The 111,369-nt window shown below is 66.7% G+C and carries 114 protein-coding genes, 4 tRNA genes and 2 pseudogenes (1 of these 120 only partly in view); 39 read left to right on the plus strand and 81 right to left on the minus strand.

Annotated elements, in window-relative coordinates:
* Position 1 precedes the first annotated feature (1 nt).
* Positions 2–78, minus strand: a tRNA-Asp gene (locus tag B9Y97_RS00005).
* A 386-nt stretch (positions 79–464) separates the two neighbouring features.
* Between B9Y97_RS00005 and B9Y97_RS00010 the strand changes: the two genes are divergently transcribed.
* Positions 465–1,238 carry a polysaccharide deacetylase family protein gene (locus tag B9Y97_RS00010; protein WP_254900812.1) on the plus strand — a complete coding sequence of 258 codons (774 nt, stop codon included), beginning with the start codon at positions 465–467 and terminating at the stop codon, positions 1,236–1,238.
* 54 nt (positions 1,239–1,292) lie between these two features.
* Here the strand turns inward: B9Y97_RS00010 and hemN are convergent, their stop codons facing one another.
* From hemN to B9Y97_RS00050, 8 genes are all read right to left on the minus strand, one after another.
* Positions 1,293–2,648 (minus strand): oxygen-independent coproporphyrinogen III oxidase, encoded by a 1,356-nt coding sequence (gene hemN, locus B9Y97_RS00015; protein WP_085524842.1) that lies wholly within the window; start codon positions 2,646–2,648, stop codon positions 1,293–1,295.
* A gap of 155 nt (positions 2,649–2,803) precedes the next feature.
* Positions 2,804–3,997 carry an NnrS family protein gene (locus tag B9Y97_RS00020; RefSeq protein WP_085524843.1) on the minus strand — a complete coding sequence of 398 codons (1,194 nt, stop codon included), beginning with the start codon at positions 3,995–3,997 and terminating at the stop codon, positions 2,804–2,806.
* A gap of 129 nt (positions 3,998–4,126) precedes the next feature.
* Positions 4,127–4,369, minus strand: a complete 243-nt coding sequence (locus B9Y97_RS00025) for an NnrT protein (protein ID WP_085524844.1) — start codon at positions 4,367–4,369, stop codon at positions 4,127–4,129.
* Entirely contained in the window at positions 4,366–4,542 is a 177-nt protein-coding gene (locus B9Y97_RS00030; protein WP_085524845.1) for a protein NnrT, read from the minus strand. Before B9Y97_RS00030 ends, B9Y97_RS00025 begins: the two co-directional genes overlap by 4 nt.
* Before the next feature lies 1 nt (position 4,543).
* Positions 4,544–6,427, minus strand: coding sequence for a nitric oxide reductase activation protein NorD (locus B9Y97_RS00035; protein ID WP_085524846.1), 1,884 nt, complete (start codon positions 6,425–6,427; stop codon positions 4,544–4,546).
* A gap of 5 nt (positions 6,428–6,432) precedes the next feature.
* Positions 6,433–7,227, minus strand: a complete 795-nt coding sequence (locus B9Y97_RS00040) for a CbbQ/NirQ/NorQ/GpvN family protein (RefSeq protein WP_085524847.1) — start codon at positions 7,225–7,227, stop codon at positions 6,433–6,435.
* A gap of 3 nt (positions 7,228–7,230) precedes the next feature.
* A complete protein-coding gene (locus B9Y97_RS00045; protein ID WP_085524848.1) occupies positions 7,231–8,580 on the minus strand; it encodes a cbb3-type cytochrome c oxidase subunit I in 1,350 nt (449 codons plus the stop codon).
* Positions 8,581–8,592: 12 nt separating this feature from the next.
* Entirely contained in the window at positions 8,593–9,045 is a 453-nt protein-coding gene (locus tag B9Y97_RS00050; RefSeq protein WP_085524849.1) for a c-type cytochrome, read from the minus strand.
* 120 nt (positions 9,046–9,165) lie between these two features.
* Here B9Y97_RS00050 and B9Y97_RS00055 point away from each other — a divergent pair, with 120 nt between their 5' ends.
* Positions 9,166–9,378: a DUF1858 domain-containing protein gene (locus B9Y97_RS00055; protein ID WP_085524850.1), complete on the plus strand. Its 213-nt coding sequence runs from the start codon at positions 9,166–9,168 to the stop codon at positions 9,376–9,378.
* Between the two features lie 6 nt (positions 9,379–9,384).
* On the opposite strand, the gene B9Y97_RS00060 is transcribed toward B9Y97_RS00055, so the two are convergent.
* Positions 9,385–10,101, minus strand: coding sequence for a Crp/Fnr family transcriptional regulator (locus B9Y97_RS00060; RefSeq protein ID WP_139828169.1), 717 nt, complete (start codon positions 10,099–10,101; stop codon positions 9,385–9,387).
* A 156-nt stretch (positions 10,102–10,257) separates the two neighbouring features.
* Here B9Y97_RS00060 and B9Y97_RS00065 point away from each other — a divergent pair, with 156 nt between their 5' ends.
* The 3 genes from B9Y97_RS00065 to B9Y97_RS00075 all read left to right on the plus strand — a co-directional run bounded on the left by B9Y97_RS00065 (position 10,258) and on the right by B9Y97_RS00075 (position 12,742).
* Positions 10,258–10,689: a pseudoazurin gene (locus B9Y97_RS00065; protein ID WP_085524851.1), complete on the plus strand. Its 432-nt coding sequence runs from the start codon at positions 10,258–10,260 to the stop codon at positions 10,687–10,689.
* 58 nt (positions 10,690–10,747) lie between these two features.
* Positions 10,748–11,965 (plus strand): copper-containing nitrite reductase, encoded by a 1,218-nt coding sequence (gene nirK, locus B9Y97_RS00070; protein WP_085528012.1) that lies wholly within the window; start codon positions 10,748–10,750, stop codon positions 11,963–11,965.
* A 96-nt stretch (positions 11,966–12,061) separates the two neighbouring features.
* Positions 12,062–12,742, plus strand: a complete 681-nt coding sequence (locus B9Y97_RS00075) for a formylglycine-generating enzyme family protein (protein ID WP_254900813.1) — start codon at positions 12,062–12,064, stop codon at positions 12,740–12,742.
* A 333-nt stretch (positions 12,743–13,075) separates the two neighbouring features.
* Here the strand turns inward: B9Y97_RS00075 and B9Y97_RS00080 are convergent, their stop codons facing one another.
* The gene (locus tag B9Y97_RS00080) at positions 13,076–13,447 is read right to left on the minus strand and encodes a hypothetical protein (RefSeq protein ID WP_085524853.1); all 372 of its coding nucleotides are present in this window, start codon (positions 13,445–13,447) and stop codon (positions 13,076–13,078) included.
* 219 nt (positions 13,448–13,666) lie between these two features.
* Positions 13,667–15,331 carry a thiamine pyrophosphate-binding protein gene (locus tag B9Y97_RS00085; RefSeq protein WP_085524854.1) on the minus strand — a complete coding sequence of 555 codons (1,665 nt, stop codon included), beginning with the start codon at positions 15,329–15,331 and terminating at the stop codon, positions 13,667–13,669.
* 275 nt (positions 15,332–15,606) lie between these two features.
* Between B9Y97_RS00085 and B9Y97_RS00090 the strand changes: the two genes are divergently transcribed.
* Genes B9Y97_RS00090 through B9Y97_RS00105 form a run of 4 tightly spaced genes read left to right on the plus strand, consistent with a single transcriptional unit; the run spans position 15,607 to position 20,395 of the window.
* Entirely contained in the window at positions 15,607–16,917 is a 1,311-nt protein-coding gene (locus B9Y97_RS00090; protein ID WP_085524855.1) for an alpha-hydroxy acid oxidase, read from the plus strand.
* Positions 16,901–18,274 (plus strand): MmgE/PrpD family protein, encoded by a 1,374-nt coding sequence (locus tag B9Y97_RS00095; RefSeq protein ID WP_085524856.1) that lies wholly within the window; start codon positions 16,901–16,903, stop codon positions 18,272–18,274. Before B9Y97_RS00090 ends, B9Y97_RS00095 begins: the two co-directional genes overlap by 17 nt.
* A gap of 1 nt (position 18,275) precedes the next feature.
* Positions 18,276–19,082, plus strand: a complete 807-nt coding sequence (locus B9Y97_RS17845) for an NAD(P)-dependent oxidoreductase (protein ID WP_176224247.1) — start codon at positions 18,276–18,278, stop codon at positions 19,080–19,082.
* Positions 19,079–20,395, plus strand: a complete 1,317-nt coding sequence (locus B9Y97_RS00105) for an amidase (protein ID WP_085524857.1) — start codon at positions 19,079–19,081, stop codon at positions 20,393–20,395. Before B9Y97_RS17845 ends, B9Y97_RS00105 begins: the two co-directional genes overlap by 4 nt.
* A gap of 22 nt (positions 20,396–20,417) precedes the next feature.
* Here the strand turns inward: B9Y97_RS00105 and B9Y97_RS00110 are convergent, their stop codons facing one another.
* From B9Y97_RS00110 to B9Y97_RS00190, 17 genes are all read right to left on the minus strand, one after another.
* Entirely contained in the window at positions 20,418–21,251 is an 834-nt protein-coding gene (locus B9Y97_RS00110) for a creatininase family protein (protein ID WP_085524858.1), read from the minus strand.
* The gene (locus B9Y97_RS00115; RefSeq protein WP_085524859.1) at positions 21,251–22,156 is read right to left on the minus strand and encodes an SDR family NAD(P)-dependent oxidoreductase; all 906 of its coding nucleotides are present in this window, start codon (positions 22,154–22,156) and stop codon (positions 21,251–21,253) included. The genes B9Y97_RS00110 and B9Y97_RS00115 overlap by 1 nt, the downstream gene beginning before the upstream one ends.
* Positions 22,157–22,168: 12 nt before the next feature.
* A complete protein-coding gene (locus B9Y97_RS00120) occupies positions 22,169–23,317 on the minus strand; it encodes an acetyl-CoA acetyltransferase (protein ID WP_085524860.1) in 1,149 nt (382 codons plus the stop codon).
* Entirely contained in the window at positions 23,314–23,682 is a 369-nt protein-coding gene (locus B9Y97_RS00125) for a Zn-ribbon domain-containing OB-fold protein (RefSeq protein ID WP_085528013.1), read from the minus strand. The genes B9Y97_RS00120 and B9Y97_RS00125 overlap by 4 nt, the downstream gene beginning before the upstream one ends.
* A 14-nt stretch (positions 23,683–23,696) precedes the next feature.
* Entirely contained in the window at positions 23,697–25,100 is a 1,404-nt protein-coding gene (locus B9Y97_RS00130) for an MmgE/PrpD family protein (RefSeq protein ID WP_085524861.1), read from the minus strand.
* Positions 25,097–27,187, minus strand: coding sequence for an acetate--CoA ligase family protein (locus B9Y97_RS00135; RefSeq protein WP_176224248.1), 2,091 nt, complete (start codon positions 27,185–27,187; stop codon positions 25,097–25,099). Before B9Y97_RS00135 ends, B9Y97_RS00130 begins: the two co-directional genes overlap by 4 nt.
* Positions 27,188–27,269: 82 nt before the next feature.
* On the minus strand, positions 27,270–28,070 hold the full coding sequence (locus tag B9Y97_RS00140; protein WP_176224249.1) for an enoyl-CoA hydratase/isomerase family protein: 801 nt from the start codon (positions 28,068–28,070) through the stop codon (positions 27,270–27,272).
* Complete coding sequence (locus tag B9Y97_RS00145) at positions 28,070–29,260, minus strand: acyl-CoA dehydrogenase family protein (RefSeq protein ID WP_085524864.1); 1,191 nt, start codon at positions 29,258–29,260, stop codon at positions 28,070–28,072. The genes B9Y97_RS00140 and B9Y97_RS00145 overlap by 1 nt, the downstream gene beginning before the upstream one ends.
* Before the next feature lie 41 nt (positions 29,261–29,301).
* Positions 29,302–30,411 (minus strand): C45 family autoproteolytic acyltransferase/hydolase, encoded by a 1,110-nt coding sequence (locus B9Y97_RS00150; RefSeq protein ID WP_176224250.1) that lies wholly within the window; start codon positions 30,409–30,411, stop codon positions 29,302–29,304.
* A gap of 17 nt (positions 30,412–30,428) precedes the next feature.
* On the minus strand, positions 30,429–31,340 hold the full coding sequence (locus tag B9Y97_RS00155) for an ABC transporter permease (protein ID WP_085524866.1): 912 nt from the start codon (positions 31,338–31,340) through the stop codon (positions 30,429–30,431).
* Positions 31,337–32,371 carry an ABC transporter permease gene (locus tag B9Y97_RS00160; protein ID WP_085524867.1) on the minus strand — a complete coding sequence of 345 codons (1,035 nt, stop codon included), beginning with the start codon at positions 32,369–32,371 and terminating at the stop codon, positions 31,337–31,339. The genes B9Y97_RS00155 and B9Y97_RS00160 overlap by 4 nt, the downstream gene beginning before the upstream one ends.
* A gap of 129 nt (positions 32,372–32,500) precedes the next feature.
* Positions 32,501–33,346 carry an ATP-binding cassette domain-containing protein gene (locus tag B9Y97_RS00165; protein WP_176224251.1) on the minus strand — a complete coding sequence of 282 codons (846 nt, stop codon included), beginning with the start codon at positions 33,344–33,346 and terminating at the stop codon, positions 32,501–32,503.
* Positions 33,347–33,474: 128 nt separating this feature from the next.
* Positions 33,475–35,016: an ABC transporter substrate-binding protein gene (locus B9Y97_RS00170; RefSeq protein ID WP_176224252.1), complete on the minus strand. Its 1,542-nt coding sequence runs from the start codon at positions 35,014–35,016 to the stop codon at positions 33,475–33,477.
* A gap of 53 nt (positions 35,017–35,069) precedes the next feature.
* Positions 35,070–36,104 (minus strand): ABC transporter ATP-binding protein, encoded by a 1,035-nt coding sequence (locus B9Y97_RS00175; protein ID WP_085524870.1) that lies wholly within the window; start codon positions 36,102–36,104, stop codon positions 35,070–35,072.
* 135 nt (positions 36,105–36,239) lie between these two features.
* Positions 36,240–37,112, minus strand: coding sequence for a MaoC/PaaZ C-terminal domain-containing protein (locus tag B9Y97_RS00180; protein ID WP_139828174.1), 873 nt, complete (start codon positions 37,110–37,112; stop codon positions 36,240–36,242).
* Positions 37,113–37,129: 17 nt separating this feature from the next.
* On the minus strand, positions 37,130–37,900 hold the full coding sequence (locus tag B9Y97_RS00185) for an SDR family NAD(P)-dependent oxidoreductase (RefSeq protein WP_085524871.1): 771 nt from the start codon (positions 37,898–37,900) through the stop codon (positions 37,130–37,132).
* Between the two features lie 33 nt (positions 37,901–37,933).
* Complete coding sequence (locus B9Y97_RS00190; protein ID WP_085528015.1) at positions 37,934–39,406, minus strand: aldehyde dehydrogenase; 1,473 nt, start codon at positions 39,404–39,406, stop codon at positions 37,934–37,936.
* Positions 39,407–39,649: 243 nt separating this feature from the next.
* Here B9Y97_RS00190 and B9Y97_RS00195 point away from each other — a divergent pair, with 243 nt between their 5' ends.
* Complete coding sequence (locus tag B9Y97_RS00195) at positions 39,650–40,474, plus strand: IclR family transcriptional regulator (protein ID WP_217809426.1); 825 nt, start codon at positions 39,650–39,652, stop codon at positions 40,472–40,474.
* Between the two features lie 18 nt (positions 40,475–40,492).
* Here the strand turns inward: B9Y97_RS00195 and B9Y97_RS00200 are convergent, their stop codons facing one another.
* Positions 40,493–41,743, minus strand: coding sequence for an MFS transporter (locus B9Y97_RS00200; protein WP_176224253.1), 1,251 nt, complete (start codon positions 41,741–41,743; stop codon positions 40,493–40,495).
* 249 nt (positions 41,744–41,992) lie between these two features.
* Between B9Y97_RS00200 and B9Y97_RS00205 the strand changes: the two genes are divergently transcribed.
* The 4 genes from B9Y97_RS00205 (at position 41,993) to B9Y97_RS00220 (ending at position 45,733) form a co-directional block, all read left to right on the plus strand.
* Positions 41,993–42,691: a GntR family transcriptional regulator gene (locus tag B9Y97_RS00205; protein WP_085528016.1), complete on the plus strand. Its 699-nt coding sequence runs from the start codon at positions 41,993–41,995 to the stop codon at positions 42,689–42,691.
* Positions 42,684–44,054, plus strand: coding sequence for an FAD-dependent tricarballylate dehydrogenase TcuA (gene tcuA, locus B9Y97_RS00210; RefSeq protein ID WP_085524874.1), 1,371 nt, complete (start codon positions 42,684–42,686; stop codon positions 44,052–44,054). Before B9Y97_RS00205 ends, tcuA begins: the two co-directional genes overlap by 8 nt.
* Entirely contained in the window at positions 44,044–45,120 is a 1,077-nt protein-coding gene (gene tcuB / locus B9Y97_RS00215; RefSeq protein WP_085524875.1) for a tricarballylate utilization 4Fe-4S protein TcuB, read from the plus strand. Before tcuA ends, tcuB begins: the two co-directional genes overlap by 11 nt.
* Positions 45,121–45,433: 313 nt before the next feature.
* Positions 45,434–45,733: a hypothetical protein gene (locus tag B9Y97_RS00220; protein ID WP_085524876.1), complete on the plus strand. Its 300-nt coding sequence runs from the start codon at positions 45,434–45,436 to the stop codon at positions 45,731–45,733.
* Positions 45,734–45,784: 51 nt separating this feature from the next.
* Here B9Y97_RS00220 and B9Y97_RS00225 read toward each other — a convergent pair whose 3' ends face one another.
* The 3 genes from B9Y97_RS00225 to B9Y97_RS18045 all read right to left on the minus strand — a co-directional run bounded on the left by B9Y97_RS00225 (position 45,785) and on the right by B9Y97_RS18045 (position 46,930).
* Entirely contained in the window at positions 45,785–46,072 is a 288-nt protein-coding gene (locus tag B9Y97_RS00225) for a hypothetical protein (RefSeq protein WP_085524877.1), read from the minus strand.
* Positions 46,069–46,566, minus strand: a complete 498-nt coding sequence (locus tag B9Y97_RS00230) for a DUF21 domain-containing protein (protein WP_085524878.1) — start codon at positions 46,564–46,566, stop codon at positions 46,069–46,071. Before B9Y97_RS00230 ends, B9Y97_RS00225 begins: the two co-directional genes overlap by 4 nt.
* Before the next feature lie 61 nt (positions 46,567–46,627).
* A complete protein-coding gene (locus B9Y97_RS18045) occupies positions 46,628–46,930 on the minus strand; it encodes a hypothetical protein (protein ID WP_176224254.1) in 303 nt (100 codons plus the stop codon).
* On the opposite strand from B9Y97_RS18045, the pseudogene B9Y97_RS18265 reads away from it, so the two are divergent.
* A pseudogene (locus B9Y97_RS18265) lies at positions 46,851–47,057 on the plus strand (IS21 family transposase); the annotation flags it as partial. The gene B9Y97_RS18045 and the pseudogene B9Y97_RS18265 sit on opposite strands and share 80 nt — an antisense overlap.
* Positions 46,957–48,006, plus strand: coding sequence for a site-specific integrase (locus tag B9Y97_RS00240; RefSeq protein ID WP_254900814.1), 1,050 nt, complete (start codon positions 46,957–46,959; stop codon positions 48,004–48,006). The pseudogene B9Y97_RS18265 and the gene B9Y97_RS00240, both read left to right, overlap by 101 nt.
* A gap of 74 nt (positions 48,007–48,080) precedes the next feature.
* Here B9Y97_RS00240 and B9Y97_RS00245 read toward each other — a convergent pair.
* The 9 genes and pseudogenes from B9Y97_RS00245 to B9Y97_RS00275 form a co-directional block, all read right to left on the minus strand.
* Positions 48,081–48,156, minus strand: a tRNA-Val gene (locus B9Y97_RS00245).
* A gap of 34 nt (positions 48,157–48,190) precedes the next feature.
* Positions 48,191–48,334: a hypothetical protein gene (locus tag B9Y97_RS18050; RefSeq protein WP_176224255.1), complete on the minus strand. Its 144-nt coding sequence runs from the start codon at positions 48,332–48,334 to the stop codon at positions 48,191–48,193.
* On the minus strand, positions 48,331–48,579 hold the full coding sequence (locus tag B9Y97_RS18270; protein WP_254900957.1) for a histidine phosphatase family protein: 249 nt from the start codon (positions 48,577–48,579) through the stop codon (positions 48,331–48,333). The genes B9Y97_RS18050 and B9Y97_RS18270 overlap by 4 nt, the downstream gene beginning before the upstream one ends.
* Before the next feature lie 116 nt (positions 48,580–48,695).
* A pseudogene (locus B9Y97_RS18275) lies at positions 48,696–48,785 on the minus strand (phosphoglycerate mutase family protein); the annotation flags it as partial.
* Between the two features lie 45 nt (positions 48,786–48,830).
* Positions 48,831–48,905: transfer RNA gene (locus B9Y97_RS00255), tRNA-Val, on the minus strand.
* Positions 48,906–48,925: 20 nt separating this feature from the next.
* The gene (locus tag B9Y97_RS18235; RefSeq protein ID WP_085524880.1) at positions 48,926–49,387 is read right to left on the minus strand and encodes an HU family DNA-binding protein; all 462 of its coding nucleotides are present in this window, start codon (positions 49,385–49,387) and stop codon (positions 48,926–48,928) included.
* Between the two features lie 168 nt (positions 49,388–49,555).
* On the minus strand, positions 49,556–51,961 hold the full coding sequence (lon, locus tag B9Y97_RS00265) for an endopeptidase La (protein WP_085524881.1): 2,406 nt from the start codon (positions 51,959–51,961) through the stop codon (positions 49,556–49,558).
* 245 nt (positions 51,962–52,206) lie between these two features.
* Complete coding sequence (gene tgt / locus B9Y97_RS00270; protein ID WP_085524882.1) at positions 52,207–53,337, minus strand: tRNA guanosine(34) transglycosylase Tgt; 1,131 nt, start codon at positions 53,335–53,337, stop codon at positions 52,207–52,209.
* Positions 53,338–53,398: 61 nt separating this feature from the next.
* Positions 53,399–54,517, minus strand: coding sequence for a hypothetical protein (locus B9Y97_RS00275; RefSeq protein WP_085524883.1), 1,119 nt, complete (start codon positions 54,515–54,517; stop codon positions 53,399–53,401).
* Between the two features lie 164 nt (positions 54,518–54,681).
* Here B9Y97_RS00275 and rimK point away from each other — a divergent pair, with 164 nt between their 5' ends.
* On the plus strand, positions 54,682–56,094 hold the full coding sequence (rimK, locus tag B9Y97_RS00280) for a 30S ribosomal protein S6--L-glutamate ligase (protein WP_085524884.1): 1,413 nt from the start codon (positions 54,682–54,684) through the stop codon (positions 56,092–56,094).
* 12 nt (positions 56,095–56,106) lie between these two features.
* Here rimK and B9Y97_RS00285 read toward each other — a convergent pair whose 3' ends face one another.
* Genes B9Y97_RS00285 through phhA form a run of 3 tightly spaced genes read right to left on the minus strand, consistent with a single transcriptional unit; the run spans position 56,107 to position 58,284 of the window.
* Entirely contained in the window at positions 56,107–57,186 is a 1,080-nt protein-coding gene (locus B9Y97_RS00285) for a hypothetical protein (protein ID WP_139828177.1), read from the minus strand.
* Positions 57,183–57,476, minus strand: a complete 294-nt coding sequence (locus B9Y97_RS00290) for a 4a-hydroxytetrahydrobiopterin dehydratase (protein WP_085524886.1) — start codon at positions 57,474–57,476, stop codon at positions 57,183–57,185. Before B9Y97_RS00290 ends, B9Y97_RS00285 begins: the two co-directional genes overlap by 4 nt.
* 13 nt (positions 57,477–57,489) lie before the next feature.
* Positions 57,490–58,284 (minus strand): phenylalanine 4-monooxygenase, encoded by a 795-nt coding sequence (gene phhA, locus B9Y97_RS00295; RefSeq protein WP_085524887.1) that lies wholly within the window; start codon positions 58,282–58,284, stop codon positions 57,490–57,492.
* Positions 58,285–58,413: 129 nt separating this feature from the next.
* Between phhA and B9Y97_RS00300 the strand changes: the two genes are divergently transcribed.
* The 5 genes from B9Y97_RS00300 (at position 58,414) to tpiA (ending at position 61,116) form a co-directional block, all read left to right on the plus strand.
* Positions 58,414–58,878, plus strand: coding sequence for an Lrp/AsnC family transcriptional regulator (locus tag B9Y97_RS00300; protein WP_085524888.1), 465 nt, complete (start codon positions 58,414–58,416; stop codon positions 58,876–58,878).
* A gap of 64 nt (positions 58,879–58,942) precedes the next feature.
* Entirely contained in the window at positions 58,943–59,305 is a 363-nt protein-coding gene (locus B9Y97_RS00305; RefSeq protein WP_085524889.1) for an SUF system Fe-S cluster assembly protein, read from the plus strand.
* A gap of 2 nt (positions 59,306–59,307) precedes the next feature.
* Positions 59,308–59,874, plus strand: coding sequence for a sugar O-acetyltransferase (locus tag B9Y97_RS00310; protein WP_254900815.1), 567 nt, complete (start codon positions 59,308–59,310; stop codon positions 59,872–59,874).
* 36 nt (positions 59,875–59,910) lie between these two features.
* On the plus strand, positions 59,911–60,276 hold the full coding sequence (locus tag B9Y97_RS00315; RefSeq protein WP_085524890.1) for a HesB/IscA family protein: 366 nt from the start codon (positions 59,911–59,913) through the stop codon (positions 60,274–60,276).
* Between the two features lie 87 nt (positions 60,277–60,363).
* Positions 60,364–61,116, plus strand: a complete 753-nt coding sequence (gene tpiA, locus B9Y97_RS00320) for a triose-phosphate isomerase (RefSeq protein ID WP_085524891.1) — start codon at positions 60,364–60,366, stop codon at positions 61,114–61,116.
* Positions 61,117–61,262: 146 nt separating this feature from the next.
* Here tpiA and B9Y97_RS00325 read toward each other — a convergent pair whose 3' ends face one another.
* Positions 61,263–61,682, minus strand: coding sequence for an OsmC family peroxiredoxin (locus B9Y97_RS00325; protein ID WP_085528018.1), 420 nt, complete (start codon positions 61,680–61,682; stop codon positions 61,263–61,265).
* Between the two features lie 218 nt (positions 61,683–61,900).
* Here B9Y97_RS00325 and B9Y97_RS00330 point away from each other — a divergent pair, with 218 nt between their 5' ends.
* The 3 genes from B9Y97_RS00330 to B9Y97_RS00340 all read left to right on the plus strand — a co-directional run bounded on the left by B9Y97_RS00330 (position 61,901) and on the right by B9Y97_RS00340 (position 65,112).
* Positions 61,901–62,746, plus strand: a complete 846-nt coding sequence (locus tag B9Y97_RS00330; RefSeq protein ID WP_085524892.1) for a TPM domain-containing protein — start codon at positions 61,901–61,903, stop codon at positions 62,744–62,746.
* Between the two features lie 92 nt (positions 62,747–62,838).
* On the plus strand, positions 62,839–63,483 hold the full coding sequence (locus B9Y97_RS00335) for a PAQR family membrane homeostasis protein TrhA (protein WP_085524893.1): 645 nt from the start codon (positions 62,839–62,841) through the stop codon (positions 63,481–63,483).
* Between the two features lie 168 nt (positions 63,484–63,651).
* A complete protein-coding gene (locus B9Y97_RS00340; protein ID WP_085524894.1) occupies positions 63,652–65,112 on the plus strand; it encodes a DEAD/DEAH box helicase in 1,461 nt (486 codons plus the stop codon).
* A gap of 101 nt (positions 65,113–65,213) precedes the next feature.
* Here the strand turns inward: B9Y97_RS00340 and B9Y97_RS00345 are convergent, their stop codons facing one another.
* A complete protein-coding gene (locus tag B9Y97_RS00345; protein WP_085524895.1) occupies positions 65,214–65,624 on the minus strand; it encodes a SufE family protein in 411 nt (136 codons plus the stop codon).
* Positions 65,625–65,753: 129 nt separating this feature from the next.
* Between B9Y97_RS00345 and B9Y97_RS00350 the strand changes: the two genes are divergently transcribed.
* Entirely contained in the window at positions 65,754–66,236 is a 483-nt protein-coding gene (locus B9Y97_RS00350; RefSeq protein WP_085524896.1) for a hypothetical protein, read from the plus strand.
* 19 nt (positions 66,237–66,255) lie between these two features.
* Here the strand turns inward: B9Y97_RS00350 and rnd are convergent, their stop codons facing one another.
* From rnd to purM, 3 genes are all read right to left on the minus strand, one after another.
* A complete protein-coding gene (gene rnd / locus B9Y97_RS00355; RefSeq protein WP_085524897.1) occupies positions 66,256–67,416 on the minus strand; it encodes a ribonuclease D in 1,161 nt (386 codons plus the stop codon).
* A 94-nt stretch (positions 67,417–67,510) separates the two neighbouring features.
* Entirely contained in the window at positions 67,511–68,104 is a 594-nt protein-coding gene (purN, locus tag B9Y97_RS00360; protein ID WP_085524898.1) for a phosphoribosylglycinamide formyltransferase, read from the minus strand.
* Positions 68,101–69,150: a phosphoribosylformylglycinamidine cyclo-ligase gene (gene purM, locus B9Y97_RS00365; protein WP_085524899.1), complete on the minus strand. Its 1,050-nt coding sequence runs from the start codon at positions 69,148–69,150 to the stop codon at positions 68,101–68,103. The genes purN and purM overlap by 4 nt, the downstream gene beginning before the upstream one ends.
* 101 nt (positions 69,151–69,251) lie before the next feature.
* Here purM and B9Y97_RS00370 point away from each other — a divergent pair.
* Positions 69,252–69,328: transfer RNA gene (locus B9Y97_RS00370), tRNA-Ile, on the plus strand.
* Positions 69,329–69,516: 188 nt separating this feature from the next.
* On the opposite strand, the gene B9Y97_RS00375 is transcribed toward B9Y97_RS00370, so the two are convergent.
* The 25 genes from B9Y97_RS00375 to B9Y97_RS00495 form a co-directional block, all read right to left on the minus strand.
* Positions 69,517–72,027, minus strand: a complete 2,511-nt coding sequence (locus B9Y97_RS00375) for a cation:proton antiporter (protein WP_085524900.1) — start codon at positions 72,025–72,027, stop codon at positions 69,517–69,519.
* A gap of 547 nt (positions 72,028–72,574) precedes the next feature.
* The gene (locus B9Y97_RS00380) at positions 72,575–74,239 is read right to left on the minus strand and encodes a ribonuclease J (RefSeq protein WP_085524901.1); all 1,665 of its coding nucleotides are present in this window, start codon (positions 74,237–74,239) and stop codon (positions 72,575–72,577) included.
* A complete protein-coding gene (locus tag B9Y97_RS00385; RefSeq protein ID WP_085524902.1) occupies positions 74,236–75,015 on the minus strand; it encodes a type III pantothenate kinase in 780 nt (259 codons plus the stop codon). Before B9Y97_RS00385 ends, B9Y97_RS00380 begins: the two co-directional genes overlap by 4 nt.
* A 10-nt stretch (positions 75,016–75,025) precedes the next feature.
* Complete coding sequence (locus tag B9Y97_RS00390; protein ID WP_085524903.1) at positions 75,026–75,769, minus strand: biotin--[acetyl-CoA-carboxylase] ligase; 744 nt, start codon at positions 75,767–75,769, stop codon at positions 75,026–75,028.
* Between the two features lie 63 nt (positions 75,770–75,832).
* Positions 75,833–77,272, minus strand: coding sequence for an NADH-quinone oxidoreductase subunit NuoN (nuoN, locus tag B9Y97_RS00395; RefSeq protein WP_085524904.1), 1,440 nt, complete (start codon positions 77,270–77,272; stop codon positions 75,833–75,835).
* Positions 77,273–77,282: 10 nt separating this feature from the next.
* Positions 77,283–78,821, minus strand: a complete 1,539-nt coding sequence (locus tag B9Y97_RS00400) for an NADH-quinone oxidoreductase subunit M (protein ID WP_085524905.1) — start codon at positions 78,819–78,821, stop codon at positions 77,283–77,285.
* Positions 78,821–80,893 (minus strand): NADH-quinone oxidoreductase subunit L, encoded by a 2,073-nt coding sequence (gene nuoL, locus B9Y97_RS00405; RefSeq protein ID WP_085524906.1) that lies wholly within the window; start codon positions 80,891–80,893, stop codon positions 78,821–78,823. Before nuoL ends, B9Y97_RS00400 begins: the two co-directional genes overlap by 1 nt.
* Before the next feature lie 5 nt (positions 80,894–80,898).
* Positions 80,899–81,204, minus strand: coding sequence for an NADH-quinone oxidoreductase subunit NuoK (gene nuoK, locus B9Y97_RS00410; RefSeq protein WP_085524907.1), 306 nt, complete (start codon positions 81,202–81,204; stop codon positions 80,899–80,901).
* Between the two features lie 70 nt (positions 81,205–81,274).
* Entirely contained in the window at positions 81,275–81,880 is a 606-nt protein-coding gene (locus tag B9Y97_RS00415; RefSeq protein ID WP_085524908.1) for an NADH-quinone oxidoreductase subunit J, read from the minus strand.
* Positions 81,877–82,287: a carboxymuconolactone decarboxylase family protein gene (locus B9Y97_RS00420; protein WP_085528019.1), complete on the minus strand. Its 411-nt coding sequence runs from the start codon at positions 82,285–82,287 to the stop codon at positions 81,877–81,879. The genes B9Y97_RS00415 and B9Y97_RS00420 overlap by 4 nt, the downstream gene beginning before the upstream one ends.
* A gap of 15 nt (positions 82,288–82,302) precedes the next feature.
* On the minus strand, positions 82,303–82,794 hold the full coding sequence (gene nuoI / locus B9Y97_RS00425) for an NADH-quinone oxidoreductase subunit NuoI (protein WP_085524909.1): 492 nt from the start codon (positions 82,792–82,794) through the stop codon (positions 82,303–82,305).
* Positions 82,795–82,798: 4 nt separating this feature from the next.
* The gene (nuoH, locus tag B9Y97_RS00430) at positions 82,799–83,836 is read right to left on the minus strand and encodes an NADH-quinone oxidoreductase subunit NuoH (RefSeq protein ID WP_085524910.1); all 1,038 of its coding nucleotides are present in this window, start codon (positions 83,834–83,836) and stop codon (positions 82,799–82,801) included.
* 11 nt (positions 83,837–83,847) lie between these two features.
* Complete coding sequence (locus tag B9Y97_RS00435) at positions 83,848–84,264, minus strand: hypothetical protein (protein ID WP_139828178.1); 417 nt, start codon at positions 84,262–84,264, stop codon at positions 83,848–83,850.
* Positions 84,261–86,282 (minus strand): NADH-quinone oxidoreductase subunit NuoG, encoded by a 2,022-nt coding sequence (gene nuoG / locus B9Y97_RS00440; protein WP_085524911.1) that lies wholly within the window; start codon positions 86,280–86,282, stop codon positions 84,261–84,263. Before nuoG ends, B9Y97_RS00435 begins: the two co-directional genes overlap by 4 nt.
* 3 nt (positions 86,283–86,285) lie before the next feature.
* Positions 86,286–87,575, minus strand: coding sequence for an NADH-quinone oxidoreductase subunit NuoF (nuoF, locus tag B9Y97_RS00445; RefSeq protein WP_085524912.1), 1,290 nt, complete (start codon positions 87,573–87,575; stop codon positions 86,286–86,288).
* Between the two features lie 6 nt (positions 87,576–87,581).
* Positions 87,582–87,809: a DUF5337 domain-containing protein gene (locus tag B9Y97_RS00450; protein ID WP_085524913.1), complete on the minus strand. Its 228-nt coding sequence runs from the start codon at positions 87,807–87,809 to the stop codon at positions 87,582–87,584.
* Between the two features lie 18 nt (positions 87,810–87,827).
* A complete protein-coding gene (locus tag B9Y97_RS00455) occupies positions 87,828–88,604 on the minus strand; it encodes an endonuclease (RefSeq protein ID WP_139828179.1) in 777 nt (258 codons plus the stop codon).
* A gap of 103 nt (positions 88,605–88,707) precedes the next feature.
* Complete coding sequence (gene nuoE, locus B9Y97_RS00460; protein WP_085524915.1) at positions 88,708–89,835, minus strand: NADH-quinone oxidoreductase subunit NuoE; 1,128 nt, start codon at positions 89,833–89,835, stop codon at positions 88,708–88,710.
* Positions 89,835–91,058: an NADH-quinone oxidoreductase subunit D gene (locus tag B9Y97_RS00465; RefSeq protein WP_085524916.1), complete on the minus strand. Its 1,224-nt coding sequence runs from the start codon at positions 91,056–91,058 to the stop codon at positions 89,835–89,837. Before B9Y97_RS00465 ends, nuoE begins: the two co-directional genes overlap by 1 nt.
* Entirely contained in the window at positions 91,055–91,663 is a 609-nt protein-coding gene (locus B9Y97_RS00470) for an NADH-quinone oxidoreductase subunit C (protein ID WP_085524917.1), read from the minus strand. Before B9Y97_RS00470 ends, B9Y97_RS00465 begins: the two co-directional genes overlap by 4 nt.
* A 4-nt stretch (positions 91,664–91,667) precedes the next feature.
* The gene (locus tag B9Y97_RS00475; protein WP_176224258.1) at positions 91,668–92,201 is read right to left on the minus strand and encodes a NuoB/complex I 20 kDa subunit family protein; all 534 of its coding nucleotides are present in this window, start codon (positions 92,199–92,201) and stop codon (positions 91,668–91,670) included.
* Positions 92,192–92,557 carry an NADH-quinone oxidoreductase subunit A gene (locus B9Y97_RS00480; RefSeq protein ID WP_085524918.1) on the minus strand — a complete coding sequence of 122 codons (366 nt, stop codon included), beginning with the start codon at positions 92,555–92,557 and terminating at the stop codon, positions 92,192–92,194. Before B9Y97_RS00480 ends, B9Y97_RS00475 begins: the two co-directional genes overlap by 10 nt.
* A 256-nt stretch (positions 92,558–92,813) precedes the next feature.
* Positions 92,814–93,185, minus strand: coding sequence for a hypothetical protein (locus B9Y97_RS00485; protein ID WP_085524919.1), 372 nt, complete (start codon positions 93,183–93,185; stop codon positions 92,814–92,816).
* Positions 93,186–93,301: 116 nt separating this feature from the next.
* On the minus strand, positions 93,302–93,814 hold the full coding sequence (locus B9Y97_RS00490) for an O-acetyl-ADP-ribose deacetylase (RefSeq protein WP_085524920.1): 513 nt from the start codon (positions 93,812–93,814) through the stop codon (positions 93,302–93,304).
* On the minus strand, positions 93,811–94,227 hold the full coding sequence (locus B9Y97_RS00495) for a thermonuclease family protein (RefSeq protein ID WP_176224259.1): 417 nt from the start codon (positions 94,225–94,227) through the stop codon (positions 93,811–93,813). The genes B9Y97_RS00490 and B9Y97_RS00495 overlap by 4 nt, the downstream gene beginning before the upstream one ends.
* 233 nt (positions 94,228–94,460) lie before the next feature.
* On the opposite strand from B9Y97_RS00495, the gene pyrC reads away from it, so the two are divergent.
* The 4 genes from pyrC (at position 94,461) to B9Y97_RS00515 (ending at position 98,349) form a co-directional block, all read left to right on the plus strand.
* Positions 94,461–95,501: a dihydroorotase gene (pyrC, locus tag B9Y97_RS00500; RefSeq protein ID WP_085524922.1), complete on the plus strand. Its 1,041-nt coding sequence runs from the start codon at positions 94,461–94,463 to the stop codon at positions 95,499–95,501.
* Between the two features lie 71 nt (positions 95,502–95,572).
* On the plus strand, positions 95,573–96,253 hold the full coding sequence (locus B9Y97_RS00505; RefSeq protein WP_085524923.1) for an orotate phosphoribosyltransferase: 681 nt from the start codon (positions 95,573–95,575) through the stop codon (positions 96,251–96,253).
* A 173-nt stretch (positions 96,254–96,426) separates the two neighbouring features.
* Positions 96,427–97,917, plus strand: a complete 1,491-nt coding sequence (locus tag B9Y97_RS00510) for a replicative DNA helicase (RefSeq protein ID WP_085524924.1) — start codon at positions 96,427–96,429, stop codon at positions 97,915–97,917.
* Positions 97,918–97,920: 3 nt separating this feature from the next.
* Positions 97,921–98,349, plus strand: coding sequence for a nuclear transport factor 2 family protein (locus B9Y97_RS00515; RefSeq protein WP_085524925.1), 429 nt, complete (start codon positions 97,921–97,923; stop codon positions 98,347–98,349).
* Positions 98,350–98,371: 22 nt separating this feature from the next.
* Here the strand turns inward: B9Y97_RS00515 and pssA are convergent, their stop codons facing one another.
* Positions 98,372–99,115 (minus strand): CDP-diacylglycerol--serine O-phosphatidyltransferase, encoded by a 744-nt coding sequence (gene pssA / locus B9Y97_RS00520; protein WP_085524926.1) that lies wholly within the window; start codon positions 99,113–99,115, stop codon positions 98,372–98,374.
* Positions 99,116–99,125: 10 nt separating this feature from the next.
* Positions 99,126–99,812, minus strand: a complete 687-nt coding sequence (locus tag B9Y97_RS00525; RefSeq protein WP_085524927.1) for a phosphatidylserine decarboxylase — start codon at positions 99,810–99,812, stop codon at positions 99,126–99,128.
* A gap of 121 nt (positions 99,813–99,933) precedes the next feature.
* Here B9Y97_RS00525 and B9Y97_RS00530 point away from each other — a divergent pair, with 121 nt between their 5' ends.
* A complete protein-coding gene (locus B9Y97_RS00530) occupies positions 99,934–100,506 on the plus strand; it encodes an NYN domain-containing protein (RefSeq protein ID WP_085524928.1) in 573 nt (190 codons plus the stop codon).
* 54 nt (positions 100,507–100,560) lie between these two features.
* Here the strand turns inward: B9Y97_RS00530 and B9Y97_RS00535 are convergent, their stop codons facing one another.
* Both B9Y97_RS00535 and B9Y97_RS00540 read right to left on the minus strand, forming a co-directional pair.
* Positions 100,561–101,145, minus strand: coding sequence for a biotin transporter BioY (locus tag B9Y97_RS00535; RefSeq protein ID WP_085524929.1), 585 nt, complete (start codon positions 101,143–101,145; stop codon positions 100,561–100,563).
* A 174-nt stretch (positions 101,146–101,319) separates the two neighbouring features.
* Positions 101,320–101,733: a DUF6314 family protein gene (locus tag B9Y97_RS00540; protein WP_085528022.1), complete on the minus strand. Its 414-nt coding sequence runs from the start codon at positions 101,731–101,733 to the stop codon at positions 101,320–101,322.
* Between the two features lie 76 nt (positions 101,734–101,809).
* Between B9Y97_RS00540 and purB the strand changes: the two genes are divergently transcribed.
* The 5 genes from purB to B9Y97_RS00560 all read left to right on the plus strand — a co-directional run bounded on the left by purB (position 101,810) and on the right by B9Y97_RS00560 (position 106,070).
* Positions 101,810–103,117, plus strand: coding sequence for an adenylosuccinate lyase (purB, locus tag B9Y97_RS00545; RefSeq protein WP_085528023.1), 1,308 nt, complete (start codon positions 101,810–101,812; stop codon positions 103,115–103,117).
* Positions 103,118–103,186: 69 nt separating this feature from the next.
* A complete protein-coding gene (locus tag B9Y97_RS17850) occupies positions 103,187–103,345 on the plus strand; it encodes a chitin-binding domain-containing protein (protein ID WP_139828180.1) in 159 nt (52 codons plus the stop codon).
* 170 nt (positions 103,346–103,515) lie between these two features.
* Positions 103,516–104,559, plus strand: coding sequence for a flagellar motor switch protein FliG (locus B9Y97_RS00550; RefSeq protein ID WP_254900959.1), 1,044 nt, complete (start codon positions 103,516–103,518; stop codon positions 104,557–104,559).
* Between the two features lie 151 nt (positions 104,560–104,710).
* A complete protein-coding gene (locus tag B9Y97_RS00555) occupies positions 104,711–105,079 on the plus strand; it encodes a hypothetical protein (protein WP_085524931.1) in 369 nt (122 codons plus the stop codon).
* A gap of 97 nt (positions 105,080–105,176) precedes the next feature.
* Positions 105,177–106,070 carry a DMT family transporter gene (locus B9Y97_RS00560; RefSeq protein ID WP_085524932.1) on the plus strand — a complete coding sequence of 298 codons (894 nt, stop codon included), beginning with the start codon at positions 105,177–105,179 and terminating at the stop codon, positions 106,068–106,070.
* On the opposite strand, the gene B9Y97_RS00565 is transcribed toward B9Y97_RS00560, so the two are convergent.
* Entirely contained in the window at positions 106,057–106,767 is a 711-nt protein-coding gene (locus B9Y97_RS00565; RefSeq protein WP_085528024.1) for a DUF1223 domain-containing protein, read from the minus strand. The two genes, B9Y97_RS00560 and B9Y97_RS00565, sit on opposite strands and share 14 nt — an antisense overlap.
* Before the next feature lie 212 nt (positions 106,768–106,979).
* Here B9Y97_RS00565 and acnA point away from each other — a divergent pair, with 212 nt between their 5' ends.
* A complete protein-coding gene (gene acnA, locus B9Y97_RS00570) occupies positions 106,980–109,730 on the plus strand; it encodes an aconitate hydratase AcnA (protein WP_085524933.1) in 2,751 nt (916 codons plus the stop codon).
* A gap of 87 nt (positions 109,731–109,817) precedes the next feature.
* Positions 109,818–110,465 carry a YdeI/OmpD-associated family protein gene (locus B9Y97_RS00575; protein WP_254900816.1) on the plus strand — a complete coding sequence of 216 codons (648 nt, stop codon included), beginning with the start codon at positions 109,818–109,820 and terminating at the stop codon, positions 110,463–110,465.
* A 3-nt stretch (positions 110,466–110,468) separates the two neighbouring features.
* On the opposite strand, the gene B9Y97_RS00580 is transcribed toward B9Y97_RS00575, so the two are convergent.
* Positions 110,469–111,369 carry the 3' portion of a DUF3179 domain-containing protein gene (locus B9Y97_RS00580; RefSeq protein WP_085528026.1) on the minus strand. It continues 59 nt past the right edge of the window, so the window shows 901 of its 960 coding nt (coding positions 60–960); its start codon lies beyond the right edge, outside the window; the stop codon is at positions 110,469–110,471.

A 111,369-nucleotide genomic window follows, 5' to 3' on the forward strand; every position in this document is an offset into this window, starting at 1 on the left:
GTGGCGCGGTTGACGGGACTCGAACCCGCGACCCCCGGCGTGACAGGCCGGTACTCTAACCAACTGAGCTACAACCGCCCGCTGCCGATCCCCGTGCGGGGCGTCGTGAGGCCGGGTTCTAGAAGCGCGCGGGGGGGGCGTCAAGCTGTTCCGCGCAAGACTTTCGCGTTTTTTCGCCGGCGCGCGCGGATGACGGCAACGCAGGGGTGAGTCGGCCGCTGCGCAGGGCCCGCCGGGAGATGCGGACCGGGGGGCGCTTTCATCTCCGTCGGCCTGGTTGGGTAATCACAAGGCGCTTCACCTTTTGCAACTTCACGCGCCCGCCCCGCGCATCGGATTGTGCGAAACCGGCAACAGCTTGCAGGCCCGCGTCGCCCCGGCCCCGCAAGGCCTTGCCGCCGCATCGGGCGAGTGAAATCAACGCCTTCAGCATTGATTGGTTCGCCAAGGCCTGGGGGGCAAGGGTGATTACGAGACGAAACCTGATCCTTGGATCGGGGGCCGCGATCGCGGGCGGGGCTTGGCTGGCACCGGGAACGGCGCTGGCCGCTTCGAGCACGATCGCGCTGCCCGACGATCTGGATATTGAGCGCCTGATCACCGTCACCGGTGCATCGACGCAGGCCAGGACGGTGGCGATGACCTTCGACGATGGCCCGCACCCGGCCTACACCCCGGCGCTGCTCGACATCCTCAAGGCCCGGCGGATCCGCGCCAGCTTCTACGTGATCGGGCGCAACGTCGCGCGCTACCCCGATATCGTGAAACGGATGGTCGACGAGGGCCACGAGATCGGCAACCATTCCTGGCAGCACCCGTTGCTGTCGCAACTGGGCAAGGCCGCGGTGCTGCGCGAGCTCGACCGCACCTCCGAGGCGGTGTTTCGCGCGGTGCAGCGGATGCCGGTGACGATGCGCCCGCCCTACGGGGCGCTCACGAAAGACCAGCGCGCGATGATCCACAAGGAACGCGAGATGCCGACGATCCTGTGGTCGGTCGACCCGGAAGACTGGCGTCGCCCGGGTTCGAGCGTGGTGGCCGACCGCATCGTCGGCGGCGCGCGCCCCGGCGCAATCATCCTCAGCCACGACATCCACAAGCCCACGGTGCAGGCCATGCCCGCCGCCCTCGACGGGCTGATCGAGCGCGGCTACCGCTTTGCCACCGTCTCGATGATCCTCGGCCAGCGCGACTGGTCGAAGCTGCGCTGGCGGCTGCCGAAGGTGGCGAAAAGCTGAAGCGCCGGTGATGGCGGCTGATCGCCCCCCCCCGGCATCCTCGGCGACCCTTGATCAGGATGCCTGGCTGTAGCGGGCGCCGTTGGAAAGATAGGCATCATAGGCACTGGCGATGATCCGGGTCAGAGGTTTTCCGCCAGGTTCGATCGACAGCGATCCTTCGTCCATGACCACGTCATCGGCGTATCGTGCGGCCACCATCGCGTGGATCGGGTCGAGCTGCGATGCCGCCGGTCCGAAATCGCGCTCGAGCGCCGCGCGGTCGATCCGGAAATCGCACATCAGCATTTCGATCGCCCGGCCGCGCAACCGGTCATCCTCGGTCAGGACGTGCCCCTTGGTCCCCGCGAGGTTGCCAGCGGCAACCCGCTGCGCATAGGCCGCCGTCGCCGGCGCGTTCTGAACGTAGCCGTCGGGCAGCCGCGAGATCGACGAGGCCCCGAGACCGATCAAGGTTGCGCAGTCGTCTGCGGTGTAGCCCTGGAAATTGCGCCTCAGCCTGCCGTCACGCTGTGCGCGGGCCAAGCCGTCCTCCGCCGTGGCGAAATGGTCGATGCCGATCGGGGTCATCCCGGCCGCTTCGAAACGCGCACCGGCAAGCCGGGCCAGCGCGTGGCGCGCGTGATCGCCGGGCAAGGCCGCTTCGTCGATCATCTTCTGCCGTTTCGACATCCATGGCACATGCGCATAGCCAAACAACGCCACCCGATCCGGGTTGAGGGTCAGCACCTTGGCCACCGTGTCGGCCTGGCGGGCCTGGCTCTGGTGCGGCAGACCGTAAACCAGGTCGGTGTTGAGCGAGGTGACCCCGGCGGCGCGCAGATCGTCGACACAGCCACGCGTGACATCGAAGGGTTGCGCGCGCCCGATCGCCGTCTGCACGATCGGGTCGAAATCCTGAATGCCGATCGAGGCACGGGTCATGCCCTGTTCGGCGAGGGCGGCGATCTTGTCGCGATCCACCATGGTCGGGTCGATCTCGACCGAGAATTCGCAGTCGTCGGTGGGCGGAAACACCCGCTTGATGGCCTCCGCGAGGCGGTGGATCATCCGGGGCGGCAGGATTGTCGGCGTGCCGCCGCCCCAATGCAGACGCCCCATGCGCAGACCTGCGGGAAGCGTGTCCCGGACGAGAGCAAGTTCCGCTTCGAGAGACTCGAGATAGCTTTCGACCGGGCTCAGCGTCTTGGTGCCCTGGGTCCGGCAGGCGCAGAACCAGCAAAGCCGTTCGCAAAAGGGAATGTGGATATAGACCGAAACCGGCTGCGCCGGGTCCAGACCGGACAGGGCGGCGTGCTGGAAGGCGGCGCCGGTCTCGGTGGAGAACACCGGCGCGGTTGGATACGAGGTGTAGCGGGGCACCCGGGCGTCAAAGAGGCCGAGGGATTCGAGGCGTTCGATCTGTTTCATGCCGCCATCATGTGCCCGAGGGGCCCGGCGGAAGTTGCGCCGCAACAAACTCTTGCGCGTTTTCGTGATACCGCGGCGCGGGGGGCGGTGGCGGTTGGCGACCGAACCATTGCAGTCACCCGATCCCAAGGCCTCCCGGCAGATCCGGTTGCAGATCACGGGGTCTTCCCGGGTCTGGGCCGCAGCAGCATGGGGCCATAGATCAAGGCAAAGCCTGCGAACGCGGCGAGCCACAACAGACCCGACAGGTAGCTCAGGTCCGGGTTCACCGACGTGAAGAAACGGGCGGCCACCGATCCGAAGAGGCAAAGATAGATCGCCAGCGTCGCCCGTCCCGCGACCAGCACGCGCCCGGTATGTCCAAGCGTCGCCCGGGTCATGACCGCCAGCGTCATCGCGCCGATCGTTCCCGACATCCACAGATGCTGCGCGCCTGCGGTGACGAGATTGCCAAGCAATTGGTCGAGCCCGAGCGCGAAGGCACCCATGGGAATGAAGCCGTAGGAAACATGCAGCACCCAGACCAGCGGTTCGCCACGCGTGTGATGCCCCTGCCACCGGGCCAGGCGGAGCAGGTGCAGGGCGCCGAGCACGATCAGGGCCATCGCGGTGATCTGCGCAAACGGCCAGACCACCCACAGCAAAAGACCGGGAAGGCTCAGCACCAGCACCAGCCTGTCAAGGCGCTGCATCGGCGGTGCCGGGCGCGCTTGCCGGTTTTCGCGCGCCAGCCAGTTGCGGGTGAAGGATGGAATGATACGGCCCCCGATCACCGCGATCATCATGATCGCCGTTGCGACGCCCAATCGCAGGCCGATGCCCTGTGCGGCAAAGCCGCCATTCAGTGCCTCAAGGTGGAACAGGGCATTTGCGGCCGAAAAGACCGCGAGCAGCGCCAGCACGGTCAGGTTGTGCCAGTTCTTCCCGGCGATGATCTCGCGCAGGATCACCGCAGCCAGCGTCAAGGGGAATGCGAGATCAACGAGTGGCGCGACCGCGAGCGGAAGACCGGCCGAAACCATCACCGCGATGCGACCGGCAACCCAGAGGCCAAACAGCGCGGCCAGCCGCCAGCCGACCATGGGCAGCCGTCCGGTCCAGTTCGGCACCGCCGTCAGCACGAAGCCCGCGAGAACCGCACCGAGATAGCCGAACAGGAATTCATGCGCGTGCCATGACACGGCATCAAACCGCGTCGGCAGTTCGATGGTCCCCGCCAACGCCGCCAGCCACAGGAGCATCGCCACGAATACCCAGACCGGCCCGAACAGAAAGAACGGGCGAAACCCGAAGCTGAACAGCGCCGGCCCCTGCCAGGCGCGCATTTGCTCTGCCGATGTTCGTGCCATCCCGGGCCTCCATGCCCCTGGTGCCGCGTCCCGGAGCTTGTTCCGTCATCGGAACCGCTTCGCCGCACCCGTTTGCCGCGATGTTGGACATGCAGCCTCAGCTCTCGCGCCGCGTCGTGCGCGCTGGTGTCATTCGGGCGCGGGCTTTGCGTCCGCCACGTCCATCAGGTGGCGGATGTGGCGGGCAAAATACCACGTCGCGGGTGCGCCGATGACACAGCCGATCCCGATCGACCAGGCCGTTGACGCGACGGGCCCGCCGACCCAACTGAAGATCAGCGAGGCGAAGAACACGTTGACCGCCGCCGCCCCTGCCCCGAACGGGTAAAGCGCGAAGGCGATCCGTGTCGTGGACCACCCTTGCCCGGTCATCTGCGGACCACCAGCCGGTGAACCAGCACAAGCGCCGCGATCAGCGCGACGCTGCTCAGGGCGAACCAGATTTCCGCGGTGGCCGATTGGGCCTGCGGAATCGGTCGGTCAAAGCTCTTGGCCAGCGCGGGCGATGCCAGCATCATCGCCATGAGCGGGGTGAGAATACGCATGTCAGGTCTCCTGTGTCAGGGTGCGGTAGATATCGGGCAGCGATTTGGTCAGCCGCTCCGGGTGGGGCAGCAGGGTAAAGCCGCCACGGCCGAAGATGCGGGCGAACCAGTCCTGCCCGTCCTCGTCGATGATGATGCCATGCAGGCTCTGGCCGGCGTTGCGGGCTTCGCGGACGGCCTTGTGGCTGTCTTCGATACCGTGCTGGCCCTCGTAATGGTCAAGATCATTGGGCTTGCCGTCGGTCAGGACGATCAGCAGTTTTAGGGCGCTGGGGGCTTCGGCCAGTTGCGCGCTGACATGGCGGATGGCGGCCCCCAACCGGGTGTAGTGCCCCGGTTTCAGCGCACCGATGTTGGCGGTGATATCGGCCGACATCGGGTCCTTGAAATCCTTGCAGCGGGTCAGGAACACCCGATCGCGGCGCAGCGATGAAAACCCCCAGATCGCAAGCCGATCCCCGGCGGCGTCGATCCCACCGGCGAGGGCGGCCATCGCCTCGCGGGCGACCTCGATCACCGAGGTGTCGCCGATGCTGGCTTCGGTCGAGCGCGAGGTGTCGATCAGGAAGGCCACCGACAGATCCCGCTCGGTTTGCCGCGCCGATTGCCAGATCCGGTCGGAGCCGCGCCCGGTCGCCATCAGATCGGCCCGCGCGGTGAGCAGGGCATCGAGATCAAGCTCGGTGCCATCAACCTGGCGCGGTTGCAGGATGCGGCGCGGGCGCAGCGCCTCGAACTGGCGGCGCACTTCGCGCATCCGCCGTTGGTTCGGCACGAACGGCGGGCCTTCGGGTCTGGCCGGTGTGTCCAGCACCCGGCAATGGCCCTCCATGTAGCTGCGCGAGCGGTGATTCCATTCGGGGTATATGTGCTCCCCGGCCAAGGCCTCGTGATCGGCGTCGGCGGGCGACAGGTCGAGATGCAGGCGCAGGCGCGTGGCTGCCTTGCGGTCCTGCTTCGACAGGGTGATTTCGTCCTGATCGTCGGCCGCCTTCTGGGCGTTCTCTTCGTCGTCATCATCGACGCTGCGGTTGATGTTCATCGACTCGACCCAGGACAGGATCGACTCGAACCGGTGAATGATGAAGCTGTCCTTGCGGTTGTGCTGGTCCTGATCCTTGCGCTTGCCGAGCTTGCGGGTGGTGTGCGCCGCGTTGGGCGGCGGGGCTGCGGGATCGGCCTGTTCGTCGCCGGCGGCCTTGCCCGAGGACGGCAGGGCGAAGCGCAACCAGATCGGCACGGGGGCAAACGGCATGTGGGCCTTGCTGCCCGGATCGGCGGTCAGCACGGGGCAAGCGCCACCAAGCTGGTCGCGGATGGCGTTCTCGAAGATCGCCTCCTGGCGTGGCCGGACGAGGTCGAGCCGCGCGTCGAGGCAGAGTTGCGCCATCGCGCCATAGGAGGCGCGCAAGCCCGGACAGGCGGCGTAGACCGCATCGGACGCCGCGACATTGGCCCGGATCTGGGCGCAGTCCTGCAAGGGGCCGTCGCCCTCCAGAGCGTCAAGATCGGGCGCGCTCCGGGCGGCCATGGCGGTCAGCCAGAAATAGGCCGCCCGGTTCAGGGCCGGGTCGGGAAAGGCCGCGAGAAACGGCGGCAGGGTGAGGCGTTCGCCGTCGAATCCCGCAACCCATTCGCGGTCGCGCTCCGCTCCCAGCTTGCGCCGCAGCGGGCGGCGGTGGCGCGCCAGGGTCGGCGCGGCCTCGGCCAGTTCGACACCCGCCGCGCCCCCCAGCGCGCGGAACAGCACCGCGAGGCTGGGTCGCACCGAGGCAAGGGCGACCGCTGCCTCGGGATAGGAAATCTCCGCCCCGATCCGGCTGGCCATGTCGTGCCAGATGTTTCCGACCGTTTCTTCTGGGTCCATCAGGTCGAGGAGGTGCATGGCCGCTACCCGTAGATCGTCGCGACCAGGTCGCGCAGGGCCCGCTGAACGTCCGGTTCGTCGCTCAACGGCTCGATGATGGCGGCTTCAAGCGCCTGCTCGATCGCCATGGACCCGGCGATCAGCGTGGCCGCGTAGGTCAGAAGCCGGGTCGACACGCCCTCTTCGAGGTCCATCCCCGAAAGGTTCCGGATCGACTGCGCCAACCGCACCAGCGGTGCCACCCGCGCCGGCTCCAGCCGGCTTTCCCGGGCCACGACGGCAATTTCGGTCTCGGCATCGGGAAAGTCGAACGAGATCGACAGGAACCGCTGCCGGGTCGAGGGCTTCAGCCGTTTCAGCACGTTCTGGTAGCCGGGGTTGTAGCTCGCCACCAACATGAACTCGCGCGGCGCGACAAGTTCTTCGCCAGTGCGGTCGATCATCAGCGTCCGGCGGGTGTCGGTCAGCGGGTGCAGCACGACAGTGACGTCCTTGCGCGCCTCGACCACCTCGTCGAGATAGCAAATGCCGCCTTCCCGCACCGCGCGGGTGAGCGGGCCGTCAACCCAGACGGTCTCGCCCCCCTTGAGCAGGTAGCGCCCGATCAGGTCGGCCGCCGACAGGTCGTCGTGACAGGCCACGGTGTAGATCGGCTTGCCCAGGCGCGCCGCCATGTGTTCGACGAAGCGGGTCTTGCCGCAGCCGGTCGGCCCCTTCAAAAGAAGGGGCAAACCATTTTTGTAGGCCGTCTCGAACAGCTCGCATTCGCGGCCGGTGGGGTGATAGAACGGCAGGGTTGGCGAGGCTTGCATGTTCATCGCCTATTCTCCCGCAACGCGGTTGGCGGCACCGGGGGCAATCACCTCGGATTTCCGCACGACCAGGATGGAATAGATGAACAGGATCGCCCCGATCACCACGGCCAGTCCGGCCCCCCAGCGCATCAGGTAGAAGATCGACAGGCTGTCCTGCACCTCCATGTAGTAGTCACCGATGACGCGCTGCATATGGGTCTGGATGGTGCCCGCGAAGGTCAGCACGAAGGTCATGAAGGCCATGCCGCCGGTCATCAGCCAGAACGAGGCCATGTTGAGCACCTGGTTGTAGGGCGCGCGTTCGCGCAGCATCGGCATCGCGTAAGTGAAGACCGCGAGGTTCAGGGCCACGTAGGCACCGTAGAAGGCAAGGTGGCCGTGCGCGGCGGTGATCTGCGTGCCGTGGCTGTAGAAGTTCACCCCGTGCAGCGTGTGCAGGAAGCCCCAGACGCCGGCGCCGAAGAAGGCGACGGTGCTGGCCCCCAGCGACCACAACAGGGCCGCCTTGTTGGGGTGGTTCTTGCGCCCCTTCCAGACCATGACGAAGGCAAACGACATCATCAGGAAGAACGGGATCACCTCGAAGGTCGAGAAGATCGAGCCGACCCACTGCCAGTACCCCGGCAGACCGATCCAGTAAAAATGGTGCCCGGTGCCAAGGATGCCGGAGAACAGCGCGGTGGCAACGATGACGTAGAGCCACTTTTCCACCACTTCGCGGTCAACGCCGGTCAGCTTGAGCAGCAGGAAGGCGAGGATCGACGCCATCACCAGTTCCCAGGTCGCCTCGACCCAGAGGTGCACGACGAACCACCAATACATCTTGTCGAGGCTCAGGTTGTCGGGGTTGATGAAGGCAAAGACCCAGAGCAGCGACAGGAGCCACATCCCCATGAGGAGGACGTTGGCGATTGCCGTCTTCTTGCCGGAAAGAACGGTCATCGAGATGTTGAGCAGGAATATGAGCGCGGCCACGAGGATGCCGAACTTGACCCAGAGCGGCTGTTCAAGGAATTCGCGCCCGCCGTGGATGCCGACAAGGTAGGAACCAACGGCCCCGAGCGCGCCGACGACGAGGATGATCAACTGCGCATAGGCCAGTTTGGGCGACCATATCTCGCGTTCGGACTCCTCCGGGATGAGAAAGTAGGCCGCTCCGAAGAAGCCCAGCAGAAGCCAGACGATCAGCGCATTGGTATGGATCATGCGGATCACGCTGAAGGGCACGATCTCGGCCAGGAAATTCGGCGAGACGTAGACCCAGCCTGCCAGCAACCCGCCCAGCACCTGAACGGCGAACAATGCGAGCGCGGCGAGGAAGTACCAGTACGCCACTTTCTGAGATTGGTATTTCATATCTTAATCTCCTTAACCGGCGTCATTGGGCGGCCAGCCCTGCGTGTCTGTCTGATCTGCCCAGCGCAGGAATTCCGCGAGACCGCGAATGTCTTCGTCGCTGAGATTGAAATTCGGCATCTGGCGACGGCCTTCAACGCCACTGGGTTGGCTTTCCATCCAGCCCTTGAGAACTTCGAACGCATCCTCCGGGCTGTCTTGCACACCCCAGCGGGTCATCACGTTGCCAACCTCGGGGGCGAAATACGCGCCCTCGCCATGCAGGCTGTGACAGTTGATGCAGGAGTTCTCCTCCCACACATGCTTGCCGTGAACGACCTCTTCGCTCAGCGGCATGCCCGCTGTCGAGACGGTCACCACGTATCGGTGGGAATGGACGGTCATCGCCACGAAGATCACGACAAAGAAGATCGAGCCTCCGTAGAAGATGTTGCGCGCCCGCGATTTGGTTAAGATTTCAGCCATTCTGCGGCCTCCTGAAGTTCGGGATGGCCCTGTCTAGGCAGGCTGGTGCTGGCGAAGTTTGCGCCAGCGCAATGTTTGGTGCGATTGAAGCTCTAGGATGGTCCGGGAAAGGAGCCTGTCATGCGCGCCCCCCGACTGGACGATCCGGACCTGCCGCTGGCGGACCTGATGACCCACTGGCCCGGAACGATCCCGGTCTTTGTTCGGCACAAGATGCTTTGCGTCGGGTGCCTGGTCAGCCCGTTTCACACGGTTTCGGACGCCTGTGCCGAGTACCGACTGGATGAAGAGTTGTTTCTCGCAGAGTTGCGCATCGCCGCCGACGCGCCGTAGCCCGGCTCAGCCCTGGCCGAGAACCACCAGCGCGTGCGGGTCACACACGGTGATGCGCTTGCGCTTGCTGAGCACCAGCCCGCGCTTTTCCCATCCACTCAACAGGCGGCTCACGGTGTGCAGCGTGGTTGCCGTCAGTTCCGACAGGTCGTGGCGGGTGATCGGAAAGTCGATCTCGATCCCGCCCTCGACCTTGCGTCCGGTCTGGTTGATCAGGCGCAGGAGCGCGTTGGCAACGCGCTGCTCCACCTGCTGGGTGGCCAGTTCCACGATGCGCGTGTTCATCTCGCCAACCCGGTGGCCGACGGTCTTGTAGGTTTCGGTGGCAAACCCGTCATACTCGGCGACGAAGGTATCCCAGAGCCGCGTTGGCCAGCTCAGAACGATGGATTCCGTCGCCGTCATCGCCGTGGCCGGATAGGTGTCGCGCCCGATCGCGCGCGCGATGCCGAGAAGTTGGCCTGCCGGAATATGCAGCGCCGTCACCTGCTCGCCGGTGGCGGTGATCCGGACCACCCGGACATAGCCATCGAGCAGCATGTAGAAGCGATCGGCGGGATGACCCTCCCTGAAAACCGCGACCCCGGCCTCGTAGCGCCGCGAGGTTGCCTGATCCAGAATCGTCCGGATCTGCCGTTTCTCAAGGCGCGAGAACGGCGGCAGGTGCGTCAGCAGGCTTTCATCAAGCCGCGGCAGGGTCTTGCGGGTCGGATGGTCATTCATGGCATGTCTCTTGCCACAATTCGGTTGCCAAGACCACGGCCAGATCACCCCGCGGCGCAGATGCAATCGTGCAGAAGTTTGCTCCAGAGCAACATCCGGTGCCGCGCAATGACTAGTTTTCAGGTCAGGCAATCAAGCGATCTGAAAGGACAAGACATGATCCGCACATTGGCAACCGGTTTCGCACTCGCCGCCCTGATCGGCACATCCGCTTTTGCGGAAACCTTCGAAGTGCAGATGTTGAACAAGGGATCGGACGGCGAACGCATGGTGTTCGAGCCGGCCTTCGTTCAGGCCGCGCCCGGCGACACGATCCGGTTCGTGGCCTCCGACAAGAGCCACAACGCCGAGATCAACGCGGGCATGCTGCCCGAGGGTGCCGAGGAGTTTGCCGGCAAGGTCAACGAAGAATTCGAAGTTACGCTGGATGTCGAAGGCCTCTACGGCGTGATCTGCAAACCGCACTACGCCATGGGCATGGTGATGACCATCGCCGTCGGCGACACCGACGTGCCCGCCGATTTCTTCGCAGGCCGCGTGCCGCCGAAGGCCAAGGCACGTTTCGAAGCCCAGCTTGGCAATCTCTGATCCTTTTCCGGCGGCAGGCGCGATGCCTGCCACCACATTCAACCCCATGGAGGGAAACATGACCAGGTCCAACAACCCCGGACTCGTCAGCACCAGTCGTCGCAACGTTCTTTGGGGCTCGGTTCTTGCCGGTGCCGCCGCGATGACGGGGGCCGGCTCAATGGCCGCGGTGCGCGCGCCGAAACTGGGCGCCATCAACACGAGCTCGGCAAAGTTGTACAAGGCCGCGGCAGAGAAAGCCGCCGCAACCACCGCCAAACCGGCGAACCTGTCCGGCTACACCCGTGTAAAACAGGAAATGGTCGCCCCGCCCTTCGCGCCGGTGCACGAACAGGTGGCAACCGGTGGCCCCAAGATCGTCGAGGTCACCCTGGAAACCACCGAGCGTTTGATGGTGGTCGACGAAGACACCGGCGCGTCGATCTGGGCGTTGACCTTCAACGGCTCGGTCCCCGGCCCGCTGATCATCTGCCACGAGGGCGACATGGTCGAACTGACCCTGCGCAACCCGGCCGACAGCATGATGGAGCACAACATCGACTTTCACGCCGCGACCGGGGCCCTGGGCGGCGGTGGCCTGACCCATGTCTACCCCGGCGAGGAAGCGGTGCTGCGCTGGAAGGCGACCAAGCCCGGCTGCTTCACCTATCACTGCGCCCCCGGCGGCGCGATGATCCCCTACCACGTCACCCACGGCATGAACGGCGCGGTGATGGTGCTGCCGCGTGACGGGCTCAAAGACAAGGACGGCAACCCGCTTCGCTACGACAGCATCGCCTATATCGGCGAGCAGGACTACTACCTGCCGAAAGACGAGAACGGCGACCACAGACATTACGAAGCCGCAGGCGATGATTACGCCGACAGTCTCGAAGCGATGCGGACGCTGACCCCGACGCATTCCGTCTTCAACGGCGCGGTGGGTGCCCTGACCGGAGAAAGCGCGCTGCGCTCAAAGGTCGGTGAGACCGTCCTGATGGTCCACAACCAGGCCAACCGGGATTCGCGCCCGCACCTGATCGGCGGCCATGGCGACTATGTCTGGGAAGCCTCCTTCACTGAAGCCCCGATGCAGGGCATGGAAACCTGGTTCGTGCGCGGTGGCAGCGCCGTGGCGGCTATGTACACCTTCGAACAGCCGGGTGTGTATGCCTACGTCAACCACAACCTCATCGAAGGTGTGATGCTGGGCGCGACCGCGCACTTCGTCGTCGAAGGTGAGTGGGACAACGAGCTGATGGAGCAGATCGTAGCACCTCGCTCCTTCGCGACCTGAGACCGTCCAGCACCCTGAAAGGACCAACCGATGACTGCCGCCGACAAACCTGCACCGCGTTTCAAAACGTCCCTGCGTCTGGTGCTTCCGGGTCTGTTGGCGGTCGTCGTCCTCTGGGGCGCGCTCGCGCAGCGCCCCCCGGACCCCGCCTTCAAGCCGGTGATGGCAGATCGCCCGGTGGTGCTGCCGGACGGCAGGTCGCTGCATGTTCAACGCCACGAGGTGACCATCGCGGAATGGAACACCTGCCACGCGCAGAAGGCCTGCACACTGGAATTGCGCGCCCGCGCCGATCAGGACCCCGCCACCACCCCGGCAACCGGCCTCAGCTATGTCGACGTGCAGGAATACATCGGCTGGATCAATGCCACGACCGGGCATGACTTCCGGCTGCCCACGGCGGATGAATGGGACCTGATGGCGGCCCCGGTGCTCCCCGACGCGCCCGATCCGCTGTTCTCCGACCCCTCGCTCTCCTGGGCCTCGGCCTACCTGACCGATGGCGTGGCCCCCCGCGCACTCAAACCCCAGGGCAGTTTCTCGACCTCACCCGAGGGCATCGCCGATCTCGACGGCAGCGTCTGGGAATGGACGCAAGATTGCTACGCCGGGGCTTCCGAAGGCATCGACCCGGCGCGCTGCCCGGCGTTTTTCGTGGGCGGGGAACACCTTGCCGCGGTGCCCTTCCTGGTCCGCGACCCGGCCCGTGGCGGTTGCGCCGTCGGCACGCCGCCCGCGCATCTGGGCATGCGACTGGTGACGGACGACGCGTTCTGACCAGCGCAAGCACCAGAAAGAAGTCCCTGAAATCCTAAGACTTTTGAGAACCGGGACGGCGTCTCAGGTTCAACGAACCAAGGAATGCGTCGCATCCCTTCGATACGAGAAGAACGACACGGGCAAACAGGGGGTGACGTGGTGGGTGATGAGGGACTCGAACCCCCGACATCTTCGGTGTAAACATCTCACCCCCGGCGCAAGCTGTTGTTTTCCTGCGCAGGGAGCGCTTTATTTTGGGGGTCCGAGGGGTGTCTTCGCAACCTGGTCAGGTTCACGCAGGTTCAATGAACCCGGGAACGCTTCGGTATTCGACCGGTCGGCGCCGTCCTTCTATCGCTTGATCGCGCGAACGACTCCGATCGCCGCCGCGCCGCCGAAAAAGAACGTCACGATAGTGATCTGCGTGACCATGAGGCTTTGGCAGAGCGAATCGGTGGCCCCCAGCCAGAGCAGCTTGTCCCAGACCAGCAGCTTGGCGGTGTAGACGATGAACGGCGCGGCCCATGCGGCTTGCACAATGGCGGTCAGCTTGCCGCCCAGGGCGCGCATGGCCTGCCGCTCCTCGATGCGGGCAATGTCCACCTCCGCCGCGATGCGCTCCTGTTCGGTCGTCGCGTCATTGCGCTGCTTGCGATGAACCTCCCGATCACCCTCCAGCCAGCCGTCGATGATCCCGGTGAAATTCAGCTTCGGCCGCTTCACTGGGGCCGTCCGCCGATTCCCGGACGGTGAAAATCCTCCCACCCTCCCTGCCACCAGAAAGGGTAAAGGTGGGCGACTTCTACGCCGCCCGTAGCAGGCTCATCCCACCGCTAACGTGGCCGACTTTTGCACCGCCGTTCCTACTCGTGAGATCACCCCCGGCACCTCCGCCTTAGGCGGACCAAGATCCCCCGACCCCGATGGCGCTTTTTCCGGGCGTTACTTGCGAAGCCCGATGTTCATCGCCATGCGCGGCGAAATCACCTGGTCGGAGACCTGGATATCCAGCAGCATCGACCCCTCGCCGCGGCGGAACTCCTCGATCAAGCCCGGCAGTGCCTCGAGCCTGTCGACGACGGCGCCGCGAATGCCGAAACCCTCGGCCATCCGGGCCAGGTCGTTGCGTCCATAGACCCCGCCCTTGTCGCTCAACCCGTCGGCGCGCAGCTTGTGGATCTCGGCACCATAGGCGCCGTCGTTCAGCACGCAGATCAGGATCTTCCAGCCCTGCAACCGAATGGTCTCCAGTTCCTGGATATGGACCATCAGCCCGCCGTCGCCTTCCAGCAGCACGGTCGGACGGTTGGGGCGGGCGGCGGCCATGCCGGCGGCATAGCCGAGACCGTTGCCGATCGCCCCGAACTCGCGGATCGTCAGGAAGGTGCCGGCCGGACGGTCGAGCATATGCGCCGAGAAAAACGACGAATGCCCCGAGGAATTGACGCAGCCCCAGTCCTTGGGGAGCGCCGCGTCGAGCGCACCGATCACCGCGCGCGGGTCGAGCGTGCCCTGCTCCACCGGGTATTCGAACGAGTCGATCGGTTCAGACCGCAGCCGGCGGGCATAATCCTCGGCCCCCCAGTCGGGCCAGTCGGGTGCGGGGCTTTCGGCCTCGATGGCGTCGGCGAGGGCCGACACGCCGAGTGCCGCATCCGCGGCAAGAAACAGCGCCGCCGTGGCCCGGCCGCGGGCGAGGCCAGTGGGGTGTTCGTCGATCTGCAACACTTTCTCCGGCGGGAACACCCGCCCGTGATCGCTGGTATAGCCGCGCAACGACGCGCCCACGGCGATGATCAGATCGGCGTTCTTCAGCGCGTCGCCGGTGGCCGGATGGCCGAAGCTGCCGGCCGAGCCGATGTCGCGCTTGTGGCCCGCGAACAGCCCGCGCATCGGCAGGGTCGTGGCGAGCGCCCCGTTCACCCGCTCTGCCAGCCGGATGCAGGCGTCCCGCGCGTCGGGGCCGCGGGCGCCGCGCCCGGCGATCACCACCACCCGGCGGGCGGCCCGCAGCCGGTCCACCGCCCGCGCGAGGTAATCCGGGTGCGGCCAACGCGGCCCGGCATCGGGCAGGAACGCGGTCGAGGGGGTGTATTCGCCCGGTGTCTCGACCTTTTCCTTCTGCAGGTCGAACGGCACGCCGAGCACCACCGGTTCGTTGCGGCTGCGAGCATGGTGAAACGCCTCGAGCACGCAGGCGTGCAGGCGGGCGGTGCTGTGGACCGGGATATAGCGCGCGCCCGTCGCCGTCACGATCGGGCCAAGGTCGATCGACTGGTTGTACCAGCCGCCGTGCAGCGGGCTTTCACCGGCAAAGATCACCAGCGGAATGCGGGCCTGCACCGCCGTCGCCAGCGCGGTCGAAATCTGGGTGACGCCGGGTCCGCAGGTGACCGAGGCCACCCCGACCGTGTCGGCCACCCGCGCATAGGCCGAGGCCATCGCGACCGCCGCATGTTCATGGCGCACATTGATCGTGCGGGTCCCCGGTGCCTCGGTATAGGCGGCTTCCCAATACATGTTGCCGTCGCCGGTGAGCGCGAAGACATCGGTGACTCCTTCCTTCACGAAAGCGTCGGCCAGAATCCGGTAGCATGGCGTGCCCATCAAGTCCCCCAAGGTTAACCCAATATATGGAAGCTTTCCCACAGGTGGCCCCGGTTCAAGCCTTGAAACCCTCTAGCATGTGAAAAAATCCTTGACAAGACGGCGTGGTCACGGGTTCTCATCGGGTAGGAGATGGCATTCCGGCAGGCTCGGCTTCCACCAGTTGGAAACCACCCGTGCCGGAGGAGGAAAGACCTGCGCATGCGCTCAATCCTGTCACCGCGGGACGTGCCGCCCCGCCGCGAGTCCTGCGGCAGTTCCGGGCGGGCCGGAACATGAATTCGGGCGCACAACCGGCACCGCCGCAGGCATCAACGGGGTCCACCGCGGCCGGCGACGGTGACGGCCGGATCGGTCGGCGTTCGGTCGCGGCGATCCCGCGACACTTCCGCCACCTGCTTGCACTGGACGATTTCGAACGCGCCGCCCGCCGCCGCCTGCCGCGCCCGCTGTTCGGCTATGTCAGCGGCGGGGTGGAAGAAGAGCGGTCGATGCGCACCGCCGCCACGGCCTATGACGATCATGTCTTTCTGCCGCGCTATTTCGCCGGTGTCGCGGGCGTCAGCACCGCAACCTCGCTGCTGGGCGAGGAATGGGACGCCCCCTTCGGCATCGCCCCGATGGGGCTTTGCGCGCTCATGGGTTATCGCGGCGATCTGGCGCTCGCTAGCGCGGCGCGGGACGCGCGCATTCCGATGATCGTCTCGGGGTCGTCGCTGATCCCGCTCGAGGAGATCATGGCGGAGAACCCCCGCGCCTGGTTTCAGGCCTATATCCCAACCGGCGCCGACAGGCTGCGGGCCCTGCTCGACCGCGCGCGCGCGGCCGGTGTGGAAACGCTCGTCGTCACCGTCGATTCCCCTGTCGGGTCGAACCGCGAGAACAACATGCGCTCCGGCTTTTCGTCACCCCTGCGCCCGTCCCTGCGGCTCGCCTGGGACGGGGCAGTGCGCCCGCGCTGGCTGTTCGGCACCTTCCTGCGCACGCTCTGGCGCCACGGCATTCCGCATTTCGAGAACCTCTATGCCGAACGCGGCATTCCGATCATCTCGCGCAGCGTGCAAAGGGAGTTCGGGGGCCGTGCCCATTTCGCCTGGGAACATTTCTCCGAGATCCGCCGTCTCTGGCCGGGTCGACTGGTGGTCAAGGGCATTCTCCACCCGAACGATGCCCGCCGCGCCGTGGCCAGTGGGGCCGATGCGCTGGTGATCTCGAACCACGGCGGACGGCAGCTCGATGGCACTGTCGCACCGCTGCACGTCTTGCCGCATATCCGCGCGGCCCTGCCCGACGTGCCCTTGATCCTCGACAGCGGTATCCGCCGCGGCACCCAGGTGGTCAAGGCGCTGGCGCTCGGCGCGGATTTCGTGCTGCTGGGGCGGCCATTCAACTACGCCGCCACGCTCGGACAGGCGCCCTGCGTGTCCTATGCGATCTCGATCCTGCGGGGCGAAGTCGCGCGGACCCTCGCCCAGATCGGGCTGCGCCGCACCGACGAGCTTTCGCCCGACAACCTGGTGCCGCGCGGCCCGATCGCGCCCGGCACATTCGCCGAACCGGAGGCCCCCGATGCCCAGTGTGAGTGAACGCCTTGCCGCCGAGGTCGTCGCGATCGCGGCCGATGGCGGCCCCGGCGACAACGCCGATCGCGCCTTTTCGCGGACCTGCCTCGATTTCGTCACCTGCGCGTTGATCGGCGCCCGTCTGCCGGTGACCAAAGCCACCTACCGCGCCTTCGCCGCCACCGATCCGGGCCGGCATTCCACGCTGATCGGCAGCGGATTGCGGATGTCGCCGGCGGCGGCGGCCTTCGTCAACGCCACCGCCGCGCACGGGCTCGATTTCGATGATGGCCACACCCAGGCCGGCGGCCATCCCGGCGCCTCGGTCTTTCCCGCAACCTTCGCCATGGCCGAGCACTTGGGATCGTCTCCGGCCGAGGTGATCCGCGCCGTCGTCGCGGGCTACCAGGTCATGGTGCGGGTTGCGCGGATGATGCATCCGCATTCGGCTCGGACGGGTTGGCACAACACCGCCGTGGCCGGCACCTTCGGCGCCACCGCAGCCGTGGCGGTGCTGCACAGGATGAAGGCCGACCAGATCGCCCATGCCTTCGGCCTCGCCGGAAGCTTCGCCGGCGGGATCCTGGAATTTCTCGCGGAAGGCCCCGACAGCAAACGCATCCACCCCGGCATGGCCGCCCGCGACGGCATCGCCTGCGCGGCCCTCGCCGCGCAGGGCCTGACCGGGCCGCGCGAGGTTTTCGAGGGGCGGCATGGCGTATTCAACGCCTTCATCGCCGGCGCGGGCGACCCCGGCGCGCTCGATACCCCCGGCATCGCCATCGAAACCGCCTATTTCAAGCTGTACCCCTGTTGCCGCCACTACCATGCCGCGATCGACGGGCTTCTCGACCTGAGAGCGCAGATCCGCGACCCGATGCGCGATGTGGCGGAGGTGCGTCTCGGCCTCTACGGCGTCGCGGTGCGCGGCCACGATCACAAGCAGGCGGCGACGATGCTGTCGGCCCAGATGAGTGCCCCGATCGCGGCGGGCCTCGCGCTTGTCGACGGGGGCGTCACGGTGCCGGGTTTCGCGCCCGAAACCCTTGAGCGACCGGAGCTGACAGCGATGATCAACCGGGTCGAGACCGCCGTGGATGCAACCTGCGAGGAGGAGTATCCCGGCTGCCGTTCGGCTCATGTCGAAATCGCGCTCACGGACGGGCGCCGCCTCGAAACCCGGATCCGCGATCCCCGGGGCGAAGGCGCGAACCCTCTGGCCGACGAGGATCTCGACATCAAGTTCCGTGCCAATTGCACGCCGCTTCTCGGTGCCGCCCGCGCCGAAGCCGCGCGCGGGCTGATCTGGAACTTCCGGCAAACCCCCGATGCCCTCGGGTCGCTGCTCGGCCTGCTTGCGCCCCAATCTGACGGAGAATGACATGCCCCCCAGCATTGCGATCATCGGTTATGGCGAGGTTGGCCAGATCTGGGCCGAAGCCCTGCGCGCCGGTGGTGCGCCCGTCGCCACCTACGATATCCTGTTCGGCCAGCCCGTCGCCGCGGCGCGGGTGGCACGGGCCGGCGACCTCGGCGTGCGGATCGCGGCCAATGCCGCCGACGCGGCCGACGGCGCGCAGATCGTAATCTCGGCGGTCACCGCCGACCAGGCCCGCGCGGTTGCGGAGGAGGCCGCAGGCTACCTGCGGCCCGGCCAGACATTTTTCTGCATCAACTCCGCCGCCCCTGAAACCAAGATCGCCGCGGCCGCGGCCATCACCCCAAGTGGCGCGCATTTCGTCGAAGGCGCCGTGATGGCCACGGTGCCGGGGCCCGGTCTCGGGGTGCCGATCCTCGGCGGCGGGGTACATGCGCCGGACCTGGCAGCAAAGCTCAACCCGCTCGGCATGAACATCACCCCGGTGGCCGGCGGCACCGGCCGCGCCTCGGCGATGAAGCTGTGCCGCAGCATTGTCATCAAGGGACTCGAGGCGATCATGATCCAGTCGCGCGAAAGCGCCCGCCACTGGGATGTCGAGGCCGAGGTCTTTGCAAGCCTCGCGCGCAGCTATCCCGGCATGGACTGGCCCGAACTGGCCGAAAAGATGCACGGCCGCGTGGTGCTCCACGGCCGCCGCCGCAGCGCTGAAATGCGCGAGGCCGCGGCGATGACCGACGCCATCGGGCTCGGCGACAGCCTCTGCCGGGGCATTGCGGATGTGCAGGCCGCCTTTGCCGGGAAGAAATGAGACCCGCCGCCGCCTTCCCGCCGGCGGCGACGTCGGCCGCCCTGCGCAGCGGTGCCCTGCCCCTTGCCAACCATGTCGACGCGATCCTTGAACGGGTCGACCGCGCCGAGCCGGAGTTGCAGGCGCTGTTGTCCGAACCCGGACGCGCCGCGCGGCTGCACCGCGCGGCCAAGGAACTTGCCGAGACCTGGCCCGACCCAACCGGGCGCCCGCCGCTCTTCGGCCTGGCCGTCGCGGTCAAGGACAATATCCGGGTCGACGGTCTGCCGACCCGCGCCGGGTCGCGCCTGCCGCCCGAGACCTTCGCCGGCCCCGAGGCGACGGTGATCACCCGCCTGCGGGCGCAAGGCGCGTTGATCCTCGGCAAGGCGGTGACCACCGAGTTCACGCTGGGCCAGCCCGGCCCGACCCGCAACCCGCGCGACACCGCCCATACCCCCGGCGGGTCGAGCAGCGGTTCGGCAGCGGCGGTTGCGGCGGACTATTGCCCGATCGCGCTCGGAACCCAGACCGGCGGCTCGGTGATCCGCCCGGCGGCCTATTGCGGCATTGTCGGGTTCAAACCCGGTTTCGGCCGCATCGCCGTGGCGGGGATCGTGCCCTATGCCCCGTCGCTGGATCACGTCGGGATCTTCACCGCCGACGTCGCTGCCGCCGACGCCGTCGCCGCATGGCTTTGCGATGGCTGGGACGCGCTCCGGGTACAGGCGGCCCAGCGCCGCTTGCCGGTGCTCGGCATTACCAGCGGTGCGCTCATGGATCCGGTCGAACCGGCAGCGCGGCAGGCGTTCGAGGCGGTGCTCGCCCGGCTGGGCGCGCGCGGCTACGCCCTGCGCGAGGTCGACCTGCCGGCCGGTCTCGACACCTTGCGCGCCGAACGGCGCGATCTGGCGCTCGGCGAACTGGCACAGGTCCACGGCGACTGGTTTGCCCGCCACGAGGCCCTCTATTCCGACTACACTGCCATACGCATCCAAATGGGGCAGGACATCCCGCCTCGGCGGGTCGCGCAGCTGCGTGCCGGTCTGCCGGAACGGCGGCGCATCGCCGACGCCGATCTTGCCCGCGCCGGGGTCGATCTGCTGCTCTCGCCGGCTGCTCCGGGACCGGCGCCGGCGGGGATCGCATCGACCGGCAGTTCGATCATGAACCAGCCATTCACCTACACCGGCCAGCCCACCCTCAGCCTGCCCTGCGGCTGCCTTCCTGGCGGCCACCTACCGCTTGGCCTGCAGATCGTGGCGCCGAGGGGCGGCGACGAGGCGCTGCTTGGCTGGGCCGCGGATATCGAAACGGCGCTGGCCGCTGCCTGACCGTCATCGCCCGCGGGCCGCGTCACCCGCGTGCGGGCATCCCGCCGACCGCCAGATCGGCCGCCGCGAATTCGGCAAAGAAGTCTGCCAGCCGTTCGGCATAGAGGTCCAGCAACCGGGTGCCGGTCTCCAGCGTGGCCGCGGCCGGATCGCCGCTGTAGCCGACATCGCCGGCGCCATAGATCGACGGCCACCACGCCCCTGCCGCCACGATCGGATTGGCCTCGCCGCGCGCGGCGACCTGCGCCCCGCGAAACCGCGGGGCAAGGCCCGCCGCCCGCGCAGCAATCCGCGCCTGCGCCTCCGGCGCGCTCAACGCCAGCATCAGCGCGGTCTCGACCTCGCCGGCATGGGTGACGCCGCGTGCGTCGCCCTGCAACAGCGCCATCGCCTCCTTCATCGCCGGGGCGAAGTAATCCACCACTCCCACGGCGCGGCCGCAGGTGACGAATTCCGCGGCGATCGCCATCAGCGGGCCGCGGTTGCCGCCATGCCCGTTCACCAGCAATTGCCGCGCGAACCCCGCCCGCGCGATGCTGCCGGTCAGATCGTCGAGCAGCGCCCGCAAGGTTCCAAGCTGCAAGGTCAGCGTTCCCGGCCAGGCCCCGTGATGCGGTGAAAACGCCACGGGCACCGCCGGGGCCACCAGCACCGGGCAGCGCGACAGCCTCGCCGCCCGCACCGCGACCTCGGAGGCCGTTCTGGTATCGGTCCCGGTGGGCAGGTGGCCGGCATGCTGCTCGGTCGCGCCGACCGGGATCACCACCAGAGCGCCGACCTCCGCCGCGGCCGCGATCTCGTCCCGGGTCAACTCGGCCCACAGGGGCGACGGCAACGCGCCCGCGGCCTCCGCCATCACACCGGATCCCAGGGAAAGACGTGTTCGTTGCGCTCGAGCGGGTAGAAACTCGGCCGCAACGCCGGGATCGCATGGTCGGCCACGCTTTGCGGGGTCCAGCCACCGTCGCGGTGAATGCCGCGCATCGGGCGCGACTGGCTCATCAGGAATATCTCGTTCATCCGGGTGGCGAAGATCTGGCCGCTCACCCCTTCGGCCGCGGGGCTGGCCAGGTAGACCACCAGCGGCGCGTTCTTGTCGGGTGTCACCTGCTTGCGCTGCTCGATCCGGGCGCGATTTTCCGGCGTGTCCGGGATCGAGCTTGTCATCCGCGTCCAGGCCGATGGCGCAACGCAATTGGACCGAACCCCGAAACGCTCGGCATCGATGGCGATGGATTTCGACAGCGCCGCCAGCCCCGCCTTCGAGGCCGCATAGGCAGATTGCCCGAAATTCCCCGCCAGGCCGGAATTCGAGATGATGTGCACGAACGCCCCGGCGCCCTGTTCGCGCATCTGCGGAATCACCGCGCGGCTGACATAGAAAGCGCCGTTGAGGTTGACCTGGATCACCGCGTTCCAGTCTTCGGGTGTGAGCCGGTGGAAGATCGTGTCGCGCAGGATGGCCGCGTTGTTCACCACCGCGTCGATCCGGCCGAACGCCTCCATCGCGGCGCCGGCAAGGCCCTGCGCTCCGTCCCATTCGGCCACGCTGTCGCGGTTGGCGATGGCCACGCCCCCCGCCGCCCCGATCTCGGCCACCACCGTATCGGCGGGGTTCTCCGCCTCGGCATCGCCGCCAAGACCCACGCCGATGTCGTTCACCACGACCCGCGCGCCTTCGCCCGCCGCGGCCAGCGCGATCGCCCTGCCGATCCCGCGCCCCGCCCCGGTAACGATCACCACCTTGCCTTCCAGCAGCATCCCGACCTCCTCCTAAAGCGTGTCTTCCGTTCCGAAAATCACCGTGCACTGGCTCGACATCACGCCGCCGTTGCCATGCGCCAGCGCCAGCCCCGCACCCGGCACCTGGCGCGCGCCGCAGCCGCCCTGCAATTGCCGCACCGCCTCGATCATCCCGAGGATGCCCCACATGCCGGGGTGGCAATAGGAAAGCCCGCCGCCATTGGTGTTGACCGCAAGCCGCCCGCCGGGGGCCAGCGCACCGCCCGAAACGAAATGCCCGCCCTCGCCCTTGGGGCAATAGCCAAGATCCTCCAGAAACAGGATCGGCGTGATCGTGAACGCATCGTAAAGGATCGTCACATCCATCTCGTCGGGCCCGGTGCCCGCCATGGCGAAGGCGGCGGCGCCCGAGTGCACGGCCGCCGTCGTCGTCAGGTCCTCCATGCAGGAAATCGACTGGTGCGCGAGCGCAGTGCCATGGCCCAGAACAAAGACCGGCGTGACGCCCAGATCGCGCGCCCGGTCGGACCGAACGAGAACCATCGCGCCGCCGCCATCGGTCACAAGGCAGCAATCGCGCACCGTCAGCGGCGTGCTGATCATCCGCGCCGACAGCACCTCGTCGATGCCGAGGGGTTCTTTCTCCCAGGCCACCGGGTTGAGCAGCGCCCATTTCCGCGCCGCCACCGCGACTTCCGCCAGTTGCGCGCGGGTCGTGCCGTATTCGTGCATGTGCCGTGCCGCCGCCAGCGCATAGGCCGAGGTCGGCAGGATCGGGCGATACGGCGTCTCCCACGGGTTGACTTCGCGCGGGGCCGCCGCCGCGCGGCTGACGGAGCGCTGGGTGCTGCCATAGGCGATCACCGCGACGTCGCACAGGCCGGCATCCAGCGCCGCATGGGCATGGGCAAGATGCGCCTGAAACGAGGAACCGCCGATATTGGTGCCGTCGAAGTAGCGCGGCTTCAGGCCGAGGTATTCGGCGAGGGCCAGAGGCGCCATCCGCAGTTGCGACGTGGTGGCGAAAAGGCCGTCCACATCCTCCAGCCGCAAGCCGCAGGCGGCCAGCGCCCGGCTCACCGCCTGCGCCATGAGATCGGCCGGGGAGGTGTGATCCGGCACCCGGCCGAGGTCTGATTCCGCCACGCCCACCACGGCGACACTGCCGCGCGCGCTCATGCCTCCCCCTCCGCCAGCGTGAAGATCGGGAGCGGCGGGCCGTCCGGATCGAGCGCCCGGAAGCCCACCCGGACCCGGGTGCCGATCGCAACGGTTGCGGGGTCGTCGGCATCGACACGGGCCATCATGCGAAACCCCTCGTCGAGATCGACCAGCGCCAGCGCGAAAACCGGCTCGCCGCGCGGATGCACCAGCGTCACCGAATGCACCGCGCCCAGACCGTCGGACCGTGCCCATTCGAGCGGCTCGGACACCCCGGCCGGGGCCACCAGCCGGGGCGGAAACACCGCCTCGCCGTTGGCCCCACGCTGAAACGCCAGTTCGCCGCGCGCGGCGGCGTCCAGGAATCGCGCCCGTGGCGACATGGTTTCGCCCCCGTTCATGCCGGCACCAGCAGCGCCCGCAGCGCCGGCAGGTCGCCGCACGGACCAGCGGCCCAGAGGGCGGCCAGCGCCGATTCGGCCCGCGCCGCGCCCAGCACCGGCCCGGCATTGGCGAGGAACTTGCCCGACAGGTCGTCGTCCGACATCGGGTTGTCGCCCTCGCCGCGCGGATCAAGCACCCGGCGCGTCAGCCTTCGCCCGTCGTTGAGAACCAGCGTCACCACACCGCTACGACGGCCCGGATAGGCGCTTTCGCATTCGGGATCGACGAAAACCCGCGTTGCCGCTAGCAGCCGCTGCGGCTCGGGTGCGGCGAAGGCGGCCGGGTCGAGTTCGGCTACCCCGATCTGCCCGTGGATAAGGGCCGCCGCCATCGCGCAGGGTGCGCTCATCTGCACTTCGAGCAGGTTGCTTGCGCTGACATGATCATGGCCGCGCGCGCCAACCTCGTAGAGCCCGACGTCAACCCCGACGACATCGCCCGACGACAGCGCATGGTCGCGCCGGAGCTCCAGCACCGCATCGATCGCGGCGTGGTAATGGCGGCAACAGGGATAGGGCTTGAAATAGGCGCTGGTGATCGGGTGCCATTGCCCGAGCCGGTCGGTGATCTGCGTCGGATCGGCCCGGCCCTCGACCGTGGCGTGAAACAGCCCGTGCCTGCCCTCGAGGCATTCCACCGCGCCGGTGATACCTTCGGCGGCCAGCCCGGCACAGACGATGCCGTCGCGCGCGGCCTTGCCGGGGTGCAGGCGTTTCACCTCGGCCCCGTCGTGAAGGTACTGGCGCAACCCGCCGGCGAAACTCGCGGCCAGTCCAAGCGCATGGCGGGTCGTCCGCGCGTCGAGCCCGCGCATCCGTGACGCCACCGCCGCCGCGCCGAACACCCCGGCCACCGGCGTGTTGTGCCAGCCAAGGCCGGCCGAGGCGGGATGGATCGCCGACGCCACCCGCAAGGTCACGTCATAGCCGGCCACGACCGCCGCGATGAACCGGCTCATGTCGGCCTTCCCGGCTTCGGCCGCCGCGAAGGCCGCCGACAGCACCACCCCGCCGGGATGAACCGAGCCGCGGGTCTGCCCGTCGTCGAAATCGAGCGCATGGGCCGCCGCGCCGTTCACGAACGCCGCCTCGGACTCCGACATCCCGGTGCGCGATCCGATCGGTGTGGCCACCGGCCGGGCACCTTGGGCCTCGGCCCAGCGTGTCAAGGCCCGGGTCACCGGCATCCCGGTCCCGGCGAGCGCGCAGGCAAGATAATCGACGAGCACGCGGCGGAAAGCCTGCACCACCTCGGGCGGCAGATCGCTGGTTCGCAGCCCCGCGACATGGTTTGCGAGGAGCCCCGACAGGCTGTCGCCCGCGACGGAGTTCAGGTTCGCTTCGCCAGCCATGCTCATGGCCTGTCCTCCCCCGCCATCACCACGAGCGCGTCGAGCGCGACCACCCCGGCGCCCTCTTCGCACACCAGGAGCGGATTGATCTCGGCCTCGGCCAGCCCCGGCACCGCGAGGCCCAGTCGGGAGAACCGCACGACCGCCTCGGCCAGCGCCTCGAGATCCCCGCGCGGCAGGTTGCGATAGCCGTCGAGCGCGCGCAGGTCGGGCAGGTCCGCGATCATCCCGCGCGCGGTCGCGCTGTCGACCGGGGCCACGCGCACCGAGATCTGCGGGCGCAGCTCGGCCATGGTCCCGCCCATGCCGAGCACCACCACCGGCCCGGCCTCGGCATCGTGGCGCCATCCCAGGATCACCTCGGCAAGGCCACGCATCATCGGCTGAACCAGCACTCCGTCGAGCCGTGCGCCCGGTGCCGCGTCGGCGGCCCGGGACAGGAGGCGGCCGGCGACTTCCTCAAGCTCGGCCGGTGCGACGTTGAGCGCGACAAGCCCGGCGTCGGTCTTGTGCAGGATATCGGGCGACAGCACCTTCACCGCCAGCGGCCCGCTCAGCGAAGGTGCCGCCTGCCCCGGCCGGAAAACCTCCGCCTCGGGCCCCGGCACGCCGATCGCCGCAAAAAGGCCGGCCGCGGCGCGTTCATCCCAGACCGCGGTGCGGGACGCGAAGGCCCTGGCTGCCGCCAGATCCGCCTCCGGCACCGCGGGGGTCGGCTCGGGTGCCCGCCAGCGCAGGTAGGCATGCACCGCGTCGGCGCAGCTTTCGGGCGTGCGAAACCCGGCGATCCCGGCCTCGTGCAGCATTCCGAGGCATTCGTCGGCCTGCGGCGCGAGGAACACCGCCAGCGGCTTGGCACCCAGTGTCGCGCCCGTCACCCGTTCGCAGATCATCGCCGGTTTCGATCGCGCCGACGAGCCCATCACCGAGATCACCGCATCGCAATGATCGCTGGCCATCAGCTCGGTCAGGATCCGCGCGTAGCGCCCGCCCTCGCCGGTGCCCATCGGCAGGTCGATCAGCGGGTTGTCGGAGATCTCGATCCCGGCCGCGGCAAGCTTTGCCCGCAGCGCCTCGGGTGGTTCCGGCACGGTGTCGCCCATCGTGCCGAGGCGGTCGGCGATCATCGCCGCCGCGCCGCCCGTCGCCGTCAGCATCGCGACGCCGCGCCCTTGGGGCGGGGCATGCCCCTCGACAAGACGCGGCAGTTCGACGAGCCCTTCCATGGTTTCGACCCGCAGGATGCCGTGGGCGCGGAAGAACGCCTGCGCGACTTCGTCGGCGCCGACCATCGCGCCGGTGTGTGACGCCGCCATCCGCCGCCCGAGCGCCGACCGTCCGAGCTTATAGGCGATCACCGGCTTGCCCGCCGCGAAGGCCCGCCGCGCCGCCGCGGCCAGCGCCGGCCCGTCGCGGATGGTTTCCAGAAACAGCAAGATTACCTTGGTCTCGTCATCCTCCGCGAGGATCGAGACGATATCGCCCACCGACAGATCGGCCTCGTTGCCGATCGACACCATCTTGGCGAAGCCGATCCCGCGCGCCGCCGCCCGGGTCAACAAGCTGCCCAGCATGCTGCCGCTTTGCGAAACAACCGACACCGGGCCCGCCACGAGGCGTTCTTTGAGCAGGGCGGCGTTGGTGGTCAGCGGCAAGGCGCCATGCACGTTCACCAGCCCGATGCAATTGGGCCCGAGCAGCCGCACCCCGCCGGCGCGCGCCTTCTCGACAATCCGGGCCTGAAGCGCCGCGCCCTCGGGACCGGTCTCGGCAAAGCCGGCCGTGAAGATCGTGGCAACCGGCACCTTCCGGCGCACGCATTGCTCGATCACCGCTTCGACGGCGCCGGCCGGCACCATCACGAAGGCATGGTCGATGTCGCCGGGTACGTCGTCCAGCGTCGGATAGGCGGGCTGGCCCATCACCTCGCTGCGCGACGGGTTGATCGGCAGCACCTGCCCCCGGAACCCGGCCTCGGCCAGATAGCGCTGCGGGCGCGCGTTGTTCTTGGCCGGATCGGCCGACGCCCCAATCAATGCCACGCTGCGCGGGCGAAAGATGCAATCGCCCAGATTGCGGGTTCCTGTCGTCATCTGCGTCATCGTTCCTGTCGTCATCCTGCCTGCCCGTCCCGTTGCTGGCCCCGGCGCTCTTCCACGGTCGCCGGGCCGCCTGTCATTCCCCCGTGAACAGCGGTTTGCGCTTTTCGCGGAAGGCCATTACGCCTTCGCGATGGTCGTTCGAGGCCCGGGCCACATCCGCCGCGTAGCTTTCGATCTCGAGGACCGTTTCGAGCGACGGGGCGCAGGTTGCCGCGAACATCTTTTTCGCAAGCCCGAGCACGAAGGTCGGCGCGGCGGCCAGTTCAGCGGCGAGCGCGCGCGCCTCGTCCATCAGTTGCGCTTCCGGCAGCACCCGGTTGATGACGCCCCAGTCCAGCGCCTCCTGCGCGCCCAGTCGGCGGCCTGTCATCACAAGGTCTTTCGCCCGTGCGACCCCGAGGCGCTGCCCCATGAAGAAGACGGAGCCGCCATCGGGCACCAGCCCGACATTGGTGAACGCCTGCTGGAAATAGGCATTCTCGGCGGCCAGGATCAGATCGCTCGCCATCGCCAGCGAGAAACCGATCCCCGCCGCGGGGCCGTGGACGGCCGCCACCACCGGCTTCTCGATGCGATAGATCGCCTGCACCGTGGCGTGCCGACGCTGCAGCCGCGCCCGCGCCGCCGGCCCGGTGGTCTTCAGCATCGCCCCGATGTCCGAGCCCGAACAGAAGCCGCGCCCGGCACCGCACAGGATCACCGCGCGCACCGCGGGGTCTTCATGCAACTGCTGGAACACCTCGGTCAGGGCCCGATAGGTCGCCTCGTCCAGCGCGTTGAGCTTCTCGGGCCGGTTCAGCCGCACCTCGGCAACCCCCGGCGACGGCGAGTCGAGCAGAAGGCCCGCCTTTTCGATAACCGTATCCTGTCCCATCATGCGCCTCCGGTTGCAGGGGATTTGGCCCCGCCGGTTTCCTGCGGGCGCGGCGGGCGCTGGCTGAAGCGGCGATCGAACACCATTTCACCCAATCGGTTCTTCAACATCTCGATCGACCCGCCCGCGATCATCCAGCCACGCGACCGGCGGAAGCAGTACTCGACAAGCGTCTCGTGCGAATATCCCATGCCGCCCATGACCTGCACCGCCTCGTTCGCGCAATCGAACCCCACCCGGTTGCACATCAGCTTGGCCACCGAGGTATCCTCGGGCGAGGGCAGGCCACGGTCGGCCTTGCTGGCGGCGCGATACAGAAGCAGCTGTGCCGCCTCGAGCGCGACGATCATTTCGGCGAATTTCCATTGCAGCCCCTGGAATTCGCACAACGGCCGGCCGAACTGAACCCGGTCGAGCGCATATTGCCGGGCCGCGTTGAAACAATAGCGCCCGTAGGCGAGCGACCGCGCCGCATTGCCGACACGTTCGGCGTTGAAGCCCGAGATCTGTTTCTTGAACCCGCCGGCGGGCAAGAGCACGTCCTCGGGCGGGACGAAGACATCGTCGAAGAACATCGGCGCCCAGGCCGCGCCCGACATGAACTTCGAGGTCTTGCCGAAGCTGAATCCAGGCGTATCGCGGCGCAGCATCACCGACCCGATCCCGCCGACACCGGGGCCGAAACGGACGTAGACAAGGTAGATATCGGCGAAGGGGTTCGGAAACACTTTCGAGCCGTTGATGCGAAAGCCGTTGCCATCGGGCGTGGCCGTCGTTTTCAGATCGGTGGTGGCGCTGCCGGCGTCGGGCTCTGTCATACCGACGGCGATCACCTCGCGGCCCTCGAGGATCGGCTTGAGAAACCGCTCCTTCTGGTCTGGCGTGGCATATTGGGCCAGCGTGCGGATCGCCCCGAAATTCCCTTCCTGGATGATATCGGCGCTGCGCGGGCAGACGGCGGCGATCTGTTCGATCGCCAGCACCGCATCCATCAACGTGCCGCCCTGCCCGCCGTCGGCCTCGGGAATGGTGATGCCCAGTAATCCGTTGTCATAGAACAACTTCTTGAGTTCCTTGGGGAACTCCTCCTTGTGGGCACGTTCCAGCGCGCCGTCCTTCAGGTGCCGCAACGCGAAGTTGCGCACCATATCGGAAAAGATGCGTTGTTCGTCTGTCAGTTCGAAATCCATGTCGGGTCCATCTGTTCGGTTGGGGCGCAGGCAGGCCGCGCTCAGGTGAAGGCGTATTCGGTATAGGTGCCCACGCAGGCGGGCCCCGGGGCGGTGCACATCCGCCGTGCCGTCAGGTCGATCACCGACGACACCAGCGTGTAGCCATTGCTTTCGGCGGCCGGGTCCGGGTGACGGCAGACCGAAACCGGGAAACCGTGATGATCGGCCAGCGCGGCGCGCACGTCGGCGATGGTGATCGCACCGCGCCGCGCCGACAGCGCATCGCGCAGCCGGCAATCCCGAAACAGCGTGTCCGGGTGGCTGGCGCGGCCGCGATCCTCAAGGGTGGCGCAGGCATCGGCGTTCAGGAAATGGTTGGAGTGAACCACGATCCCGTCCCGAGGATGCACCAGGAAGGTCTCGCCGGGCACCGCCTCGACATCGACCGCGCCCTGGCCGTCGGCGGCGATGATGTGGTTGCCGGAATGGGACCGCGGCGTATCGCGCAGGGCCTGCACGGCCGCATCGAAGGTGGTGCAGCGCAGCGCCCGGCGGCGCGCGATGTGCGAGGTGGTTGCCCGGTCGGCAGGTTTCTCGCGGTTCGTGCGCAGCGCATTGCCGACCACGCCCACGCCCGCATCGTTCATCCCGTGGCGGAACAATATCCCGGCCTCGGTGATGAACAGCAGCGCCGGTTCACCCGGGATATGCTGTTCGATCACCACCGTGTTGGCCTGACAATCGCCGTGCTGGTCCCAGTTCTGCGCCATCAGGGTGTGGCCGTCGGCGGTGGCTTCGCCCAGCATGGCGGCGGTGGTGCATTCGTGATCCTCGTCGGTCCCTTCCTCGACCATACGGGTCAGTCCGGTGCGGATGTTGATCAGGTAGATCTCCTCGGCCGGCACCTCGGCACCTTCGGCGATGCCGTCCATCTCGGCAACCAGTGCCGGGTCGAGGCTGCGCAGGTAGTCGATGTTGCGCCCGGCAAAGGCAAGCGCCTTGTCCCAGGGCAGCCCGATGGCATCGAACTTGCGCCGGTAGACACCGACGCTCGCGAGCACCCGGTCGCCGAAAGCCCGGCCATGCGCGCGCCCGACATCCGCGGGGGCACCTTCAGTGCGAAGGAACGGAAAGGCGGCCGGGGGGATGACGTCATGGACAGCGTTCATGCTCTCGATCCTCATGGTCAGACGTTGGGCTCGGCCGCGGCGTCGCGGGCCGCGCGGGCCTCTCCCGCAGCCTGGTTTCGCGCCGCCCGGAACGGCGAGCGCGGGTCATAGATGTCGCGGATCCAGTCGCCGATCAGGTTCGACGACATCACGACAAGGAAGATCGCCACGCCGGGAAAGGCCGCCAGCCACCACGAGGTGGCGACATAGTTCCGCCCCGATGACAGCATGCCGCCCCAGGTCGCGGTTTCGGCCCCCATCCCGAGACCGAGGAACGACAGCGACGCCAGCGCGAGGATGTTGTAGCCAAGGTCGATGGCGGAGAGCACGAGGATCGTCGGCATGATGTTCGGCAACAGGTGCTTGAACATGATGCCGAAGGGCGACACGCCCAGCGCGCGCGCCGACAGCGTGTATTCGCGTTCGCGCAATTGCAGCACCTCTCCGCGCACCGGCCGGGCGAAGCCGGGCCAGCTGCTCAGCACCAGCGCAAGCACGATCTTGTCCGGCCCCTGCCCCAGCACCGCCACCAGTGCGATCGCCAGCACCAGGAACGGAAACGCCAGCCAGATATCGACGATCCGCATGATGATCGTGTCGAGCCAGCCGCCGAAATAGGCCGAAACCAGCCCGATCGCGACCCCGACCATCGCCGTCAGGACCATCACGATCACCCCGATGCTGAGCGAGATGCGGGCGCCATAGATCATGCGCGACAACACGTCCCGGCCGAGTTGATCGGTCCCCAGCAGGTATCCCTCGGTGCCCGGCGGACGCAGCCGCAACATCAGCGACTGGGCATTGGGCGGGTGTGGCGAAATCAGCGGTGCCAGGATCGCCACCAGGGCGAAGCCGACCATCACCGCGATCGCCAGCGCCACGATCGGGTTGGGCAGTTGGCGCCCCCTCAAATCCAGCAAACCTTTCATGCCCCGCTCCCCGTGCCACCAGACAATTTCACCCGCGGGTCGAGCATTCCGTGCAGGATGTCGGCCAACAGGTTCGCGGCGATCACCATTGCCGTCAGCAGCACCACGACGCCCTGAACCACCGGGAAATCACGCGCGTTGATCCCCTGGATGAGCAGGAAACCCATGCCCGGATAGGCGAACACCGTCTCGATCACGATCGTGCCGCTCAGGAGCGCCCCGATCCGCAGCCCGATGATGACGGCGGTCGTGGGCAAGGCGTTGTGCAGCATGTGGCGCACCACCGTCGGCTCGGAAATGCCGCGGGCGCGCAAGGCGTCGATGAAATCCTGATGCTTGACCTCCAGCAGGCTCGAGCGCAGCACCCGCACGAACTGGCCCGAAATCCCGGTGCCGAGGGTGATCGCCGGCAGGACCATGTGCCGCAGCACCGACCAGGCCGCCTCCCAGTTGCCGGTCAGCACCGCGTCGGTGATCGGGGCTCCGGTGATCCTGTCGATTCTCAGATGGGCATCCATCACGCCGCTGACCGGGAAGATCGGCGCCCAGACGGCGAAGAACATGATCAGCATGATGCCCTGCCAGAAACTTGGAAGCGACACCCCGATCAGCGCGAAGGCGGTTCCGCCACGATCCCAGATCGTGTTCTGTTTCAGCGCCGAGAGGATCGCGATCGGGACCGAGATCGCCAGCGCGATAAGCAGCGCGAAAACCGACAGCTCGATCGTCAGCGGCAGCGCGCGGCCGACCATTTCGATCACCGGTTCGCCGCCGCGCACGAAGGAGGTGCCGAACTCGCCACGCGAAATCTCGCCAAGGAACTTGGCGTACTGGACGTAGAGCGGCTGATCGAGGCCAAGCTGCTCTTCGTACAGCCGGCGCGACTCGCCGAGGTCCATGTCGTCGCCTTCACCGAAGATCAGCCCGACAGGGTCGCCCGGCATCACCCGCAGCACGAAGAAGATGATCACGGTGACGCCAAACAGCACGATCAGGGTCTGACCGAAGCGGTGCAGGACAAAGTTTATCACGGAGCAGTGCCTTTCGTTTCTATCTCGGCCGCATCGACAGGCAGCCCGGCGTCTCGTCTGAAGGGGTGGGTCAGGTTCCGGCCATCACCCTGTGCGGGGTCATCGCCGGATCCATGCGCATTCTTCGTTTCATGCTGTCATGGCCTTTCGCCGATGCGGGTCGGGCACCGGGTGGGCCTCGACCAGCGATCGGGTATAGGGGTCTTTCGGGTTTTCGTGGATGTCTCTGGGCAACCCGGCCTCGACGATCCGCCCGAGCCGCATCACCGCGACATGCGAACAGAACCGTTCGACGACGGCCAGATCATGCGCGATCAACAGATAAGTCAGGCCGAAGGCGGCCTGTAGTTCCTGCAGCAGCACCAGGATCTGCGCCTGGACGCTCACATCGAGGGCCGAGACCGGCTCGTCGAGAACCAGGACACTCGGCTCCACCGCCAAAGCCCGGGCGATCGCGATCCTTTGCCGTTGGCCGCCGGAGAATTCGTGCGGAAAACGATCGAGGCTGTCGACATCCAGCCCGCAGCGCCCGGCCAGCGCGACAACCCGGTTGCGTATTTCCGATCTCGGGCACAGCCGGTGCACGAGAACCCCCTCACCGATCAGGTCGCCCACCTTCCAGCGCGGGTTGAGCGAGGATGTCGGATCCTGAAACACGATCTGCACCAGCCGTGCAAACCGTTTGCCCGCCGCGCCACCGGTCACGATATCCTGTCCGTCGATCAGGATTTCGCCGCTGTCGGGACGGATCAACCGGGTGATCATCCGGGCCACGGTGGACTTGCCCGACCCGGATTCTCCCACCAACCCCATGGTGCTGCCCGGCTCGATCCTGAACGTCACGTCATCCACCGCCTTGACCAGCGCCGCGCGGGTGAAGGTTTCCGACCCCACCCGGAAGCTCTTGCAGAGATTGCGTACCTCCAGCAGGGCGCCGGCGCGCTCTCGGCCGGCGTATGGCTGTGCCGCGATCATGCCCCGGCACCCCGCAGGTGCCGGCGCGAAGGTGCCAGGCTCATGGATTTCACGCCCTTGTGCGTCACGTCGCGCTCCTTGTGTTCTGCACCACCGCGCCGCCCCCGGCGGCGCGGTGGCAGGTTTGCTCAGTTTTCGACCGACACCTTGTACAGGTCGAAATACTGACCCGCCGAAGACCCGGTGAAACCTTCCACATGCGGCTGCATCGCCCAGACGTCGGCCGGGCTGAACAGCGGCACCCACGGCATGTGCACCTCGGTCAGGTCGCGGATGACATCTTCGAGCAGCGCAGCACTTTCCGCCTCGTCGGTAGTCTGCATCGCGTTCAGCACCTTGGCGTCGAGGTCGGGATCGCAGAAGCCGGTGCGGATCCTGTCGTTCTCGAGCCGCGAGCATTCGAAGTGGTTGTTGTAATAGGCCCCGGTGAACTGGCCGGAACCATATCCGCCGCCCGCGAACAACAGGTCGAAATCGCCGGCCTCGTTGGTGGCGTTGAAGGTGGCGCGATCGACGACCGTGGCGGTGACCGACATGCCGTATGTGCGCAACTGCTCGGCCACCACTTCCGCGGCAAGCTCCCACTCCGGCTCGACCAGCATCTCGATCGGCTCGGTGATCTGCGACAACACCGGGCGGGCGACGTCCGGGTCATACGAGAATGGCTTGTAGCCGTCGATATGGCCCGCCTGCCCGCTGCCGGCGACCTGCCAGTTGGCCACGCCAAGCCCGTCATAGATGTATTCGACGATGGCATCGCGATCGATGGCGTGGTTCATGGCGCGCCGGACCTCGGGATCGTGGAAGGGCGAGCCTTCGCGCACGTTCATCATCAACATGCGCATGTAGGTGCCCGGAACGACCTCGAGCTTGATGTCGCCGCCACGCAGCTGGTCGACGAAATCGGGCGTGACCGGGTGGATCATGTCGACCGATCCGGCCAGCAGTTCGGCCACCCGGGTGGATTCCTCGGGGATGCTGCGCCAGACGATCCGCTCGACCTTGGGCGTGCCCTGCCAGTAATCCTCGAACGCTTCCATCACCACACGCTGGTCCGGAACCCATTCGACGAACTTGAACGGACCCACGCCGATCGGCGGATGGGTGCGCGCTTCGTCCATGGACAGGTCCTCATAGGTGGCCTTGTGAAGGATTTCCTGCCCGGTGAAATGCATCCCCACCACGGCCGTCGACGGCGGGCCGAAGGGCACCTTCGTCGTCCAGCGCAGCGTGTAGCGGTCGACCACTTCGACGTTCTCGACATTGGCCATGTTGCCCATGCGTGCCCGCGGCGATTCCGTCGCCGGATCCCAGAGCCGCTGGAACGTGAAGGCCACGTCATCGGCGGTCAGCTCGTCGCCGTTGTGAAACAGAACGCCCTCGTGGATCTTCACCTCATAGGTGGTGTCATCCAGCTGGGTCACCGATTCCGCCAGCAGCGGCACGGGTTGCAGCCCCGGCGGCTCCTGGTAGAACAGCTTGTCACGCATCGCATGCGAGATGATCTGCGTGTACCTCTGGCGGTGCATCTGCGGGTCCATTGTGCCCGGATCCCATGCCCAGCCGATGGTCAGCGTGCCCGAGGGCTCGGCATTGGCCGATCCCGCCAGCAGCGACATCGCCGCGGCAGCCCCGACAAGGCCTGCTTGTACGGTTGCAATGGTTTTCATTATCGTTCCTCCCTTAGGTTCGTTGTGAACCACCCTCGGCCCCGCATCACGGCTCAAGCCGTGTCCTCCAGCGGGTGCAGACAGCGGTAGGTGGTGCCGCCCTCTTTGAACGGCGCCGGAACGCCCGCGCGGCAGTCGTCGGCAACGCGGGCGCATCGGTCGGCAAACGGGCAGGCGCGCAAGTCCCCGAACACCTGGATCGCCGATCCGGGGATCGGCTCGAACACGCCCTGATCTCCCAGGCGCGGCATCGAATTGAGGAGCGCGCCGCTGTAGGGATGGCGGGGGTTGTCGAACAGCGAAAAGACATCGGCCTCCTCCGCGACGATCCCGCCATAGAGCACCGCGACCCGGTCGGAGGTCTGCGCGACCACGCCCAGATCATGGGTAATCAGGATCACCCCGGCGCCGCGCGCCGCGCAGACCCCCAGCAACAGGTCGAGAACCTTTCGCTGGACTGTCACGTCGAGGGCCGATGTCACCTCGTCGGCGATGATCAGTTCGGGGTTCGCGATCAGCGCCGCGGCGATCACCGCGCGCTGGCGCATCCCGCCCGACAATTGGTGCGGATAGGCCTTCAGGGTGCGCACGGGATCGTTGATCTTCAGTTCCGCCAGCAGGTCGGCGGCCCTCTCCAGCCCGTCGCGCCTGCTCACATGGCCGTGCACGTTCAGCACCTCGACCAGTTGCGCGCCGATGGTCCGCACAGGGTCGAGCGCGGTCAGCGCATCCTGGAAGACATATCCGATCTGCGCGCCCCGGGCCTGGCGCAGCCGCGCCTTGGACGCGCCCACCAGTTCCTCGCCCTTGTAGCGCACGCTGCCCGCGATCTTCGCGGTGGGCGGCAACAGCCCGATGATGGCACGCGCCGTCGCCGACTTGCCGGCACCGGACTCGCCCACCACGCCGAAGACTTCGCCCTTGGCCACCGAAAAACTGACCGAGGACACCGCTGTGACCGCACCGAAACGCACCGACAGGTCGCTTACCTCGATCAGCGGCGCGCCGGCATGCTGCGGGGTCAGGCCGGGACGTTGCGTCTCGGTCCCGGCAGGATCCGAGCGCTGGGTGCCGTCAAGCGCAAGCATGGCGTTCCCTTGCAATGACAAAGTTCCATTTATTGCAATTCAATTTCCTGGCTCCCCCACCATTCGGGCTTTTTATGGCCCCAAAATCGCAAATTTCCCGAGTCCGTCCCATTGGTGCGCATTCATCCCCTCGTGTCAATCCATAATATGGAAGTTTGCTTCCCCGTGCGAAACCACTTCCCGCCCGGACGCGTTCCGCGCGCAGAAAAGCGCCGCGCCGTCGTCGTGCCAGATCCCCAGCGTCAAGGCCTCGCCGGGAAAGACCGGCGCGCTCAGCCGCGCGCGCAATCCCGAAAGGCCCGGCCGGCCGGCGATCCGCGATCTGCGGTCGAGCGCATGCCCGACCATGCCCAGCGTCGAGAGCCCGTGCAGGATCGGTCTGTCGAACCCGGCCCGGCGGGCCACCGCGGGATCGGCATGCAGGGGATTCATGTCGCCCGACAACCGGTAGATCAGGGCCTGTTGTGGCGCGGTCTGCAAGGTGATCTCGGCATCCGGTGCACGGTCCGGCGCCGCCCAGCCGGGGCGGTCGGGCGCGGGGTCGTGGCGGCCATCCACCGCGAACCCCCCGTCGCCTCGGCAGAACGCGACCTGTTCGTATTCGGCCAGCAGCTCGCCGGTGCCGGTTGCGCGGATCTCGCGCAGCAGGGTCACCAGCGCCCCGCGCCCTGCCCCCTTGTCGGTGACGCGCAGCACCCGGTGGCGCCCTTCGACCTGCGCTTCGGGCGGCAGCGGCGCATGAAGCCTCAGGGCGCTTTCGCCCACCACCACGCGGGAATAGTCGATGCCCGTCGCCGGATCGGCGAGCCAGGCCGCCGGGCGCGCCAGCGTCATCGGCATCGTGCAGACAACATCGGGCGGATCGTCGGCCACAAAGCGCAGCGCATCGGGATCGAGCGGATCAGCACCGAGGTTGAGCCCGAGCGCGTAGAGGCGGCAATCGCGCGCGTCGTAGCGCTGCCGCACCGGGGCGAAGCGCCAAGCCTTGAGGGTGTCATAGTCGATCATCGCTCCTCCGCGCCCCCTCAGCGGAACCCGCCTCCGCCGCTGACATAGACCGTATCCGCGGTCATGAACTCGCAAGCGTCCGAACACAGGAACACGACGAGCTCGGCAATCTCGTCCGCCGTCGCCATCCGCTTCATCGGAATCCCCGCGAGGATCCGGGCCTGCATCTCCTCCGAGGTGCCCGATGCCTGCAGGAACGGCGTCTCGACGCTCGCCGGCGAGACCGACAGCGCGCGGATGCCGCGATCCGCGAACTCCCGCGCGACGCCAAGGGTCATTGTCACCACGGCGCCTTTGGCCGCCGCGTAATGCACCGACCCGCCGGGCCCGCCGCGCTTGTGCGCCATGCTGCCCATGTTCACGATCACGCCGCCGCCGTGTTCGAGCATGTGCGGCAGCACTTCCTGCATGCCCCAGAAGGTGCCCTTGACGTTCAGGTCGAAACTGCGCTCGAACAGCTCGTCGTCGATCTCCAGAAAGGTGCAGCGCCGCAGCGCCGATCCGGCCGAATTGAACAGCGCGTGGATCCGTCCGAACCGCGCCACCGCCCCCTCGATCAGCCCCCTGACCTCGGACCGGCGGGTCACGTCGGTCTTGATGAAATGCGCGGCACTACCTTCGGCTTCGACCAGACGGCAGGTTTCCTCGCCTGCCGCCGCGTCGATATCTCCGACAACGACCTGCGCGCCCTCGCGCGCGAAGATCACAGCGGCGGCACGACCGATACCGCTGCCGGCGCCGGTGATGACGATCGTCTTGCCTTTGAAGTAGTCGGGGGTTCTTGCCATGGGTCGGGCCTCGTCTTCAGGGTTTTCTTGGGGTCAATCGGCGAAGGGGTCGCGCACGGCGCGGGCATAGTCGATCAGCACGTTCTTGGTTTGCAGGTATTGTTCCAGCGCCTCGATCCCGCGTTCACGGCCGAACCCTGAATCGCGGTAGCCGCCGAAAGGCGCCATAGCCTGCGCCATGCGATAGGTATTGACCCAGACGGTGCCGGCATGGATCGCGTCGATCATCCGCAGGGCGCGTGGCAGGTTCTCGGTCCAGACCCCGGACGCCAGACCATAGCGGGTGTCGTTCGCGATCGCGACGGCCTCCTCCTCGGTATCGAAGGGAATGACCGAAAGAACCGGGCCGAAGATTTCCTCGCGGGCAAGCTCCATATCGTTGCGGACATCAGCGAAGACCGTCGGTTCGATGAAGAAACCGCGCCCCAGCCCGTCGCCCGTGGCCGCCTTGCCGCCGGTTACCAGCCGGGCACCGGCCGACACCCCGGCCTCGATGCTGGCGATGATCCGTTCGAATTGCGGCGCGTTCGCCGCGGTGCCCATCTGGGTGCGCTTGTCGAGCGGGTCGCCCAGACGGATCCGCCGGGCCCGTTCGGCGAGCCGGGCAACGACCTCGTCATGGACGTCGCGCTGCACCAGAAGCCGCGACCCGGCGATGCAGGTCTGCCCGGTCGCCGAGAAGATGCCCACCAGCGCCCCCGGCACCGCCCGGTCCAGATCGGCATCGTCGAAAATGATGTTGGGCGACTTGCCGCCAAGCTCCAGCGTGACCGGCACGAGGCGCGCGCCGGCGTCCGCGGCGATCTGCGCGCCGACGCCGGGGCTGCCGGTGAAGCTCACCCTGTCGACCCGGCCCGAGCGCAGCAAAGCCTGCCCGACCCGGTAATCGCCCGTCACCACGTTGAAAACCCCCGGCGGGAAACCCGCCTCGCGCAGGAAGCCCGCGAATTCCAGCGTCGTGGCCGAGGCATGTTCGGACGGTTTGACCACCACGCAATTGCCGGCCGCCAGCGCCGGGGCCAGCTTGTTGGACAGCAGGCCCATCGGCGAGTTCCACGCCGTGATCAGCACGCAGACCCCCATCGGTTCACGCCGGGTGAAATCGAAGGCCTCACGGCTGTCGATCGGGATCGTCGCACCCTGGATCTTGTCGGCCAGCCCGGCGAAGTAGCGATAGGCCCGCGCCGCGCTGCGCATCTGACCGGAGGTTTCCCGGATCGCCTTGCCGTTGTCGGTGGTTTCCATGATGGCCATGCGATCGGCATTGGCCTCCATGATCTCGGCCAGCCGCAGCATCAGCTTGCAGCGTTCATATCCGGTGGTCTGCCGCCAGCCGCCTTCATAGGCCGCCCGGGCGGCGGCGATGGCATCGGCGACCTGCGCATCGCTGGCCTGCGGGATGCGCGCCCAGGTTTCCTGAGTATAGGGATTGACGGCGGGGAAGTCCTCCTGCCCCGGCGCCCGCACCCTTTCGTTGTTGATGAACAGATCAAAGCGCTCGGTCATGGTGCCCCCTTCGCCATACCCGCCACCCGGTTCCGCGGCGGCGGCGGGCGGCATTTGCCTGAAAAAATCCCGTTGATAGGTAGAAATCGGAAAGCATCTCGTTGATTGACCCGATCCTGACCCATATATTGGAAGGTAAGTTGTGCGTAAACTACCCGATGCCGCCGCAAGCGGCAAGAGAAATTCAATAATTAGGTGAGAAGTACCATAATGGCGCAGTCGGTGGAAAGTAATACCCATAATATGGAAGAAAATAATGGCGCGCCGCGGACGGGCTGGGAGCGCTACGTCGCCGATGCCGCGCCGCAGGGCGCGCTTGGCACCGTGCGCATCGCCGCGCTTCTGCGGATCGTCGCCGCGCATAACGCCGCCGGCATGAAGCTGAACGAGATCGCGCGCCTCGCGGGGCTCGAGCAATCCACGGCCCACCGCATCGTCACCGCGCTTCACAGCGTCGGATTCCTGGCCCGCGAAGAGAATGGCCGCCGCTATCATCTCGGGCCGCTGCTGTTCGAGTTGTTCACCACCGCCTTTCCGCATTTCAACCCGGTCGAGATCTGCGAACCGGCGATGACGGCGCTGGCCAGCCGCATGGGCGACACCGTTTATCTCAGTGTGCGCAACGGGCTCGACAGCCTCTGCGTCGCCCGGCGCGAGGGCAGCTTTCCGATCCGCACCTGCACCGTCGAGGTCGGCCAGCGCCGACCGCTCGGCGTCGGCGCAGGCAGCCTCGCCATTCTCTCGGCCCTGCCGGACACCGAGGCACGACTGATCATCGAACAATGCGCGCCGCGCTATCCGGATTTCGGCATGACCGCGCAGAACGTCATCGACGGAATCGCGCGAATGCGGGAAAACGGGCATATCTATCAGGAAGCCGTCACCTCGTCCGACGTCATGGCGGTATCGCTGCCGATCACCGGGCGCACCGGCCATCCCTATGGCGCCCTCAGCATCACCGCCACCGCAAGCCGCATGACCCCGGAACACGCCCGCGAAACCATTGACGCGATGCACAAGGAAATCGCGGCGATTCAGGATCGGATCAGCGATCTCGGGTATGTCTGAACAGGCGCCGGGCGTATCCTAGAGCGGCCCGGCCTGACGCAGAACCGCAGGCCGCATCGCGGCGAAGGCAAGCATGAAGATCAGAACCGCTGCCGTCACCGACAGCGGCAGGCCAAAGACATCCACCGCACCGCCGATGAACAACGCGCCGATCGCCGGGCTCGACCGCGCGATCAGCCCGTGCACGCTCAGGGCCCGGCCACGCATCTCGTCGGGGGTGCGCAATTGCACGAAGGTCTGGGTCAGGATCATTCCGCGGGCCATGAACAACCCGACCGCAAAAATGAAGGCCACCGCGGCCCAGGGCGCAACGACCCATCCGAACCCCAGCCCCGCCAACGCCGCGACCGCCCATGCGCCTGTCGCCCCACGCATCATCGCCCCGTCGGAGCGGCCCCGCCCCAACGTCAACCCCGCGAGCACCGCGCCGGCCGCCATGCTCGATGTCAGAAGCGCCAGCCCGGTCACGGTATCGGCAAAACTGCGGGCGGCGAAGGCGGGGAGCAGTTCCGACATCGACCGCACGAGCACACCGCCCAGAAGGTTGGTTGCCAGCACCAGGCGCAGAGCCCGTTCGGACAGCAGAAACCGGAACCCGTCCGCGATCTGGGCCAGAACCCCGCCCGGAAGCGGGCGGTGCTCCCGCGGCAGAAGCGTGATCCAGCCCATGACCAGAACGTAGACCACGGTCACGACGGCATTGCCGAAGAACACCCAGGCGACGTCGAGATGAACGATCATCGTCGCCGCCACCGCCGGCCCGACCAGCCGGGCCAGGTTCGACTTGATCGAGTTGATGGCCACCGCCGGCCCGACGTCGGCGCGCGGCACCAGTTCCTGCACCAGCGCCAGCCGCGCCGGCTGGGCCAGCGACGTGACAATGCCGCTCAACCCGATCAGCCCGATCAGAAGGCCTAGCCCGATCATCTCCTGCCAGATCAGGACCGCAAGCACCGCCGACAGGATCGCCGTCGCCGTCTGGAACACGCGGTTGACCGTCAGCCGGGGCCAGCGGTCGGCCAGAACCCCGGCGAAAGGGCCGATCACCACCACCGGCGCCAGATCGGCCATCGCCAGCACGCCCAGCCAGAAGCCCGATTCCGTCCATTCCCAGACCAGCCAGCCGGCGGCGATCCGCTGGCCCCACGACCCTGTCAACGACAGGAAATTCGCCGCCGAGTAGCGCGCGAAGGAGCCGCGGGTCAGAAGCCGGATGGTCGGATGATCGCGCCAACGGTCTCCGCTGTTGCCCGCATCGGTCTCAGACATGCGCGCACCCCGGCCGCAAAACGGCGTTTTGGCCTTGGCGGGGCAACACGGCGAACAATGGGACCACCCTCCTCGGGCACATGGTATTTCCTCCGGCATCCGGCGTGGCGCCTGCCGCTGCGCCCGACCATCGCAGCGGAAAGCTGTCTTGACGTATCGTGAATACGATTGTATCCGAATGGATGCAATGTCAAGCCACCTGCCAGGAACGACCCGCCAGAAGCCACGAGGATTGAGCACCCGCACCCGATGACCCAAGAGCCCGAAGACCAAGGCAACCAGTCGCATTGGCAAAGCGCCTATGAGCGGCTGATCGACGAGATCCGGCTCGGCAACTTCCTGCCGGGCGCGCGCCTTCGCGAAACCGACCTCGCCGCGCGGCTGGGCATTTCACGCACCCCCGTGCGCGAGGCCATCCGCAGGCTGGAAGCCGACGGCCTTGTCGAACACCAGCCGCGCCAGGGTGCCACCCTGCGCCGGCTCGGCCACGCGGAGGTGACCGAGTTGTACGAGATGCGGGTCGTTCTCGAATCCACCGCCGCCCGCCTGGCGGCGCGTGCCGCGTCGGATCTGGAACTCGCCGAGCTTGACGAGATCAACGACGAGATGACCGCCGCAACCGATCCGGTGCTGATCGCCCGGGCGAACCGGCAGTTTCACGCGACTCTTCTGAATGCCGCGAAGAACCGGTTCCTGCGGCGGGCCATGACCGGGTTGCGGCGCACCGCGCTGGTGCTCGGACGCTCGACGCTGCTCGATCCCGACCGGATCGCCGCCGCGGCGGCAGAACACGCGACCCTGCTCGCGGCGCTGCACCGGCGCGACGAACCGGCCGCCGAAGCCGCCATGCGCGCGCATATCGAGGCCGCCCACCGCAGCCGGTTGCGCCAGTTGCGCGAAACCGGGCTGACGGATGATGTCGAGGGCTGGGGCATCGAGAATGACTGACTACGATGTTGTCATCGCCGGCGGCGGCAATGCCGCGCTGTGCGCCGCGATCGAGGCCGCCGAACTCGGTGCCCGGGTGATCATCCTCGAAGCCGCGCCAAAACACATGCGCGGCGGCAATTCGCGCCACACCCGCAATTTCCGCTGCATGCATTCGGGGCCGTTGTCTGTGCTGTCCGACAGCTACGACGAGGACGAGTATTTCGACGACCTGCTGCTCGTGACCGGCGGCGCGACCGACCCGGAGCTGGCGCGGCTTGCCATCCGCGAAAGCGAAGCCTGCCTGCCCTGGATGGAAAGCCAGGGCGTGATCTTTCAGCCTTCGCTGTCCGGCACGCTGTCGCTGGGCCGCACCAACGCGTTCTTCCTCGGCGGCGGCAAGGCGCTGGTCAACGCCTATTACGCCCGGGCCGAGGATCTGGGCGTCGCGATCCGCTACGACACCCCTGTCACCCACGTGCACATCGAGGATGGCCGCTTTCGCTGGCTCGAACTGGCCGACGGCAGCCGCGTCACGGGCCGCGCCGCGGTGCTGGCCTCGGGCGGCTTTCAGGCCGATCTCGACTGGCTGACCCGCGCCTGGGGGCCCGCGGCTGCGAATTTCCTGATCCGCGGCACGCCCTACAACCGCGGCGTGGTGCTGCGCGACATGCTCGACCAGGGCGCGCGATCGGTCGGCGACCCGACCCAGTGCCATTGCGTCGCGATCGACGGGCGCGCGCCGAAATTCGATGGCGGCATCGTCACCCGGCTCGACTGCGTGCCCTATGCGCTGGTGGTCAACCGAGACGGCGAGCGGTTCTACGACGAGGGCGAGGACGTCTGGCCCAAACGCTATGCGATCTGGGGGCGGCTGGTGGCCGCCCAGCCCGACCAGGTCGCCTATGCGGTGATCGATTCCAAGGCGCGCGGGCTGTTCATGCCGACGGTGTTTCCCCCGGTCGAGGCCGACACGCTCGAAGGTCTGGCACAGGCCATGGGCCTGCCGGGCGACGCGCTGAGCCGGACGGTCGACCGCTACAACGCCGCCTGCGGCACCGGCACGTTCCGGCCGGGCGAGCTTGACGGGCTCGCAACCAGCGGGCTGGAGCCGCCGAAGACCAACTGGGCCCGCCCGCTCGATACCCCGCCCTATTTCGGCTATGTCCTGCGCCCCGGCGTGACCTTCACCTATCTCGGCCTCAAGGTCTCGCAGAGCGCGCGGGTCGAAGGCAGCGCGGGCGCGCTGGAGAATGTCTGGGCCGCTGGCGAGATCATGGCCGGTTCGATCCTTGGCCAGGGCTATCTCGCCGGGTTCGGCATGACCATCGGCACCGTTTTCGGCCGCATCGCGGGCAAGGAGGCCGCGGCCCATGCCCTATGACACCAAACCCGTCCCGCCGCCTGACCTGCATCGCGAAGCCGCGCGCCAGCTTCAGATCTGCAACGCCTGCCGCTATTGCGAAGGCTATTGCGATGTCTTTCCCGAATTGTTCGCCCTGCCCGAGGTCGGCAGCGGCGACGCCGTCCGGCTCGCCAATATCTGCCACAATTGTCGCGGCTGCCACTACGCCTGCCAATACGCGCCGCCGCATGAATTCGCTTTGAACTTGCCCGGCGTGCTGGCCGATCTGCGGCAGGACAGTTGGGAACGCCACGCCCGCCCGGCAGCCCTGGCCCGCGTTTTCCACCGGAACGGACTCGCGGTGGCGGCCGCCCTTGTCGCCGGCTTTGCCGCGCTGATCGGCGCGCTGACCGCGCTTCGTCCCGAATCCGGCACCGGCTTCTATGCCTGGCTGTCGCACGGCGCGATGGTCGCGATCTTCCTGCCCGCCTTCCTGGCGCCGCTGGCGGTTCTGGCGCTGGGCCTGCGCGACTTCTGGCGCGAGATCGGTGGCGGCCGCCCGACACTGGCGGACTGGCGGCGGATGCTGGCCTCGGTTGCCAGTTTGAGCAACCTGTCCGGCGGCGCCGGGCAGGGCTGCAATTTCGAACGCGAAGAGCGCTATTCCCAGGCCCGCCGCCATGCCCACCAAGCCACCCTCTGGGGCTTCGTGATGTGTTTCGGCGCGACATCGGCGGGAACGCTGATGCATTACGGCTTCGGGCTCGAAGCCCCCTACGGCCTGCTCAGTCCGCCGAAACTTTTGGGCGTGCCGGGGGGGATCCTGCTCTGCCTCGGCACCGCCGCGCTGGCATGGCTGCGCCTGCAGGCCGAGCGGCAACTCGGCGCGCGCGGCGTCTGGGGCGGCGAGATGGCTTTCGTGCTCTTGCTGTTTCTGGTCTCGGCCTCAGGGCTGGCGCTCTACGCAGCGAGCGGAACAGGCGCGGTTCCCGCGCTTCTGGCGCTTCACTTGGGCGCGGTGCTGACCTTCTTCCTGCTCACGCCCTACACGAAGATGGTGCACGGCTTCTATCGCATGGCCGCGCTGCTCGCCCGGCGCGTCTAGGCGGGGGCCGGTCTGGGCCGACCCCGACGCGGTCCCCCTCAATACTGTCTTGGATCGTGATCAGGTCATTCCCGTCGCAAACCGGGGTTCCCCGGCCGATGTTCTGCTTGAACGCGATCCTCGAAGGGATCGTGCGCGTCGCACAAAGGTCTCTCGTTCTGGAGCGTGTTGATCCCCGAAAGCCTGACCCCTTCGCCTTCGGACTTCTTCGTACATCGTGGCGCTTGCACCGCTCCGGCTGCCGTTCGTCCTTCTGCAGCGTGACGCCGAAGGGAGATTGCGCCGTCATGGCCGTTGTTGCAGGCTCCGAAACATGAAAAAAATTATTGCCCTCTGGTCCGGCGACCTTGCCCTCGATGAAGCCTTCTGGACATGGACGATCACGGTGGGTTTGCTGGTCAACATCGTCACCACCCTCCTGTTCCTGATGCTGATCATCCAGGACCAGCCGCTGGTCGCGGTGCTGATCGGCTACGGTCTCTCGGTGCCCTACAACATCCTCGCAACCGTCGGGGTCTGGCGTTCGGCCGATCGCTACGACGGGCCGCCGCGCCATGCGGATCTGGCACGTATCGTGACCGTGATCCTGATGGCGGGCCTGACGCTTCTTTGAGACCTGCGCCGTATCGCAGCCCGAAGGTCGTCCCAGGGTGGCGTCGGGTACTCAGGGACCTGGCGCATCGGCAGTCGCCACCTCCTCCTGCGCGCCCATCCCGCGCAACAGGCTTCGCAGGGCATCCGACCCGGCAATCATCCGCTTCATCCCAGGCGACCCGAGCAGCATGACGGTTTCGTCATGGCCGGGATCCTTGCGCAGCGTGGCAAGGATGACAGGCACCTCGTCGAGCGTTTCCGTAGGTTTGGCGACCACCGCCGGGCGATGACGATAGTCGATCGGCGCGACATCGGTCCCGAGAACCACGAAATCCCGCAGGAAGGCGCTCACGTTCACCAACAGACGCGGCTCGCCTTGCTCATCCTGCCAAACGATCCACTTGTTCCGCGGCGCGGCCAGTTTGTGGATAAGGGATCGTCCTGCCCGCGGTCGAGTGCGGGAAAAACCGGGCGATCCCCATCGAAGGGCAGTTGCACGACGCTGCCCGGGTCGAGAGGTTTGCCCTGATCCTGCACCACGAGGTCGTCGAGCGCGAGGAAATTGATCGCCCCGATCGCTTCCACGCGCCCCACCTCGCTGTCGTCTTGCACGGCGTGGCGGCGCAGGATGTTGCGCAACTCGCGTTCACGGAACCGGGGCACGCTTTCGGTGCCGACCCATGTGTCAAGCAGCAGGGCCGTGGGCATTGTGATAGGCCAGAGCAAGATGCGGTAGATCCACGGGACCGGCGCGAAGATCGCGACCGCCCGCATGGCATTACGCAAAAAACAGGCCTGCGGACCGATCTCGCCCAGCGCGGTGATGACGACTGTGGAAAAGAAGAAGGCCAGCGCGCCGCCATCGCCGAAACCGCCAGCATGGTCAGAGGCACGTTGATGGTGACATTACCTGTCATGATCTCACGAGCAGGAACGGCGGTGCAAAAGTCGGCCACGTTAGCGGCGGGATGAGCCTGCTGCGGGCGGCATAGAAGTCGTCCACCTTTACCCATTCCGGTGGCAAGGAGGGTGGGAGGATTTTCACCGTGGACTTTTTCCGTAAAGTGCGACTGGCCTGTGCCGAGGGGATGAGCCAGCGCGAGGCGGCGCGGCATTTCAACATCTCGCGCGACAGCGTGGCCAGGATGATGGCGTTCCCGGTTCCGCCCGGATATCGGCCGGCGGCCCCAGTGAAGCGGCCGAAGCTGAATTTCACCGGGAAAATTGACGGCTGGCTGGAAGGTGATCGGGAGGTTCATCGCAAGCAGCGCCACAGGGCGAAGCGGGGGGTCGCGCGGCTGCGCGACGAGCACGGGTTCACCGGCGGCTACACGATCGCGAGGATACCAGCGCGACCGGGAAGACGGCTATCGGCTGGGCGGGATGGACGTTCAGACCGCGATGCTGCGCCAGGTCCGAGATGCGATAGACAGCATCGAGGCCGGCCTGATCCAGCCCACCGCCAAGCCGGAAACTCGCAAGCCGCTGCCCGCCGCTGCGCCGCCCGAGACGCGCAAGGAACCCGCCAAGGGCGTGCCGAGCGCCGCCCGGCGCATGATCGAGGTGCTCGATACCGACCCGCCGATCAGGATGTCGTGGCCGGTGCTGTGCGGCTATCTCGGGATCAAGGCGCGCGGCGGGAATTCCAACGCCGCTCGAAAGTGGCCCAGGAACCACGGCAAGGTGATCGAGTCCAACAATCTGGTGCAGATCGCGGCCCCATCATCGCAGGCGCCGACGCCGCGCGAGCGATACCTGACCGTGGACGAGATCCACCGCCTGCTCGGGGCCGCCAGCGCGCCGCACTTCAAGTTGGCGCTCCAGCTACTTCTTGGCACTGCGGGCCGCGTTGGTGCCGTGCTCGAGCTCACGTGGGACCGGATCGACTTCGAGCGCGGTGTGATCAACCTGCGCAAGCCGAGCGCGGCGACCCGCAAGGGCCGGTCGATCGTGCCGATGAACGGCGGATTGAGGGCGTCCCTCGCCACGGCCAAGGAGGCAGTGCTGAGCGACTACGTTGTGGGGTATTCGGGGAAGAAGGTCGGTTCGACCCGCAAGGGCTTCGACAACGCGGTTCAGCGCGCCGGCCTGTCGGATGTCACCATTCACACGCTGCGCCATAGGGCAGCGGTGCATCTGGACTCGAACAGTGTTCCGATCGAGAAGGTTGCCCAATATCTCGGGCATTCGAATGCCGCGATCACCTATCAGACCCACGCGCCCTATGCGCCCGAACACCTGACGGAGGCCGCGGATATCCTTGATTTTTTGAGGATCAGCGGAGTCTCGTAGGTTCAACGAACCGGGGACCACTTCGCAAACTGGCGGTCCTGAAAGAATAGGTCAACGTGAAACAAGGGGTGACGTGGTGGGTGATGAGGGACTCGAACCCCCGACATCTTCGGTGTAAACGAAGCGCTCTACCAACTGAGCTAATCACCCGTGGACGCGGTGTTACCCCCGGCCCCGCACGAGATCAAGCCTCCAGCCGGGTCATCACCCCGTCGCGGATGTGCCAGACGATGCCCTGCCCGCCCGGCAGGCGCGAAACCCCCGCGATATCGAGGCCGAGCACCTGCCCGCGCAGCACCGCCGACACCATGCCATGCGCGACGATCACCGTCGGGCGCGCTGGTCGGCAAGCCAGCCGGCAATGCGCGCGTTGAAGGCCTCCCAGGTCTCTCCGCCGGGGGCATGAAAGTGCCAGGGCAGCGGCCCTTTGCGCGCCATGACGTGCGGCCAACCGGCCCACAGCTCGGCGTCGGTCCTGCCTTCGAAATCGCCAAGCCCGATCTCGCGCAGCCGGTCGTCCACCACCGGCGTGCGGTCGTCCACCACCGGCGTGGCGATGCCGTCGAGCGCGATCGCGGCGGTGGTGCGGGCCCGGCCTTGCGGGGAAACCTGGAAGCTGGTCCCCGGCGCAAGGCACCGGCCCGCAGGATCGTGTTCTGGTCGGCGGCCTGCCGGCGACCACGCGCGGTCAGCGGGCTGTCGCGCCCGCCCTGCTTGCGGCCTTCGGCGTTCCACACGGTCTCACCGTGGCGCAGGATCCAGAGTTCGGGGTAAGGCATCGGCCGAAAATGAAAACGCGCCGGACAGGACCAGCGCGGTTAAAATGGTGGGTGATGAGGGATTTGAACCCCCGACATCTTCGATGTGAACGAAGCGCTCTACCACTGAGCTAATCACCCGACGCCCGGGGCTTTTAGCCCTACTCCGCTGCCTCTGCAAGAGGGTCTTTGCCGGTGGGCGCGGGCTTTTTGCGGCGCAGTTTGCAGACCACCAGATCGCCGTCGGGAAGGGTTTTCCGGCGTTGCACCTTGAGCGTGCCGAAGGGCTGGATCTTGACGCCCTCGCCTTGGGTGATCGCCGCGCCGAGTTCTTCCAGCACCGCGTCCATGACAATCCGCGCATCGCTGCCCTTGACCCCGGCAGCGCGTTTCCTGACCCGTTCGAACAGCGCCTTCTTGGTCATCAGCGAAAGCGCCACGGGGGCCGCGTCACGCTCTGGCGCGCCGATTGGCGCGGTGTCGGCAACAGCTTTCGGCGCAGCCACCGGCGCGGATGCGCCCGGCGTCGCCGTGGCTGGCTTTTTCGCGGTGGTTGTCTTTTTCGCTGTCGCCGTGGTGGCGCGGACGGAAGCTCTGGCAGCCGTCGGCTTCTTTGTTGTCATGATACCGCCTCAATGCACTTTGTTTGTGGAAATGTTTCTCCAACGGCGACAGTAGCCGAAAAAGTGCAATGAATCCAGCCCTGCAACCGAGGTGCGGCATCGTTGCAAAAAAGCAGGCGCGCCCTCGCGGGGGCGCGCCTTGTTGGTGCCGGCAAGGCCGGTTTCGCGTCAGTGCGCGACCTGCCCCGGCTTTTCGCTCTCGCCCTTGAGCGCCGCCGCGGCGGCCTCTTCGGCGGCCTCGTCCCACTCCACCGGCTCGGGGGTTCGCACCAGGGCGCGGGCCAGCACGTCGCGCACATGCGCGACCGGGATGATCTCGAGCCCCTGCTTGACGTTGTCGGGGATCTCGGCGAGATCCTTTTCGTTTTCCGCCGGGATCAGCACCGTCTTGATCCCGCCGCGCAGCGCCGCAAGCAGCTTCTCCTTGAGCCCCCCGATCGGCAGGACGTGACCGCGCAGGGTCACTTCGCCGGTCATTGCGATATCCTTGCGCACCGGGATCTGCGTCAGCACCGAGACGATGGAGGTGACCATGGCGACACCGGCACTCGGCCCGTCCTTGGGCGTGGCGCCCTCGGGCACGTGAACGTGGATATCCCATTTCTCGAACTTCGGCGGCTTCACCCCGATCGCGGGCGCAATCGAGCGCACGAAGGAACTGGCGGCGTCGATGCTTTCCTTCATCACGTCGCCGAGCTTGCCGGTGGTCTTCATCCGGCCCTTGCCCGGCAGGCGCAGCGCCTCGATCGACAGCAGATCGCCGCCGACGCTGGTCCAGGCCAGCCCGGTGACAACGCCGATCTGGTCTTCCTGCTCGGCCAGCCCGTAGCGGAACTTGCGCACCCCGAGGAAGTCTTCGAGGTTGTCGGGCGTGACCTCGACCGATTTCACATCGCCGCGCACGATCAGCGTCACCGCCTTGCGGGCGCATTTGGCGATATCGCGCTCGAGGTTCCGCACCCCGGCTTCGCGGGTGTAGTAGCGGATGATGTCGGTGAGGGCTGCGTCGGTCATGACGAACTCGCCCTTCCTGAGCCCGTGGTTCCTGATCTGCTTGTCGATCAGGTGCTGGCGGGCAATCTCGCGCTTCTCGTCCTCGGTGTAGCCCGCGAGCGGGATGATCTCCATCCGGTCAAGCAACGGCGACGGCATGTTGTAGCTGTTGGCCGTGGTCAGGAACATCACGTTCGAGAGGTCATATTCGACCTCGAGGTAATGATCGACGAAGGTGCCGTTTTGTTCGGGATCGAGCACCTCGAGCATCGCGCTGGCCGGATCGCCCCGGAAATCATGCCCCATCTTGTCGATTTCATCGAGCAATATCAGCGGGTTGGTGGTTTTCGCCTTCTTCAGCGCCTGGATGATCTTGCCCGGCATCGAGCCGATGTAGGTGCGCCGGTGGCCGCGGATCTCGGACTCGTCACGCACCCCGCCAAGCGAGATCCGGATGAACTCGCGCCCGGTCGCCCGCGCGACCGACTTGCCCAGCGAGGTCTTGCCCACGCCGGGCGGGCCGACGAGGCAGAGGATCGGGCCTTTCAGCTTGCGCGACCGCTGCTGCACCGCGAGGTATTCGACGATCCGCTCCTTGACCTTCTCAAGCCCGTAGTGGTCGGCGTCGAGCACCTTTTCGGCGTTGCCGAGGTTCTTCTTCACGCGCGATTTGACGCCCCACGGAATGCTCAGCATCCAGTCGAGATAATTGCGCACCACGGTGGCCTCGGCGCTCATCGGGCTCATGTTCTTGAGCTTCTTGATCTCGCCATCGGCCTTGTCGCGCGCCTCCTTCGAGAGCTTGGTCTTGGCGATGCGCTCTTCCAGCTCGGCAACTTCGTTCTGGCCCTCGCCATCCTCGCCAAGCTCGCGCTGGATCGCCTTCATCTGTTCGTTGAGATAATATTCGCGCTGGGTCCGCTCCATCTGGCTCTTGACCCGCGTCTTGATCTTCTTCTCGACCTGCAGAACGCTCATTTCGCCCTGCATCAAGCCATAGATCTTTTCCAGCCGCTGATCGAGCGCGAGCATTTCCAGAAGCTCCTGCTTCTGCGCCACCTCGACACCGAGATGACCGGCCACCAGATCGGCCAGCTTGGCGGGCTCGACGGTTTCCGAAACCGCGGCAAGTGCCTCCTCGGGGATGTTCTTCTTGACCTTGGCATAGCGGTCGAACTCTTCATGCACCGACCGCGTCAGTGCCTCGACCGTCGCCTCGTCACCGGTGGTTTCCTCCAGCCGCTCGGCCTCGGCCTCGAAGAATGCCTCGTTCTCGATATACCGGGTGATCTTCACCCGCGCCTGGCCCTCGACCAGCACCTTCACCGTGCCATCTGGCAGCTTGAGCAACTGCAGCACGTTGGCCAGCACGCCGACGCGGTAGATCGCATCGGTGCCCGGCTCGTCGAGCGAGGGATCGATCTGGCTGGCGAGAAGGATCTGCCGGTCTTCGCCCATCACCGCTTCAAGCGCCTTCACGCTCTTTTCGCGGCCAACGAAGAGCGGCACGATCATGTGCGGAAACACCACGATATCGCGCAGCGGCAGGACCGGGTGGGATTGGTTGAGTTGCTCGGTCATTTTTTTTCCTTGTGTTCGGCAGACGAACCCGCCCCGCGTATCGGCAACGAGGCCCGCCTCCTGTTCGCTGGCTGATAAGGTGGGGCGTAGCCCCGCCGGTTTCAACCGCGCCGGTGGTTTGTTCCATACTGCCCGCCCGCGCGCGCCCCGGCAAGGGCGCCGGCAGGCGAAACCGCTTCGAATTGGAGATGGTCACAGGGGGACATGGGCACGGGATTTCAGGATCCCCCGGCAAGCGGCACCGATCACAACCGCTCGATATCCCCCTCGGCGCGCAGGGCGTGAAATTCGGCCTCGAAGGTGGCGAATTCCCCTGCCGCGATCGCCGCGCGCATGCCTGCCATCAGGTCTTGGTAATACTGCAGGTTGTGCCAGGTCAGCAGCATCGAGGATATGATCTCGCCCGACCGAAAGACGTGATGCAGGTAGGCGCGGCTGTAGCTGCGGCACGCCGGGCAGGCGCATTCCTCGTCGAGCGGGCGCGGATCGTCGGCGTGGCGCGCGTTCTTGATCGCCACCGGCCCGCGCCGGGTCCAGGCCTGGCCGGTGCGCCCCGATCTCGTGGGCAGCACGCAGTCCATCATGTCGACCCCGCGCTTCACCGCACCGACGATATCGTCGGGCTTGCCCACGCCCATCAGGTAGCGCGGGCGATCCTCGGGCAGCATGTCGGGCGCAACGTCGAGCACGCCGAACATGGCCTCCTGCCCCTCGCCCACCGCCAGCCCGCCGATGGCGTAGCCGTCAAAGCCGATTTCCTTCAGTTTCTCGGCGCTTTCGGCGCGAAGTTCAGGCGTTACACCACCTTGCTGAATGCCGAACAGCGCGTGCCCCGGCCGGTCGCCGAAGGCCGCCTTCGAGCGTTCCGCCCAGCGCATCGAAAGCCGCATCGAGCGGGCCACCACCGCCTCGTCGGCCGGCAGCGCGGGGCATTCGTCGAAACACATCACGATGTCGGAGCCGAGCAACTTCTGGATCTCCATCGACCGTTCCGGCGTGAGACTGTGGCGGCTGCCGTCGACATGGCTTCGGAAGGTCACCCCCTCCTCGGTCAGCTTGCGCAACTCGGCAAGGCTCATCACCTGGAAGCCGCCCGAGTCGGTCAGGATCGGACCCGACCAGTTCATGAACCGGTGCAAGCCGCCGAGCCGGTCGATCCGCTCCGCGCCGGGGCGCAGCATCAAATGGTAAGTGTTGCCGAGCAGGATGTCGGCCCCCGTGGCCGCAACGCTCTCGGGCATCATCGCCTTCACCGTGGCCGCCGTGCCCACCGGCATGAAGGCAGGCGTGCGAATCTGCCCGCGCGGGGTCGAAATCACCCCGGTCCGGGCCTTGCCGTCGGTTGCGTGAAGGGCAAAGGAAAAACGGTCGGGCATGATAGTCCTCATCTGACCCGCCGGTATTGGCGCATGTTCGCCGACACCTCAAGGGGCGGCGTCATTCGCGCGCCAACACCAGGGCTTGCACGCCGTCCGGATCGGCGATCCAGCGCACCGGGTAGCGCGCGGCGAGCGCCTCACCCGCGGTCCAGGCCCGCGCGACCGGGGGATCGCTTCGCGCAAGAACCCGAGCAAACCGCCAGTCATCCAGGGCCGCCACGCCCTGGCGCGCCGCCACCAGCGCCGCGATCACCAGTTCGCCGTCTTCCACCCGCACCCGGTCCACTTCCGGGCCCGCGTCCCAGGGCTTGAACAACAGCTCGTCGAGCGTCACCGGACGCCCGCAGCAGCCCGCGGGCGGGCGATAATGAACGACCGTGGGCAACTCAGCCCCGCCCCGTCCGAGCATCGGCGCGTGGAGCGGCACCTCGCGGCGGATATGCGGCGAAACCTCGCCCATCGCCCCCGCCGCGTTGGCAAGGTAGAAACCGAAGCTGATGCAGCCGCCACCCTCGAACCGCCCCGGGTCCAGCATCAGGCCGAATTTTTCGACCGGCGCATCTGGATGGGTGAGAAAGCCGGTGAGGGCCCGCCGAAGCCCCGCGCAGCCATCCCGGCTCACCTCGACCGCGGTGACGATCCCGCGGCCGGCCTCGAGTGCCTCAAGGTTGGCGATCCGGTGTTCCCCCTCCGGGTAGAGCTTGCCATCGGTATAGGTCGACAGCGCGGCGACGAAGCCCCAGCCTTCGCGCAGGAGCCGGAACGCCTCCGGCCCGTTCGCGCCGCTCATCGAGGTCATCCCCCGGTGGCGCCCGCATTGCCAGCCGACGATGGTATGGCCGATCTTGGTGTCCATGCCCGGGCTCAACGCCGCCTTGAGGAAGGATCTGCGCGCCGCCTCCGGGTCGGAAAGATCCAGCGGGTAGCGGGTCGGAAGAAACGCCATGATCACGAAGTCGCGGTCGCGGGGCAGCCCGAGCCTGTCGAGGTAACGCGGCCACTGCGCCGCTTCATAGGGGGCAAGAACATCTTGCCGGTCGGGATCGGCAAGGGGCGCGTCGGCGTATCGGTCATAGAGCGCGCAGCCCCCCAACAGCGCCGTCACGAGCACCAGCAGCCTCAGCCCCTTGCGCCAGCCGACACCCGAAGGTTTCACACGACCGCTCTGCGCTCCCATGGTCCCCTGATCCCGATTTCCTGCCGCAATCGTCGCCAATTCCCCCGCCGCACACAAGGAAACTCGACATGCGCGCGCAATATTTCCGCTGGATTGTGGCAGGGCCATCGTGCGACCCACGGGACTGTCGGCGCACGATTCGATCCGCCCGGAAAGGAAGGGCCATGAGCCACCGCGATTTCGAGAAGACAACCACCCCGCGGCTGCAATTCGGCTGGGAGGAATGGCTTGCCCTGCCCGAGCTTGGCGTGCCAGCGATCTGTGCCAAGGTCGATACCGGGGCGAAAACCTCCGCACTGCACGCCTTCGACATCGAAACCTTCGGGCCCGCCGCGCGGCCCAAGGTGCGCTTTACCGTCCACCCGATCCCGGGCCGCGAGGATCTGGTGATCCCCTGCTCGGCCGCGATCATCGACCGCCGCGAAATCACCTCGTCGAACGGCGAGAGCGAAAGCCGCTACGTGATCGAGACCATGCTGGAGGTCGCCGGGCACCGCTGGCCGATCGAGATCACGCTGACCAACCGGGCGCAGATGTCGAGCCGGATGCTGCTCGGGCGGCAGGCCCTGCTCGACCATATCACCATCGTCGCCACCGACCGCTTCCTGCAACCGCAACTGAGCTACGATGTCTACCACAGCGCCAAGATGCGCGAGGCCCAACCCGCCCGGGCGCTGCGCGTGGCGGTGCTTTCGCGCGAAGACAATTATTCCACCCGCCGGCTCGTCGAGGAAGGCGAGGCGCGCGGCCATACCGTCGAGGTGATCGACACCGCCCGTTGCTACATGGCGATCAACGCGCTGGCGCCGGAAGTGCACTACGACGGCAAGCGCCTGCCACGCTATGACGCGGTGATCCCGCGCATCGGCGCTTCGATCACGCCCTATGGCACCGCGGTGGTGCGACAGTTCGAAACCATCGGCACCTATTGCGTGAACGGCTCCTCGGGCATCACCGCCAGCCGCGACAAGCTCTATGCCCACCAGCTCATGGCCAAGGCCCGTATCGGCATGCCCCACACCGCCTTCGCCGCCTCGCCAAAGGACACCGGCAACCTGATCGGCCTCGTCGGCACCGCGCCGCTGATCGTGAAACTGCTGGAGAGCACGCAAGGCAAGGGCGTTGTGCTGGCCGAAACCAAGAAGGCCGCCGAGAGCGTGATCTCGGCCTTCCGGGGCCTCAAGGCGAACTTCCTGGTTCAGGATTTCGTGAAGGAGGCCGCCGGCGAGGATATCCGCTGCCTGGTGATCGGCAACAAGGTGGCGGCGGCGATGAAACGCTCGGGGGCGGAAGGCGAGTTCCGGTCCAACCTGCACCAGGGCGGCACCGCCAAGACGGTGCGGATTACCAAGGAAGAGCGCGAGGCCGCGTTGAAGGCGGCACGCGCCTTCGGGCTCAACCTCGCCGGGGTGGACCTGCTGCGCGCAGAGGACGGGCCGAAGGTGCTGGAAGTCAATTCCTCGCCCGGTCTCGAAGGCATCGAGACCACCTCGGGCAAGAACCTCGTCGCCCGGATCTACGACGAGATCGAACACAAGGTGCGCCCGACCCCGGTGCGCAAGCGCAAGCCGCGCTGACCGCGGGCAGGTTCAGCCCCGTTCCAGCACCAGCGCCGCGGTGCCGCCCGGATCGGCGATGCGCCGCACCGGGTAGGCGCTGGCCCAGCCAAGCCCATATTCTGCCGCGGGGCCAATCACCGGATCGTCGCGCGACATCATGCGGCGGAAACGCCAGTCGTTCCCGGCGGCCACGCCCACCCGCGCCCATGTCATCGCCGCGAGAATCGCCTCGCCGTCGGGCACCGTGACCACGTCGAGCACCGGGCCTTCGTCCCAGCGCGACGCGAGCAGACGGAGCACGCCCAGCCGGGCCGGCGAATGGCCCGGCGCGCGGTAGGCCTGCACCCCGTTCGGCACCGGATCGCGCGCTCCCAGTTGCACCGCCCGCAGCGGCTTGTCGCGCAAGGCCAGCCCCGGCAGGCGCGGCAGCATCCCGCCCGCCGCCGCCACGTCGAGGCCGAAGGACAAACAGCCGCCACCGTCGAAATCGTCAGGCGCACGCAACAGCGAGTAGTTGCGCTGCGGCTGCGCCGGGTGGCTGGCAAAACCGGCAACCCGCGCCTGCGCGGCGCGGCAGTCGCGCGGGCTCACCTCCGCCGCCAGCACCGTGCCGCGCCCGGCATCGAAGGCCCGAAGCTGCTGCGGCGGGTTGGCATCGAGGGCGACAAGTTCGCCGTCTTCGAAGGTGGAGAACACCGGCGTCAGGCCCCAGCCGTCCAGCAGCATCCGTTGCCCCTGTCGCTCCTGTTCCCCGGTCATCGACACCAGCCCGCGCACCCCGTCGCATTGCCAGCCCACCATCAGATGACCGATGGTGGTGCCCGCCTCCATCGCGCCGAGTTGGTCGAGCATGGTGCGCAGAAGCGAGAACCGGGCGCGCTCGGGCGTGCTGATGTCGATCCGGTTGGCCGGCGGCAGGTAGGCGAGCACGAGGTAATCGCGCCCCCGTTCCAGCGCGAGGCGGTCGAGAAAGGCGGGCCAGTCGCCCTCGAAGGGGGCGAGCGCACCGGAACTGGACACCACCGGCAGCACCGGGTCGCGCGCCGCGGGGCGGGCACATCCGGCGAGGAGAACGACGATGCAAATAAGCAGCGCCGCCCGCACCCTCACGCGCCGGCCACCATCGCGTCGAGCTTGGCGGCGCAGTCGAAATCCGCCGCGCTGAGCCCGCCGACGTCATGGGTGGTGAAGGTCACCTCGCAATAGCCCCAGCCGAAGGCGATATCGGGATGATGGCCCTCGCGGTCGCCGAGAAAGGCCGCGGCATTGGCCAGCATCACGGCCTTCTGGAACCCCTTGAAGGCGAAGCGGCGGGTGAGTTTGTCGCCCTCCAGCCGCCAGTCTTCGTGCAAGGTGCCGAGCCGCGTCGTCGCCTCGCCCTCGTCGATTTTTTCGGCCATGTCGGTCTCCCTGTCAGGACGCCGCACGCGCCTCCGGGTAGAGCGGCGCGAACAATCCCAGCGATTGCGCCTTGCGCACATCGGCGAGAAGATCGCGCCCGGCTGCGGCGAACAGCGTGTCGATATCGTCCAGAACGTAGTAGAGCGGCTGGTGGATGTCGATCCGGTACGGCGTGCGCAGGATGTCGATCACGTCGAATTCACGACGCTTTGGCTCATCCGACAGGCTCCACGGCAACTCCGTCGGGCTCGACGCCAGCCCCGAGCCGAGCGCCTTCAGCGCGCCCGCCTCGCGGGTCAGGCCGAACTCGATGGTGAACCAGTAGAGCCGGATCAGCCAGGCGTAGTCCCCCGGGCCCGCACGCAGCCCCGCCTGCCCGATCGCTTCGGTGAAGGCGGCGAATCGCGGGTCGGTGAGCAGCGGCGTATGGCCGAAGATCTCGTGGAAGATGTCGGGCTCCCGGATGTAGTCGAAATCCTCGCGCGAGCGGATAAAGGAGGCGGCCGGGAAGGCCCGGTCGGCCAGGAGCGAGAAGAACCGCCCGAACGGGATCAGCGCCGGCACCGGCTCCACCCGCCAGCCGGTGCGCGCCCGCAGAACCGCCGAGACCTCGCCGGCCTGCGGCACCCGGTCGCGCGGCAGGTCGAGCCGGGCCAGCCCGTCGAGATAGGGCCGGGCCATGTGTTGCGCCACGTTCGGGGCCTGCTGCGCATAGAGATCGCGCCAGACCGCGTTTTCCGCCTCGGTGTAATGAATATGCCCCGTGGAATCGGGGTGTTTGGCCTCGTAGGCACTGGACTTGGCCATGATGTCCTCCCTGTTCGCATGGTCTGTCGGCAGGATATCGCGGATGCGGGGGCAAATGTTTTCCAGCGTGGAGATTTCTGGGCTAGATTGTGAATGAATATTTCGGATCTATGACCTGATCGGCAAAATATGACCCCGCTCGACGAAACCGACAAACGCCTCCTCGCGATCCTGCAGGCCGAGGGCCGGCTGCCGATCCAGGAGTTGGCGGCCCGCGCCGGGCTGTCCACCTCGCCCTGCTGGCGGCGGGTGCGCAAGCTGGAGGAAAGCGGCGTGATCCGCGGCTATGCGGCGCTGGTCGACGCCCGCGCGCTCGGGCTGCTCACCCGCGCCTACGTGCATGTGTCGCTCGTCGATCACAGCGAGGAGACGATCCGCCGCTTCGATGCCTTCGTGGCGCAGGAGCCGCAGATCGTGGACTGCGCCAGCGTCACCGGGGCCGACGATTACCTGCTCAAGGTCGTCGCTCGCGATCCCGAGGCGCTGGAGCATTTCCTGATGCACCGCATCCTGCGCCTCGGCATCGTGCGCGCCTCGACCACCCATTTCGTGCTCGGCCAGAAGAAGGAAACCACGGCCCTGCCGCTCGATTGAATGGAGACTGGACCTCGCGCGTCACAAATCCTATATGTTCTGTCAGGTATAAGGGAAACGCGCGATGAACAGCGAAACACCGCAGATGGAGGGCGCGCCCCTCATCAAGCCCTCGACAACCGACCACCCGCTCTACGAAGCGGTCGTCGAGGCTTGCCGCTCGGTTTATGACCCGGAGATTCCGGTCAACATCTACGATCTCGGGCTGGTCTACACGATCGATATCAACGACGAGGGCGACGTGTCGCTCGTGATGACGCTGACCGCGCCGGGCTGCCCGGTGGCGGCCGACATGCCGGGCTGGCTGCACGACGCGATCGGGCCGGTTGCCGGGGTGAAATCGGTCGATGTGCAACTCACCTGGGATCCGCCCTGGGGGATGGACATGATGTCGGACGAGGCCCGGCTGGAACTCGGGTTCATGTGAGCATGGCCCGCGCCCCCGCGAGCGAACTTGAGAAAATGCGCGCGGGGCTGCCCTACCGGCCCGGCGACCCGGAGCTCGTGGCAATGCGCAAGCGTGCCCAAAGGCTGACGCGCGACTACAACCAGACCCTTTACGGCGACGACGAGGAACGCGCGGGCCTTCTGCACGCGCTTTTTGGCCAGCCGACCGACGCGGTGATCCGCCCGCCCTTCCACGTCGATTACGGTAGCGAGATCGTGTTCGGGCGCGGGGTGTTCCTGAACTACGGCTGCGTCATCCTCGACGTCGCCCGCGTCGAGATCGGCGACCGGGTGCAGATCGGCCCTTACGTGCAGATCCTCACCGCCGACCACCCGCGCAATGCCGCCGAGCGCGCCACCGGCGCGGAATGGGGCCGCCCGATCCGCATCGGGGCCGACGCGTGGATCGGTGGCGGCGCGATCCTGCTGCCCGGGGTGAGCATCGGCGAAGGCGCGATCGTGGCCGCGGGCGCGGTGGTCACCCGCGACGTGCCCGCCGGAACGACCGTGGCCGGCAACCCCGCCCGGCCCTTGAGTGACGGGCGATGAAGCCCTAGATTTGAAGTGCGAACAAGGAGAACCCGGATGTTTTCGATCCCCGGCAAGCAAGCGGTCAAGATGACCGACACGGCGGCCCGGCAAATTGCCCGGCTGATGGCGAAGGACGGCCACAAGGGCCTGCGCATCGGCGTCAAGAAGGGCGGCTGCGCGGGCATGGAATACACCATGGACTATGTCGACGAGGTCGACCCGATGGACGAAGTGGTGGAACAGGAAGGTGCCCGGGTGATGATCGCCCCTATGGCGCAGATGTTCCTGTTCGGCACCGAGATCGACTACGAGGTGTCGCTGCTCGAATCCGGCTTCCGGTTCCGCAACCCCAATGTCACCGAGGAATGCGGCTGCGGCGAATCGATCAAGTTCGACGAAAGCCTCGGCGCGCCGGAGTAGCGCCGCCTTTTGCCGCAGCATCCGCGCTTTGCGCGGGCGCGCTTTGCCGCTAGTCTCCGCCCGACCGGATAACAGGGAGAGACAGACATGCGGCGCGGACTGGCAGCAGGCAACTGGAAGATGAACGGCACGGCAGCGAGCCTTGGCGAGGTCGAGGCGCTGAAAACCGCCCATACCGCGCCATCGGTCGATATCCTGATCTGCCCCCCCGCAACCCTGCTGGATCGGCTCTCCGCCGTCACCCATGGCAGCGCCATCGCCACCGGCGGGCAGGACTGCCACCCGGCCAAGGCGGGGGCCCATACCGGCGATATCGCCGCCGCGATGATCACCGACGCGGGCGGTACCCATGTCATTCTCGGCCATTCCGAGCGCCGCGCCGATCACCAGGAGACCGACGCGCAGGTGTGCGCCAAGGCCAAAGCCGCGCTGGAAGGCGGGCTCATCGCGGTGATCTGTCTTGGCGAAAGCCTCGATGAGCGCGAGGCGGGGCAAACCCTCGACGTGATCGGCAGCCAGCTTGCCGGGTCGCTCCCCGACGGGCTGACCGGGGCCACTGCCGTGATCGCCTACGAGCCGATCTGGGCGATTGGCACCGGCAAGATCCCCACCATCGAACAGATCACCGAGGTGCATGATTTCATCCGCGCCGACCTGGTCGCGCGTTTCGGGGCCGAGGGCGAGGCGATCCGGGTGCTCTACGGCGGGTCGGTCAAGCCCGCCAATGCCGCCGAGATCTTCGCGGTCGCCAATGTCGACGGCGCGCTGGTGGGCGGGGCAAGCCTCAAGGCCGAGGATTTCTCGCCGATCATCTCCGCCCTCGAAGCTGCCAAGGGCTGACCCGGCACGCGCGGTCGTGCCGGCCATACCGCCTCGGCGGTTCGGCGGAGGCGCGCGCGGCCACCCTGTGCGCAAGGGCGATGCCGGTTGCCGCTACCAGAGCGCAGGCTCGAATTGCGGCCAACCGGGCAGCGCGCGGCCCCCGGTCAGACCACCTTGGCGTCCATCGTGATCTCGCAACCGAGCAGTTGCGAAACCGGGCAACCCTTTTCAGCGGCGCGCGCGGCCTCGAGGATCAGGTTCTTGTCGGCCGGTGCCTTGACCACGGTTTCGAGATGCGCGTTGACGATCTTCGGCCCGGCTTCGAGATCCAGCGAAATCGTCGAGCGGGTTTCGATCCGTTCCGCCGTCACCCCCTGCTCGGCAAGTATGTTCGCGAGCGCCATCGAGAAACACGCGGCATGGGCCGCGCCGACAAGCTCCTCGGGATTGGTGCCGGGCGCGTCTTCAAACCTTTCCTTGAAATCATAGGCAACATTGTCAAGCACGCCGCTTTGCGACGAAAGCCGCCCCTGGCCCTCTTTCAAGGTGCCTTCCCAGACCGCACTTCCATGTTTTTTGAACATGTCGTCCTCCTGTTCGCTATGTCCCATAGTGCCGCCCGCAACACCGCTCCTGTCAAGTGGAACCGTCGCTACCTCGGGCGCGGGGCCGCGCTCCGGGTTCGCCCCACCCTGCCGCGCGGGCCGATGTCGCCGCGTCCCTGTGTGCCATAGGTGCAACGGCGGTTTCGTGCTAGCATGGGGCGTTCAGACGCGTGGTTGCCGGTCGTGGGAGGTTTTCGATGAAGCGCCTTATTGCCGTCCTGTTCGCCCTTGTCCTGCCGGTCTTCGCGTTCGCCCAGAGCTGGCCGGTTCATGAGACGGTTTATGTCAACGATTACGCAAAGGTCATCGAGCAAGGTGCCGAACAGCGCCTCACCACAGCGCTGAAAACGCTGCGCGAAGACACCGGGATCGAGGCCACCGTGCTCACGCTGCACACCCGTTGGGGCTTTGAAAACCCCGGCTCGCTGGAGCAATTCGCCACCGGACTGTTCAACCACTGGGGCATCGGCAAGGCCGAAACCAACGATGGCATCCTCGTGCTCGTGGTGACCGAAGACCGCGAGATGCGGGTCGAACTGGGCGCGGGCTATCCGACCGGCTTCAACCGCACCGCACAGGACATCATCGACCGAATTTTCCTGCCCGCCTTCCGCGACGGCGATTTCTCGCGCGGGATCGAGGAGGGCACCGGCGCGGTGATCTCCCGCATCGCCCTCGCGCATCACGACGGCGACGCCCCCGACTCCGCCAGCGGTGGCGGCGGTGGCGGGCTGATCGGCGCGCTGGTGGGTGCGCTCATGGCGGTGATCGCGGGGGTGGCGATCTTCGGTCGCCGCATCTCCGACCGCTTCACCCGCTGCCCCGAATGCGGTGAGCGCGGCATCCACCGCAAGAAACACGTGCTCGAAAGCGCCACCCGCGCCACCAGTGGCCGGGGCGAGCGGATCACCGATTGCCCGCATTGTGGCTACCACGGCGTGGTGAGCTACACGATCCCGCGCATCACCAGATCCTCCTCTTCCAGCGGCGGTTCTTTCGGCGGCGGCTCGTCCTCGGGCGGCGGCGCTTCGGGGCGCTGGTAGGCACGGCACCGCCGATTGCCGCGAGCGGACGCAAGGTCACGTCTGCACAGAGAGGCCATGACGCACTATATTGGGGAAGGAAGGGAGCCCCGATGAAGCATTACGGCCTTGATCACAGCTTTGCCGAACATGTCGCCGACGGCGTGATGCATGTGCTCGGCGTTGCCGCCGCGATCGCCGGGGCGACCGCGCTGATCGTCTGGGCCGTGCTCGCGGTACCGCCCGACCGGATCTGGCCGCTGGTGCCCTATGCCGTCGGGCTGGTCGCCACTTTCGGACTTTCGGCCGCCTACAACCTCACCCTGCACCGCAAGATCCGCGCCGTGCTGCGCCGTTTCGATCACGCCGCGATCTATTTGATGATCGCGGGCACCCATACGCCAATGGCGATCATCGGGCTCGGCGGCGGGCGCGGGATGGCGCTGGCGATCGCGGCCTGGAGCCTCGCGGTCTTCGGCATCACCCTCAAGCTCGCCTTCTTCCATCGCTGGCCGCGCCTCGGCTTCGGCCTCTACCTTGCGCAAGGCTGGCTCGGCGTGATCGCGGCATGGCCGCTGATGCAGACCCTGCCCGTCTCGGCGCTGATCCTGCTGCTGGTCGGCGGGCTGACCTATACCCTGGGCACGATTTTCTACGCCGCGCGCTGGCGCTACTCCACCGCGATCTGGCACGGCCACGTGCTTGCCGCCGCAGCCACGCATTATGCCGCGGTGGTGCTCATCGTCGGGCTGGCCTGAAGCAGAACCGGCATCCGGACCGGGGCGCCCCCGTCGCGCGCCGATATCCTTGACCTTTACGCCCCTGCCCGGTAATGCCTCATCCAACAAGACGCCCCGGCAATCCGGCCGGGCGGGCCGCGTAAGGTTTGCGGCCAGTTGCGCCGATACCCATACGAAAGGCACCACTTGACCAAATTCTCCGAACTCAACCTGAACCCCAAGGTTCTCAAGGCCGTCGAAGACTCGGGCTACGAGACCCCCACACCGATTCAGGAAGGCGCGATTCCACCCGCGCTCGAAGGCCGCGACGTGCTCGGCATCGCCCAGACCGGCACCGGCAAGACCGCCAGCTTCGTGCTGCCGATGATCACCCAGCTTGCCCGCGGCCGCGCCCGCGCCCGGATGCCGCGCAGTCTCGTGCTCTGCCCGACCCGCGAGCTGGCCGCGCAGGTCGCCGAGAACTTCGAGAACTACGCCAAATACGTGAAACTCACCAAGGCGCTGCTGATCGGCGGGGTTTCGTTCAAGGAACAGGACCAGTTGATCGACCGCGGCGTTGACGTGCTGATCGCCACGCCGGGCCGGTTGCTCGACCATTTCGAGCGCGGCAAGCTGTTGCTCACCGGCGTGCAGATCATGGTCGTCGACGAAGCCGACCGGATGCTCGACATGGGCTTCATCCCCGATATCGAGCGCATCTTCGGGCTCGTGCCCTTCACCCGGCAGACGCTGTTCTTCTCCGCCACCATGGCGCCCGAGATCGAACGCATCACCAATACCTTCCTGTCGAACCCGGCGCGCGTCGAAGTTGCCAGACAGGCCACCGCCTCGGCGACGATCGAACAGGCGCTGGTGATGCTCAAACCCTCGCGCCGCGACCGCGCATCGACCGAGAAGCGCGATCTTCTGCGCGCGCTGATCGACTCCGAGGGCGAGGCCTGCTCCAACGCGATCATCTTCTGCAACCGCAAGACGGATGTGGATATTGTCGCCAAGAGCCTCAAGAAACATGGCTACAATGCCGAACCGATCCATGGCGACCTCGACCAGTCGCGGCGCATGGAAGTGTTGCAGGGCTTCCGCGACGGCACGATCCGCTTCCTCTGCGCCTCCGACGTTGCCGCGCGCGGGCTCGACATCCCGAACGTGAGCCACGTCTTCAACTTCGACGTGCCGAGCCACGCCGAGGATTACATCCACCGCATCGGTCGGACCGGCCGCGCCGGTCGCTCGGGCAAGACCTTCATGATCTGCGAGCCGCGCGACGAGAAAAACCTCGATGCCGTCCAGCGCTTGATCGAGGGGACGATTCCCCGCGTTGCCAGCCCGCTTTCCCGCGACCACGACGCGCCAGCCGAAGATTCGCCACCGTCGGCACCGGAGGCCGAGGCGGCACCAGCGGAAAAGAAACCCGCGTCGCGCAGCCGCAGCCGCGGCCGCAAGCCCGCCGAAGACAGCCCGGCCCCGACGCCGGCGCCCGCGCCGGCCCCGGAAGCCGAAGCGCGTGAAGAAAAACCGTCGAACCGGGCACGGTCCTCCGGTCGCGGTGGATCGTCTCGGGGCAAGGGCGACGACAAGTCCGTCGTCGGCATGGGCGACCACCTGCCCGGCTTCATCGCCCAGAGCTTCGAAGACCGGCGCAACTGACCGAGCCGCACCGCGCAATCGCCCTGCCTGCCGGGATCTTCAGGTTCTCGGGAGACGTAGGGCGCGCGCTCGGAAGCGTCAGATACGCCGCCCGGCCGGGCTCAAGCCGCCTCGGTCGCGAGTTTGCGAATACGGTCGACCATCGCGCGCAACCCGTTGGTGCGCTGCCCCGAAAGGTGCTCTTCGAGTTTCATCCGGCCCAGTTCGCCCTGGGCGTCGATCCCCGGCACCTGCGACACCGGCACACCGTCGTAGAGCGCGTGCAGCACGGCGATGATCCCGCGCACGATGAGCGCATCCGAATCCCCCTCGAAATGGAAGCTGCCGCCTTCGATTCGCGGCACCAGCCAGACCTGGCTGGCGCAGCCATCCACCTTCGTCGCCGGCACTTTGAGCGCGGCGTCCAACGGTTGCATCCGCTTGCCAAGGTCGATCACCATCGCGTAGCGATCTTCCCAGTCGTCGAGAAACTCGAAATCCTCGACAATCGTTTCGAATGCTTGCGTCGCCATGCCTGTCTCTCCTGTTCCAGCCCCACTCACCTAGGGTCGGGCAAGCCAAAGGTCCAGACCCGCACGTGGCGGGTTTTCAAACCCTCGCGGCTGGGTTACTCAGGGCAAGGACCACGGGGGAAGATCAGAATGGCCCGCATTGCCCGCCTTTTCATCGCGCTCAGCCTCGTTCTCGGCCTTGCGGCCTGTAGCGACGGCATAAACCTGAACCCGCTGACCTGGTTCGGCAGCGCGTCCAATCCCGATGACAGGCTGGTGGCGCTGGAGCCGTCCGGCGGCTACCTCGATGATCAGGATCGCCGCCTGCGCGTCGACCAGGTCACGTCTCTCAGGATCGAGCGCACCACCGCGGGCGTGATCGTGCACGCCTCGGGCCTGCCGCCGCGTCTGGGCTACTGGGATGCGCAACTCGTGCCCGAGAACGACGGCGAACCCGAGGGCGGCGTTCTGACCTACGTATTCCGGATTTCGCCGCCACGCTGGGCCACCCCGGCCTCGACGCCCTACGCCCGCACCGTGGAGGTGGCCGAGTTCATCTCCAACTCTGCGCTGCGCGATGTGCGCTCGATCCGCGTGATCGGCGAGCGCAACAGCCGCACCGCGCGGCGCTGAGCGCCCCTTCGGGCGACGCTCAGACCTCAATCACCCGCACGCTCTGGCCCTTGGCCGCAAGTGCGAGCTTGCCCTCACAGAGCCGAAGCGCATCGTTGCCGAAAACCTCTGCCCGCCAACCCTTGAGCGCGGCGACGTCGCGCCGCCCCGCGGCCAGCAGATCGAGATCGGCGGCGGTGGCGATCAGCCGCTGCGCCACCTTGGTATCCTCGGACCGGGCCTTCAGCAGAACCCGCAACAGATCGGCCAGCGCCGGGTTGACCTGAAGTTTGTCGCGGCCGTTGTCAGGCACCTTGGGCATCTGCTCGGCCGGCGTTTCCAACCCGGCCTTCACCGCCGCAAGGATTCCTTCAGCGATCTCGCCGCGCCGCGCCTCGCGCAAGAGCAGCCGGGAGCGGGAGAGATCGGTCATGTCGGCGGGCTTGGTCGAGGCCAGTTCCAGCAGCGCATCGTCCTTGAACACCCGGCTGCGCGGGATATCGCGCGATTGCGCATAGCCCTCGCGAAAGCGCGCCAATTCCTTGACGACGGACAGGAACTTGCCCGAACTGGTCCGCGTCTTGACCCGGAGCCAGGCCTCGGAGGGCTCCACCCGGTAGGTCGCCGGGTCTTTCAGCACCGCCATCTCCTCCTCGACCCACGGACCGCGCCCGGTTTCTTCCAACTCGGCGGCAAGCACCTCGTAGATCCGGCGCAGGTGGGTGACATCGCCAAGCGCGTATTTCTTCTGCGCCTCGCTCAGCGGGCGACGCGACCAGTCGGTGAAGCGTGACGACTTGTCGAGATCGGCCCGCGCGATCTTGCGCACAAGGGTCTCATAGCCGACCTGATCCCCGTGGCCGCAAACCATCGCCGCAACCTGGGTGTCGAACAAGGGGGCCGGGATCACCCCGGCATCGACGAAGAAGATCTCGAGATCCTGCCGCGCGGCATGAAACACCTTCACCACGCCCGGATCGCGGAACAGATCGTAGAGCGGTTCGAGCGAAAGCCCCTCGGCGAGCGGATCGACCAGAACCGCGTCCTCCGCCTCCTCGCCGGGCACGGCAAGCTGCACCAGGCAGAGCTTGGAATAATAGGTCCGCTCGCGCAGGAACTCGGTATCGACGGTGACGTAAGGGTGGGCGGTGGCGCGGGCACAGAATTCGGCCAGCGCCTCGGTGGTTGTGATGGTGATCATATGGACTTTCGGTCTGTTCGTCTCTTGCGCTTTCGCCTCACCATGTATCGGGGATCGGCGTGGGAATAAAGCACCATGCCGCGCGCGCGGGGTTTCAGGGCAGGAAAACCGGTGTCTTGTCGCCCGCCGCGTAGCGCCGCAACACCGCCGGATAAAGCTTGTGCTCCCAGGGCAGAACCTTCGCGGCGAGGCTCTCGGGCGTATCGTCCGGCGCGATCGGCACCCGCGCCTGTCCGAGGATCGGGCCGCCATCGAGCTCCGCCGTCACCTCGTGCACCGAGCAACCCGCTTCATTGTCGCCGGCCGCAAGCGCGCGGGCGTGGGTATCAAGGCCGCGGTATTTCGGCAGCAGCGAGGGGTGGATATTGAGCGCGCGGCCGCTCCAATGCGCGGTGAACGCAGGTGTCAGGATGCGCATGAACCCGGCGAGGCAGAGGATGTCGGGCCGGGCTTCTTCGAGCACGCGGGCCAGTTCGGCCTCGAACGCGGCCCTGTCGCCCGCGAAGGGGCGATGATCGACCACCGCGGTGGCAATGCCCATCGCCTCGGCCTTCGCCAGTCCGCCCGCGCCGGGCAGGTTCGACAGCACCAGCACCGGGCGGGCCGGATGATCGCCCGCCATGCTCTCGGCCAGCGCCACCATGTTCGATCCCGACCCCGAGATCAGGATTGCGACCCGCTTGGTCACCCGAGGCTCCCGAGGGTGCGCACGCCTTCGCCGGCCTGGACCCGGCCGATCTGAAACACGGTTTCTCCCGTGCTCTCAAGGGCTTGACGCACATCCTTCAGGCTCTTCGGGTCCACCACCAGCACCATGCCGATGCCGGCGTTGAAGGTTTTCAGCATCTCCGCCTGATCGAGCCCGCCGATCCCGGCAAGCCAGCCAAACACCGGCGGCAAGGCCCATTCGCCAAGATCGACAAGCGCGCCCTGCCCCTCCGGCAGAACCCGCGGCAGGTTTTCCGTAAGCCCGCCGCCGGTGATATGGGCGAGCGCATGAACGCCGCCCGCCGCGATCGCCGCCAGCGCGGGTTTGACATAGAGCCGCGTCGGCGCAAGCAGTGCCGCGCCGAGGCTGGTGGCCTCGTCCCAGGGGCAGGCATCGTCCCAGCCGAGGCCGGAGACGTCCACAAGCTTGCGCACGAGACTGTAGCCGTTGGAATGCACGCCGTCGGAGGCAAGACCGAGCAGCACGTCGCCTTCGGCCACGCCCGCGGGCAGCGCAGCCCCGCGCTCCATCGCGCCCACGGCAAAGCCGGCAAGATCGAAATCGCCCGCTTCGTACATCCCCGGCATCTCCGCCGTCTCGCCGCCGATCAGCGCACAGCCCGAGGCCGCACAGCCTGCGGCGATGCCCTCGACGATGGTGGCCGCAGCCTCGACCTCGAGCTTGCCGGTGGCGAAATAATCAAGGAAGAACAAGGGCTCTGCCCCTTGACAGACGAGATCGTTCACGCACATCGCCACCAGGTCGATGCCGATGGTATCGACCTTGCCGGTGTCGATCGCGATCCGCAGCTTGGTGCCCACCCCGTCGGTCGCGGCGACCAGGATCGGATCGCGGTAGCCTGCCGCTTTGAGGTCGAACAGCGCGCCGAATCCGCCCAGACCGGCCATCACGCCGGGCCGGTTGGTGCGCCGCGCGGCGGGTTTGATCCGCTCGACAAGCGCGTTGCCGGCGTCGATATCGACGCCCGCTTCGGCATAGGTGATCCCGTTCTTCGTCCCGGTCATGTCGGCCCCCGTGATTACTGCCGCCGCGATAGCCCAAGGCCGCGCGATTGGCAACGCCCGCTTGACCCCGCGCGCCTCCATGCTACCTGTAACCGCACGGTGGGCCCGTAGCTCAATTGGTTAGAGCAGGGCGCTCATAACGCCTTGGTTGGGGGTTCAAGTCCCTCCGGGCCTACCACATCAGGATTATCCTTTTTTCATGGTATTGCGGGGAGGTCCTTGCGCGTTTTTCGCCGGGGTGCTCTGGCAAGGCGTCGATGGCATTTGGCGGGCGCGGATCGTCCCGGCCGCATCCACTTTCTGCCCCTGGCGGCGAAACTGCTTGAAAGATTACCCCCCTCCCAGGGCAACAGGATCCTCGACCGGTCAGATCGACTCGCTGTCTGCGTAGAGATCTTCCGGTTCGATCCCGCGTTTTTCGGCACTCGCGCGAACCGCGTCCTGCAGCGCGGCACTGCGGCTCAGAAGGCGGCGGAACCGCGCCTCGTCAAGCTCCAGAAGCGTCGAGGGCGCAATCGCACGCACTTCGGTTCGGCGCGACTTTTTCATCAGGACGGACATCTGGCCAAACATCTCGCCGCGCCCCAATCGCCAGGTCTGGCCCGCGGTTTCGACTTCCGCCGCCCCCGAGGCTATGAAGTATACGCTCCTGGCGACGCTGTCCTTGTGGATGATGACGTCCCCGGCGTTCACGTAGCGGGTCTTGAGGGCTCGGCTCAGTCGCTTGATCTCGGGTTCTTCCAGCGCGGAAAAAAGCGGAAACTGGCGCACCAGTTCGGTCCGCTGCAGGGCGATATCCAGTTGCGGGCGGTCTTCGGCGGCCGCGCGCCGCAGGGCAAGATCCCCCATCAGCTTGGTGAAGACTTCCGCGCCGATCAGCCCGTCCTCGCGCATGGTCGCGTATTCGCGCTCTTCCAGCCGCAGCGCCGTTCGGCGGATGAACCGGCGCTCCAGTTCCTCGGCGTAGCCGGGGTATTGCAGGCGAAGACCTTCAAGCGCGGTTTCGACGGCCCCGATCCGACGCGACAGCAACTCGCGCAGGAGCTCGGCGACGCGCCGTCCATGAATTCGGCGGATGCGACTGTCGATGAAGGCCCCGAGATCGCGCAGGACAAGCCGCTGCGACAGGAGCAACTCGAAACGGTCCGCCGTCAGCAGGGCAAGCGGCCGTGACAGGCGGAACCGGCTGTGCAGCAGGCCCGCGGCTCTGAACGCCCGCCCGTATCCGACACTGCGACGCGCGGCGCGGTTGTAGCCGCTGCGCCCGGCCGAGCGCGCGGCCTCGATCAGCCGGTCGGCATCCGAAAGAACCTTTTCGGCCATACGGGCCGAGATCGTCCGCTCCCGCACCCGCGCAAGGATGGTGTCGCGTTCGTGCCCGGCCAGCGCGATCAGCCCCAGCGTGATCCGGTCGCGGTCCAGAATATCGGCGCTGGCCTCGGCCTGCTTGACGGCTTCCTCCAGCCGTTCGCCGAAGCGCTTGGCCTCGCCGCGCACGGTATCATGGCTGAGCTCGTAATTCTCGGTGGTGCGCGCCACGTCTTCGCGCACCGTCTGCAGCGCGACGGCAACCACCTGCCGCGACAGCGCCTCGTCGATCGGTGACAGGTGATCAAGCCCGAGGCGGCCGATGATCCAGCGCAGCGTTGTGCCCTGCACGATCAGGGTAAACAGGGTGAAGCCGGTGGCGAGGATGCCGACCACGCGCTGGATCCCGTCGGGAACCCGGAAGCTTTCGGTCACCGCAAGCGCCAGCGCCAGCGTAACCGCGCCGCGCAATCCCCCCCAGAGGATCGCGACCCGGTAGGGCCGCTCCACCGAGGGTGAGAGTTTCAGCACCGTCAGGAGCGGCATGAGCCCGAACAGGATCACCCCGCGCGCGGCAATGGCGGCAAGAACAACCACCCCAACCAGCAAGAAATCCCCGATCCGGACCTCTTCGAGCAGCCGCGGGATCAGCAGCGCCGCCAGGATGAAGATCAGCGCCCCGGCCCAGTGCGCGAGCACACCCCAAAGCTCGCGCAGGTTGGACCAGGTCTGCGGCGGCAGACGCCCCGGCCCGGTGAGGTTGAGCGTGAGCCCCGCCGCGACCACCGCGATCACCCCGGAGGCCCCGACGCTCTGTTCCGCCCCGATATAGGCGAGGTAGGGAAGTGCCACCGAGATCGAGATCTGCGCCAGTTCATGACGGCTGAACAGCGCCATGATCCAGACCGCGATCCGCGCCGCAAGCCAGCCGGTGAAAGCGCCGCCCACGACCAGCAGCGGGAACCGGGCGAGCGCGTCGCCGAGGCTCGGGTCGGGCATGCCCAGCATCACGAACCCCATGAACAGCCCGAAGAGCGCAATGGCAGCGGCGTCGTTCAGCAGGCTCTCGCCTTCGATGATCCGCGCGAGCCTGCGCGGTGCCGAGATCGAGCGGAAGATCGAGACCACCGCCGAGGGATCGGTGGTCGAGACGATGGCACCGATCAGCAGGCAGGCCGCGAGCGGCAGCGTGCTCGCCCAGGACAGCGCATAGCCCACGCTCAGCGTCGCCACCACCACCGCGACCACCGCGAGCACGAGGATCGGCACCCAGTCGTCGAGCATGCGACGCAGGTTCATCCCCAGCGTCGCCTGGAACAGCAGCGTCGGGAGGAAGACGTAGAGAAAGACATTGGAGCGGATCGGCAGGCCGATGATCGCCTCGGCCACCGGGTTGAGGGCATCGGTCAGGTCGGTGCGCAGGAAAAACACCGCGCCGACACCGATCAGGACGCCGATGCTTGCCAGGATCACGCTGTAGGGCAGACGCAGCCGCGCGGCCAACGGCTCCGCCACCCCGATGACGAGGAACAGCGATGCGATGACGGTCGTGATCAGAACAATGTCCATGGTATTGAAATAACACAGTGTTAGAGGACCGTGCCGGGAAAATGTCCCTGTCCGGCAACAAGGGCGTGAGATCGGAACGCGTCACCGGCGAAGCCTGCGCGTTGCCTCGGTGCCCGGAGCGGGAGATTGCCGAACGGCGGCTTCGGCCTGACCGGACGGCTCGACCCGGTTGATAGCCTCAAGCCGGCGGACCGCCCCGCCCACCCGATAGCCTGCCCAGTGGCGCGGATCGCGCCACTGGTCTCCAGGGTCTGTCTCGGTGGCGGCCCGCAGGTGTGGGCCATGACCGTGGCTCGATCCGGCCCCGCGCCGGACCGTCGATGCGCGCAAGACCCGCGTGGTGATTGCCGGGCAGGTTCAAGCGGCGCTAGCGCGGTTCGGTCGCCAGATCCGTCCCGCTTGCCGGGCACCCGGCGGCAAGCGGCTTTGCGGGTTGCGGCAAGTCTGCCCCCCGTTCCCGGCCGTCCGGACACACCCGCCTCGCCGGCTCCGCACCCCCCTCGGGGAATGCTACGACTCGGGCACCGCCGCCGAGACTGGCACCGCCTCAGCCTTCGAGGCGGCTCACCACGACGGTGACTTCCGGCTTCTTGCCGATCTCGTCCTGCGTGGTCTTCTTGGTGATCCGCTGCAACTCGTCTTCCAGCGCCGCGTCGTCGCGCAGGGTCTTGGCCTTGGCGCGCATCAGGAACTGGCCGAGGTCTTCTTCCAGTACCTCCGCCAGTGCCGCCCGCGACTTGCCGGTTTCCGGCAGGCCCATGGTCTCGACCCACGGCTCGCCCAGCGGCTCGTCGCCCTCGAGGATGACGTTGACGATCACGTGACCGTTCAGCGCCAGCCGGATCCGGTCACGCACCACGCCGTCGAGCGATCCGATCAGGATATCGCCGTCGAGATAGACCCGCTCGGCCTCGACGTGCTCGACGATATGCGGCCGCGCGCCGGTGAGATCACAGACCGCGCCGTTGACCACCACCAGCGAGATCCGGCCATTCGCCTCCGCCAGCCGGGCGTGCTCGCGCAGGTGACGGTGCTCGCCGTGCATCGGGATCACGAATTCGGGGTTCACCAGCGCGTGCACCCGCTCCAGGTCGGGGCGGTTGGCATGGCCGGAAACGTGGTAGCGATCGTCTTCGGCCACGATGTCCACCCCCATTTCGGAAAAGGCATTCATCGTGCGGATCACGCCGCGCTCGTTGCCGGGAATGGTCTTGGAGGAGAACAGGAAGGTGTCGCCCTCGGCCATCGCCAAGCCAAGATACTTGCCGCGGCTGAGCTGCGCCGAGGCGGCGCGGCGTTCGCCCTGGCTGCCGGTGACGATCAGCATCAGGCTCTCGCGCGGAATATCGCGGGCATCTTCCGGCGTGACGGTGGTCGGGAAACTGTCGACCACGCCGGTTTTCACCGCCACCTCGATCATCCGCCGCATCGCCCGGCCGAGCAGGCAGACCGAACGGCCCGCCGCCTGCCCCGCCTCGGCCAGCGTCTTCACCCGGGCGACGTTGGAGGCGAAAGTGGTGGCCACCACCATGTGCGGCGCCGCGGCCACCAGCTTTTCAAGCGGCGCGCGCAATTCGGCTTCGGAACGTCCCGGGTGGTGCGAGAACACGTTGGTGGAATCGCAGACCAGCGCGCGCACCCGGCCCTTGGTGGCCTCGCGCCACATCGTCTCGTCCCATGGCTCGCCGACGCCCGGGGTGGGATCGAGCTTGAAATCGCCGGTGTGCACGACCCGGCCCGCCGGCGTGTCGATCACCAGCCCGGCACTTTCCGGGATCGAGTGCGAGACCGGCAGGAAGGCCACCTTGAACGGCCCCGCCTCGACCTGCTCGGGCCAGGCCCCCACGATCTCGACGTTGTCCGGGTTCTGCCCGGCTTCCTCGAACTTGAGCTGGGCGAGATGCCCGGTGAACTTTCGCGCATAGACCGGCGCGCGCAGGTCGGGCCAGAGCCGCCCGACGGCACCGACGTGGTCTTCGTGGGCATGGGTGATGAAGATCGCCTCGATCCGCTCGGCGTTGTCGCGCAGGAAGGTGACATCGGGCAGGATCAGGTTCACCCCCGGCGTGCTGTCCATGTCGGGAAAGGTCACCCCGAGATCGACGACGATCAGCCGCTCCTCGCCCGGGGCACCGTAGCCGTAGACATAGGCATTCATGCCGATCTCCCCCGCGCCGCCAAGGGGGAGGTAGATCAGCCGGTTCTTGCTCATGGAGTATCCTGCTCTTGGTTGTAGTCGTGGATTTTCACCAGCCCGTGCATCGTGAGATTGTCGGCGAACTGGTCGAACACCGGGGCGTGGCTCTGGAACAGCGGCGCGAGGCCGCCGGTGCCGACCACCGTCATCGGCCGCCCGTGTTCCTCAATGATCCGGGCCGAGATTTCCTTGATCAGCCCGACATAGCCCCAGAAGATGCCTGATTGCATGCAGGCCACGGTATTGGTGCCGATCACCCGGTCGGGATAGGTGATATCGACATGCGGCAGCGCCGCCGCCGCCATGTGCAGGGCTTCGAGGCTGAGGTTCACCCCCGGCGCAATCACCCCGCCGATATAGGCCCCGTCACTATCGACCACGTCGAAGGTGGTGGCGGTGCCGAAATCGACGACGATGAGATCGCCGCCGTAAAGGTCATGCCCCGCCACGGTGTTGACCAGCCGGTCGGGGCCGACTTGCGTGCCCGCGTCCACCCGGACGTCCACCGGAAGGCGGCATTCGGGTTTGCCCACCACCAGCGGGCGCAGACCGAAATAGCGGTCGGAAAAGACCCGCAGGTTGAACACCACGCGCGGCACGGTGGAGGAAATCACCACGCCGGTGATCTCGGGGACGATGCCGTGATGGCGTGTCAGCGTGTCCCACCAGACGAAATACTGGTCGGCGGTGCGCTGGTGTTCGGTCGAGGTGCGCAGGGTGGCGAGAAACTTCTCGCCGTCCCAGATCGAGAACACGGTATTGGTATTGCCACAGTCGATGGCCAGAAGCATGCCTGCCCCTTCAGAAAAAGATGTCGCCCGCCGCGATGCGGCGAAGGCCGTGCGGCGTTGATAGGACAAGTTGCCCCGCCTCGTCCACCTCGCGCATGACGCCGGTCACCTCGCCGCCCGGAAGACGCGCGGTGACGGTTTCGCCGAGCCGGGCGGCGCGCGCGAGCCAGGCGCTGCGGATCGGGGCAAAGCCGTGGCTGGCGAACTGCGCCTCCCATGTTGCATAGGCGGGCGCGAGGGCTTCAAGGAAATCGCCGGGCGACACCGCGAGGCCCGTCTCGCCCGCGAGCGACACCGGGCGCAGCGCGCCGGGTTCCACCTCTCCCGCCCCGGGGGCTTGCGCGAGGTTCACCCCGATGCCGATGGCGAGGCCCGAGAGCCGCCCGCCAGCCTGAAGCCCTTCGAGCAGGATGCCCGCCACCTTGCCGCCATTGAACAGCACGTCGTTGGGCCATTTGAGCGCGAGGGCCTCGGCCCGCCCGGTGAGCCCGGCGAAGGCGTCGAACAGCGCGAGCGACGCCACGAAAGAGCGCAGCGCTGCCGCCTCTGGCAAGACAGCGGGCAGCACCAGCGTGGCCGCGAAATTGCCCGCCGGGTTCGCCCAGGGGCGACCGCGCCGCCCGCGCGCCTCGGTCTGCGTCTCGGCGGTGATCCAGGTCGGACCGGCGAATTCCGCCGCGCGGCGCGCGGCCTCGTTGAGCGTCGAGTCGACCACGCCAAGCGGCAGGTGGCCATAGCCATGCGGCCAGCTCATCGCTGCCGCCGGGGGCACGCCGCCGTGTGGCGGCGCGACCGCACGCGCCCGGACGCGACCGGCCTAGTTGACAAGGGCCGCTGCCGCCTGCGCCGCCGCACCTTCGACGCCGAAGAGGTTGATCACCCCGAGCAGCATCGCCGCCGCGGCCCCCATCAGCATCACCCAGCCAGCCGCGCTCATGCGGGTATCGAGCCGCTCCTCGGTCTCGCCGAAATACATGTAGTAGACGATGCGCAGGTAGTAGAAGGCACCGATCACGCTGGCCACAACGCCGGCCACGGCAAGCCAGGTCATCTCGGCCTGAACCGCCGCGTTCAGCACGTAGAGCTTGCCGAAGAAGCCGACCATCGGCGGCACGCCGGCGAGCGAGAACAGGAGCACCAGCATCGCCAGCGCCTTCACCGGCTCGGCCTTGGCGTATTGATTCAGCGCCGCGATTTCCGTCACCGGCTTGCCGTCGCGCTCCATCGACATGATGAAGGCGAAGGTGCCGACGTTCATGGTCAGATAGATCGCCATGTAGACCAGCATCGCCTGAACGCCATACTCGCTGCCCGAGGCGAGGCCGATCAGGGCGAAGCCCATGTGGCCGATCGAGGAATAGGCCATCAGCCGCTTGAAGTCGCGCTGGCCGATCGCGGCCACGGCACCGAGAAACATCGACAGCACCGCCATCAGCGCGACGATCTGGCTCCAGTCGCCCACCGAGTGGCCGAAGGCGTCGAACAGCACCCGGCCGAACAGCGCCATGGCGGCCAGTTTCGGCGCGGTCGCGAAGAAGGCCGTCACCGGCGTCGGCGCGCCTTCGTAGACATCCGGCGTCCACATGTGGAAGGGCACGGCGGACACCTTGAAGGCGAGGCCCGCGGCCACGAAGGTGAGGCCGAACAGGAGGCCGAGGCCAATCTCGCCACTCGCCGCGGCGGCCAGGATGCCGTCGAACCCGGTGGTGCCGGCGTAACCATAGGTGAGCGAGGCACCGTAGAGCAGCAGGCCCGACGACAGCGCCCCGAGGATGAAGTATTTCATCCCGGCTTCCGTCGATTTCACGCTGTCGCGGCGCATCGCGGCGACGACGTAGAGCGACAGCGATTGCAGCTCAAGCCCCATGTAGAGCGTCATCAGGTCACCCGCGGAGACCATGATCATCATGCCCACCGTAGCCAGCGCAATGAGCAGCGGGTATTCGAAGCGCCCCAGCCCGCGCCGGACAAGGGTTTCCTGCCCCGCCAGCAGCACCGCCGCGGCGGCAACGAGTATACCCACCTGCGCAAAGCGCGCGTAGGCATCTTCGATCAGGAGGCCGCCGAAGGCGCGCCCGTTCGCCACGTCGCCAAGGCCGATGAACAGCGCCAGCGCCAGCATCACCCCGGCGGTGGCCCAGGTGACGAGCGGCGTGGCCTTGTCCTTGCCGGTGTAGACGGCTGCCAGCAGAGCCGCCATCGCGAAGACGGCGAGCAGCAGTTCGGGCAGGATGGCTTGCAGGTCGAACGCGGTCATGTCGTCCCTCTCAGTTCGAGACTGCGGCCGTGTCCGCGAGCGCGGGCAAGGCAGCGTGGTATTGGTCGAGCAGCGCCGTCACCGAGGGCCCGATCAGATCGAGCACCAGGTTCGGAGAAACGCCGAGAATGAGGGTGGCGGCCACCAGCGGCGCAAAGATCGCCTTCTCGCGGGTGTCCATGTCGGTGATCGCCTTCAGGCTTTCCTTGATCAGGTCGCCGAACACGACCCGGCGGTAGAGCCAGAGCGCATAGCCGGCCGACAGGATCACGCCGGTGGCGGCCACCGCGGCGATCCAGGTATTGGCCTTGAACATCCCCACCAGGGTGAGGAATTCGCCGACGAAACCCGAGGTGCCGGGCAGGCCGACGTTGGCCATGGTGAAGAACATGAACACCGCGGCATAGGCCGGCATCCGGTTCACGAGGCCGCCATAGGCCGCGATCTCGCGGGTGTGCATCCGGTCGTAGATCACCCCGACGGCAAGAAAGAGCGCGCCGGAGACGAAGCCATGGGAAATCATCTGGAAGATCGCCCCGTCGACGCCCTGCTGGTTGGCGGCGAAGATCCCGGCGGTGACGTAGCCCATGTGCGCCACCGAGGAATAGGCGATGAGCTTCTTCATGTCCTCCTGCACCAGCGCCACCAGCGAGGTGTAGACGATCGCGATCACGCTGATCCAGAGGATGAAATCGGTCATCACCGCCGCCCCTTGCGGGAACATCGGCAGCGAGAAGCGCAGGAAACCGTAGCCACCCATCTTCAGAAGGATCGCCGCCAGCACCACCGAGCCCGCGGTCGGCGCCTGAACGTGGGCATCGGGCAGCCAGGTGTGCACCGGCCACATCGGCATCTTCACCGCGAAGCTTGCGAAGAAGGCGATGAACAGGAGTGTCTGCGCGCCGCCGACAACCTGGATGCCGAGGAGCGAGAAGGTTTCCGAGCCGAAATTGTGGAGCATCAGCGACGGGATATCGGTGGTGCCCGCCTCGACGAACATGAACACCATCGCCACCAGCATCAGCACCGAGCCGAGGAAGGTGTAGAGGAAGAACTTGAAGGCGGCGTAGATCCGGTCTTTCCCGCCCCAGATCCCGATGATCAGGAACATCGGAATGAGGCCGGCCTCGAAGAACAGGTAGAACAGCACGAGGTCGAGCGCCACGAAGACGCCGATCATCAGCGTCTCGAGGATCAGGAAGGCGATCATGTATTCCTTCACCCGGGTCGTCACGCCCCAGGTCGAGGCGATGGCGATCGGCATCAGCGCGGTGGTCAGCAGCACGAACAGCACGCTGATCCCGTCGACCCCGAGCTTGTAGGTGAAGCCCATCAGCCAGGTGTGTTCCTCGACCATCTGAAAGCCGGTGTCGGCCGGATCGAAGCGCAGCAGCACCGCGAGCGAGATCAGGAAGGTCGCCGTGGTGGCCGTCAGCGCCAGCCACTTGGCGTTGCGCTGCGCCGCCTCGTCGTCGCCGCGCAGGAAGGCCGCGAGGATGGCGGCCGCCACCAGCGGCAGGAAGGTGACGATCGAAAGCAGGTTGTCCATCAGTTCGCCCCTCCGGTGATCGCCACGATGGTGATGAGAACGACGATCCCGATGACCATCGTGAAGGCATAGGTGAAGACGTAGCCCGATTGCAGCCGCCCGGCGAGGCGGGTGAACCAGGGCACGATGCCCATCGCCAGCCCGTTGATCGCACCGTCGATCACGTTGCCGTCGCCGCGCTTCCACAGGAACCGGCCAAGCGCCTTGGCGGGCCTGACAAAGAGGAAGTCGTAGATCTCGTCGAAATACCACTTGTTGAGCAGGAAGCGGTAGAGGTGGGGCTGGCTTTCGGCGAGCCGCTTCGGCAGCGCCGGGTTGGCGATGTAGAACCACCAGGCAGTCACGAAGCCGATCACCATGGCGACGAAGGGCGAGACCTTCACCCATGTCGGCGCGTGGTGGGCATCATCGAGCACGTGGTTGTCGGGGTGCATGAAGATCGCCCCCTGCGGTGCCGCAGCGGCGGCGCGATCGCCGGCTTCGGTTTCGTCGGCGGATGCGGTTGCTTCACCGTCGTCGCCGTTCTCCACCGCCTCGGCGTGGTGCTCGGGGATACCGAAGTAGCGGTTCACCTGCTCATGCGAGCCGAAGAATGACCCGTACCAGACCATGCCCGAGAACACCGCGCCGAGCGCCAGAACGCCGAGCGGAATGGTCATCACCCGGGGGCTTTCATGGGCGTGTTCGTGGGTGTGCTTGTCGCCCCGGGGCTTGCCCCAGAAGGTCAGAAACATCAGCCGCCACGAATAGAACGAGGTGAACAGCGCCGCGACCACGAGCAACCAGAACGCGGCCCCCCCCTCGGTGCCGGCCCATGCGCTCTCGATCACCGCGTCCTTCGACAGGAACCCGGCAAAGCCGATATGGGTGAGCGGGATGCCCACGCCGGTGATCGCCAGCGTGCCGATCAGCATGATCCAGAAGGTGATCGGAAACTTCGACCGGAGACCGCCGTAATTGCGCATGTCCTGCTCGTGGTGCATGCCGTGGATCACCGAGCCTGCGCCGAGGAAGAGCATCGCCTTGAAGAAGGCGTGGGTGAAGAGGTGGAACATCGCCACCGAGTAGACGCCGACGCCCGCGGCCACGAACATGTAGCCAAGCTGCGACATCGTGGAATAGGCGATCACGCGCTTGATGTCGTTCTGCACCAGCCCGATGGTGGCGGCGACGAAGGCGGTGGCAGCCCCGATCGCGACAATGAAGGCGAGCGCCTGCGGCGCATATTCCATCAACGGCGACATCCGCGAGACGAGGAACACCCCCGCCGTGACCATGGTGGCGGCGTGGATCAAGGCAGAGACCGGCGTCGGGCCTTCCATCGCGTCCGGCAACCAGGTGTGCAGGAAAAGCTGCGCCGACTTGCCCATCGCGCCGACGAAAAGCAGGAAGGCGATGAGGTTGGCGGCGTTCCAGTCGGTCCAGAGGAACCGCACCTCGGTTTCCGCCAGCCCCGGTGCCGCGGCGAAGACGTCGTCGAGACGGATCGAGTCGGTCAGCAGGAAGATCGCGGCGATGCCGAGCGCGAAGCCGAAATCGCCCACCCGGTTGACCACGAAAGCCTTGATCGCGGCGGCGTTGGCGGAGGGTTTCTTGTAGTAGAAACCGATCAGCAGGTAGGAGGCCACGCCCACGCCTTCCCAGCCGAAGAACATCTGCAAGAGGTTGTCGGCAGTCACCAGCGCGAGCATCGAGAAGGTGAAGAAGCTCAGGTAGGCGAAGAAGCGCGGCCGGTAGCTCTCCGGCTCGAACTGGTCGTCGTGCGCCATGTAGCCCATCGAATAGAGGTGCACGAGCGCCGAGATCGTGGTGACCACCACCAGCATGATCGCGGTCAGCCGGTCGAGTCGGATCGACCAGTCGGTCTGGAAGCTGCCGCTATCGATCCAGCGCATGATCTGGATCTGCTGGGTGCCCTCGGGCAGCCACAGGAACACGATCCACGACAGCAAGGCGGCGAGGAACAGGAGCCCCGTGGTAACGATCTGCGCCGCCTTGTCACCGATGATCCGGTGCCCGAACCCTGCGATCAACGCGCCGATCAGCGGGGCGAAGAGGATGATCTGGACCATGTGCCTCAGCCTTTCATCACGTTGACATCTTCCACCGCGATCGAGCCGCGGGTGCGGAAGAAGCTCACCAGGATCGCGAGGCCGATGGCGGCCTCGGCGGCGGCGACGGTCAGAACGAACAGGGTGAAGACCTGCCCGGTGAGATCACCGAGATAGGCCGAGAAGGCCACCAGGTTGATGTTGACCGCCAGCAGGATCAGCTCGATCGACATCAGGAGCACGATGATGTTCTTGCGATTGAGGAAGAGCCCGAAGATGCCGATGACGAAGAGTGCCGCCGCCAGCCCCAGGTAATGTTCAAGTCCAACCATATCGTCCCTCGTTCGTTCCGCCTTGGGCGGATGATTCTTGTATCGTCGCGCCCGGCGGCGCGGGCAGGCCCTAGAGCCCCTGCCCCGGCTTCACATCGACCATCTTGATCGCCGCCTTCGGATCGCGGTGCATCTGGTCGACCACGTTCTGACGCTTGATGTCGCGGCGGTGGCGCATGGTGAGCACGATGGCCCCGATCATCGCCACCAGCAGGATCAGACCCGCAAGCTGGAACAGCAGCAGGTAGTCGGTGTAAATCACCATCCCCAGCGCCGCGGTGTTCTCGACCTCGCCCACAGCAGGTGCCGCCATCATCTCGACCCCCTCGGCGGTGGCCCAGGTGCCGAAGATCAGGCCCAGTTCGACAAGCAGGACCACGCCGATCAACAGCCCGATCGGCAGGTACTTGGCCATCCCTGCCTTCAACTCGGCGAAATCCACGTCGAGCATCATCACCACGAAGAGGAACAGCACCGCCACCGCGCCGACGTAGACGATCATCAGGAGCATGGCGAGAAACTCGGCCCCGAGCAGCACGAAGAGCCCGGTGGCCCCGATGAAAGCGGTGATCAGCCAGAGCACCGCGTGCACCGGGTTGCGGCTCACCACGGTGAACAGCCCCCCCACCAGCACGGTCAGCGCGAAGACGTAGAATGCAAATCCGGCGACGGTCATGCGTCCCCCTCCTCGTCGGTTTCGGCATAGACGCCCTTGGCGAGCTCCAATGCGCGGTTCATGGCCGGAAGCCCGCCCAGCATCGACATCTGGTAGATGACTTCAGCGACTTCCTTTTCCCGCGCACCGGCCTCCTTGAGGTGGCGCAGGGTGATCTTGATCTGCGGCTCGGCATGGGCCCCGGTCGCCACCAGCCCCGCCAGCGTCACCATCAGCCGGGTCTTGGCATCCAGCCCGTCGGGGTTGAAGGCATTGCCGAACACCGCCTCCATCCAGTCGGCCGGCATGGTCGGAAAGAGCTTGTCGAAGCCCTTTGGCGTGAACTCCGCCAAGGCGGGATTCATCGCCCGCGCCATCGTCGCGGCCTGTTCCATCATCTGGGCGTATGTCTTGGCGAAATCGCTCATGTTCATGTCCCGCGCCTACCGATAGGGCGCGTCCAGCTCCAGGTTGCGGGCGATCTCGGCTTCCCAGCGGTCGCCGTTGTCGAGCAGCTTCTGCTTGTCGTAGAACAGCTCCTCGCGGCTTTCGGTGGCAAACTCGAAGTTCGGCCCCTCGACGATGGCATCGACCGGGCAGGCTTCCTCGCAATAACCGCAGTAGATGCACTTGGTCATGTCGATGTCGTAGCGCGTGGTGCGGCGCGAGCCGTCATCGCGCGGCTCGGCGTCGATGGTGATCGCCTGCGCCGGGCAGATCGCCTCGCACAGCTTGCAGGCAATGCAGCGTTCCTCGCCGTTGGGGTAGCGGCGCAGCGCGTGTTCACCCCGGAAACGCGGCGAGAGATGTCCCTTCTCGTAAGGGTAGTTCAGCGTTGCCTTGGGCTTGAAGAAATACTTCAGCCCGAGCTTGAAGCCGACGAGGAAATCCCAAAGCACGAAGTACTTGGCGGCGCGAACATAGTCGAATGCCATGGCTTCAGCCTCCCGTGGTCCAGCGGGCGTAGGTGCCCCAGAATGCGCCGTATTGCGCGAAGAATGCGACCAGAACGACCCAGGCCAGCGAGAGCGGCAGGAACACCTTCCAGCCGATCCGCATGAGCTGGTCGTAGCGGTAGCGCGGCACCACCGCCTTGGTCATCATGAAGACGAACCAGAAGAAACCCATCTTGAGGAACATCCAGTGAATGCCGTCGGCCAGCCCCGGGATCGGCGACAGCCAGCCGCCGAAGAACAGCAGCGTGATCAGCGCCGTCATCAGCGTGATCGCGACGTATTCGCCGATCATGTAGAGCAGGAACGGGGTCGAGGAATATTCCACCTGGTAACCCGCCACCAGTTCCGATTCAGCCTCCGGCAGATCGAACGGCGGGCGGTTGGTCTCCGCCATCGCCGAGATGATGAACAGGAACACCATCGGGAAATGCGGCAGCCAATACCACGAGAGCAGCCCCGCCCCGGCTTGCGCATTGACGATATGGGTCAGGTTCATCGAACCGGTCGAGATGATCACGCCGATGATGATCAGGCCGATCGAGACCTCGTAGGAGATCATCTGAGCGGCGGAGCGGAGCGAGCCGAGGAAGGGGTATTTCGAGTTCGAGGCCCAGCCGCCCATGATCACGCCGTAAACCTCCAGCGAGGAGACCGCGAAGATGAACAGGATCGCCACGTTGATATCGGCCAGCACCCAGCCCTCGTTGAACGGGATCACCGCCCAGGCCACCAGCGCCAGCACGAGGCTGAGCAGCGGCGCGAGGAAGAAGACGAACTTGTCCGCCCCCGCCGGCACGACGATTTCCTTCACCACGTACTTGATGAAGTCGGCGAAACTTTGCAGCAGGCCGAAAGCGCCCACCACGTTGGGGCCCTTGCGCAACTGCACCGCGGCCCAGACCTTGCGGTCGGCCCAGAGCAGGAAGGCCAGCGCCACGAGGAGCGGCACCACGATCAGCAGCACCTGCCCGGTGATGAGCAGCGCGATGCCGAGGTTGGTGGTCGTGAAGAATTCATACATGGTGCATGGCCTCAGATCGTCGGTATCCCGTTGTCCTCGCAGGCATCGACGGTCACTTCCGCGTCGATCGTCCGCAAGCCTTGCGGCAGCGCGTCGGAGATGACGTAAACCGCGTTCCCCGTCCAGACACTGCCTTGTTGTTGCACGTTGGTGCGCACATGCCGGGCAAAACCGTAGCCCCGGATGAGCGCGTATTGCGCCGCCGCGCATTCGCCGTAGTCCGCCACGTCCTCGGTATCACGCGCGCCGCGCATTGACACGTCGAACTGCACCAGATCGCCGTCGAGCAGCCCGGTTTCGATGCCGAGATACACCGGCTCGAACGGCATCGCATCGCGCGAAACATCTGGCTCCGGCTCGGCGCAGGCCGCGAGCGCGAGCGCCGCGGCGGGCGCCATTGCGGCGATATGGGCGGCGCGGCGCATCATTCGGCGGCGATCTCCCCGGCCTTGCGCGCTTTCGCCTGGGCCGAAAGCTGGCCCATCAGGGCCGAGGCGCGCGCGATCGGGTTGGTGAGGTAGAAATCGCGGGTCACGTTGCGGAAATCCGCCTTGCCCGGCTTCTTCGGCTTGAGCGGCCGCCAGTCGTTTTCCGGCACCTCGTCAATCCGCCCGAGGTGCGGAACGGCGGTGATCATCGCCCGGCGCAGGGCTGCCTGGCTGTCCCACGGCAGCGGCGCGCCAAGCTCGCCGGAGAGCGCGCGCAGCACCGCCCAAGCCTCCTTGGCCTCGCCCGGCGGGAAGGCGGCGCGCAGCGCCAGTTGCGGGCGTCCCTCGGTGTTCACGAAAAGCCCCGATTCTTCCGTGTAGGCGGCGACGGGCAGGATGATATCGGCCCGGTGCGCCCCGCGGTCGCCGTGGTGGCCGACGTAGATCACCGTTGGCCCTGCCTCGATCTCGATCTCGTCGGCGCCCATGTTGACGATCACGTCGGCACCCTCGGTGGCGGCCTGAAGCCCGCCCTCGGTGACCGCCCCCACGTCCATCGCGCCGACCCGGCCGGCGGCCGTGTTCAGCACCATGAACTTCGAGTTGGAGTTCTCGGCCAGTTGCATCGCGAGCGCGAGAACGGCCTCGCCATCGGCCTCGTTCAAGGCCCCCTGCCCGACGATCACGAGGCTCGGCACCTCCTTCGTCGGGCCGATCTCCTTGGCCGCAAGCTCTTCGAGCGCCGCGCGGTCGGTGCCGACGTGGACATATTCATACGTCAGATCAACGGCTTCGCCGACCAGCCCCACGGTCGCGCCATTCAGCCATGCCTTGCGGATACGGGCGTTGAGAACCGGCGCTTCGTCGCGCGGGTTGGTGCCGATGAGCTGGATCATCTTCGCGCTGTCGATATCCTCGATCGTGGCGGTGCCGACATAGGCGCAGCGGTTGCCCTCGGGCAGTTTCGCGCCGTCTGTGCGACATTCGACAGCGCCGCCCATGCCTTCGATCAGGGATTTCAGCGAAAACGCCGCCTCGGTGGAGGCCAGATCGCCCACCAGCCCGGCGAGCTTTTTCGCCCCCTGCATCGCCTTGGCCGCCGCGCCGAGCGCTTCGGGCCATTCGACCGGGGCGAGTTTGCCGCCCTTGCGCACGTAAGGCCGGTCGAGCCGCTGGCGGCGCAGCCCGTCCCAGACGAAACGGGTCTTGTCGGAGATCCACTCCTCGTTCACGCCGTCATGGTTGCGCGGCAGGATCCGCATCACTTCGCGGCCCTTGGTATCGACCCGGATGTTGCTCCCCAGCGCGTCCATCACGTCGATGGTTTCGGTCTTGGAAAGCTCCCACGGCCGGGCGGTGAAGGCGTAAGGTTTCGAGGTGAGCGCGCCCACCGGGCAAAGGTCGATGATGTTGCCTTGCAGGTTGCTGTCGAGCGTCTCGTTCAGATAGCTGACGATCTCGGCATCCTCGCCGCGCCCTGTCTGGCCCATCTGGGTGATCCCGGCCACCTCGGAGGTGAAGCGCACGCAGCGGGTACAGGAGATGCAGCGGGTCATCTGGGTGGCAACCAGCGGACCGAGATCGAGGTCTTCCACCGCCCGTTTGGGCTCGCGGAACCGCGAGAAATCCATGCCATAGGCCATCGCCTGATCTTGCAGGTCGCATTCGCCGCCCTGATCGCAGATCGGGCAATCGAGCGGGTGGTTGATGAGGATGAACTCCATCACCCCCTCGCGCGCCTTCTTGACCATCGGCGAATTGGTTTTCACCACCGGCGGCTGGCCTTCCGGGCCGGGGCGCAGGTCTTTGACCTGCATCGCGCAGGAGGCCGCGGGTTTCGGCGGGCCGCCGACCACCTCGACAAGGCACATCCGGCAGTTCCCGGCGATCGAGAGCCGTTCGTGGTAGCAGAACCGCGGCACCTCGATGCCCACCTGTTCGCAGGCCTGGATCAGGGTCATCGCCCCCGGAACCTCGACCTCGATGTCGTCGATGACGATTTTCTTCAGGTCGCTCATGTCTTACTCCGCCGCCATCCGGCCCGTTTTCTGGGCCTTGATCCGGTCTTCGATTTCGTCGCGGAAATTGCGGATCAACCCCTGGATCGGCCAGGCTGCCGCATCGCCGAGGGCGCAGATCGTGTGGCCCTCCACCTGCTTGGTGACGTCGAACAACATGTCGATCTCCTCGATCTCCGCCTCGCCGCGCACCAGCCGTTCCATCACCCGCATCATCCAGCCGGTGCCTTCACGGCAGGGCGTACACTGGCCGCAGCTCTCGTGCTTGTAGAACTTCGACAGCCGCCAGATCGCCTTCACGATGTCGGTGGACTTGTCCATCACGATCACCGCCGCGGTGCCGAGCCCCGACTTGAGATCCTTCTGCAGGTAGTCGAAATCCATGATCGCATCGCGCATGTTCTCGCCGCGCACCACCGGCACCGAGGAGCCGCCGGGGATCACCGCCAGCAGGTTGTCCCAGCCGCCGCGAATGCCGCCGCAATGGGTCTCGATCAACTCCTCGAAGGAGATCGACATCTCTTCTTCAACAACGCACGGGTTGTTGACGTGGCCGGAGATGGCAAAAAGCTTGGTGCCGGCATTGTTGGCCCGCCCGAACCCGGCGAACCACGCGCCGCCGCGGCGCAGGATGGTGGGCACGACGGCGATGCTCTCGACGTTGTTGACCGTGGTCGGCGCACCGTAGAGCCCGGCCATCGCCGGGAACGGCGGTTTCATCCGCGGCATGCCCTTCTTGCCTTCGAGGCTTTCGAGCAGCGCGGTTTCCTCGCCGCAGATGTAAGCCCCGGCACCGTGGTGCAGGAAGAGGTCGAAATCCCAGCCCGATCCAGCGGCGTTCTTGCCCAGAAGCCCGGCGTCATAGGCCTCGTCGATCGCGGCCTGAAGCGCCTCGCGCTCGCGGATGTATTCGCCGCGAATGTAGATGTAGGACGTATGCGCGCCCATCGCGAAGCTCGCGATCAGCGCCCCCTCGATCAGCGTATGCGGATCGTGGCGCATGATCTCGCGGTCCTTGCAGGTGCCCGGCTCGCTTTCGTCGGCGTTGATCACGAGATAGGCCGGCCGGCCGTCGCTTTCCTTGGGCATGAAAGACCACTTGAGGCCGGTCGGAAAGCCCGCCCCGCCCCGGCCGCGCAAGCCGCTGGACTTCATCTCGTCGATGATCCAGTCGCGCCCCTTGGCGATGATCCCGGCCGTCCCGTCCCAATGGCCACGCGCCTTCGCACCCGCAAGGGTGCGCTCGTGCATGCCATAGAGGTTGGTGAAGATCCGGTCCTGATCCTTCAACATGCCTGTTTATCCTTCATTCTTCTGGCGTGCCCGCCAGATCCGAAACGTCACGATCAGCACGAAGGCGAACCCCGCCAGCGCCACCAGGTCGAACAGAGCGCGGGTGCGCTGGGTCCAGTCCCATTCGTTGCCCGCCCAGATCGCCCCGATCCAGAACAAGCCCGTCGCGGCCGCCACGAGGGCGGCAATGCGGCCTTGCCGCGCGAGGGCCTTGTCGTCCGGATCGGTGCTCATCTCGGTCACTCCCGGGCCTTACTCGTTATACTTGCCGGTTTCGGACGCACGCTTGGAAAACTCGGTTTCCTCGCCGCTCGCCAGCGCCCGGGCCTGCGCGACCCAGCCATCGCGGCTGACCCGGCCCTTGAACCCCTTGAGGTTCTTGTCGACCCAGGCCACCTCGGCCTTGGTCCAGTTCGCGATCTGGTCGTAATGGTAGTAGCCCAGATCGTGCAGCAATCCCTCAAGCTTCGGGCCGACGCCCTTGATCAGCTTGAGATCGTCCGCGCCACCGCCGCGCGGCGCGTCGAGCCCTTCGGGGCGGGTGCCCTCGCCTGCGTCCCCGGCCGGCGCGGCCTTGTCTTCTGCCACCTTCTGCGCGGCACGGGCCGCGGCCGCGGCCTCCTCAGCGGCGGCCTTGCGCGCAAGGTCGACCTCCGCCGCGGCCTTCTCCTCGGCCGCTTTCCTGGCCGCCTCCGCCGCCTCGGCGGCCTTCTCGGCTTCCTCCGCGTCCCGGGCGGTCTTGGCCTCGGCCATTGCCCGGTCGACCGCGTCCTGCTCGGCCGCGACCGAGGGATCGGCGGGCTTGGCAGCCGGAGCGCCGGTTCCCACGCCGGCGGCCGCACCGCTTTCGGCGCTTCCCACGGTGCAGAACATCCGTTGCAGAACAAGTCCGACCGCAACCGCAAGCGCAATGGCAACGATCAGCCCCAAGAGGCCGCCGACCAGTAGCAGCAGGACGAGGCCCAGAAGCGCGCCCACGATCCAGCAGATGTTGCGGCAGGAAAACATGCCTTGATCCGTGTTAGTCATCGTTCAAGTCCCCCATTGGTCCTGTTGGTCAATCCCTGCGGGCGCGTCGCCAGCTTTGGCCGGTCTGTTGTTTGCGCGTCCCGTCATCACTCGCACCCGACACCTAGTAGACGTCGCCCTTCTTCACTTTCTTCGAAAACTCGGTTTCCTGCCCGGCTGAGAGACGCCGGGCCTGGTCCACCCAGCCATCGCGGCTGACCCGGCCCTTGAAGCCTTCGAGGTTTTCATCGACCCAGGCCACCTCGGTCTCGGTCCACTTCGCGATCTGGTCGAAATGGAAGAAGCCGAGCTTGTGCAGCATCGCTTCGAGCTTTGGGCCGACACCCTTGATCTGCTTGAGATCGTCGGCACCACCGTCGCGCGGGGCATCCATCGTTCTTGGCTTCTTCGCTTCGGTCGAGCGCAGCACCTCGCTGGTCACCAGCGGCTTGGCCTTGGTCGGGGCCTGGGCCGGCCGGGTGGTGCCTTCGCCCTCCTTCGGCTTCACGGGCGTCTTCCTCGCGCTCACATGCACCTTGCGCCCGCCGGCCAGCCACGGCGTCGTCACCGCAACCTCGCTGCCGTCGATCCGCTTGATCGTGTCGCCAAGCTCCGTGGCCAGCGCGACCGAGGCGTTATACTGCGTCCGCCCGCTCTCGTACTCGGTGAGCGAGGTCAGCCCGCTCAGCGGCTCGGCGGCGTAGCGCCCGTTCTGCGGGCCCGGCACCGGCACCTCGCCCGCCGCCAGCCTGTCGATCAAATCGGAGAAGTTCTCGGTGGTGAGGTCTTCGTAGTAATCCTTGCCGACCTGCGCCATCGGCGCGTTGGCGCAGGCCCCGAGGCATTCCACCTCTTCCCACGAAAACCGCCCGTCGTCCGACAGCATGTGCGGCGCGGGGGCGATCTTTTCCTTCGCCACCGCGATCAGGTCTTCGGCACCCATGATCATGCACGAAAGCGTGCCGCAGATCTGGAAATGTGCAACGGAACCAACGGGTTGAAGCTGGAACATGAAGTAGAAAGTGGCCACTTCAAGCGCCCGGATATGGGCCATGCCGAGCATGTCGGCCACGTATTCGATCGCGGGCTTGGTGAGCCAGCCCTCCTGCTCCTGCGCACGCCACAGGAACGGGATCACGGCGCTCGCCTCGCGGCCCTCGGGATACTTGGTGAGCTGCGCCTTCGCCCATTCGAGGTTGGCGGGCGTGAAGGCGAAGCTCTCGGGCTGTTCATGGTGCAGACGGCGCAACATCAGCGGTCAATCTCCCCGAAGACGATGTCGATCGTGCCGACCAGCGCGGCCACGTCGGCAAGCTGGTGGCCCTTGGCGATATGGGTGAGGGCTTGCAGGTGGGAATAGCCCGGAGCGCGGATCTTGCAGCGGTAGGGCCGGTTGGTGCCGTCGGCCACGAGGTAGACACCGAACTCACCCTTGGGGGCCTCGACGGCGGCATAGATCTCGCCAGCGGGCACGTGGAAGCCCTCGGTATAGAGCTTGAAGTGGTGGATGAGCGCCTCCATCGAGGTTTTCATCTCGCCCCGTTTCGGCGGCGCGATCTTGCCGCGGGAGAGCACGTCGCCCTGCCCCTCGGGCGCACGCAGCTTGTCGATCGCCTGGCGCATGATCCTGACGCTCTCGTGCATCTCGGCGATCCGGCAATTGTTGCGGTCATAACTGTCACCGTTGGTGCCCACCGGAATGTCGAACTCGAATTCGTCGTAGCACTCGTAAGGCTGGGCGCGGCGCAGATCCCAGGCAAAGCCCGAGCCGCGCACCATCACGCCGGTCATCCCCCATTGCTGGATCTCGTCCTCGGTGACGATGCCGATATCCACCGTGCGCTGCTTGAATACGCGGTTTTCGGTGATGAGATTGTCGATATCGTTGAGCACCTTGGGGAAGCTGTCGCACCATGCCTCGATATCGTCGAGCAGGTCGGGCGGCAGATCCTGGTGCACGCCGCCGGGGCGGAAGTAGTTGGCATGCAGCCGTGCCCCGCAGGCGCGATCGTAGAAGCCCATCAGCTTCTCGCGTTCCTCGTAGCCCCAGAGCGGCGGGGTGAGCGCGCCCACGTCGAGCGCCAGCGAGGTGGTGTTGAGCAGGTGGTTGAGGATCCGGCCGATCTCGGAATAGAGCACCCGGATCAGGCTGGCCCGGCGCGGCACCTCGGTGCCGGTCAGCTTTTCGATGGCGAGGCAGAACGCATGTTCCTGGTTCATCGGCGCGACGTAATCGAGCCGGTCGAAATAGGGGATGTTCTGCAGGTAGGTGCGGCTCTCCATCAGCTTCTCAGTGCCGCGGTGCAGAAGCCCGATATGCGGGTCGGCGCGCTCGACGATCTCGCCGTCAAGCTCCAGCACGAGGCGCAGAACGCCGTGCGCCGCCGGGTGCTGGGGGCCGAAGTTGAGGTTGAAATTGCGGATCTTCTGCTCGCCCGGGAGCGCCCCGCCAAGGCCGTTTTCGCCGTCCATCATTCCTTCGCCTCCCCTTTCTCGTCACCGGGCAGCACGTATTGCGCGCCTTCCCAGGGGGACATGAAATCGAACTGCCGGTATTCCTGCACCAGGCTCACCGGCTCGTAGACCACCCGCTTCTCGACCTCGTCATAGCGCACCTCGGTATAGCCGGTGGTGGGGAAGTCCTTGCGCAGCGGATGGCCGCGAAAGCCGTAGTCTGTGAGGATGCGCCGCATGTCGGGGTGATCGGTGAAGATGATGCCGAACATGTCGAACACCTCGCGCTCGAACCACATCGCGGTGGCGTGCACGCCGGTGACCGAGGGCATCAGATCGCCCTCGGAGACCGGGCATTTCACCCGGATCCGGTGGTTCTGATACATGCTGAGCAGGTGATACACCACGTCGAAGCGTGCCTCGCGCTCGGGCCAGTCCACCGCGGTGATGTCGATCAGGGTGGAAAACCGGCACGAGGGATCGGCCTTCAGGAACTCGATGAAGTCGGGCAGCGCGACGGCCCGGATCTCGACGGTCAACTCGCCATGGGTCACGGCGTGGGAAACCACCTGTTCGGGCCGTTTCGCCGCGATCTCCGCGCCCAGCTCTTTCAATGCGTCCGACATGGGCCTACCTCACAATCGTTCCGGTGCGGCGGATCTTGCGCTGGAGCTGGAGCACCCCGTAGAGCAGCGCCTCCGCCGTGGGCGGGCAGCCCGGCACGTAGACATCCACAGGGATCAGCCGGTCAACCCCGCGCACCACCGAATAGCTGTAATGGTAGTAGCCGCCGCCGTTGGCGCAGGAGCCCATCGAGATCACGTAACGCGGCTCGGGCATCTGGTCGTAGAGCTTGCGGATTGCAGGGGCCATCTTGTTGGTCACTGTGCCGGCCACGATCATCAGGTCGGACTGGCGCGGGGACGCGCGCGGCGCGGTGCCGAAACGTTCGAAATCGTAGCGCGGCATCGCGCCGTGGATCATCTCGACAGCGCAGCAGGCCAGCCCGAATGTCATCCAGTGCAAGCTGCCGGTGCGCGCCCAGTTGATGATGTCGTCGGTGGTGGTGAGCAAAAAGCCCTTGTCGGCCAGCTCTTCGCCCAGCACCCGCGCGCTGGCCTCCTTGTCGGCCCCGGCGGTGTTGGCTCCGGTCATCACGCCCATTCCAGCGCCCCCTTCTTCCATTCGTAGGCAAAGCCGATGGTCAGCACGGCGAGGAACACCATCATCGACCAGAAGCCGAGCAGCCCGACATCCTGGAACGCCACCGCCCAGGGAAACAGGAAGGCGATCTCGAGGTCGAAGATGATGAACAGGATCGACACCAGGTAGAAGCGCACGTCGAACTTCATCCGCGCGTCGTCGAAGGCGTTGAAACCGCACTCATAGGCCGAGACCTTTTCCGGGTCGGGGTTGCGCACCGCCAGCACCGCGGCGGCGATCAGAAACACCAGACCGAGGGCAACGGCGACGGCCAGGAAAATGATGATCGGGAGGTATTCGCGAAGAAGGTCTTCCACGTGAGGCTCCTTTGGCGGGGAAGTCCCGCGAGAGTTTCGCTCGTCGTGCGCGGTTTACTCCCCGCGCCCGGGGGGGTCAACCGAACCGCGTTCACATTCCTTGCGGCGAATGTGACCGGCAAGCCGAGAATTTCGCGGCGCTTTTCCCTTTGTATACATTTGTTTACAGTGACGGCGGCGGCCCGCGCCCGTGGCCGCTCCCGTCCATGCGACGCGCGCTGCTGGCGTTTTTTTCGCACCCGCCGCATCGCCCCCCTCAGCCCAGCGCGACGCGCAGGGCGCAAACCAGCATGAGCAGGGCCACCGGGGCCCAGAGGCGGCGCTCGGGAATCGACTTCGTGGCAAGGTTCATTGCCGCCGAAAGCGCCGAGACCGCCACCACCGCCCAGACCAGCCAGCCCGGCGGCGCGGGCCTCGCCAACCCGGCCCCGCCAAGGATAATCAGGGACAGCGCGACGATCACCGCGGCCTGGACAACGGCGGCGGCGCGCATCGACGGCGGGAAGCGGCCGGGATAGCGCCCGCCCATCGCCAGGTGGCCCCAGGGTGCGCCTGCCGCCAGCGCCAGTTGAAACAGCACGACCAGCGCGGCAAGGCCAGCGTAGATCACCGCTGCCGCGCTCAACATGGCGTTGGCCTCGCCAGATCAGGAAGGCCTCGCAGGTCACTGATACAACAGCACAATGTCATCTTCGCAACAGCTTCTTTCACAAACCGCATCACCCTGACCCGTCCTTTCACTTTTCAACCTTCATTCTCCTGAAGCGCCGCCCGGTGCGCCGCCGCGCTGGCCTCGGAGTAGCAGCACAGGATCACCCGGCCCGGATCATGCCCGCCCACAACCCAGGCCCGCGCCTCGCGCACCGCGATCCGGGCCGCAGCCTCGGCGGGATAGCCGTAGACCCCTGTCGAGATCGCCGGAAAGGCGATGCTGACGCAGCCCGCCGCCTCGGCCAGCACGAACGACTGACGGTAGCACGAGGCCAGCAGCGCCGGCTCGCCCGCCCCGCCACCGCGCCAGACCGGGCCGACGGTATGAATCACCCACCGCGCCGGCAGATCGTGCCCGCCGGTGATCCGCGCTTCCCCGGTCGGGCAACCACCCAGCGCCCGGCATTCGGCAAGCAGCCCCGGCCCCGCCGCGCGGTGAATCGCCCCGTCCACGCCACCGCCGCCCAGCAGGCTCTCGTTGGCGGCGTTCACGATCGCATCCACCGCAAGCGTGGTGATATCGGCCCCGATGATCTCGACACTCATTCGCACCAGCCCGTCCTTGCCCCGCCGTGATACACCCGCGCATGCCCCGAGGCGACCATGCGCGCCGCGATGTTCTCGCCATCGAGGTAGAGTGCGACAAGTAGCCGGCCGTAGCGGTCGGTGCCGCGAATGCGGGTTTCGATCTTGTCCGCCGCCCAGATTTCCCTGCGAAGAAAGGCGGTGGCGGCCACCCCCCGGCGCCACTCCGAGGCGCATTGCGGCGAGAACACCTCGGGCGTGTCGAAGCCGACCAGCCGCCCCCTGTCTTCCTCTCGACCGGGACAGGACAGCCGCACCGTGTCGCCGTCGACCACGCCGGTGACGCGGCAGCCGGTGGCGGGCGTGGTGTAGCCGGTGGCGATCTCGGCCACGCGAAAGAGCACGACAAAAAGCACCGGGCCAAAAACCGCCACGCGCCCTGCCCAGAACCCGAAGGCGCGACGACGACGCGCGCGCCGCTCCGACCGTCTCCACAAGAAAGGCTGTCGCCGCCGCGCCCGGGCCGGGCGCTTTGGCACCAATCGCAGCCTGTTCCTGCCCGCTCGCCGCATCGGCTCTCTCCACCTGCCTGCCCTTTTCTAGCGCCGTCACGCGCAGCGCACAAACCCACTGGCCCCGCCTGCGCCCTTGCGCTATTTCACCGGCGATGACCCAGACACTCACGATCCGCCGCCCCGACGACTGGCACCTGCATCTGCGCGACGGCAGCATGCTGAGCGCCGTCCTGCCCGAAACCGCGCGCCACTTCGCCCGCGCCATCGTGATGCCGAACCTCGTGCCCCCGGTGGTGACCGGGGCCGATGCCGCCGCCTACCGCGCGCGCATCATGGCCGCCCTGCCCGAGGCCATGACCTTCACGCCGCTGATGACGCTCTACCTCACCGAGGAGACCGACCCGGCCGACGTGAAGGCCGCCGCCGAGAGCGGGCTGGTGACGGCGGTGAAGCTCTACCCCGCCGGGGCCACCACCAACTCGGCCTCCGGCGTGCGCGACTTCGACAAGGTGCGGCCGGTGCTGGAGACCATGGCCGAGATCAGCCTGCCGCTTTGCGTGCACGGCGAGGTGACCACGCCGGAAGTGGATATCTTCGACCGCGAGGCGGTGTTCATCGACACCGTGCTCGATCCGATCCGCCGCGCCACGCCCGGCCTGCGGGTGGTGATGGAGCACATCACCACGAAGGACGGGGTGGATTACGTCGCCACCGGAGGCGACGATCTCGGCGGCACGATCACCACCCATCACCTGATCATCAACCGCAACCACCTGCTGGTGGGCGGGATCAAGCCGCATTACTACTGCCTGCCCGTCGCCAAGCGCGAGGAGCACCGTCTTGCCCTGCGCGCCGCCGCCACCGGGGGCAACCCGCGCTTCTTCCTCGGCACCGATTCCGCGCCGCACCTGACCCACCTCAAGGAGCACGCCTGCGGCTGTGCCGGGGTGTTCTCGGCGACCAACACGATGTCGTGCCTCGCGGAGGTATTCGAGCAGGAAGGCGCGCTCGACCGGCTCGAAGGTTTCACCTCCCTCAACGGCCCTGCCTTCTACCGCCTGCCGGTGAACGCGGAGACGATCACCCTCACCCGAGGCGATCCGGTGACCTACCCGGCCACGATCGCAACCGACGATGGCCCGGTGACGCTGTTCGACCCCGGCTTTGCGCTGCATTGGCGGGTGGAGCGCTAGCCAAATTTCTTCGAAGAAATTTGCCAGGAAAATTCGAATTTTCCTGGCCCCGCCCGAAAGGAGCCTGCACCATGATCCCCTCCGCCTTCCCCGACAAATCCGAAATCGCCCGGCTTTCGGCCCGGATGCTGCTCGAGATCGGCGCGGTGAACTTCCGGCCCCAAGACCCGTTCATCCTCGCCTCGGGGCTGCCCTCGCCGACCTATATCGACTGCCGCAAGCTGATCTCCTTCCCGCGCATCCGCAGCACCCTGATGGATTTCATGGCCGTCACCGTGATGCGCGACGCCGGTTTCGAGGCCTTCGACAACATCGCCGGCGGCGAGACGGCGGGCATCCCCTTCGCGGCGCTCGTGGCCGAGCGCCTGGCGCTGCCGATGACCTACGTGCGAAAGAAGCCCAAGGGCTACGGTCGGGGGGCCCGGATCGAAGGCCAGTTGAACGAGGGCGAGCGGGTGCTGCTGGTGGAAGACCTCACCACCGACGGCGGCTCCAAGCTCTCCTTCGTGGATGCGATTCGCGAAACCGGAGCGACCTGCGGGCATACCGCCGTCATTTTCTACTACGACATCTTCCCGGAAACCGAGAAAACCCTTGGCGATCATGGCGTTCAATTGCATCACTTGTGCACGTGGTGGGACGTGCTGGCCGAGGCGAAGGCGCAGGGCGTGTTCGATGCCGCGACGCTCACGGAGGTCGAGGCCTTCCTGAACGATCCGCGCGGGTGGCAGGAAAAACACCGCAAGGGCTGATCTTATCGCCACAGTCCGGCGGCTGACCGCGCAAGATATCGTGGCATGATGAAACGAACGCCGAAATGTGGTAGGAACAGCGCACCGCTGTTTGTCCACAGGACATCCACAGAAACATACATTTTGCGCCCGCTGCCACGGTTTGGCAAACCCGTCGCAGCAAGGGGGACAGCATGAACGAGATCAGCCAGATCAAGGGCAACACCGCCGACGCGGGCGAAGAGACCGGCGCGATGCCGCACAACATCGAGGCCGAACAGCAGCTTCTCGGCGCGATCCTGACCAACAACGAAACCTATGACCGCGTCGCCCAGATCCTGCGCCCCGAGCATTTCTACGAGCCGGTGCACGGGCGGATCTTCGAGGAAGCGGCACGCCGGATCACCGCCAACATGCTGGCCTCGCCGGTCACGCTGAAGGCCTATCTCGGCGACGACGAGGGGCTGAAGGAGCTTGGCGGTGCCGCCTATCTCGCCCGCCTCGCCGGGGCGGCGATCTCGTCCTTCGCGGCGCAGGACTACGCCCAGATGATCTACGAGATGCATCTGCGGCGCGAATTGATGCAGCTCGGCACCGAGATCTCCTCCACCGCCGCGCGCATGGCCGAGACCGGCACCCCCGCCGAGCAGATCGTCGAGGCCGAGCAGGCGCTCTACAAGCTCGCGGAAACAGGGCAGACCTCGAAGGGGTTCCAGAGCTTCCTCAACGCCGTCACCGACGCGGTGCGGGTCGCCAACGCCGCCTTCCAGCGCGATGGCGGGCTTGCCGGCACCTCCACCGGGCTCAACGATCTCGACAAGAAGCTCGGCGGCCTGCACCGGTCCGACCTCCTGATCCTCGCCGGACGCCCCTCGATGGGGAAAACCTCGCTCGCCACCAATATCGCCTTCAACATCGCCAAGGCCTACAAGAAGGGCAAGTTGCCCGATGGCTCGGAGGGCGCGATCAACGGCGGCGTGGTGGGGTTCTTCAGCCTCGAGATGTCGGCCGAACAACTCGCCGCGCGGATCCTCTCCGAAGCGAGCGAAGTGCCCAGCGAACAGATCCGCCGCGGCGACATGACCGAAGGCGAGTTCCGCCGCTTCGTCGATGCCGCCAAGGCGCTCGAAGCCTGCCCGCTGTTCATCGACGACACCCCCGCCCTGCCGATCAGCCAGGTTGCCGCCCGCGCCCGGCGGCTCAAGCGGATGCACGGGCTCGACGTGCTCTTCGTCGACTACCTCCAGCTCCTGCGCCCGGCCTCGGCCAAGGACAACCGGGTGAACGAGGTGTCGGAGATCACGCAAGGTTTGAAGGCCATCGCCAAGGAACTCGATATTCCCGTGGTGGCGCTCAGCCAGCTTTCGCGACAGGTCGAGAACCGCGAGGACAAGCGCCCGCAACTGAGCGACCTGCGCGAATCCGGCTCGATCGAGCAGGACGCCGACGTGGTGATGTTCGTCTTCCGCGAGGAATACTACGCCGAGCGCGAAAAACCCTCCGACGACAAGCTCGACGCAATGGCCGACTGGCAGGACCGGATGGAGCGGCTGCACGGCAAGGCCGAGGTGATCATCGGCAAGCAGCGCCACGGCCCGATCGGCAACGTCGAGTTGAGCTTCGAGGGCCGCTTCACCCGGTTCGGCAACCTCGTCAAACCATGGCAGCAGGGCGAGGGATTCTGACCGGTGTCGATCCACGACTTCATGGCCGCCTACAAGCGGGTCTGGGAGGGCCAGGACAGCGAAGGCTTCGCCGCGCTCTTCGCGCCTGAAGGGCGCTACCACAACACCCCGTTCCAGGTGCAGGAAGGGCCCGAGGCGCTCGCCACCTACTGGGACCGGATCAAGCTGCAGGACGATATCTCGCTGCGCTACGAGGTGCTCGCCGAGACCGCCACCGGCGGCGTTGCGCATTGGCACGTCGAATACCAGGTCGCCTCGGAGGACTTGTTCGCGATCTGGGCGAAGTCCACCGGCACCGCGCTGCCGCCGCGCAACCCGGGCGACCCGCTGCCACGGATGATCCTCGATGGCACGCTCACGGCCAACATCGGCCCCGACGGGCTGGCGCGCGAGGTGCGGATCTGGTGGCATTCGATGCCGCAAACCGCCTGAGCGCGGCGCGGATCAGGCCCGGTCAGCCGAGGATGCGGCCGCGCGCGCGCGCGACCGCAAGACCGATATAGGCGAGATAGGCGAGATCGAGGATGACCAGCAGCAGCCAGGGCCGGGTGAGTGTCAGCCCGACCACGGCCACGGTGAGGACGAAGACGAAAACCACCTGCCCGGGCCGCACCCGCATCGCCTTGGGTGAGATCGTCTTCAGCGTCGACACCATGAGCAGCGCCACCAGGCCGAGCCAGAGCGCCACGGGGAGCGGCCAGTTGCCAAGCGCGTCGAGCCCGGCAAGCACGAGGAAAACGGGCAGAAGCCCCAGCAGCGCGGCGACGGGCGCAGGCACGCCGGTGAAGTATCGTTTGTCGGCATCGTCCGCGTCGGCCTGGCCCGATTGCACGTTGAAGCGCGCCAGCCTGAGCGCGCTGGCGGCGGCGAAGAGCAAGGCGAAAACCCAGCCCAGCCCCGGCAAGGGCGCGAGCAGGAAATGGTAGACGAGCACGGCAGGGGCAACCCCGAACGACACGAAATCGGCAAGCGAATCGAGCTGCGCGCCGAGTTCTGACGAGGCGCGCAAGCGGCGGGCGAGCACGCCGTCGAGCCCGTCGAAGACCGTCGCCATCAGGATCAGGAACGCCGCCACCGAAAAGCGTTCGTCGATGGCGAAGCGGATCGAGGTGATCCCGAGGCTCATCCCCGCCAGCGTCACCATGTTGGGGATCAACTGGACGATGGATACCCGGGCGCGTCCGGCCGGATCGCTCATGCCTCTGCCCTCACCCCGCGACCGCGCCTGCCACGCCGAGATCGGCGATGACGGTTTCGCCCGCCACCATGGTCTGGCCGATCGCCACCAGCGGCGTGGCCCCCTCGGGCAGGTAGATGTCGAGCCGGGAGCCGAAGCGGATCAGGCCGAAGCGGTCGCCCGTGGCCATCTCCTCGCCCTCGCCCACCCAGCACAGGATGCGCCGCGCCACCAGTCCGGCGATCTGCACCACGCCGTAGCGCCGCCCGTCCGCAAGGTCGATCGCAAGGCCGTTGCGCTCGTTGTCGGCGGAGGCCTTGTCGAGCGAGGCATTGAGAAACTTGCCGGGGCGATAGGCCACCCGGGTGATCCGCCCCGCCGCCGGCACCCGGTTCACATGGCAGTTGAACACCGACATGAAGACCGAGATCCGCATCATCTCGCCGTCGCCCAGTCCCAGTTCGGCCGGCGGCACCGCCGGTTCCAGCAACGACACCACCCCGTCGGCGGGCGACACCATCACGCCGGGCCGGTCGGGGGTGACGCGCTCGGGATCGCGGAAGAAGTAGTAAACCCAGATCGTCAGCCCCAGCCCGATCCAGCCGAGCGGCGGCCAGACGAGAAACAGGATGACCGCGAGCGCACCTGCAATGGCCACGAAGCGTCGCCCTTCGGGGTGCATCGGCTTGACGAAGGTGGACAGCATGGAAACGGACATGAGAGCGCCTCTGTTGTGGTGCGCCGCTTATAGAACCTCGGGGGGCCCTGTCAAAGGCCGCTGGCCGAACCCCGTAACGTGAGCGCTTGCCGCCGCCGCTCACCGCGATTAAACTCACGTCATGATTGTGCCAGCCTTGTTCCTGTTCGCCTCACTCGCCGGTCTCCTGGTGGCCTTCCTCCTGCCGGGCTGGTCCGACCTGATGCTGGTCGCGGCCCCTGCTGCGCTTGCCAGCCTTTACCTGCTCCTGCGCGATTGGCACGGGGCCGACAAGGTGGCTCAGGACTGGGTGATCCTCGATGGCTCCAACGTGATGCACTGGCGCAATGAAATCCCCGATCTCGATAGCGTCCGCGCGGTGCTCGCCCATGTCTCCGGCCTCGGCATGACCCCGGGCGTGGTGTTCGACGCCAACGCCGGCTACCTGCTGTTCGGCCGCCACCACAACGACCGCGCCTTCAGCGAACGCCTTGGCCTGCCGCTCGACCGGGTAATGGTGGTGCCCAAGGGCACGCCCGCCGACCCCTTCATCCTCACCGCCGCGCGCGATCTCGGCGCGCGGATCGTCACGAATGACCGCTTTCGCGATTGGGCGGGTGAGTTTCCCGAGGTGCAAACACCGGGCCACCTGCTGCGCGGCGGTTTCCGCGAGGGGCGGCCTTGGCTCGATCTTGGTCCTGAACAAGCCCGGTGAAACGAAAAACGCCGCCCCGGGGGCGGCGTTTGTCGGTTCGCGCAGGCGCATCCTTCAGCGTGCGAGCTTCCACAGCCCCGGCACCACGAGGGCGGCCAGAACCAGCTTGAGCGCATCGCCGGGCAGGAACGGCAGCATCCCCTTCTCGAAGACCCACGCCAGCCCGTGTTCGGCGGCAAAGAGATGCGCCATCCAGCCAAGCCCCACGGTGTAGATGATCGCGGTGCCAATGAGCATCGCGCCCGCCATGCCGAGCACCGTTTTGTCCCAGCCGCGCCGGGCGAGCAGGCCCATGGCCGCGGCGGCAAGCGCGAAACCGGCAAGGAAGCCACCCGTGGGCCCGGCGATATAGGCCAGCCCTGCACCCTCGCCGGTGAAGACGGCGAACCCGGCGGCGCCAAGGGCGAGGTAGCCCAGAACGCTCACCAGCCCGAGACGCAGGCCCAGCCCGGCACCGAGGGCAAGCACCGCGAAGGTCTGCATCGTGATCGGCACCGGCCACATCGGCACCCGGATCTTGGCGGCGAGCGTCAGCAGCGCGATGCCGCCAAGCACCAGCGCCACGTCCTTTGCGGCGCGCGCGGCCCCGGTCTGCGGGCCGAAAGCCTCGCCCAGAACCTTGTTCATCGTAACGGCCATGGGTGTCTCCCCTGTTGAAGTCGTCCCGGGAGTTTTGCCGCAGCGCGGCCCCTTGCGCAAGCCCGTTGGCGGCCAAAGCCCGCCATGCGACCAGAAAATTTGCAAAGCTGCGAAGCGGGATATGCAAATATTCCGGGGCGTCGCCGCCCTTCGTCCGGTGCGAACCGCCCTCGCTCACGCCGGCCGGAAATCCGAGATCGAGACGTAATCCTTGCGCGGCCCGCAGACCTTCCAGATCATCCGCCACTCCGGCCAGCGGGTGAAATTGTAGGTCACATCGTAGGCGTCGGGGTCGCACTCGTGCCAGTCCTGCACCACCCGCGCGCTGGGGTCGATGCGGTGAAACGGACGTCCATCCTCGTAGAGCACGGCGATGGTCGCGCCATCCTGTCGCCACAACAGCTTGCGCCGCGCCGCCATCGGAGCCTCCTTCGGAATCCGCAACTCACCGACTTCCGAATAGACCAGCCCCTCGGCATCGGGCACGAAGCGCGCGATACCCTCGAACAGCGCGGTATGGCCCATCCAGCCATCCTCGATCCGGCGCGCGATGCGCCATTGCCCCGCGAAGTCGTTCAGTTGCGGCATGGTGCCCGCCTTGTTCAAATCTCGCCGCCAGTCTATGACGCCGACGACGCCCAAACAAACCGAAAGGCTGCCGCCGATGATCCCCCGCTATGCCCGCCCCGAGATGACCGCGATCTGGGAGCCTGCCACCAAGTTCCGCATCTGGTACGAGATCGAGGCCCACGCCTGTGACGCCCAGGCCGACCTCGGGGTGATCCCGCGCGAAAACGCCGACGCCGTGTGGCGCGCGAAGGACGTGGAATTCGACGTCGCCCGGATCGACGAGATCGAGGCCGTTACCAAGCATGACGTGATCGCCTTTCTCACCCACCTCGCCGAACATATCGGCAGCGACGAGGCACGCTTCGTGCACCAGGGCATGACCAGTTCCGACGTGCTCGACACCACCTTCAACGTCCAGCTCGTGCGCGCCGCCGATATCCTGCTGGCCGACATGGACAAGCTGCTCGCGGCGCTGAAGAAACGCGCTTTTGAGCACAAGGACACGGTGCGGATCGGCCGCAGCCACGGCATCCACGCCGAGCCGACCACGATGGGGCTGACCTTCGCGCGGTTCTACGCCGAGATGGACCGGAACAAGAACCGGCTTGAGAAAGCCCGCTGGGAAGTGGCCACCGGCGCGATCTCGGGTGCGGTCGGCACCTTCGCCAATATCGACCCGGCGGTGGAAGAACACGTCTGCGAGAAACTCGGCCTGCGCCCCGAGCCGATCAGCACGCAAGTCATCCCGCGCGACCGACACGCGATGTTCTTCGCCACGCTCGGCGTGATCGCGTCGTCGATCGAGAATATCGCCACCGAGATCCGCCACATGCAGCGTACCGAGGTGCTGGAGGCGGAGGAGTTCTTCTCCGCGGGCCAGAAGGGGTCGAGCGCGATGCCGCACAAGCGCAACCCGGTGCTGACCGAGAACCTCACCGGCCTCGCCCGCCTCGTGCGCATGGCCGTGATCCCGGCGATGGAAAACGTCGCACTCTGGCACGAGCGCGATATCTCGCACTCCTCTGTCGAGCGCGGGATCGGGCCGGATGCGACCATCACGCTGGATTTCGCGCTGAACCGGCTTGCCGGCGTGATCGAAAAGCTGGTGATCTACCCCGAGACCATGCTCGCCAACATGAACAAGTTCAAAGGCCTGGTGATGAGCCAGAGGGTGCTGCTGGCGCTCACACAAGCCGGGGTGAGCCGCGAAGACGCCTACCGCCTCGTCCAGCGCAACGCGATGAAGGTCTGGGAACAGGGCGCCGACTTCAAGGCCGAGCTTCTGGCCGACGCGGAGGTGACGGCGGCGCTGAGCCCCGCGGAGATCGAGGAGAAATTCGACATCGGTTATCACACCAAGCATGTCGACACGATCTTCCGGCGGGTGTTTGCGGAGGCCTGATCGCGCGCGCGTGATCGGCGGCGGCGGGGAATCGTGGTATTCTGGTGGTCCATAACAGGGAGTTCCGGAATGAAAGCGACCAAGTTTCTCACCGCCGCCTTCTTCGCGCTGATGCCCGCCGCGGGCTTCGCGATGTGCTCGGATCACAAGGAATCCGCCAATGTCTGCGCCACCGGCCTGAGCTGGGACGAAGAGAAGCAGGCTTGCGTGGAAATCGTCTCAAGCTGATCGGAGCAGCCCCGATCGCACCAAATTGATCGGATTTTTTCCGTTCGGTTTCAGGTGCGTAAGTGTGTTGTTAACCCGCGCCTGCCAGTCTCGCCCCACGGCGAATGGCCAGGAGGAACGAGGTGACAACGGCGCTGCCCGCCATCGGGAATGGCCCGCATTTTCCCGAGGTGCTTGATGCGCCCGGCTCGGCGCTTGGCGGTGCCACGGTGCCGCGGCGGCTTTCGCGCAAGCAGAAGGCCGCAATCATCGTGCGCCTGCTGCTCGCCGAAGGGGTGAAGCTGTCGCTTGCCGATCTGCCCGAGCCGCTGCAGGCGGAACTCGCGCAGCAGATGGCAACGATGCGCTTTGTCGACCGGATCACGCTCAAATCCGTCATCGACGAATTCGTGGCCGAGATCGAGGATGTCGGCCTGTCCTTTCCCGGCGGGCTGGAAGGGGCGCTCACGGTGCTCGACGGCACGATCAGCCCCACCACCGCCACCAGCATCCGCAAGGCGCAGGGGATCACCTTTCGCGGCGACCCCTGGAGCACCATCGCCGGGCTCGATCCCGCGCGCCTGCTTGCGGTGCTCGAGGAGGAAAGCGTCGAGATCGCCGCGGTCCTGCTCTCCAAGCTCAAGGTCTCCGTCGCCGCCGACCTGATCTCGCGCCTGCCCGGGCCGCGCGCGCGCCGGGTGGCCTATGCCGTTTCGCTCACCGGGTCGATCGCACCCGAAGTGGTTGACCGGATCGGGCGATCGCTCGCCGAACAGCTTGATGCGCAGCCCGCCAGGGCCTTCGTCGAGGGACCGGTGGAGCGGGTCGGCGCGATCCTCAACTTCGCCCCCGGCGCCACCCGCGACGAGGTTCTTCAGGGGCTCGACGAGGAAGATGCCGCCTTCGCCGAAGAGGTGCGCAAGGCGATCTTCACCTTCGCCAACATCCCCGAGCGGATCGATCCGCGCGACGTGCCCAAGATCACCCGCGAGGTCGACCAGGCGGTGCTCATCACCGCGCTCGCAGGGGCAACCGGCACGGTGGATGCAACCATCGAGTTCATCCTCGGGGCGATGTCGAAACGGATGGCCGACCAGTTGCGCGAGGAGATGGAAAACCTCGGCAAGGTCAAGCCCAGGGAAGCGGAGGAGGCGATGAACGCCGTGGTCAACGCGATCCGCGAACTGGAGGCGGCGGGCGAGATCCTGCTGCTTGCCGGCGAGGATGACGGCTAGGGCAATGCCCGCGCCGCGCCCGAGCCCCGGCCTGGCCTTGCCGCCACCTCCCTTCGATACCTTGCCCGCCCCGCGGCTCAGACTTGCGGGAAAGTGTCATCGCATCTAGGCTTCTCAACCAGTGGTCAAGATTGCTCGGGGTTGTTTCATCATGCGTCTCGCCAAAGCGATGTCCCTCGCCTGCGCCCTGCTCACCCCGCAGGCGATCCATGCCGATACCTGCCAGATCCTCCGCTTCGGGGCCGGGTTCACCACGGGCGATCTGAACGGATCCGCGCCGCAGGAGGGCGAAATCTGCTACGACCTGCGATTCCCGACCGGACAGAATCTCAGTATCGAACTGGTTGGGGGGCAGAACGTTTCGGTTTCCGCACCGGGGTATTTCGATGCCCGCTCCGACCGGATCTTCCTCGGCGATCTGCCCGGGCAGATCGAGCTGCGGGTTTTCCAGTTGATGCGCGCGCCGTCTCCGCAGCCTTTCGCCTTGCGCATCCGGTTCGAACCGCCCGGCAACGGCTGACGCCGCCCGCGCCTTGCGCATCCCGCCGGCGGCCTGCATAAACTCGTTTCATGTGCAAGCATCCCACCTCCCCCCGGCAACCGGCGTCAGGCGCACGATGAGGGCCTTCACGCCCGTGGGCGCAGGCATCGGGCTTTACCTTCTCGCGGTTCTGAACATGACGGTGATGGACACCATCGCCAAATCCCTCACCCAGGAACTGCCCGTGGTGCAGGTGGTCTGGGCGCGCTACGCGGGCCAGACCCTGCTGGTGACGCTGCTCCTGCTGCCCCGGATCACCAGGATTGTGCGCACCCACCATCCGTGGCTGCAATTCCTCCGTTCCCTGTTCCTGCTGCTCGCCACCACGCTGTTCTTTTTCGCGATCAGCCGGATGGAACTGGCGGAAGCCACCGCGCTGATCAACGTCAACCCGGTGCTGATCACGCTGGGGGCGGCGCTGTTTCTGGGCGAACGCATCGGGATGCGGCGGCTGTTCGGCATTCTCGCCGCACTTGCCGGCGCGCTGATCATCATCCGGCCCGGCACCGAGGTGTTTTCGCCCAGCGCCTTCCTGGCGCTGGCAGGCGCGGTGTTCTACGCCGGCTTCGCCCTCGTCACCCGCTTTGTCGGCAGGGGCGAGTCGGTCTGGACCTCGCTGTTCTACACGGCACTGCTTGGCGCGCTGGTGCTCTCGATCGCGGTCGTCCCGGTCTGGCAGGCCCCGAGCGGGCGCGCCCTCGTGCTGATGATCGCCATCGGCGGGGTCGCGGCGCTCGGACAGTTCCTGCTGATCCGCGCCTTCATGCTGGCCGAAGCCTCGGTCGTGGCGCCGTTCTCCTATGCCGGGCTGCTGTTCGCCACGCTCTGGGGGATCCTGTTCTTCGACGAATGGCCCGATGCGGCCACGATCGTCGGCGCGGCGATCATCGCGGCGGCGGGGGTGTATGTCTGGCACCGGGAAACCCGCGACGCGCGGGCGCGCCGCGAGGCCGATATCAGCGCAACCTGAACGCGGCAAGAACCGGGCCCGGCCCTTCCTCCTGCACGATCACGGCATGGCGCGCGCCGGTGCTGGTCGGGGCCATCACCGCGAAGGCCTCCTCGCCGGACCAGACCCCGAGCCGCTCCCAGCCGGTGACGATATTGGCATAGGTGATGGTTTCACCCGCGTTCTCGCCGGTGCGGATCTTGACGGTGGCTTGCGGAATATAGGTCACGAGATCGACGTTCATCCGACCGATCTGCGCGCCTGTCTCAACCATCTTGCAGATGATTCGAAACTGGCCATCGACGATCTCGGCCTCGATCTCGACGTCTGCAGGCTTCTCGCCGTGGGCCTGCAACAGCCCCGCCACCTTCATCGGTTTGAACCCGACCACGTGATCGACGCCGCCGATCACCATCTGCGGCGTGTAGATCGAGCCATGCCCGGCGGCGCGGGCGTAGCCCTTCTGGCGCGCGGTGTATTCCGGCTGCGCAAAACTGTCGGCCCAGCCGATGTAATCCCAGTAATCGACATGCAGCGCCAACGGCAGCACGTCGTCGCGCGCCGAAAGTTCGGCGACGAGGGCATCTGCCGGGGGGCAGTTCGAGCAGCCTTGCGAGGTGAACAACTCGAGCACCACGAGCGGTTTTTCGTCGGCCAGCGCTGGGGATGAAACAAATCCCGCAAGAGCGGTCGTGGCGGCTAGGAGAAAGGATCGCATCTGGCTCGTTTCCATGTGAACGATCTCTACCTAGACCAGCCCCCCCTCACCTGCCAATCAAGGTTTTGCGATAGGATGAAACGCCTCGATGACACGGGGGCGATTGCATTACGGTGTGCAACGGTATACAATTGGCGCAACCGCCTCTTGCGCCGCAGCGGCAAAGGGGGCACATCAGCGCCCAAACTTTCGTAACGTCAAGGGAGACCCAGATGCCCATCATCGTCGGCCAGGATACCGCCAACACCCGCAAGACGCTGAGCGCCGGGGGTGCCACCCTCGCCTATTACTCGATCCCGGCCGCCGAGGCTGCGGGCCTTGGCGAATTCTCCCGCCTGCCGGCCGCGCTCAAGGTGGTGCTTGAGAACATGCTCCGCTTCGAGGATGGCGGGCGCACGGTGAGCGTGGATGACATCAAGGCGTTTTCCGACTGGGGCAAGCAGGGCGGGCAGAACCCGCGCGAGATCGCCTATCGCCCGGCCCGCGTGCTCATGCAGGATTTCACCGGCGTTCCCGCGGTGGTCGACCTTGCGGCGATGCGCGACGGCATCAAGGCGCTTGGCGGCGATGCGAAGAAGATCAACCCGCTGGTGCCCGTCGACCTCGTGATCGACCACTCGGTGATGATCGACGAGTTCGGCAACCCGCGTGCCTTCCAGATGAACGTCGACCGCGAATACGAGCGCAACATGGAGCGCTACCAGTTCCTCAAATGGGGCCAGACCGCGTTCGAAAACTTCCGCGTGGTGCCGCCGGGCACCGGCATCTGCCACCAGGTCAACCTCGAATACCTCGGCCAGACGGTCTGGACCGACCGCGACCAGAACGGCGAGGAGGTTGCCTATCCCGACACGCTGGTCGGCACCGACAGCCACACCACGATGATCAACGGCGCCGCCATTCTCGGCTGGGGCGTGGGCGGGATCGAGGCCGAGGCTGCGATGCTCGGCCAGCCGATCTCGATGCTGATCCCCGAAGTGGTGGGCTTCAAGCTCACCGGCGCGATGACCGAGGGCACCACCGGCACCGACCTCGTGCTCAAGGTGGTCGAAATGCTGCGCGCCCATGGCGTCGTCGGCAAGTTCGTGGAGTTCTACGGCGAGGGGCTCGACAATCTGCCGCTGGCCCAGCGCGCCACGATCGCCAACATGGCCCCCGAATACGGCGCCACCTGCGGCTTCTTCCCGGTCGACGATGAAACCCTGCGTTACCTGCGCCAGACCGGCCGCGACGAAGCCCGGATCGCGCTGGTCGAGGCCTACGCCAAGGAAAACGGCTTCTGGCGCGGGCCGGATTACGATCCGGTCTACACCTCCACGCTGGAACTCGACATGGGCGAGATCGTGCCCGCGATCTCGGGGCCGAAGCGGCCGCAGGATTACCTGCCGCTGACCAGGGCGGCAGAAGCGTTCTACGACGTGGTCGCGGATTACCGTGGCATCGACGCCTCGCCCGAAGCGCGCGACATGGCCTCGGAGGGCGACCTGATCACCGCCCAGAACGACATGCGCCGGACCGCGAAGGTGGAGGGCGAGAACTACACCTTGCGGGACGGCTCGGTGGTGATCGCCTCGATCACCTCCTGCACCAACACGTCCAACCCCTACGTGCTGATCGGGGCCGGCCTCGTCGCGCGCAAGGCCCGCGCGCTCGGCCTCACCCGCAAGCCCTGGGTCAAGACCTCGCTCGCGCCGGGCTCCCAGGTGGTGACGCAATACCTTGAAGCCGCCGAGCTTCAGGAAGACCTCGACGCCATCGGCTTCAACCTCGTCGGCTACGGCTGCACCACCTGCATCGGCAACTCCGGGCCGCTGCAGCCCGAGATCTCGAAGGCGATTCACGACAACGACCTGATCGCCACCTCGGTGCTTTCGGGCAACCGCAATTTCGAGGGCCGGATCAGCCCCGACGTGCGCGCCAACTACCTCGCCAGCCCGCCGCTGGTGGTGGCCTACGCGCTGGCGGGCGACATGAACATCGACATCGCCAACGATCCGATCGCCCAGACGCCCGAGGGCAAGGATGTCTACCTGAAAGACATCTGGCCGACCGATGCCGAGATCGCCGAACTGGTGGAACTGGTGGTCACCCGCGAGGCTTTCCAGTCGAAATACGCCGACGTGTTCAAGGGCGACGAGAAATGGCAGGCGGTGGATGTGTCGGGCGGCGAAACCTATGACTGGCCGCCGCAATCGACCTATATCCAGAACCCGCCCTACTTCCGCGGCATGGCCGCCGAGGCGGGCACGATCTCGGATATCGAGGGCGCGCGGGTGCTGGCGGTGCTGGGCGACATGATCACTACCGACCACATCAGCCCGGCGGGCAGCTTCAAATCCGAAACCCCCGCCGGCAAGTACCTGATCGAACGGCAGGTGCCGGTGCGCGAGTTCAACTCCTACGGCTCGCGCCGCGGCAACCACGAGGTGATGATGCGCGGCACCTTCGCCAACATCCGCATCAAGAACGAGATGCTGGACGGCGTCGAGGGCGGCTACACCAAGGGGCCGGACGGGGCGCAGACCTCGATCTACGATGCCGCCATGGCCTACCAGGCCGAGGGCACCCCGCTGGTGGTGTTCGGCGGCGAGCTATACGGCGCAGGCTCCTCGCGCGACTGGGCAGCCAAGGGCACCAACCTGCTCGGCATCAAGGCGGTGATCGCCGAGAGCTTCGAGCGCATCCACCGCTCCAACCTCGTCGGCATGGGGGTGATCCCCTTCGAGTTCACCGGCGGCGACACCCGCAAGTCGCTCGGCCTCAAGGGCGACGAGACGATCTCGATCCACGGGCTCGAAGGCGATCTCAAGCCGCTCTCGGAAGTGCCCTGCACGATCACCCATGCCGATGGCCGCGAGACGGCAATCCGGCTCCGGTGCCGGATCGATACCGGGGTGGAGAAGGAATACGTCGAGAATGGCGGCGTGCTGCATTACGTGCTGCGCAACCTCGCCAAGGCGTAACGCCGGCGCTCACCAGAAGACCACGCCCCGGCCGTGCCCACGGCCGGGGCTTTTTCGTGGCCCCGCCTGTGTTAGGCTTGTCCGCACATGGCAATCGACCGCAGGGCCGTGAGAATGATCACCGAGATCGAAGACTTCTTCGCCAGGGGATGTGGTCGCTGCGACCGCTTCGACACCCCTGACTGCGCAACCCGTCTCTGGGCCGAAGGTCTGGCCGCGCTGCGCGCGATCTGCCGCGAGGCAGGCTTGGAGGAGACGGTGAAATGGGGCCATCCCTGCTACATGCACGCGGGCCGCAACATCGCGATCATCGGCGCGTTTCGGGGCGATTTCCGGCTGAGTTTCTTCAATGCCGCACTGATGAAAGACCCCGAGGGATTGCTTGAGCGGCAGGGCCCCAACACCCGCCACCCCGACATGATCCGCTTCACCGATGCCGCCGGGGTTTCGGCCCGGGCCAGCACCCTGCGCGCCTATCTCGACGAGGCGACGGGCTATGCCGAGGCGGGCGTGAAACCCGCCCGCGATGACGCCCCGCTCGACATGCCCGGGGAACTGGTGGAGGCCCTCGACGCCGACCCGGAGCTGGCCGAGGCGTTCCATGCCCTCACCCCGGGACGGCAAAAGAGCTACGTCATCAACCTGAACGGCGCCAAGGCCGCCGCCACGCGGCACGCCCGCATCGCGCGCTTTCGCGAAAAGATCCTCGCGGGCAAGGGGGCCAACGAGCGCTGAGGGTCACTCGCCCAGCATCCAATCCCCATCCGGGTAGAAGGCGTGGAAGGCGAAGGCGAACATCACGTCATGGGCCAGACCGCGCCCCGCCGCGTCGCGCACCCGCACCGCGGCCACGCCGGTGGCCCCGGCGATATTGCGCCCGTCCAGCGCGCTCGCCTGCTCGCCCGCCATCGTCAGCCGCACCCCGGCTTCCTCGATCTCGCCTTCGCGCGCAAGCCGGTCCATCGGCCAGGCCCGTTCGCCGACCCGCACCACGCGCGCCAGCGCCGGAACATCGTGCGGCGGAGCCTCGCCGGTGAAGAACGGATAGGGCCGGTCGCGGCTGTCGTAGCCGGCGTAGGGGTTCTGGCCGTAGGACCGGGGATAGTCCGGTTCGGCCATCACCAGCCCGCCCGGGTTGCGCGCGGCAAAGGCGTCCCAGCTTTCCATCCAGCTTGGCAGAAGCTCGAGCTGCGCCCCGGCGTGGGTGCCGACGATGCCCTCGCCCATCGCCTGCTGCCACCAGCTTTCGGTCTGATGGTCATACATCACCATGTCGGAGGCGCGCAGCTTGCCGGTGACGCCGAAGCTCAGCACTTCGCCATCAAGCCGCCGGTCGAAGGTGAGCGCCGAGTTGCACAGCGGGCAGAAGGTGACCGCGACCGGCACCTCGCCTACCGCATCGTTCACGATCTCGTGCCACATCAGGTAGCGCAAGGGATAGGCGCGGGGCGTTTCGCCGGAAAGCTCCAGCGCGATCACCGGCTCGCGCGGCGGCAAGGCGGCGTCCTCGACCGCGATCATCGCCGGATCGCTCAGCGCCGGGATCCCGTCGCGCCCCGGGCCGCCCGACATGATCTCGCTCCAGTCGTCGATCGTGCGGTTGGAAAAATCGGTGCGCGGAAACTCGTGGCGCCAGGCG

It is taken from the genome of Maritimibacter sp. HL-12 (assembly GCF_900177545.1).
Taxonomy (GTDB): domain Bacteria; phylum Pseudomonadota; class Alphaproteobacteria; order Rhodobacterales; family Rhodobacteraceae; genus Sinisalibacter.

Bases quoted from the DNA above. Each gene is read 5' to 3' on its own strand.
- hemN (WP_085524842.1), bottom strand. From the start codon at position 2,648: ATGAAACAGATCGAACGCCTCGAATCCCTCGGCCTCTTTGACGCCCGG.
- B9Y97_RS00020 (WP_085524843.1), bottom strand. From the start codon at position 3,997: ATGGCACGAACATCGGCAGAGCAAATGCGCGCCTGGCAGGGGCCGGCG.
- B9Y97_RS00025 (WP_085524844.1), bottom strand. From the start codon at position 4,369: ATGACCGGGCAAGGGTGGTCCACGACACGGATCGCCTTCGCGCTTTAC.
- B9Y97_RS00030 (WP_085524845.1), bottom strand. From the start codon at position 4,542: ATGCGTATTCTCACCCCGCTCATGGCGATGATGCTGGCATCGCCCGCG.
- B9Y97_RS00035 (WP_085524846.1), bottom strand. From the start codon at position 6,427: ATGCACCTCCTCGACCTGATGGACCCAGAAGAAACGGTCGGAAACATC.
- B9Y97_RS00040 (WP_085524847.1), bottom strand. From the start codon at position 7,227: ATGAACATGCAAGCCTCGCCAACCCTGCCGTTCTATCACCCCACCGGC.
- B9Y97_RS00045 (WP_085524848.1), bottom strand. From the start codon at position 8,580: ATGAAATACCAATCTCAGAAAGTGGCGTACTGGTACTTCCTCGCCGCG.
- B9Y97_RS00050 (WP_085524849.1), bottom strand. From the start codon at position 9,045: ATGGCTGAAATCTTAACCAAATCGCGGGCGCGCAACATCTTCTACGGA.
- B9Y97_RS00055 (WP_085524850.1), top strand. From the start codon at position 9,166: ATGCGCGCCCCCCGACTGGACGATCCGGACCTGCCGCTGGCGGACCTG.
- B9Y97_RS00060 (WP_139828169.1), bottom strand. From the start codon at position 10,101: ATGAATGACCATCCGACCCGCAAGACCCTGCCGCGGCTTGATGAAAGC.
- B9Y97_RS00065 (WP_085524851.1), top strand. From the start codon at position 10,258: ATGATCCGCACATTGGCAACCGGTTTCGCACTCGCCGCCCTGATCGGC.
- nirK (WP_085528012.1), top strand. From the start codon at position 10,748: ATGACCAGGTCCAACAACCCCGGACTCGTCAGCACCAGTCGTCGCAAC.
- B9Y97_RS00085 (WP_085524854.1), bottom strand. From the start codon at position 15,331: ATGGGCACGCCATGCTACCGGATTCTGGCCGACGCTTTCGTGAAGGAA.
- B9Y97_RS00090 (WP_085524855.1), top strand. From the start codon at position 15,607: ATGAATTCGGGCGCACAACCGGCACCGCCGCAGGCATCAACGGGGTCC.
- B9Y97_RS00095 (WP_085524856.1), top strand. From the start codon at position 16,901: ATGCCCAGTGTGAGTGAACGCCTTGCCGCCGAGGTCGTCGCGATCGCG.
- B9Y97_RS17845 (WP_176224247.1), top strand. From the start codon at position 18,276: ATGCCCCCCAGCATTGCGATCATCGGTTATGGCGAGGTTGGCCAGATC.
- B9Y97_RS00105 (WP_085524857.1), top strand. From the start codon at position 19,079: ATGAGACCCGCCGCCGCCTTCCCGCCGGCGGCGACGTCGGCCGCCCTG.
- B9Y97_RS00110 (WP_085524858.1), bottom strand. From the start codon at position 21,251: ATGGCGGAGGCCGCGGGCGCGTTGCCGTCGCCCCTGTGGGCCGAGTTG.
- B9Y97_RS00115 (WP_085524859.1), bottom strand. From the start codon at position 22,156: ATGCTGCTGGAAGGCAAGGTGGTGATCGTTACCGGGGCGGGGCGCGGG.
- B9Y97_RS00120 (WP_085524860.1), bottom strand. From the start codon at position 23,317: ATGAGCGCGCGCGGCAGTGTCGCCGTGGTGGGCGTGGCGGAATCAGAC.
- B9Y97_RS00125 (WP_085528013.1), bottom strand. From the start codon at position 23,682: ATGTCGCCACGGGCGCGATTCCTGGACGCCGCCGCGCGCGGCGAACTG.
- B9Y97_RS00130 (WP_085524861.1), bottom strand. From the start codon at position 25,100: ATGAGCATGGCTGGCGAAGCGAACCTGAACTCCGTCGCGGGCGACAGC.
- B9Y97_RS00135 (WP_176224248.1), bottom strand. From the start codon at position 27,187: ATGACGACAGGAACCCGCAATCTGGGCGATTGCATCTTTCGCCCGCGC.
- B9Y97_RS00140 (WP_176224249.1), bottom strand. From the start codon at position 28,070: ATGGGACAGGATACGGTTATCGAAAAGGCGGGCCTTCTGCTCGACTCG.
- B9Y97_RS00145 (WP_085524864.1), bottom strand. From the start codon at position 29,260: ATGGATTTCGAACTGACAGACGAACAACGCATCTTTTCCGATATGGTG.
- B9Y97_RS00150 (WP_176224250.1), bottom strand. From the start codon at position 30,411: ATGAACGCTGTCCATGACGTCATCCCCCCGGCCGCCTTTCCGTTCCTT.
- B9Y97_RS00155 (WP_085524866.1), bottom strand. From the start codon at position 31,340: ATGAAAGGTTTGCTGGATTTGAGGGGGCGCCAACTGCCCAACCCGATC.
- B9Y97_RS00165 (WP_176224251.1), bottom strand. From the start codon at position 33,346: ATGATCGCGGCACAGCCATACGCCGGCCGAGAGCGCGCCGGCGCCCTG.
- B9Y97_RS00170 (WP_176224252.1), bottom strand. From the start codon at position 35,016: ATGAAAACCATTGCAACCGTACAAGCAGGCCTTGTCGGGGCTGCCGCG.
- B9Y97_RS00175 (WP_085524870.1), bottom strand. From the start codon at position 36,104: ATGCTTGCGCTTGACGGCACCCAGCGCTCGGATCCTGCCGGGACCGAG.
- B9Y97_RS00180 (WP_139828174.1), bottom strand. From the start codon at position 37,112: ATGATCGACTATGACACCCTCAAGGCTTGGCGCTTCGCCCCGGTGCGG.
- B9Y97_RS00185 (WP_085524871.1), bottom strand. From the start codon at position 37,900: ATGGCAAGAACCCCCGACTACTTCAAAGGCAAGACGATCGTCATCACC.
- B9Y97_RS00190 (WP_085528015.1), bottom strand. From the start codon at position 39,406: ATGACCGAGCGCTTTGATCTGTTCATCAACAACGAAAGGGTGCGGGCG.
- B9Y97_RS00195 (WP_217809426.1), top strand. From the start codon at position 39,650: ATGGAAGAAAATAATGGCGCGCCGCGGACGGGCTGGGAGCGCTACGTC.
- B9Y97_RS00200 (WP_176224253.1), bottom strand. From the start codon at position 41,743: ATGTCTGAGACCGATGCGGGCAACAGCGGAGACCGTTGGCGCGATCAT.
- B9Y97_RS00205 (WP_085528016.1), top strand. From the start codon at position 41,993: ATGACCCAAGAGCCCGAAGACCAAGGCAACCAGTCGCATTGGCAAAGC.
- tcuA (WP_085524874.1), top strand. From the start codon at position 42,684: ATGACTGACTACGATGTTGTCATCGCCGGCGGCGGCAATGCCGCGCTG.
- tcuB (WP_085524875.1), top strand. From the start codon at position 44,044: ATGCCCTATGACACCAAACCCGTCCCGCCGCCTGACCTGCATCGCGAA.
- B9Y97_RS00220 (WP_085524876.1), top strand. From the start codon at position 45,434: ATGAAAAAAATTATTGCCCTCTGGTCCGGCGACCTTGCCCTCGATGAA.
- B9Y97_RS18235 (WP_085524880.1), bottom strand. From the start codon at position 49,387: ATGACAACAAAGAAGCCGACGGCTGCCAGAGCTTCCGTCCGCGCCACC.
- lon (WP_085524881.1), bottom strand. From the start codon at position 51,961: ATGACCGAGCAACTCAACCAATCCCACCCGGTCCTGCCGCTGCGCGAT.
- tgt (WP_085524882.1), bottom strand. From the start codon at position 53,337: ATGCCCGACCGTTTTTCCTTTGCCCTTCACGCAACCGACGGCAAGGCC.
- B9Y97_RS00275 (WP_085524883.1), bottom strand. From the start codon at position 54,517: ATGGGAGCGCAGAGCGGTCGTGTGAAACCTTCGGGTGTCGGCTGGCGC.
- rimK (WP_085524884.1), top strand. From the start codon at position 54,682: ATGAGCCACCGCGATTTCGAGAAGACAACCACCCCGCGGCTGCAATTC.
- B9Y97_RS00290 (WP_085524886.1), bottom strand. From the start codon at position 57,476: ATGGCCGAAAAAATCGACGAGGGCGAGGCGACGACGCGGCTCGGCACC.
- phhA (WP_085524887.1), bottom strand. From the start codon at position 58,284: ATGGCCAAGTCCAGTGCCTACGAGGCCAAACACCCCGATTCCACGGGG.
- B9Y97_RS00300 (WP_085524888.1), top strand. From the start codon at position 58,414: ATGACCCCGCTCGACGAAACCGACAAACGCCTCCTCGCGATCCTGCAG.
- B9Y97_RS00305 (WP_085524889.1), top strand. From the start codon at position 58,943: ATGAACAGCGAAACACCGCAGATGGAGGGCGCGCCCCTCATCAAGCCC.
- B9Y97_RS00310 (WP_254900815.1), top strand. From the start codon at position 59,308: ATGGCCCGCGCCCCCGCGAGCGAACTTGAGAAAATGCGCGCGGGGCTG.
- B9Y97_RS00315 (WP_085524890.1), top strand. From the start codon at position 59,911: ATGTTTTCGATCCCCGGCAAGCAAGCGGTCAAGATGACCGACACGGCG.
- tpiA (WP_085524891.1), top strand. From the start codon at position 60,364: ATGCGGCGCGGACTGGCAGCAGGCAACTGGAAGATGAACGGCACGGCA.
- B9Y97_RS00325 (WP_085528018.1), bottom strand. From the start codon at position 61,682: ATGTTCAAAAAACATGGAAGTGCGGTCTGGGAAGGCACCTTGAAAGAG.
- B9Y97_RS00330 (WP_085524892.1), top strand. From the start codon at position 61,901: ATGAAGCGCCTTATTGCCGTCCTGTTCGCCCTTGTCCTGCCGGTCTTC.
- B9Y97_RS00335 (WP_085524893.1), top strand. From the start codon at position 62,839: ATGAAGCATTACGGCCTTGATCACAGCTTTGCCGAACATGTCGCCGAC.
- B9Y97_RS00345 (WP_085524895.1), bottom strand. From the start codon at position 65,624: ATGGCGACGCAAGCATTCGAAACGATTGTCGAGGATTTCGAGTTTCTC.
- B9Y97_RS00350 (WP_085524896.1), top strand. From the start codon at position 65,754: ATGGCCCGCATTGCCCGCCTTTTCATCGCGCTCAGCCTCGTTCTCGGC.
- rnd (WP_085524897.1), bottom strand. From the start codon at position 67,416: ATGATCACCATCACAACCACCGAGGCGCTGGCCGAATTCTGTGCCCGC.
- purM (WP_085524899.1), bottom strand. From the start codon at position 69,150: ATGACCGGGACGAAGAACGGGATCACCTATGCCGAAGCGGGCGTCGAT.
- B9Y97_RS00375 (WP_085524900.1), bottom strand. From the start codon at position 72,027: ATGGACATTGTTCTGATCACGACCGTCATCGCATCGCTGTTCCTCGTC.
- B9Y97_RS00380 (WP_085524901.1), bottom strand. From the start codon at position 74,239: ATGAGCAAGAACCGGCTGATCTACCTCCCCCTTGGCGGCGCGGGGGAG.
- B9Y97_RS00385 (WP_085524902.1), bottom strand. From the start codon at position 75,015: ATGCTTCTGGCCATCGACTGTGGCAATACCAATACCGTGTTCTCGATC.
- B9Y97_RS00390 (WP_085524903.1), bottom strand. From the start codon at position 75,769: ATGAGCTGGCCGCATGGCTATGGCCACCTGCCGCTTGGCGTGGTCGAC.
- nuoN (WP_085524904.1), bottom strand. From the start codon at position 77,272: ATGACCGCGTTCGACCTGCAAGCCATCCTGCCCGAACTGCTGCTCGCC.
- B9Y97_RS00400 (WP_085524905.1), bottom strand. From the start codon at position 78,821: ATGGACAACCTGCTTTCGATCGTCACCTTCCTGCCGCTGGTGGCGGCC.
- nuoL (WP_085524906.1), bottom strand. From the start codon at position 80,893: ATGGTCCAGATCATCCTCTTCGCCCCGCTGATCGGCGCGTTGATCGCA.
- nuoK (WP_085524907.1), bottom strand. From the start codon at position 81,204: ATGGTTGGACTTGAACATTACCTGGGGCTGGCGGCGGCACTCTTCGTC.
- B9Y97_RS00415 (WP_085524908.1), bottom strand. From the start codon at position 81,880: ATGACCGTCGCCGGATTTGCATTCTACGTCTTCGCGCTGACCGTGCTG.
- B9Y97_RS00420 (WP_085528019.1), bottom strand. From the start codon at position 82,287: ATGAGCGATTTCGCCAAGACATACGCCCAGATGATGGAACAGGCCGCG.
- nuoI (WP_085524909.1), bottom strand. From the start codon at position 82,794: ATGGCATTCGACTATGTTCGCGCCGCCAAGTACTTCGTGCTTTGGGAT.
- nuoH (WP_085524910.1), bottom strand. From the start codon at position 83,836: ATGTATGAATTCTTCACGACCACCAACCTCGGCATCGCGCTGCTCATC.
- B9Y97_RS00435 (WP_139828178.1), bottom strand. From the start codon at position 84,264: ATGATGCGCCGCGCCGCCCATATCGCCGCAATGGCGCCCGCCGCGGCG.
- nuoG (WP_085524911.1), bottom strand. From the start codon at position 86,282: ATGAGCGACCTGAAGAAAATCGTCATCGACGACATCGAGGTCGAGGTT.
- nuoF (WP_085524912.1), bottom strand. From the start codon at position 87,575: ATGTTGAAGGATCAGGACCGGATCTTCACCAACCTCTATGGCATGCAC.
- B9Y97_RS00450 (WP_085524913.1), bottom strand. From the start codon at position 87,809: ATGAGCACCGATCCGGACGACAAGGCCCTCGCGCGGCAAGGCCGCATT.
- B9Y97_RS00455 (WP_139828179.1), bottom strand. From the start codon at position 88,604: ATGACTAACACGGATCAAGGCATGTTTTCCTGCCGCAACATCTGCTGG.
- nuoE (WP_085524915.1), bottom strand. From the start codon at position 89,835: ATGTTGCGCCGTCTGCACCATGAACAGCCCGAGAGCTTCGCCTTCACG.
- B9Y97_RS00465 (WP_085524916.1), bottom strand. From the start codon at position 91,058: ATGATGGACGGCGAAAACGGCCTTGGCGGGGCGCTCCCGGGCGAGCAG.
- B9Y97_RS00470 (WP_085524917.1), bottom strand. From the start codon at position 91,663: ATGTCGGACGCATTGAAAGAGCTGGGCGCGGAGATCGCGGCGAAACGG.
- B9Y97_RS00475 (WP_176224258.1), bottom strand. From the start codon at position 92,201: ATGGGCGTGATGACCGGAGCCAACACCGCCGGGGCCGACAAGGAGGCC.
- B9Y97_RS00485 (WP_085524919.1), bottom strand. From the start codon at position 93,185: ATGTTGAGCGCGGCAGCGGTGATCTACGCTGGCCTTGCCGCGCTGGTC.
- B9Y97_RS00490 (WP_085524920.1), bottom strand. From the start codon at position 93,814: ATGAGTGTCGAGATCATCGGGGCCGATATCACCACGCTTGCGGTGGAT.
- pyrC (WP_085524922.1), top strand. From the start codon at position 94,461: ATGACCCAGACACTCACGATCCGCCGCCCCGACGACTGGCACCTGCAT.
- B9Y97_RS00505 (WP_085524923.1), top strand. From the start codon at position 95,573: ATGATCCCCTCCGCCTTCCCCGACAAATCCGAAATCGCCCGGCTTTCG.
- B9Y97_RS00510 (WP_085524924.1), top strand. From the start codon at position 96,427: ATGAACGAGATCAGCCAGATCAAGGGCAACACCGCCGACGCGGGCGAA.
- pssA (WP_085524926.1), bottom strand. From the start codon at position 99,115: ATGAGCGATCCGGCCGGACGCGCCCGGGTATCCATCGTCCAGTTGATC.
- B9Y97_RS00525 (WP_085524927.1), bottom strand. From the start codon at position 99,812: ATGTCCGTTTCCATGCTGTCCACCTTCGTCAAGCCGATGCACCCCGAA.
- B9Y97_RS00530 (WP_085524928.1), top strand. From the start codon at position 99,934: ATGATTGTGCCAGCCTTGTTCCTGTTCGCCTCACTCGCCGGTCTCCTG.
- B9Y97_RS00535 (WP_085524929.1), bottom strand. From the start codon at position 101,145: ATGGCCGTTACGATGAACAAGGTTCTGGGCGAGGCTTTCGGCCCGCAG.
- B9Y97_RS00540 (WP_085528022.1), bottom strand. From the start codon at position 101,733: ATGCCGCAACTGAACGACTTCGCGGGGCAATGGCGCATCGCGCGCCGG.
- purB (WP_085528023.1), top strand. From the start codon at position 101,810: ATGATCCCCCGCTATGCCCGCCCCGAGATGACCGCGATCTGGGAGCCT.
- B9Y97_RS17850 (WP_139828180.1), top strand. From the start codon at position 103,187: ATGAAAGCGACCAAGTTTCTCACCGCCGCCTTCTTCGCGCTGATGCCC.
- B9Y97_RS00555 (WP_085524931.1), top strand. From the start codon at position 104,711: ATGCGTCTCGCCAAAGCGATGTCCCTCGCCTGCGCCCTGCTCACCCCG.
- B9Y97_RS00560 (WP_085524932.1), top strand. From the start codon at position 105,177: ATGAGGGCCTTCACGCCCGTGGGCGCAGGCATCGGGCTTTACCTTCTC.
- B9Y97_RS00565 (WP_085528024.1), bottom strand. From the start codon at position 106,767: ATGCGATCCTTTCTCCTAGCCGCCACGACCGCTCTTGCGGGATTTGTT.
- acnA (WP_085524933.1), top strand. From the start codon at position 106,980: ATGCCCATCATCGTCGGCCAGGATACCGCCAACACCCGCAAGACGCTG.
- B9Y97_RS00575 (WP_254900816.1), top strand. From the start codon at position 109,818: ATGGCAATCGACCGCAGGGCCGTGAGAATGATCACCGAGATCGAAGAC.